The sequence below is a fragment of the Ruegeria sp. CE12 genome (genome assembly GCF_056537525.1).
In genome coordinates, this window is sequence record NZ_JBQFRS010000008.1 from 1 (window position 1) to 110938 (window position 110938).

Below are 110938 nucleotides of genomic sequence, written 5' to 3' on the forward strand. Positions count from 1 at the left end.
ATTGATCCCCCGGATCAATTGCTCCACGTCTTCACATCGTCAGGCTCATAACCTGAAGCGCACAGGTTCAAATCATACTCCCGAAACCAAAATCTACAAAAAGATCATAGAACGCTCTCAGTTTGACGTGTCAGAAACAAGCGGATCTAAGGTCGACGGCTGAAAACTAAATACCGAACAACAAGATGAAACGAGGCATATGGCCATCTACCAAATGCGATGGGGCATTTGTCAGAACTTCCCGGTAGAAACGGTATTATTTACCCGGCCTAGAGGCACCTGTATCAGCCCGAGGTGACCGAATGCGCAGCACTGGTTTATTGGGTGACACGTTTGTACGGCTTTCCCGCCACACAACAAATACACCTGAGGCAATGATGATACTGGCCCCAACGGCAACCCAGGCATCTGGCCGTTCACCAAAGAATACCGCTCCAAAGATCGTTGCCCAGATTATCTGAGTATACTGACTTGGCGCAACAGCACCGGCAGGGGCGGCCCGATACGCCAGAATGATCAGGTGTTGCGCGATCACCGAGAAAACTCCGACCAACGCCATCATGCCCAGATGTGTCAGAGAGGGAGGTTGATAAACGGCAGGCTGGGCCAGGCTCATGAGTATGATGGCCAGAAGCAAAGGATACAGGATCAGAACGGCTGAGCGCTCTTCGTTTCCGATCTTTCTTACCAGAACCGATGCAAAGGCGCTGCAGAACGCGGCTGTCAGTGCTGCGACATGCCCCAGAGTGATTTCGGTAGCTCCCGGGCGAAGGACAATTAAAACACCGATCAATCCGACGCCTACCGCAGCCCAGCGCTGCGCACGGACAACTTCCCCGAGGATCGGAATGGACAATACCGTCACGATGAGTGGGAACGAAAACAGCAGTGAATAGACCTCGGCCAGAGGTAGGACTGAGAACGAATAGAATGCGCAGGACATAGAGGTGACCATTAAGGCCGACCTCAGAAGGACCAGCCAGGGGTGACGCGGCCTGAAGTTATCACTTGTTCGGTCTGCCAGTATGGTCACGGCCATTGGAACAAATGAAAACAGTGTTGCGAAGAAAATGATCTGCAACACCGAATAGGTCGCGCCAAGATACTTGATTAGCGCGTCGTGTGTCGCGAAAACTGCAAATCCCAGAAAGGCATAACCAAGGCCCTGAAGGGTGGCATTTGGACTGTTCATCTGATCGGCCTCGGGCAATCTGTGGCGGCGTGCTAGGTGGCAGACACGGCGGGAACCAATGTCGCCATATGCTGCTTAAACCCTATCAACAGAGTCTGACAGCCCAAACTTTATCGCTAACATGCGCAATCTATGATAACTTAGCCCCGTTCAGCGCAGGATTGGAGGAGCTCCGGCAGGTTGCCGCGCGGCAGTGACACCGGCCTTCATGCCGACACCAATGCGGCGGGCAAGAGCGACCCACGGAATCGCGGTTTCAGGTGGCAGCGTTTGTGTGGCCACAGTTTCAAACAGATCAAGCCAGCGTTCAAAGAGTTCAGGAGAGACGTCGGAACGTTCGATATGAACGCGCTGGGGGTTTCCGTCGTAACAACGTTCGAACAAGATCGCATTGCGCCAAAACGCGGCGATCTTTTCTTCGTGTTCTGGCCAGTTCCGGACATGATTGCCAAAAACGGGCCCAAGTGACTCGTCTTGCCGGACACGTGCATAAAACGCCTCTACCTGAGACGCGATTTGTTCGGGCGTCGCTGGAAAGCGGGGAGGTCTGACAGGATTGGTCATTTTCGAGATTTGCCCTGAGATGTGGCTATAACGCCTCGATAGCTATTCCGCGCACGATCTCACAGAGGCAGCATTGTCGCGGGTCTTCCCTCTATGCGCAGGAAACGGGTCGCTTGGAACCCGCTTCACAGGCACCTTCGCAGTAACGAAGGAGATCTGTGATGTACAAGATAACTGCCCTGCCAACCGATGATGTCCGGGCCTATCAGACAGGTGCACCTGACGCGTATGGAACTGCCCCAGAGCGGGCGATATCGAATGGAAATGGCAATCCTTGCCGCCATTGCCTGCAGCATATTCCTGAGGGTGAAGAGATGTTGATTCTGGCACATCGGCCTTTTTCAGAGACACATCCTTATGCGGAAACCGGTCCGATCTTTCTTTGCGCCAAACCATGTAAGCGGCATTCAGAAAGCGAAGGCATGCCTGAAGTGCTGACCTCTTCCCCCGACTATCTGATCAAGGGGTACGGGCATGATGACCGGATCGTCTATGGGACCGGGGTCATCGCACCGACAAACCAGATGGGATCAGCTATCTCCGAGATATTCACCCGTTCGGATGTGGCCTACATCCATGTGCGTTCGGCGCGGAACAATTGTTATCAGGCGCGGATCGACCGGGCGTGACGATCACAGTTTGACGCGGTGCATTCCCCGGCGTGGCTTCGATTGATCGTCGGCCGGGGGATCATCCGATCGGTTGGATGTGAGTGCGAAAAACACATCCTCGAGATCAGCTTCTTCGGTTCGCACGTCCCGAATGCGGATGTCAGCCTCCCGTACGGACTCCAACACTTGCTCGGCGCTTGTCGCGTTACTTTGGTAATGCAACGCAAGACTGCCATCTTCGCGCAGAGTGGCCTTTACGCCTTCAGAATCTGGGAGTTCAGCAATTGGGGCGTCGGGCACGATCACGATAGTCCGGCGGTCCATCTGTCCCAGCAGATTTGCGGTACTGTCCTGCGCAACTTTTTCACCGTGATTGATGATGGCGATCTCGTCACACATTTCCTGTGCTTCTTCCAGGTAGTGAGTGGTGAGAATGATGGTCATGCCTTGTTCGTTCAGCTTACGCACATTGGTCCAAAGCATTTGACGCAACTCGATATCCACACCTGCAGTTGGTTCATCCAGAACCAGCACTTTGGGATGATGAACCAGTGCCTTTGCAAGCAGCAACCGCCGACGCATCCCACCCGAAAGGGTTCGGGCATAGGCCTCGGCCTTATCGCTCAATCCCACCAGCTCGAGGATATCGTCGCTGCGCCGCTCAGACTTGGGCACCCCATATAGACCGGCCTGAACTTCCAGTGCTCCACGTGGCGTAAAGAACGGATCAAGATTCAGTTCCTGTGGCATCACACCAATGGCAGCCCGTGACTGGCGGGGGTTCTGATCCTGATCTAGACTCCAGATCGAGACCTGACCCGACGTCTTAACAACCAGCCCGGCCAAGATGTTGATGAGTGTGGATTTCCCGGCGCCGTTTGGTCCCAGCAAACCAAAGACAGAGCCTCGGGGAACGGTCAGGTCGATGCCTTTGAGCGCGTGTTTTTCCGGCTGGCCTTTGCTGCCGCGATAGGTTTTTCGCAACCCTTTGATACTGATCGCCGCGTCGGTCATCTGTGGCCCTTGCCCCCGGTTTGCTCATCGCTCATAAACGCACCTAATGCATGCCCGCGAGGCCGACAACCAGTGAAGGATCGCCAGCGATGACTATCGAAGCGCCGGAAACCAAGATCGTCGACAAAAGCCGGATCGCCTGTGACGGTGGCGAAGGGGCTTTGGGCCATCCGCGCGTCTGGTTGCAAATTCCCGAAGACACAGGCTGGGTCGAATGCCCTTATTGCGACTGCAAATATGTGCTGAAGGGCAGGGAACAGGTTTGATTGCTTGTCAGACCCCAGGTTTGGCAAAACTCTGACACAGCGCGCCTGTATCTATATCGCCATATTTGTTGATCAGAAACTGATCAACATTGGTGCCGGACCATACGTGAAATGACTCACCATTGCTAAGCATGCCCAGACCGCTGGCGGTGCCGGTTTCCGGATGCTGGTAGGTGAAAAAGGCGCGCCCGGTCAGCCCATTGTCGCATTCAAGCGTGGCTTCCCCAAAGCCGAAACTTCCGTTTGCCGTCCACTCGCCATGGCACCCGAAATCAGCACTGGTGCGCCCGGCGTGGGTGCCGCTTCCCCAACCAATGGCGCGACCTGTGAAGTAGATACCGCTATCCCCCAGACATGCCAGAATCGGTGCGCAGTTGGAGGTGCTGTTAACTGTGCCAACGCAGTCGGAAGGCAGTTTCGGGCCTGCCAATACCGATGTGGCCACGAGAGTGATTGCGGTTGCGGGCGCGATGGCCGATAAAACGTGCAGACTGAACATGACCACGATCTTATGAGGCGCACCAGCATGAGCAAGAGCGAATTCGGAAAAGGCTGTCACCTGCATTTGATCGACGGATCGGCCTTTATCTTTCGGGCTTATCACGCTCTGCCACCGCTGACGCGGAAGTCGGACGGGCTGCCGATCGGTGCTGTTTCGGGCTTCTGCAATATGCTGCAGAAATATGTCGAAGGGAACGCCGGCCCGGATGCACCGACCCATGTGGCGGTGATCTTTGACAAGGGTTCGCACACCTTCCGCAACGACCTTTACGACCTTTACAAAGCCAATCGCGAGGCGATGCCCGAGGATCTGCGCCCGCAGATGCCGCTGACCCGCGAGGCGACCAAAGCGTTCAATATCGCCTGCAAAGAGCTGGAGGGATATGAGGCGGACGACATCATCGCGACCCTCGCCGTTCAGGCGCGTGAGGCGGGTGGGCGTGTCACCATCGTCAGTTCGGACAAGGACCTGATGCAGCTCGTCGGTGATGGGGTCGAGATGCTGGACGCGATGAAGAACAAGCGCATCGACCGGGATGGGGTGTTCGAGAAGTTTGGTGTCGGGCCGGAACGGGTTGTGGACGTTCAGGCGCTGGCCGGGGACAGCGTGGATAACGTGCCCGGTGCGCCGGGGATCGGGGTCAAGACCGCGGCGCTGTTGATCAACGAATATGGTGATCTGGAAACGCTGTTGGACCGGGCGGAAGAGATCAAACAACCCAAGCGTCGCCAAACCCTGATCGAAAAGCGCGATCAGATCGAGCTGTCGAAGAAGCTGGTGCAGCTGGACGAGAACACGCCGCTGGATTTCACACTGGATGATCTTGAGGTGAAAGACCCTGAGCCGGATACGCTGCTGGGTTTTCTGGCGGAAATGGAGTTCCGCACGCTGACCAAGCGCATCGCTGACAAGCTGGGGGCCGAGGCGCCAGTGATAGCTGATGCACCCGCGCCTGTCGCCGAAGTGGAAGAGGCCGCAGCAATCCCATTCGATGCATCCAAATATGAATGCGTGCGGGATGCGGCTGCGCTGCAGAAGTGGATTGATCAGGCCTATGAGCGTGGCTGGGTCGCCGTGGACACGGAAACCACCGGTCTGAACGAAATGATTGCCGATCTGGTGGGCATTTCGCTTTGCGTTGAAGCCGGTGAGGCCTGCTACATCCCACTGACTCATCGCGACGGGGCGGCGGATGATCTGTTCGGCTCAGACGCGCTCGCCGAGGGGCAAATGCCGCTCGATGAGGCTCTAACCCTGCTCAAACCGATGTTCGAGGATCCGTCGATCCTGAAGATCGGGCAGAACATGAAGTATGATGCCAAGATTTTTAAGCGTTACGGGGTGTCTGTTGCGCCGATCGACGACACGATGCTGATGTCTTACGCAATGCATGGTGGTGAGCATGGCCACGGTATGGATACGCTGTCCGAGCGGTATCTGAGCCATACGCCGATCCCGATCAAACCGCTGCTGGGAACAGGCAAATCCGCGATCACCTTTGACAAGGTGCCGATTGACGAGGCGACTGCCTATGCGGCTGAAGATGCCGACATCACTTTGCGCCTGTGGAAGCTGTTCAAGCCGCAATTGCATCAGGTCCAGGTGACAACGGTTTACGAGACGCTCGAACGCCCACTGGTGCCAGTTCTGGCCCAGATGGAAATGTATGGCATCAAGGTCGACCGCGATGTCCTGAGCCGTATGTCGAATGCCTTTGCGCAGAAAATGGCTGGATTAGAGGCTGAAATCCACGAATTGGCAGGTGAGAACTTCAACGTTGGCTCGCCCGCGCAGCTGGGTGAGATCCTGTTCGACAAGATGGGGCTGGAAGGCGGCAAGAAGGGCAAGACCGGGAAGTATTCAACAGGCGCGGACGTTCTCGAGGATCTGGCGACTGAGCATGAATTGCCGCGTCGGGTGCTGGATTGGCGTCAGCTATCCAAGCTGAAGTCGACTTACACCGATGCGCTGCAAACCCATATCAATCCGGATACGAGGCGGGTGCATACGTCTTATTCGATTACCGGGGCCAATACTGGTCGCCTGGCCTCGACCGACCCCAACCTGCAGAACATTCCTGTTCGCACCGAAGAAGGGCGGCGCATTCGTGAGGCGTTTATTGCTGAGCCGGGGAATGTGCTGGTCAGCCTTGACTACAGCCAGATCGAACTTCGTATTCTGGCCCATATTGCGGATATTCCGGCCTTGAAACAGGCGTTTGCCGATGGGTTGGACATTCATGCGATGACAGCGTCAGAGATGTTCGATGTTCCGCTGGATGAGATGACGCCGGATATTCGCCGTCAGGCCAAAGCGATCAACTTTGGTGTGATCTATGGCATTTCCGGCTTTGGTCTGGCGCGTAACCTGCGCATTCCGCGGGCCGAGGCGCAGGGGTTCATTGATCGCTATTTCGAACGCTTCCCAGGTATCCGGAAATACATGGATGACACGGTCGCGTTCGCCAAAGAGCACGGCTATGTGCAGACGCTGTTCGGTCGCAAAATCCATACGCCTGAAATCAACGCCAAGGGACCGCATGCGGGGTTCTCGCGCAGGGCAGCGATCAACGCGCCGATACAGGGCACAGCGGCGGATGTGATCCGGCGCGCGATGGTGCGGATGCCGGATGCCATCAACGGTTTGCCTGCAAAGATGCTGCTGCAGGTGCACGACGAATTGCTGTTCGAAGTTGCCGAGGATTCGGTGGACCAGGTGATCGACGTTGCGCGCGATGTGATGGAAGGTGCCTCTGACCCGGCAGTGAAGCTGGATGTGAAGCTAAGCGTGGATGCCGGACAAGGCGCAAACTGGGCCGAGGCGCACTGATACCTCGGCTGCGCCGCTCATCAAGCCCGATGGGCCCTCTGCGCGTCGGGTCAGGCCTCAGGCCTGACCATGCGCCCGACCAGCCGTTTTACGGCGGGGCCAAGCAACAGGATGACTGTGAACGCAATGGGCCAGCAAAATGCCCAGGATGCCATCCAATCGCCGAGTGTTGAGGGGCCGAAACCGATCGCTTTCAGCGTTGCAATGCCGGTGACGATACAGGACATCAGGCCGGACATGATCAATCCAAATACGGCGTGGGCAAATCGGGCGGGTATCATTTGATTGGTCCTTGGTCAGACGACGCCCTATTTGCAGTGATCAGATGGCGGAAATCCAGTGCGTCTGTGCACATTACCCGCGCAACCAGTGCAGAGTGTCTTCGGTTCGTTTGGCCGAAGGAAAGTATTCTGCACTAACCCATCCCTCGTAGCCGCTCTGGTCCATTGCATCAAACAGCGACGGGAATCCCGGGCTGTCCAATATCGGTTCCGACCGGTTCGGAGCTGCGCCGATCTGTACGTGAACGATGCGATGTCGAAACCGCTCCCAGATCGACAAAGCGTTGCCGTGGATCATATGCGCGTGAAAACTGTCATATTGCAGGCCAACATTGGGACGATTGACCTGATCCAACACCTGTTCTGCAAGGTCGTAGTCGCACAGAAAGTAGTCCGGCTGCGAAATGCGATTAAGAGGTTCGATGGTGAAATGCTGATGCGGTGCAAAATCTGCGGCCCATTGGAGGTTTTTTACAAAGCACTCAAATGCCTCAGAACCCTTGGCGTATCCTGACATCACATGGATCAACCCCGGTTGCAGCACATCGGCGTAGCGCAGAACGCGGCGTATGTCGGATTGAAACCGGGCCTCTCCGCCGGGGACGGCCGCATATCCGGGTTCGCCTCCGGTGTAGTTCGGCGGTGGTGCATTGATCAGCACCAACTCCAATCCGTTCGCCAGGAGAGCGCGTCGCGTTTCCTTGGCTGCCAGATCGTACGGGAACAGGATCTCAACAGCCTTGAACCCGGCACTTGCGGCGGCCTGAAACCGGTCAAGGTAAGGAAGCTCTTTGAAGAGCAACGAGATATTGGCAGCAAATTTGGGCATGTATCGTCTCGGGTATCGATGGGCGGACCTTAGCGGTCAGGTGTTTTTCGGGAAAGAGCCTGAAAACGACAGAGTGTCGAAAATTAGCCAGATCACCGATATCAAATCAGGGACATTCGGGCCATCGCGGCGAATCATTTTATAGGCGCCGTGTCAGTGGAAGGTCTGAATAAATGGCTATGAGCCCGGAACCCGTTCGCGGGAACACCCTGATTGCGTCTGGCGATCGGCGTACAGCGCTGTCGGGCAATTCATTGGCTGTTGGGTCAATGCTGACCTGGGCTGCCGGTTTTCCCGCGGCCGAGATTTTGTTGCAAACCTGGCCGCCCATTGCTTTGATTGTCGCCCGCCTGGCGCTGGCCGTGGCGGTCATGGTACCGATCTGGCTGCTGGTTGACGGGCCATCCCGCGTCCGGCGTGCCCGTTGGGCGCGTGCAATGTGGGTTGGTGGCTTGGGTTTCGGCCTGGCCATGTTTCTTTTGCTTCTTGCTCAGAAGCTGACAGACCCGGTTACGGTGGCGATCATCGCCTCTTCCGCGCCTCTGATTGCGACCTTGCTGGAAATACGCACCGGAGCGCGTCGCCTGAGGTGGAATTTTGCCTTTGGTTTGGTGGCTTCGATCATTGGTGGATTGATAGCAACCAGCGCTGCAGTTCCCGAACAACTGGGGCTGGGTGCTGCCTGCGCGATCCTGTCGACTGTTCTGTTTTGCTGGGGCGGTATGGCAACCGCGCGAGACTTTCCCGAGTTGAGTCAGGTCGGGCGCAGTTCGATCACACTTGTTGGAGGGCTTCTGGTGACCTCTGTTCTGCTGATCGGGGCAGGACAGATGGGTACCGAGATCGCGCCATCTGCCCCGTTTGATATGCAGCAAGCAGGCATGCTGGCGATTTATGCGCTTGTCGCTCTTGGTCTCAGCCAGGTTCTGTTTGTCTCGTCAATAAGCAAGCTTGGCGTGGCGCTGAGTTCATTCCACATCAACATCGCCCCATTTTACGTGATGGTGATTCTGGTGATGCTGGGTGAAGAATGGAACTGGACACGCGCGCTTGGGGCAGGAATTGTTGCGCTGGCCGTGGTGCTGGCTCAGGATCGGAAGACCACGCAAACGGTCTAAACGGAATCTAGCTCGGCCGATGGGATTAGCGGGAAGAACTGTCCCCCGGACCAGACGCCGAACCAATCATCGTGATGCGCCCCGATGTCCACAAGCCGATAAAAGCTCTTGCGATCAATCCGCGCCTCAAGGTTTGAGCGAACCAATATGTATGGAGAAGGCTCATCTGTTTCCGGATCGATGACGATGCGAATAGGATGCTCTGCACCAGCAATGGCGGTGTCGCCAACATGGGTCGTAAAGTTTAGGTTCTGCGCTTCACCGTCGCCGGAACGGTCAAAGTCCACTGCGACGAAAGGAGCATCCTCGACGGTGATTCCCACCTTCTCGACAGGGGTAACCAGATAATATCTGCCGTCTTCTTTCTTAAGAATTGAAGAAAAAAGCTTTACCAACTCGAACCGATTGATCGGTGACCCCATGTAAGTCCAGGTACCATCTTTTTTGATCTGCATGTCGAGATCGCCGCAAAATGGAGGATTCCACAGGTGAACAGGGGGTAAACCCTTGGTTTTGGCCGCATTGACTGAGGCTGCCAGACCATCAGGTGAAGGGGTCACAGGTTTTTGTCCGCTCATTGCTTTTGCCATTTCCTCTCAGCGCGATACACTTCAATCATATTAGTCCACGGAAGGGAAAGTCATGACCGAACCTGCCGACCTCGTAGTCGAGATCGAAGCGCTGGAAAACAAGCTACAAGAGGCAAAGTCCTCGATTACCCGACGCTTCATCGGGCAGGAGAGGGTTGTTGACCTGACCCTGACCTCTCTTTTGTGTGGAGGTCACGCTTTGTTGATCGGTCTGCCGGGTCTTGGCAAGACGCGACTGGTCGAGACCCTGTCGACCGTGATGGGCTTGCACGGAAATCGCATCCAGTTTACGCCTGATTTGATGCCTGCAGACATCCTTGGGTCCGAAGTTCTGGATACCGCCGAGGATGGCAGCCGCCATTTTCGTTTCATTCCGGGACCGATTTTCTGTGAATTGCTGATGGCGGATGAGATCAACCGTGCCAGCCCGCGGACCCAGTCGGCCCTGCTACAGGCGATGCAGGAACGCACAGTAACCGTGGCTGGTGAAGACCGCTCATTGGGTGTGCCCTTCCATGTGCTGGCGACGCAGAACCCGATTGAACAGGAGGGCACCTATCCGCTGCCCGAGGCGCAGCTTGACCGGTTCCTTGTTCAGATCGACGTCGAATATCCGGATCGTCAGACCGAACGCGACATTCTGTTGGCCACGACAGGGGTCGAGGAAGATGAGGCGAGCCAGATTTTCACAAAAGAAGAGCTGCTGGCCGCTCAGGTCCTGTTGCGGCGAATGCCCGTTGGGGAATCCGTGGTCGAGCTGATCCTCGATCTGGTTCGGGCTTTCCGGCCCGAAGAACCGGGTGTTTCCGAACGTGTTGCCGAAACCGTCGCCTGGGGCCCCGGCCCGCGTGCGGCACAAGCGCTGATGATGACGGTTCGGGCACGGGCAATGCTGCAAGGGCGGCTGGCTCCGAATACCGAGGATGTCCTGGACATGGCGCGTCCGGTACTTAGCCACCGGATGGCGCTGAACTTCGCTGCGCGTGCGCGTGGCGACAGCCTTGCAAACTTGATCGAAACCACAGCAGCCGGCCTGGTCCGGACTGAGGCTGCGGCGTGAATGCCGCGCTGACCCTTCGCGAAAGATCTGAGGCCGAGGCGTCCCGGCTGCCACCGCTTTTGGCGCAGGCCGAACATCTGGCCGGCACCGTTCTACTGGGCGATCATGGTCGGCGGCGCGCTGGTTTGGGCGATGACTTCTGGCAATACCGCCCCGCACAGATCGGGGATAGCCGCCGAATGATCGACCACCGTCGATCGGCCCGGGGGGATCAGCAGTTCGTACGCGAACGAGAGTGGCAGATCGCCCAGTCGATCATGCTGTGGGTCGATCAGGGCGCATCCATGCGTTTCACTTCGGATAAAAACGTGCCGACCAAGGCAGATCGTGCGCGGCTGTTGGGCTTGGCGACGGCGATCCTGTTGGTACGCGGTGGAGAGCGGGTTGGCCTGACCGGAACCACCCTTCCCCCCAGGCGCGGCAATGCGCAGATCATACGGTTGGCGCAGGCCTGGTCGCAGGATGCCGAAAGCGACTATTCCCCGCCGGAACACCGCGCGATGATCCCGCATGCGCGGGCGGTGTTCATCTCGGATTTTCTAGGCCCACTTGATGAAGTTGAGCTTGCGCTGACTAAATCTGCCGATCGTGGCGTGCGTGGAGCTCTGCTTCAGGTTCTTGATCCGGGAGAGGAAACCTTCCCCTACCGTGGGCGCACGATTTTTGAAAGCGTTGGGGGGTCCGTCAGACACGAAACCCTGAAGGCAGGTGATTTGCGTGAACGTTATCTCGACCGTCTGGCCGAGCGAAAGGACGCGCTGACCAAACTGTGCCGGGCGACAGGCTGGCAATTGGGTCAGCATCATACCGGAGATAGTGCGCAAGCGGCTCTGTTATGGCTCTATCGGGCCCTGGACGGGGGTGCGCGATGACGGTTCTTGCAGGGATCGGCTTTACGGCGCCGTGGATTTTGCTGGGTCTTCTGACCCTACCTATCCTGTGGCTCATCCTGCGTGCAGTCCCGCCTGCACCAATCCGTCGGCTGTTCCCGGCGGTTACGCTTCTGCTGGGTCTGAAAGACGACGAAAGCGTTTCCGACCGTACCCCGTGGTGGCTGTTGCTACTGCGCATGCTGGCCGCTGCAGCAATCATCATCGGCTTGGCAGGGCCTGTCCTGAACCCATCGCGAGATGAAACCGGATCTGGGCCTTTGCTGCTGGTGCTGGATGCCAGCTGGGCAGGGGCGACACGCTGGTCTGCAACACTCGATCAGATCGACGCACAACTGACCGAGGCTGGTCGCGCAGGCCGGCCCGTATCGATCCTGAGCCTGACCGAACCCGAGCCACCCGTGTTTCAGGCCGCCGAGTCCTGGCGTGGACGTTTGCCGGGGCTGATCCCGATGCCGTGGCAACCCACGGAAGAGCAACTTGGCCAAGCCATTGAAATGCTTGATCAGGTCGAAGGTGGATTTGATACGCATTGGTTCAGTGATCGACTGTCCTACTCGGCACATGATCAGGTTCTGGCAGCTCTGCAATCGCGTGGAGAGGTCACGGTGTATCAGTCTCAGTTTCCGGTTATGGCTGTTTTACCCGCAACCTATCAGGACGGTGTGATCCAGTTGGCTGTGCAGCGGTCAGAGCCTGGTCCGGCAAGCAATGTCACTGTCCTGGCCCAGGGGCGCGACCCTGCAGGTGCCATGCGTGTTCTTCAATCAACCGAAGTTGAGTTTGAAAGCGGCGCAACGCAGGCTCAGGTCGATCTGGCCCTTCCATCGGAGCTGCGCGCTCGGATTACCCGGTTTGAGATTCAGGGACAGAGATCTGCAGGAACCGTCACACTGACGGATGACAGCCTGCGACGGCGCGAGGTAGCCCTGATTGCAGGGTCTTTGAACCGCGAAGGGCTCGAGCTGTTGTCTCCGCTGCATTATCTGACTCAGGTCCTGATCCCGACTGCTGATTTTGTCGAGGGCGGGCTGTTGGAGGTTCTGCCCGCCAATCCTGACGTGATTGTGCTGGCGGATGTGGCCAAACTGTCCGATGCCGAACAGAGCGGATTGGTTGAATGGGTTGAGCAGGGCGGATTGCTTCTGCGTTTCGCCGGGCCACGAATGGCCGCAAGCGATCTGGGCCGAGACGAAGAGGATACGCTGTTGCCGGTGCGCCTGCGCAGCGGTGGCCGATCGGTCGGTGGCGCGATGAGTTGGGGAGAAGCCAAGGGACTGTCACCCTTTACCGAGGGCTCTCCGTTCTACGGTTTGCAGATTCCGGAAGATGTGTCTGTCACGACGCAGGTTATGGCGCAGCCAGACCCTAATCTGGCAGATCGCGTCATCGCTTCGCTGTCTGACGGAACGCCATTGGTGACACGCAAAGCGTTGGGATTGGGTCAGGTAGTCCTGTTCCACGTCACAGCAGATGCCGAATGGTCAAGCTTGCCTCTGTCGGGCTTGTTTGTCGAAATGCTCGACCGTCTTGCCGTCGCCTCAGCCGCCAAATCGCGGCAGGAGACGCAATTGCAGGGCACGACATGGGAGCCAATCCAAATCCTTGATGGGTTCGGCAGCCTGTCAGATGCAGGCAACCTTAGTGGCGTCGACGGGGTTGAACTGGTGTCCGGAAAAATTGGGCCTGATCTGCGCCCGGGGTTATATGAAAGCGGTAAACAGAAGCTCGCGCTGAATGTTCTGTCCGAAGAGGATGTTCTGGCACCGATTGTCTGGCCCTCAGATGTCCCGATCAAAGGACAGGAAATCAGTACCGAAACCCCGGTCGGAGGCATCTTGCTGAGCCTCGCATTGCTATTGCTGACCGTAGACGTGATTGCCTCGCTTGCTCTGTCGGGCCGTTTGGGATTGGCACGCGCCGCCGCTGTTGCGCTGGGCGCATTTTTCCTCGTGCCCGAAGCATATGCGCAAACAGCTCAGGAGAACGCGTTCGCAGTCGAGTCCACACAGGAATTGGTGCTCGCTCATGTTCTGACCGGAAACACGCAAGTGGATGATGTTGCACAAGCAGGAATGCGCGGGCTTGCGCAGACTTTGTACTACCGCACATCTGTCGAGCCTGCCCAACCAATCGGTGTGGATCTTGAGCGGGATGAGCTTGCCTTCTTTCCGCTACTCTACTGGCCGATCACGCCTGACCAGCCGCAACCTTCGGCCGAGGCTTATGCCAAGCTCAACAATTACCTGCGGTCGGGTGGGATGATCCTGTTTGATACGCGTGATGCTGATATTGCCGGATTTGGTGCCTCAAGTCCGAACGGTCGTAAGCTGCAACAGCTGGCTGCGCCCTTGAATATCCCAGCATTAGAGCCTGTTCCGCGTGACCACGTGCTGACCCGTGCGTTCTACCTGTTGCAGGACTTTCCGGGTCGTTATTCCGGCACCGAGGTCTGGGTCGAGGCGGCTCCTCTGGACGCTGAGCAGATCGAGGGGATGCCTTTCCGCAATCTCAACGACAATGTCACTCCGGTCGTTATTGGCGGTAACGACTGGGCCAGCGCATGGGCTGTGGATCGCAATGGCCAGTCCTTGTTGCCGGTGGGTCGCGGTTATGCGGGTGAAAGACAGCGAGAACTTGCAAATCGCTTTGGTGTCAATCTGGTGATGCATGTGCTGACCGGGAACTACAAATCCGATCAGGTGCACGTGCCCGCCCTTCTGGACAGGTTGGGACAATGACCGGAACAGTTATATTCGACCCGCTGATCCCCTGGCCGGTTCTGGCCATCGTCGCTGCGGTTGCTGTCTCCGGAATCATTCTGGCCCTATGGCGTGGCCTGTCGGGTTGGGCATTGCGCGGGCTGGCGACTCTGGTCGTGATCGCGGCGCTATCCGGGCCGGTCTATCAAATCGAAGACCGTGCACCGCTGACCGATATCGTTCTGATGATCGAAGATGAAAGCGCCAGCCAAACCCTCTCGGATCGGGCAGACCAGACTGCACAGGCTGCCGACGAACTGGCCGCCGAGATCGAATCTCGCGAAAACACGGAGCTGCGCCGCATCCGCGTGGGCGACAGCGATGGGGATGAAGGAACGCAGGTGATGGCCGCGCTGAACGAAGCGCTGGCCGAAGAACCACGTGCTCGTGTGGCAGGGGTTCTGGTGGTTTCGGATGGTATCGTGCATGACGCTGATCAGGCCCCTGATTTGCCAGCACCGATGCACCTTTTGCAAACTGGTCGTGATACGGATTGGGATCGCCGCCTGATCGTCCGCAATGCGCCTGCTTTCGCGATTATCGGCGAACCTGTCACCCTGACCCTTCGGGTTGAAGACAGCGGTGCATCACCCGCTGGTGCGACGACCGCCCCCCTTGAGATCTCGGTGGATGGTGGCGCGCCCGAGCAATTCAATATTCCCATCGGTGTCGACGTTGAATTGCCGATCACACTGCCCCACGGAGGGCGCAATGTCATTCAGTTCACGGTTCCCGAGGCAGAAGATGAGCTGACCGAGCGCAACAACACCGCCCTGATTCAAATGAATGGCGTGCGTGATCGGTTGCGAGTTTTGCTGGTCTCGGGTGAGCCGCATCCGGGTGGCCGCACATGGCGTAACTTGCTGAAATCGGACAGCTCGGTCGACCTTGTACATTTCACCATTCTGCGGCCACCGGAAAAGCAGGATGGTGTGCCGGTCGATGAGCTTTCGCTGATCGCCTTTCCAACGCGTGAGCTGTTTCTTGAAAAGATCAACGATTTCGACCTGATCATTTTTGATCGCTACAAGCGGCGTGGCATCCTGCCGGCAATTTATCTGGACAATGTCACCAATTATATCAACGAAGGTGGTGCGGTTCTGATCGCCGCCGGTCCGGATTTCGCAACCGCCGACAGTATCTTCCGATCTCCTCTGGCGCCTATCCTGCCCGCCCAGCCCACGGCGCGGGTGATCGAAGAACGTTACGTTCCGATGGTGACCGAACTGGGGGAACGTCATCCCGTCACCTCTAACCTCGGCGACCCTGACGAATGGGGGGCATGGTTGCGGCAGATCGATGTGAAACATCGTTCGGGCGAGTTGCTGATGACCGGACTGGATGATCGCCCATTGCTTGTGCTGGATCGTGTGGGCGAGGGGCGTGTAGCCATGCTTGCATCGGATCATGCCTGGCTCTGGAGCCGGGGTTTCGAAGGTGGTGGGCCGCAGCTGGAGCTGCTGCGCAGGCTGGCTCATTGGATGATGAAGGAGCCCGAGCTTGAAGAAGAGGCGCTGTGGGCTGAGGCAAATGGCCAATCCATGCGCATCATCCGCCAGACGCTGAATGATGAGGTCGGACCAGTTACCGTGACCCGGCCAAATGGCGATACGCTTGAGATCACGCTTGAAGAGATATCCCCGGGACGGTTTGAGGCGCAGTACTTTGGCCCCGAAATCGGTCTCTACCGCCTGCAGGAAGGGGAACATTCTGCGGTTATCGGTCTGGGCCCTGCAGCTCCAAAAGAGTTCGAGCGTACAATCGCGACAGGAGAGATTCTGGAGCCCGCTTTAGCGCAGATGCGCGGTGGCGTCATCCGTCTTGAGGAAGGATTACCCTCGATCCGCAATGTACGCGCCGGGCGTCCTGCTGCAGGTCGGGGCTGGATTGGTCTGACACCACGCAATGCATATGAAACCCGTGATGTGACGCAGGCCGGTCTGCTGCCGCCATGGCTGGTTCTGCTGCTGGCTGGTGGTTTCCTTCTGGCTGGTTGGCTGCGCGAGGGTCGCCGATAGGCTATTCGAAACTCACGCTTACTGTGGGGTTGCCGGGCAGACCGTTATAGGTCACCGATGCGCCGCCATTGCCTTTGGCCGGTGGAAACAATGGTCCGAATGATCCGACCGAAATCAGGTCACCAGGTTTGAACTCGATACCTTTTGACTTCAGCCAAAGGGCGGCGTTCGCCGGATGGCCCATGACCGCTGCGCCCGGAGCCTGCGCCAGAACTTCACCATCTGCCGCACTGAGTGTCACAGTCATGTTTTCAAGTGCCTGTGTCATCGCCGCCGGATCGGAAACCGGAATATCAGACCCTAATATGCCCAATTTTGGCGCTACGCCGATCGCGGTCAGCGTGACTGGCGTGATCGGTTCACCCTCGGCCAACGTCAGGTCGGGCAACTCGATGAAAGGGCGGACCGAACCAATGTGGGCCATAACCTCCTCGGGTGTGTCTGCCTCATTGATGGCTGCATCACCAACGACGAGGATCAGATCGGCCTCAAATACGGGGCGCGCGCCCCACTGGATTGGGATGGTTGCGCGGTCCTCCAACATCATGTCACGAAACAGAACGCCCTGTACCGGCTCTGACGCCCCAAACCGTTCTTGCGCAGGTTTACTCGTCAGCCCGGCCTTGTATCCGATGGCCGGACCAAGATGCGGCTCCATCGCGGTGACCAGTTTGGCCTGAGTACAAAGCGCGTCGTCCATGGTTCCATCGGGAACAAGCGCCGAAGTTGCGGTGTTGGAGAGATAGTCCTGCACAAAGCCTGCGATCTCGGCATCTGATGCACAATCTGCTGAGGCCTGCGATGCCAGGACTACAGCGAGTAACAATGATGAACAACGCATTTTAGGCACCCTTTCACTCAATTTGTATCGAAACCCGGTCGGATTGTCCCTGTGCATCAACAACAACCAGCGAAGCGAAGCCGCGCCCGGGGTTGGGGATCTCAAACTCTCGCTGACGTTGCCCCGTCAGGATCGGTATCCCGTCAGCAAGGACTGAAAATGGACGCGAGCCACCGCGCAGTTTGATGGTAAGCGTGTCACTATGTGTCTCTAATACGGCACCATCAGGGGGAAACAACACCTGTGGTGCGGCTGCATTATCAGCGAAAGCAGCCGAGCGCGGCCGGAATCTCTGTAGCGGAGTGGGCAATTCAGCGGCGCCCACAATCAAGGTCGAAGGGGGTGGAGGCGCGAGCGGTTCAAAGTCCGGTTTAAGGCGCCCAAAAGCCTCGAACAGCAATGGCGCGGCCAGTTCACCACCAAAGGCTCCGGGCACCGGCGTGCCATCCGCCCGTCCCAACCAAACACCGACCACATGCTGCCCGTCATATCCAATGGCCCAAGCATCCCGATGTCCGTAAGAGGTGCCGGTTTTGTAAGCCAGCTGGCCAGGAGGAGCCCCGGGAGGCGGGTTAAGCCCCGACAGGATGTTGCCGATCTGCCAGGCGGCTGGTTCTGTCAGAATCCGGTGGGTCTGTAATTGCTCGCTCAATTCCAGATGATGCAGAACGGGGCCTTCCCCTCCTGCCGCCATTGCTGTGTAGAGTTGAACGAGGTCTTGCAGGCTGAGGCCAACGCCGCCCAGAGAAATGGCAAGGCCCGGTGTCCCGCCCGGCAGTTTTGGCGCGGTTTTGGCTTTCCGCAATGCATCCATGACGCGGGCTGGACCCAACTCGTGTGTCAGGCGAATTACGGGGATATTCAGAGATAGCTGCAGCGCCTCGCGTATACGTATCTCACCCCGAAACACACCGTCAAAATTGCGCGGGGCGTAGCGCCCGAACATGACCGGGCTGTCGCTGATCAGGGTCTCGGGGTGCGCAAGCCCTTGATCGAAGGCAAGGCCGTAGACCAGAGGTTTCAAGGTTGATCCCGGCGAGCGAAGCGCTTGGGTCATGTCGACAAATCCCTGACGGGCATCCGCATACCCTGCCGAGCCGACCGAGGCGAGGATTTCACCGCTGTAATGGTCCGCCACAATCAGCGCGCCTGAAACACGTGGCCCCGCACCTGCTGCCGTTCGTGCAACAAGCTGTTCCAGCTGAGCTTGCAGCGATGCATCCAAGGTCAGGTCATGGGCCATCGCCTCGGGGTTTTGACGACGAACTCGATCAGTAAGGTGAGCTGCCAGTTGTGGAAACGGGCGCATCCGCTGGGGAACTGGCTCGGATGACGCCGCCTGCGCCTCAGATCGGTTCAGAACACCTTGTCTTTCCATGCGATGGAGAACCCGGTCACGCGATTCTCGTGCGGTTTCTGGTTTTCGATCTGGTCTGCGTGCCTCGGGTGATTGTGGCAGCGCCACCAGCAAAGCAGCCTGCGCGGGTGTGAGACGGACAGGATCTTTGCCGAACCAGGCGCGCGATCCCGCGCGAATCCCTTCGAGATTGCCACCATAGGGGGCGTGGGTCAGATAGAGGGTCAGAATCTGCTCTTTGTTGAGACGCTGTTCCAACGCCAATGCGACTCTAATCTGGCGGATTTTGCCACGCCAGCGTCCGGTTGTGCCATCCTCGAGCAATCGTGCAACCTGCATGGTCAACGTTGATCCGCCCGAAACAGTACGACCGTTCAACAGCGCTTGCCCGGTCGCACGCAGCATGGCCAAAAGATCGACGCCTGAATGGGCCCAGAACCTTTTGTCCTCGTACCGAACCAGCATATCGACAAAATCGCGATCCACTGATCCGGGGTGCAGGCGCCAGATGCCGTCCTCGACCGGAAAGGCCCGAAGCAGGTTGCCATTCCGGTCGCGCATCTCAACCGAGCTTTCTGCGAGGATCGGCGGCAATATGGTCGCGTTCACCCAGTCATTCAGCCGATCCCGGGTAAAAGCGGTCAAATAAAGCAACCCCGCGAGACACAGCAGTAATCTGGTTGCCTTAGGCATCGACCCATCCTTCCCAGAGTTCGGGATAGTGGGTTACGAAGCCGGACGAATGAACCTGCAGATCAGCCTCAAAATTCGTTGAAGAATACCGGACCAGTTCTTGCGAGAGGCAACTGTAAATCTGGTCTAGCTGCGCGATCGACGCGAGATCAGGTTTCAGCCAGGCTGCCTTTACGGGCGCGCTCGCAGTATTCCTCAGACCCAGTCGTCGCAGCGGCAAAAGGTTGGTGGCTGGCGTGAAGCTCAGGTCAAGATCGATGCACTCGGCGGTGTTTTCCTGCAGTTTATCATTCAGAAACCAGCCCTCGGCAGTTCGATGAAGACGCAAGGCGATATCGCGGCCACCAAACTCACCCCCAACATCCGCAGACAGGCTATGCCAGTCAGGATCGCAGCGCACATCATAGGTCAGGCAGTGATCGATGCTGCCATCGTGCCAGATTGCCTGACCGACCAGAATCCAGCCACTGTCCAGCTGAGACAGGGTGCAGCGGTCCGTGCCCTGCTGATCCAGCCGCCGCCAATGGGCTGTGGCGATGGCTGCCCGGCCTGTCATTTCACTTCGACCCGGCCTGTATCCGTCCGGGCACGGTTCTGAGGCCGATACATATCCTCAACCGATGCGGCGGGATGATGGAACTCACCCGGGGTGACCGCTCGCGCAACATAGGCCAATGTCACGGGCTGGCGGCCAAAGGCGTCAACAGCGGCAAGGAACCTGTCTGAACGGAACTCGGTATGCGTCGCCTCGGACAGGTTCAGCCAGTCCAGTGAACGCACATCGCCCGAGCGCAACAGGTTGGGGTTGTCGATCTCTATGCCTGCGGCCAGTGGATCATCAATCATCAGCCGTGCACCGCCATTTTCAAACGGTGTGACAGTCAGGACAGTGACAAACCGATCGCCGACCACAAACTCACCCGCATTCAGCGGCTCGCCTTCCATCGAGTAATATTGACGGTCGATGGCATAGCCCGTCCCGCCAGCTTCGGGCGCGATTTCAGGGATACCTGATACCGTCATCGTGATGTCGGTTGTTTCACCATCTGCTGCGGTGATGTTGAGAACATCATCCGATCCGGTTTCAAGAACCTGAACGAACGGCCCATCAACGGCTGAACCGTTGACCCGCAGCCCGGATTGCTCGGGGGTTGAGATCAGTGCATGCGCGGCAAGCAGGGACCAAGCCGCCTCTTGCGTCGAACGGTAAGTCCGCCCGGCGCTGACCCGCTGGATCAGGGCATCCCGGTCGATGACCTCACTGCCGGCATCAACCGCGAGTGTCAGCAGACCCGCCGCATCCCGCAGGTTTGTGCCGTAGTCAGCCCGCCAAGTATATTGGTCTTGTGCTGGGCGCTGGGCCAGCATCTGTGCTGCACGGCTGAACATCGCATCCGCCCGGGTCTGATCCCCGTACGAGGCCAGTGCCGATCCAAGCTGTGCAGCGGCCAGTGGGGTATCAAATGCGTCGCCCTTGACGTCCGCGTAATAGCGCAGATCGCCCATCGAGGCCGCACCTTCCCGCGCCAATACCATCAGCGCATAGGCGATATCCTGACCGCCTTCATCGAAATCAGGGGCATAGTTGATTCGATTGCGCAGGTTGTCCATTGCCTGTGCAAAGGCCCGGTCCGGAACCTCATGACCCTGCGCACGCGCGCGCGACAGGAAGTCGGTGACATAGGCATCCAGCCAAAAATCACCGCTTTCAGCCCGCCACAATCCGAACGCACCGTTCGAGGCCTGACGCGTCAGGACACTGCGGATCGAGTCATTGATGCGTTTGTCGACCTGAGGCCCATCACCCAGCCCTGAGGCCTGTGCGACCGAAGACAGATACAGCAGCGGCAGCGCCTTACTGGTGATCTGTTCGGTGCAGCCATAGGGATATCGGTTCAACTGATCCAGCAGGCCCGGAGTGTCGAATTTGGCCAGAGGACCGGCGGATAATATGGCCCCGGCCGTACCTGGTCGAAACCCTTCGAACACATCTTGCGAGAACAGAAAGCTTTCCCCGGATCCAAGCGAAAACCGCCGTGTCAGAGCCACAACCGGGTCATTCGCACGAACAGGCATCCGCAAGGTCTGCGACAAATCCCGACCATCCGGAGTGGTGATCGAAACGCTGATTTCAGGGTCACCGACCGCGTTCGCCCGGATCGGCACCTCGAAAACGGCTTTGCCACCGGTATCCAGTGTGAAGGTACCGGGTGCAGTTCCAAGCTCAAGTCCGTTTGAAGCTGCCAGACCCAGCGCCATTTCACCGGCCGGACCATCCGCATGTATGATTTCCAGCAGCATCCGGCTTTGGTCGCCGGGGGCAAGGAAACGCGGCAGGCTTGCAGTGACAACGACCGGGTCGCGAACAATCATCTCGGCCTCAGCCTGCCCCACCGCAGATTTGGACCAGGCAACCGCCATCAGCCGCACGGTACCATTGAAGGCTGGTAGCGGGATATCGATCACGGCTTCACCGTTTTCGTTCACCTGAACCGGTCCGCTGAAAACTGCCATCAGATCCTGCGTCGGAGGAGGTGATTGGCGCCGCATCCCGGCATCATTGTCACCACCCGATCGAATGGTTCCCATTGCGCCGTTCATGCCATCAATCAGGCGGCCGTATACGTCACGCAGTTCGACACCCAACCGGCGTTGCCCGAAATAGTATCCCTGCGGGTCAGGGCTCTTGAAACCGGTGAGGTTCAGGATGCCGACATCTACCGCTGCGACTGTCAGCCAGACAGGATCACCTTTGGTGTAGTTTTCGACCTTGACGTGCGCTTCTTGCGTGTGTCGGGGCGCGCTGACCTCGGGCACATCGATACTGACATTCAGCTTGCGAACTCCCGGATCGATGGTGGCATGTGCCACACCCATTGAGCGGGCTGGATTTTGCCCGGCAGTGACATCCATGGGGCGGATGACCGTTGCCGTGACGTAGGCACCAGTACCCCAATCTTCGGTGATCTCCAGTGGGATCACGCTTTCACCCTCTGGGACGTTTATCATCCGGCGGTGTATCAGCCGGTTCGACAGGACCTCGATCTGTGCGATGCCTGCCATGCGCGGTACGATCCGCAATTGTGCCGTTTCCCCCGGGCGATAGCTGTCGCGATCCAGCGACATTTCCAGCCGATCTGGTGAGGTCGAAGCATCTGCAGCCTGGTACCAGCCCGCATAAAAATCGACAGCCGATTCTGCATAAGTGCCATCCACGCGCTGTACGACCAATTCATATCGACCCCAGTCGACCGGCTGGTTCAGCGTCAATGGCTCAGACGTGAAATCAACCTCACCCGTCGCCACGCGGGTACGTCGGGTGGTTGGTTCCCAATTCCAGTTTCCATAGAGCTGGTACCATTGATAGCGTGTTTCGACCCGGTTCAGTGTCCAGCGCAGGCGCATTGGGTTGGGTGAAAGATCAGGGGACAACCCGACGATCTGGAAGGATGCTTCTGTGCCCTCAGCGATCACGTCATCAAACATGGGTTTGATGCCAATTACCGATTGGGGCGGCAGGACGGGTGCAGTGAGGCGACGTTCGACCGGGCGGCCTGATCCATCCGCCAATCGGGCAATAACCGTTGCCTCTATTGGTTTTCCTTCAGTCTCTAAATTGGGGATTTCAATCGGAATCGTGGCGAGGCCTGCAGCATTAGTACGCGCATCTCCGAAGTAACTGCTTTTGGTTGAAATCTCGGCATCATAGCGACCAAAACGGTATCCATCATAGCCGGGAACGGTTTCAGCAGGGCGCGCAATCACCTGTCCGTCGATGGTCAGGTCGGAACCCGGCGCACCAAACAGATAACGGGCATCAATATTCAACGGCGGCGTGTCGCCCGGACGTAGGGGTGCATTTGGCAGGGTAAGTTCAAAGTCGATGCGTTCAGGCAGAAAATCTTCGACCAGAACGGTTTCACGCGCTAGCGCCTCACCCTTTGGGTCCGACTTAATCTCGATCCGCCATGCACCGCGCGGCACATCCGCTGCGACGGGCAGCGCAAAGACATGCCCCCCAGCCACGCCGCCATCCGAAATGACGCGTCGATATTCAACTCCGTCAGGTCGATGCAGGATCGCGGTCAGCGGCAGACCTTCAATCGCTTGTGCCGTACCATCGCGCGACAGGGCTGTGACATGGATTGTCTCGCCCGCGCGATAAGCGCCGCGATCAGTGGCCAGGAAAACATCCACCGGACCGGCGGGCGCACGGCCCTCGACGCCACGATCAGACAGGTCAAAGGCGGGATCGGTCAGGGACAAGAAGCTGAAATCCGTATCACCATCGATTGCCATGACCAACGCAGGCGCGCTCGCCCCGGTTCCGCGGGTCAGACCGGGATCAAAACGCGCATACCCTTGGGCATCCGTTTGGGCGGTTGCGATCACCGCGTTCGCGTTGGACACAAGCGATATATCGACACCCTCACGTGGCTCTGCATTATGAAGCCCGCGAACGGTGACGTGCAGGCCATCAGTGCCAAGTGCAGTGCTGATTCCCAGATCGGACAGAACAAACCACTGGGTCGCCCCCGGATCATCATATGGATCCGCCCCCGGAACCCGAGCAGTCAAAGCATATATGCCTGCCGGCTGCTCTGCGATCGCCTCGGCCATAGGCAGGCGGGCAGTCATGTCCTGGTTCAGCTCTGAAGCGACCTGCGCAGTACCAGTCCAGATCGCTTCGGCGATTTCGTCCGAGAACTCCTCTTCTTCCCATTGGCTAAGCGGGCGGCCAAAGAAATCCTGTTGCACGGAACGCAGGAGATTGCGGTCGCTGACCCGGCGCAATGTCAGGTCCAAGGTGGTGGTATTCACTGTCTCGACCGGCAAAGCCGCGTCTGCGGATTTCGGCAGCACATAGCTGCGACCCGGAAACCGGACCGACGGCGCGCGATCGCGTACATAATGCGTCAGTTCCACATCGCGGTTCAGGGTTTCGCCGGATGCAGAGGGCAGACCTTGTCGCAGGGTCATGCGATAGCGCTTGCCGTGTTCAACGCCGTCAACACAGAGCTGAGACCCATCGGCTTGTACCACTAACCCGTCATTATTGCGTTGTACGAAGGGGTCGTAATCAACGCCCGCTTTGATCAGTTTTTCTGAAAACTCGACACAGATGCGGGGTGCAGCAGCGTTGCTTTCGACACTGCTGTCGACAACGCGGAACCCGTATTTCCCGATCGCATCGGTCAACGCCGCCAGCACATCTTCGCGCGGCTGGACCTGTTCGGCTAGCCTCAGGGCGGGGATCATATCCCGACCGCGTTCGCTTTCTTCAAGCGCATTTGCCATCACCATAAGCGCGGCGATCTGTGTTCCGGGGTTTTCGGCGCGCAGGTACCCGTTGATCGACGCATTCAGCGCGCGCTGCCTCATGTCTCGCTTTTCATTCCAGCCAGACGGTGAAATGGCCAATAGCAATCGGGCGTATTCGACCCAGAGATCGGGCGCATCGCTAAGCGAAACTGCAATACCGGTCCATTGCATTGCCTGCGTTGCATTGCCGGCACTTCTTGCAGCCCCCAGTACGGCATTCAGATCTTGTCCACCTGCGGTGTGAAGAAAACCCAGATCCCGGGATTGTTGGCCAGCGCTTTCGAGATCGGATGGGCGCAGAAATCCAAGGGCTTCGGCGCGCGTTCTCGCCAATGTTAGGGTCTGTTCTGGCGTCGAGATCTTTTGAGCGGACAACGCGCCTTCGTAAGGTTCCTGACGGTTTACTCCGCTCTTGGGGAAACAGGCATCTGAACGGGTATTGTAGGTAAATGCAGTACAGTTTGCGTTGGCCGAACAGGCCTGAATGCACGATTTCAAATCGGTATCGAACAGCGCATCCAGATCCGAGCCATAAAAGTCCGCATCCCGTGTGGTGATATAGCGGAACTCTGGCACCAAAGACTGAGCCTGAACCAGAGCGGTTTGCAGAAAAATTGAAAGAAAAGAAGCAATTGAAGTCAAAACAAAGCGGCGCATCACGACCTCCTATTTGGCAAGATCGTCGCATGAGCGCCCTTTCCATTGCAACGGCTTAAACACTTTTTCACGCTCTGCCGGAATGCTGTCTTCAGACTGACCCGGGATAAGACAGATGAGTCTTGCAGACAAACTTGCAAAAGAACGACGCGCCAGATTGGCGGCAGAGCGATTGCTTGACCTCAAGCAGGCAGAATTGTCTGCCGCAAATCGCAAACTGGGCCGTCACGCCATGGCACTGACACGGCAAATAGGCGAAACGCAGGCCGAAGTGGCAACCGTTCGGGATGAAAACGAAAAGGTCAAATCCGACCTGACAGTTGCAAACGCCAAGATCGAAGTCGCTGAGCGTCGATTGTGGCATTCGATTCAGACCATACAGGACGGGTTTGCCTTTTTTGACGGCGATAGCCGGTTGATTGGCGCCAACACCGCATATCTGAGCGTGTTCGAGGGGTTGGAGGAGGTCGCGCCTGGTATTTCCTATACTCGAATGCTTGAGCTTATGACGCGTGAGGGCATTGTTGATATCGGTTCGGAACCAGTTGAGGAATGGCAGGCCAGAATGCTAGCGCGCTGGGCGCGGACAAACCCGCCACCCATCGTTATTCAACTGTGGAACGGTCAATACATCAAGTTGATCGATCAGCGCGGGCAGGGCGGCGATGTAGTGAGCCTTGCCCTGAACATCACATCTTCGGTCCGGCATGAGGCCGAGTTGAACGCCGCGCGCGAACGGGCTGAGGCAGCCAACCGGGCAAAGTCAGCTTTTCTGGCCAACATGAGCCACGAAATCCGGACACCGATGAACGGGATCGTCGGGATGACAGAGTTGCTGACCGAAACACCTCTGGGTGAGGAGCAGCGCCTCTATGTCAACACGATCCGAAACTCGGGTGAGGCATTGCTGGTCATTATCAATGATGTTCTTGATTACTCCAAGATCGAAGCGGACAAGCTGACCCTGCATCCCGAACAGTTTGATCTGGAGCGTTGTATTCTTGAAGTGGCGATGTTGCTTCAGCCCAGCGTTCGGGACAAAGGGCTGACGCTGCTGGTCGATTACGATCTGTTTCTGCCCACTTTGTTTGTCGGCGATCCGGGCAGGGTTCGACAGATACTGACCAATCTGGTGGGCAATGCGGTCAAGTTTACCTCGCACGGGCATGTCCTGATCCGTGTGACCGGTGTTCCCAACGCTGAGGCGCAGACCTGCGACATTCACATCGCGATCGAAGATACCGGGATCGGCATTGAGGCAGAAAAGATCAGCCACATTTTTGGCGAGTTCAATCAGGTAGAAAATGAAAAGAACCGCGAATTCGAAGGCACCGGACTTGGGCTGGCCATCACCAAACGCCTGATCACGATGATGGGCGGAACGGTCTGGGTTGAAAGTGATTTGGGTGAGGGATCATGTTTTGGCTTCCGGGTAACCCTGCCCACAGCCGAGGGACCTCAACCCGCACCGCCTGATCTGGCGGATCGTTTGAAACATGTCCTGGTGGTCGAAGATCTTGCCGCCAATCGGGCCATCCTCAGCAAGCAGCTGCGCAGGCTGGGGTCCCGGGTGACGGTTTGTGAAACCGGGGCTGAGGCGCTATCGCGTGTGGATGACACGGTCGACCTGCTTTTGTGCGACCATGATCTGCCAGACATGGATGGGCTGGAGCTTGCTGCAACCCTAAGCGATCGTGGCTGGGTCGACCTTCCTATCGTTGTGATGTCAGCCAATCCGGGCATGATACACGCCGATCCTGCGCATCGCCTGATTGAAAGTGTGTTGCAAAAGCCCATTCCCCGGGCCGAGCTTTACACGCGCCTGATGGCTCTTGGGACATCGACATTTGAACCGACTGAACTCAGCATTCTAGAAACAGAGGTGACTTTGTCACCGCGCAGTTCAGAAGGGCAGAGAATGATGCGTGTGCTCGCGGCTGAGGACAATCGAACCAATCAGTTGATCCTCAAAAAGATGACCAAGAATCTGAACATCGACCTGCAATTCGTATCTAACGGGCTGGAAGCCATTGATGCTTTCGGTGATTTTGACCCCGATCTGATTTTCATGGACATCTCGATGCCTGGAATGGATGGAAAGCAAGCGACAGGTGAAATTCGACGACAAGAGATTGGGACGGGGCGGCACGTTCCTATCGTTGCGCTAACGGCTCATGCGATGGCCGGCGATGATCAGGGCATTCTTGCTGCAGGTCTTGATCACTACCTTACCAAACCGCTGCATAAGAAGCTGATCTGTGACATGATCTCCAGCCATTGCCCGGCAGACGCCAGGCCCGTCCTTGTCGATCCTGTGAGGGATGAATAGGTTCACTGAATGAGTGATGATCGAAGTTTCCGCCCCCGTGCATTAGGTGAGATTGCAATACGTTGCGCCGACATGGGCGCGATGGTGAAATTCTACGAGCATGTGATCGGACTCGAGCGTCTGAGCGGAGATCACAACAGCGCCATCACCTTCTTTCGAATTGCCGAAGGGTTCGGTGGGCATACCCAGGTACTGGCCCTCTTTCACCATACTGCAGCACCGCGACCGGGGTTGCATCCCACCGGAGCGGATCGACCTGTGACCGGAGGTGCATCTGCTCTGCATCACATCGCATTGTCGCTGCCGTTTCATGAGCAGGATGCGGTGATGCGCTGGTATGACGAAATCGCGCAGCCTTATCGCGTAGAGGAATTCGGCTGGATCGGTTGGCGGGGAATATTTACCGAAGATCCAGAAGGCAACACAGTCGAACTGGTTGCCTATGACCCGTCGATGCTGGATCAGGCCTGATAAGGGCGCACAAAGACCGGTTTGTCTTCTTGTGACAACTCAGGGCGATATTCATAGCCTCCGGAATCGAAATCCAGCAAGCCGTTGGTATCGGTCAAACGGTGCTGAATGACATAGCGCGCCATCGCTCCGCGTGCTTTCTTGGCAAAGAAACTGACGATCTTGGGTGTGCCGCCTTTGTCTTCCATGAATACAGGTGTGATGACCCTCAATTTCAGCGCTTTGGGGTCTACTGCACCGAAATATTCCTGGCTGGCGCAGTTCACCAATACATCTGATCCGATCTCTGCGCCTTGCGTGTTCAGCGCTTTGCTTAGCTGATCGCGCCAGTACTCATACAGGTTCTTACCGCGCCGGGTTTTCAGCTTACTGCCCATTTCCAGTCGATACGCCTGAATCGCATCCAGCGGGCGCAGCACGCCATAAAGCCCGGACAGAATGCGCAGATGATCTTGCGCCCACGCCATTTCATCAGCATCCAGCGAAGCAGCCTCCAAACCCTGATAGGTGTCACCGGCAAACGCCAGTGCAGCGGGTCTTGTGATACTTGCTTCGGGGGTATCCGAAAACGCGCGATACCTGTCGCGATTCAGGCGGGCCAGATCGTCGCTCAGATCCATCAGCTTTTTCAGGTCACCGAGGGTCAGGTTACGAGCTGTTTTTGACAGGCGAATGGCATCATCCTGAAAGGCGGGTTGCGTCGCCTCGACTTCACGTTCAGCCCAGTCCAGCCGCTTGGCCGGGGAAATCACTACCAGCATATCCGCCCTCGTTCTCGCGTGTTCGGAATGTATCTAGCTTGCCATCTGCAGCACGTCCAGAAACGCCGCGCCAAAACGTTCTGCGCGGCGTTCGCCCAACAGCTGCTCCAAAGCGCGGGCGTCGCCGCTGCGCATTTGCGCAACCTTGGCCAACTGCGAAGCGGAACAGGTTAATGGCTTGTCGATCCCGTCCGGACCCCGCGACAATTGCGATTGCACTTCAAGCAACCGATCATAGATCTCCCCCTGATCGCGTCCAGCCAGCCTGCGCCGCGCTGGATGAACGGCTTCGATCGCTCCTGCGACCACCTCAAGGAACGTATCTCCGTAGCGCTCCAGCTTTTTTGCTCCAACACCACCAATCCGGGCCATGTCGTCCAGCGTCGCGGGGCGTTTTTCAGCCATTTCTATCAGTGTGCGGTCGGGAAAAATGACATAGGCCGGGACCCGTGCGGATTCCGCTAGTGCGCGCCGTTTGGCCTTGAGCGCGGATAGCAGCGGTGCGTCTTCTTCGGAAACCATCATCTTGACGGCAGGGCGGCGTTCGGCTTTGCGGAGCGTGTCCTTGCGCAGGCTGATCTGTGCCTCGCCTTTCAGGATCGGTTTGGCCGCTTCGGTCATGCGCAGCGCGCCGTGGCGCTCTGGATCAGGACGCACCAGATCATGTCCCATCATCTGCCGGAATATTGCCTGCCATTGCGGGCGCGACCATTCCTTGCCGATCCCATAGGTCGAAAGCTCATCATGGCGCCGCGCGCGGATTTTGTCCGTTTCATTGGCCAGCAGGATGTCGATCAAATGGCCCGAGCCAAACCACTCCTCGGTTCGCAAAATCGCGGACAAGGCCATACGAACCGGGGTGGTGCCGTCAAACACCTCGGGTGGGCTGTCGCATAGATCGCATTTACCGCAGGGCGCAGCCTGTTCGCCAAAATATCCCAGCAAGGTCTGGCGGCGGCATACCAGCGCTTCGGCCAATCCCAGCAAGGCGTTCAGCCGCGCATGATCTGCCATACGTCGTTCCGGCGGGGCCAACCCTTCGTCGATTTGCGAGCGGCGAAGGCGGATATCGTCGGGCCCAAACAGCGTCAGGGTCTCGGCAGGTCCGCCATCGCGGCCCGCGCGACCGATTTCCTGATAGTAGGCCTCAATGGATTTCGGCAGATCAGCATGGGCGACCCAACGGATGTCCGGTTTGTCGATACCCATCCCAAAGGCCACCGTCGCAACGACGATCAGACCATCTTCGCGCGCGAAACGGGTTTCGACGATGCGGCGATCTTCAGCCTTCATCCCACCATGGTAATGGCAGGCGGAATGCCCCTCGGCGCGCAAGGCCTGTGCCAGCACCTCGGTTTTGTTGCGGGTGCCGCAATAGACAATGCCCGACTGGCCTTTACGAGCTTCGGCGAAGTCGAGGATTTGCTTGCGAGGGCCATCCTTGGAGGAAAAAGCCAGGTGAATATTGGGGCGATCAAACCCGCGCAGGAATTTGTTGGGCGGAGCGCCGTCGAACAGCTTTTCGACGATCTCATCCTGCGTTTCGGCATCAGCCGTTGCCGTGAAAGCCGCCAGAGGCACGTTCAGCGCGCGGCGCAGCTCTCCGATCCGCAGGTAATCAGGGCGGAAATCATGGCCCCATTGGCTGACGCAATGCGCCTCGTCCACGGCGATGAGGTTCACGTTGATCCGACGCAGCATCCCTAGCGCGGACCCGGCCGCGAGGCGTTCCGGCGCCATGTAAAGCAGTTTCAGCCGCCCGGCCTCCAACGCGTCCCATACGGCATCGGTTTCTTCCGGCGTGTTGCCCGAGGTCAGCGCTCCGGCCTCGACCCCGGCCTCTTGCAACCCGCGCACCTGATCGCGCATCAGGGCGATCAGTGGTGAGATCACCACCGTCACACCATCCCGCATCAGGGCAGGCAGTTGATAACACAGGGATTTGCCGCCACCCGTGGGCATGATCGCCAACACATTTTCGCCGGCGGTCACGGCATCGACGATCTCTTCCTGCCCGGGGCGGAAGTCGTCGAATCCAAAGACATCTCGCAGCATAGGTGCGGCGTCGAACATGCGCGGGGTGGCCCTGTTTTAAGGTTTATCTGCTCTTAAGACAGAACCATCACATACTAAGAATCTGTGAACAAGAGGTCAGTAGAAATAGACCGCATTGTTTATGAGAATGATCCGCAACGCATAGACACCAATAAGCACTACTAAGGGTGTCAGATCCAACCCACCCATATTGGGCAGAATTCGGCGGATTGGCCCGTAAACGGGCTCCAGAATACGGTTCAGGCCGTACCATATCTGCGCTACCAGCTGTTGGTGCAGGTTGAGCACCTGAAAGTTGATCAGCCAGCTCATGATCACATGGGCAAGAATGATGAACCAGACAATGTTCAGGATCAGCAACAGTATTTGGATCAGCGACAGCATGGGAACTCCGTTTTCACATCTGATGAGAGGTAAGCGCACCCGCGACAAAGAGCAAGGCTGTCCCAACAGAACGCTTGCGAAATGATCCAAAGGCCCGTCTTATAAGAACAAAGACGTTGTGGGGCAGTGATGGCAGAAATATCCAAGCGCAAGCGCATTTGGGGCTGGTGGTTTTTCGACTGGGCCAGTCAGCCATACCACACGCTGTTGGTGACTTTCGTATTCGGTCCTTATTTCGCCGGGGTCGCGGCAGAGTATTATCTGACGGCTGGTCTGGACGGCGATGCCGCTGATGCACGGGCGCAGACGGTTTGGGCCAATTGCATGACCATCATCGGTCTGATCATCGCTTTCGGCGCCCCGTTGATGGGGGCCATGGCCGATGTATCGGGGCGGCGTATTCCTTGGATATTCGCTTTTTCGGTCATGTATGCAGTGGGGTCGGCGGCGCTGTGGTACACAATGCCCGACGGCTCGAACATGTGGCTGATGCTTTCCGCATTCGGGGTGGGCTTTATTGGCGCGGAATATGCACTGATCTTCATCAACTCTCAGCTGCCCGATCTGGGGGATGACAACGAAGTGGGTGAGATTTCGGGATCGGGCTTTGCCTTCGGCTATTTCGGCGGCCTGATCTCACTGGCGATCATGCTGGCGCTTTTTGTCGAACAGGCCAATGGCAAGACATTGATCGGAATAGACCCGGTGTTTGGTCTCGACGCTTCTACGCAGCAGGGCACGCGTTTTGTAGGGCCCTTCACTGCTGGCTGGTTCATCCTGTTCATGGTGCCTTACTTCCTTTGGGTCCGGGATGATGCGCCAAAAGACCAAAGAGGCAGCGTGGGTGAGGCGCTAAGCATTTTGGCCAAATCCATCTCGAACCTGCGGCACCGGGTCAGTCTGGCCAGCTACCTGGGTTCATCCATGTTTTATCGGGATGCTCTGAACGGGCTTTATACTTTTGGTGGCGTCTATGCGCGGCTGGTTCTGGAGTGGGACCTGATTAAGATCGGGGTCTTTGGTATCGTCAGCGTTCTGGCGGCCGCTGCCTTTTCATGGGTCGGGGGGAAACTGGACAAGAAATACGGCCCTAAACCAGTGATTTTGGTGGCCATCTGGGTTCTGATCTTTGTTTGCACAACCATCGTCTCGATGGACCGGACCCAGATTTTCGGGATCGCTTTGCCCGAGGGATCCGGCCTGCCCGACATGGTTTTCTTTGGCTGCGGCGTTCTGATCGGCGGGATGGGCGGCATTCTGCAATCTGCCAGCCGTTCAATGATGGTGCGTCATACCGACCCCAAGGCCCCGGTCGAGAGCTTTGGGCTCTATGGTCTTTCGGGCCGTGCTACTGCCTTTGCCGCGCCGATGCTGATCGGGATTGCAACAACCGTGACCGGTAGCGCAAGACTGGGGGTGTCACCTATCGTTCTGTTGTTTATTCTGGGGCTATTCCTGATGCGCTGGGTAAGACCGGAAGGGGATCAGAGCAGATGATTTTACTACGATTTTTGGCAATACTGGCAACAATCGCTTTGGCAGGCACCGCAGGGGCGCAGCCCCTTGCTAAGCAACTGTTCGGGGCACAAAAGCAAAGTTCACAGCAGAAACCGGCCGCCTTCGGCAGTTATTCGCGCGGATGTGCTGCCGGATCGGTGCAACTGGCCGAGACCGGACCGACATGGCAGGCCATGCGCCTGTCGCGCAATCGCAATTGGGGGCACCCCGATGCGATCGACTATGTGCAGGACCTCAGCAAATTCGCAGCCAAACAACCGGGTTGGAACGGTCTCTATATCGGGGATATCAGCCAGCCGCGTGGCGGGCCGATGACATCCGGACACCGCAGCCATCAGCTGGGATTGGATATCGATATATGGATGCTTCCTGGGGACAACATGCGTCTCAGCCGCAAGGCACGCGAAAACATCTCATCGATCTCGTTGCGCCGCGCCAACGGGGCCTATGTGAACGGCAACTGGACCAAACAGCACCACGCCGTTTTGCGTGAGGCTGCCAAGGACAAGCGCGTAGCGCGCATCTTTGTCTTTCCAGGGGCCAAGGTTCAGATGTGCAACGATGAAAAGGGCAACCGGGCATATCTGCGCAAGATACGCCCCTGGTGGGGACATCATTATCATTTCCATGTTCGTTTGAAGTGTCCCCGAGGATCCAAGGGCTGTGTCAATCAGGACGCGCCACCCAAAGGAGATGGTTGTGCCGAGGCGCAGCAATGGGTGCGCAACATCCTGAACCCACCGCCACCGGACCCCAACGCTCCGGCGCCTAAGAAACGACGCGAATACGTTCTGGCCGATTTGCCGCAGCAATGTACATCGGTTCTGCAATCCAACTGATTGCAGCGCTGCTGCTGGCAGGTTCGGTTTGGGCGGTTGAAGTTAAAACAGCCACCCCTCTCGATAGCTATGTCTGGCGTCACAATGCCGATTGGTTTGGCGGTTTCTCCGCCATCCATATCTCTGACGATGGACGCCAAATGATCGCACTCAGCGACCGGGCAACCCTTGTGACCGCCCGAATTGAGCGTGATGAGGACCAGATCGCCGGGATCGAGATATTGGGCCACTGGCCTGTACTCTCGAGCAAGGGCCGTATCATGTTGGGCTGGGCCGGGGACTCCGAAGGGATTGCAATCGCTCCGGACGGGTCGTTTTACATTTCATTCGAGGGCGTCCACCGGGTTGCACACTATGCAGCGCCCGGTGCCCGGGCACGCGTACTGCCGCGACCCAAGGCTTTTGAAACACTTGATCGCAACGGGTCTTTCGAGGGGCTGGCGATTGATGACCGGAGCCGCCTTTACACCCTGACCGAAAAGAGCAGGACGGCTGAGGGAGATATTCCTGTTTACCGCTGGAACGGGCAGGCCTGGTCAACGCCGTTTGTCCTGCCTCAGCGAGGTGGGTTCCTGCCCGTGGCCGCCGATTTCGGTCCCGATGGGCGGTTCTACGTGTTGGAGCGTTCGGTCTCTTTGACCGGCTTTCGTTCGCGCCTGCGCCGCTGGCAGGTTGAGGAGGACATGCCCAAATCCGAAGAGATCCTGATCGAGACTGGCACTGGGACGCATGACAATCTTGAGGGATTGTCGATTTGGCGCGACCCTCAGGGGCGGTTGCGTGCCACGATGATTTCGGACGACAACTTTCTGGTTTTGCAGCGCACAGAGCTGGTTGAGTATCTGCTGCCGGACTGACTTGCCAAACACAATCCCAGAGTCTAAAAGCGCGGCTTGCCTTGGGATGAACCCTTGGCCAAGTCGCCGCTACCTTGTCAAAACGGGCATCTGAAAATGCAACGCGCTTATATACCCGGCATTATTGCCATGGCCGCCATTGTTGTGGCCTCGAACATTCTGGTTCAGTTTCTGCTGCTCGATGGTCTGTTGACCTGGGGCGCATTTACGTATCCGCTGGCCTTTCTGGTCAATGACATCATGAACCGCGTCTACGGCGTTGGCCCGGCCCGCAAGGTCGTGTTTGCCGGCTTTCTGACCGGTGTCGTCTGCTCGCTGATCGGTACACAGATCATGCTTCAGGGCGACGGCTTTACCTATGCTGCCGTACCATTGCGGGTCGCCGTTGCATCGGGAACGGCTTTCCTGATCGCTCAGTTGGCCGACATCACCGTATTCAATTCGCTGCGTGGCGGGCGTTGGTGGCGTGCACCGCTGGCATCGACGCTGGTCGGATCGGCGCTGGATACCACGCTGTTCTTTACCATCGCCTTCTCGGCTTCGGTCACAGTATTCGGCGCTGATGCGGATGCTGCGATTAGCTGGGCGTGGGAACCTGTTCCATTCATGCTGTCCGGCCCGATGGCGCCGCTTTGGGTGACACTGGCCTTTGCAGACTGGCTGGTGAAACTTTCGCTGGCTCTGATCGCGCTGATCCCGTTCAAGGTGATCGTTGCGCGGCTGACTGCGCAGGCTGCATAAAAAAGTGCTTTGAGAATGGCACAACTTGTGTCACGCTCATTGTTAACCGCAACAGATAGAAAAGGAGGTGATCCAGTGTCGAGAAAGAGATTGGAGAGAGGTGTCGGAACAACCGGGGGGAAAATCTGCTGAGGCAGCCCTTGGCGGAGCGCTCGCTCCGGCTGGTCGATTGATCTAACCGACCCCACCTCCTATGCTTTCGAAGGGCCGTTCCATTGGGGCGGCCCTTTTCGTTCCCGCAACCGGATCTTAATATTGCGCCATGTTACGCGTTTCAGACGATATCACCCTGCAGGACTGGGAAATGACCGAGAGCTTTGTACGCTCATCGGGCCCCGGCGGGCAGAACGTGAACAAGGTCTCGACCGCTGTTGAATTGCGGTTCGAGGCCGCGCGCTCACCCTCTCTGCCGGATCCGGTCAAAACGCGGCTCAAGCGGTTGGCCGGTCGGCGCTGGACCAAAGAGGGGGCGATTATCATCCAGTGTGAGGAAACCCGATCGCAGGCACGCAACCGTGAGATCGCCCGGACACGTCTGGCAGAATTGATCGCCCGCGCTCTGGTCAAGCCCAAGCGGCGGATTGCCACCAAACCCACCTATGGATCGGTCAAACGCCGGTTGGCAGCCAAAAAAGCACGATCGGATGTGAAGGCGATGCGTGGAAAAGTCTCTGAAGAATGAACTGGTATCTTTTTGCGGCATTGCTAGTCTGACCCACAACAGGGATCAGAGGGCAAGATCATGAGGTTAGAGGGAAAAACCGCAATCGTGACCGGTGGCGCCTCGGGGTTTGGTGCCGGGATTGTCGAGAAATTCCTGGTCGAGGGTGCCCGTGTGATGATCGCGGATATCAATGGTGAGGCGGCCGCTGAACTGGCACATCGGCTCGGGCCTCAGGCAGTCTCGCAGCAGGTCGATGTTGCAGATGGCGCGTCAGTACAGGACATGGCGGATGCTGCGCTTGCAGGGTTCGGGCATCTCGACATTCTGGTGAACAATGCCGGCGTCACACATCTGCCAACCCCGCTGGAAGACGTCAGCGAAGAGGATTTCGACCGCGTTTACAACGTGAACATGAAATCGGTGTACCTGACCGCGCGCGCCCTGATGCCACATATGAAGTCACGGGGGGTTGGCGCGGTTCTGAACGTTGCTTCAACCGCTGGATTGTCGCCGCGCCCAAATCTCAATTGGTACAATGCCTCCAAAGGCTGGATGATCACCGCCACCAAGACCATGGCTGTGGAACTTGCGCCCGCTGGCGTGCGCGTGAATGCAATCTGTCCTGTGGCGGGTGAGACCCCCTTGCTGAAATCATTCATGGGGCAAGACACGCCCGAAATTCGTGCCAAATTTCTGTCGACGATTCCATTGGGTCGATTCTCGACGCCAGAGGATATGGCCAACGCCGCTTGTTTCCTGTGTTCGGACGAGGCCAGCATGATTACCGGAGCCGCGCTGGAAGTGGATGGCGGGCGGTGCATCTGACCTCAAACTGTTTAGTGGAGGTGACGTGATGACCCCCGGACCCAGAAACCTGATTACCGATGTGCCCGGCTTGTTGGTCGGCAACGCTCAGGACGCGTCCCTGAAATCCGGGACAACTGTTCTGACCGCGGAAAAGCCATTTGCTGCGTCGGTCCATGTGATGGGTGGGGCACCGGGAACACGGGAAACCGATCTTCTGGCGCCAGATAAAACGGTGTCTCGCGTGGATGCGATTGCCTTGTCCGGTGGGTCAGCCTTTGGCCTCGACGCCTGTTCAGGTGTCTCGGATGCATTGCGGCGCCGAAAGCGTGGATTTCCTGTCGGCAACGCAATCGTGCCAATTGTTCCCGGCGCGATTTTGTTCGATCTGCTCAACGGTGGTGACAAGAATTGGAGGGACAACCCCTACCGTGCGCTCGGGCAGGCAGCATTTGAATGCGCTGCAGAGGATTTCGCCCTTGGAACCGTTGGGGCGGGAACTGGAGCATTGGCTGCCATGCACAAGGGTGGGCTTGGTTCTGCCTCGATGCGAATGGATAACGGCATCACAGTGGGTGCGCTGGTTGCAGCCAATCCGCTAGGCAGTGTCGCCACGCCGGGGGATCGCCATTTCTGGGCTGCGCCATTCGAGCTCGGTGACGAGTTCGGTGGGCTTGGCCCGGATCCGTCATCGGGGCTGGGGCGTCACCCGTTCAGCCGCAAGGCCGAAGCAATGCGCCCCGCCGCGCCAGAGCAAACCAATACAACAATTGCAATTGTGGCAACCGATGCTGCCCTCACCAAGCCGCAGTGCCATCGCCTATCGGTGGCTGCGCATGACGGGATCGCGCGGGCCATTGTCCCGGCACATACTCCGGGCGATGGGGATCTCGTGTTCGGGGTCAGCACGGGATCGCGCACTCTGGAAACCGATGCAGAACTTGGCCTTTTGGGTCATATCGCATCGCTGTGTCTGGCCCGGGCCATTGCAAGGGCAATCTATCTTGCGACGCCCGCAGAAGGGGACCTGCTGCCCTGTTGGTCGGAATTGCACGACATCGATTGACTTTGGCGTATATGCCGCAGCGACACTCTGCCATCGCGCGGCAATCTGCGCGTTGACTCTCCCCCGTGCCAGCGCTCCATTCAGGTCAGCCAATACGTATCGGAGCAAAGCTATGAATCGCATCCTCGCAACAGCACTTGTGGGCCTTTTGGCCGTACCCGCCTATGCCGAAGGCGATGCAGAGGCTGGCAAGAAAACCTTCAACAAATGCAAATCCTGCCACATGATCGCTGATCCTGACGGTGAGGTGATCGTCAAGGGCGGTAAAACCGGGCCGAACCTGTATGGTATCGCAGGACGCACCGCGGGTACCGTCGAGGGCTTCAAATACGGTGACAGCATCGTAGAAGCCGGGGAAAACGGACTGGTCTGGGATGAGGCAAACTTTGTCGAATATGCGCAGGATCCCAAAGCGTTCCTGAAAGACTACCTGGGCGAAACTTCTGCCAAGTCCAAAATGACCTTCAAGCTTAAGAAGGGTGCAGAGGACGTATACGCCTATATCGTCAGCGTTTCGGGCGAATAACGCCTGGTCCTAAGTCGTTTCTAAAGTTCTGAGAGGCCGCAGCACCTGCGGCCTTTCGTGCGCTTGATCATAAGCAGGATCAGCGCCACCTTGGAGATACGCGGATTGTGGTGCTACCCACGCCCGTACTTTGCAATGAAACGCCAAGCCGACCTGGCCACAGCCACACCCGCCATTGCCGCCCAAAAGCGGTCAGGCAGCAGGAGACGTTAAAATGGGAAGCATGATCCCGGCCTGGGTTGAGGGCGAATTGACGCCCGTGGACAAGCTGGAGGCGCATGAAAAGGGCCTCAAGCACAAGGCTGTGTCGGTGTTTGTCGTCAGAGGAACCGAGATTCTGATGCAACGCCGGGCGCTGGGCAAGTATCACACGCCCGGCTTGTGGGCGAATACCTGTTGTACGCATCCCGACTGGGATGAAAGCGCATCCATTTGTGCGGTGCGACGCCTGCGTGAAGAACTTGGTATCGCGGGGCTTTATCCCGAGTATCGTCACAGGCTGGAATATCATGCGGATGTTGGCAATGGCATGGTCGAGAACGAAGTTGTCGACGTGTTCCTTGCCCATTCGCGAGGTCCGCTGAAAATCGAGCCTAATCCAGACGAAGTCATGGATATTAGGTGGGTCGACTACCATGATCTTCTGGCCGAAGTCCAGCGCCACCCCGAGCGTTTCACGCCATGGCTCAAAATCTATCTGCACAATCACGCGGATACGATTTTTGGTCCTGATCTGATCATGTCAGCGCATTCCTGACGGTCAAAGTTAAACCCTGCCTTGCAAGGGACGCCCAAGCCGCCTAAATCAACGCGTCATGGCCAAGCAAAAGACAGACCCGAATTACAAGGTAATTGCCGAAAACCGGCGTGCGCGCTTCGATTACGCAATCGAAGACGATCTTGAGTGCGGCATTGTGCTGGAGGGATCCGAGGTCAAATCCCTGCGTGCGGGTGGTTCGAACATTGCTGACAGCTATGCATCGGTCGATGACGGTGAGCTGTGGCTGGTCAACAGCTATATCGCGCCCTACGAACAGGCGAAGGTTTTCAAACACGAAGAGCGTCGCCGCCGCAAACTGCTGGTTTCCCGCAAGCAGATGTCTGATCTTTGGAACGCGACACAACGCAAAGGTATGACGCTGGTGCCGCTGGTTCTGTATTTCAACCACAAAGGCCGGGCTAAGATTAAGATCGGCATCGCCAAGGGTAAGAAAACCCACGACAAACGCGAAACTCAGGCCAAACGTGACTGGTCACGCCAGAAACAGCGGCTGATGAAGGATCACAGCTGATCCTTCATCTTAAGTTCTAGAATGCCATTGCTGCCGAAACCGCGCGTTTCCAGCGGTCATATGCAGCATCGCGATCTTCAGCGGACAGTTCCGGTTCGAATTTCCGATCCAGCGCCCAGGTTTGTGCAAACCCCGCCTGATCCGGATAGACACCGGCACGCATTCCCGCCAGCCATGCTGCGCCCAGTGCAGTGGTTTCCTGCATAACCGGGCGATCTACGGGTGCTCCAAGGAAATCCGACAGACCCTGCATGGCCCAGTCAGATGCGCTTGCGCCCCCATCAACCCGTAACGTGACATCGGTATCTGCGCCCCAGTCGCCCTGCATCGCGTGCCACAGGTCGCGGGTTTGGAACGCGATGCTTTCCAGCGTGGCGCGGGCCAATTCGGCGCGGCCTGAGTTTCGTGTCAGGCCAAATACAGCGCCCCGGCAATCCGGTTGCCAATAAGGGGCACCAAGCCCGGTAAAGGCTGGAACCAGCACCACATGCTGGTTCGGATCAGCCTGCGCGGCCAATTCGCCGCTTTGCGGTGCTGTCTCGATGATCTGCAGCGCATCGCGCAACCACTGGACGGCAGCACCCGCGATAAAGATCGATCCTTCCAGCGCATAGGTGCGCTGACCATCCAGTTGATAGGCAATGGTGGTGAGCAGACGGTTCTTTGACTCCACCGGCTCGGTCCCGGTGTTCAACAGTGCAAAACAACCGGTGCCATAGGTGGATTTCATCATTCCAGGCTGGAAACATGCTTGGCCAATGGTGGCGGCTTGCTGATCTCCTGCAACGCCCAATATCGGCACTTCCCCTCCGAACAGGGTCGTGGTTCCGAAATCCGCAGCGCAATCCTTTACCTCTGGCAGCATCGCCATCGGAACGTCCAGCAGATCACAGATTTCTTCGCTCCAGACCCCTTTGTGGATATCAAACAAAAGGGTACGCGCCGCGTTTGTTGCATCGGTCGCGTGAACAAGGCCTTCGGTCAGGCGCCAGATCAGGAAACTGTCGATCGTGCCAAACAGCAATTCTCCGGCCGTGGCGCGATCTCGCGCACCCGGGACTGTGTCCAGCAGCCATTTAACCTTGGTCCCCGAGAAATACGGGTCCAGCAGAAGCCCTGTCTGTGCGGTCACATCATCTTCGCAACCCGCCTGACGAAAACGCTCGCAGATCTCGGCGGTTCGCCGGTCCTGCCAGACAATGGCGTTATGGATAGGTTGTCCGGTTGTCCGGTCCCAGACCACTGTGGTTTCCCGCTGGTTCGTGATCCCGATCCCGGCGATCTGCTGGGCGGTGACACCTGCGTCGGCCATAACTTCGCGGCAAACGGTCAGGACACTGTCCCAAATCTCTTCCGCATCATGTTCAACCCAGCCTTCCTGCGGGAAATGCTGTGTGAACTCACGCTGTGATGTCCCGACACGCTGCATCTGCGCGTCAAACAGAATCGCGCGCGAGGACGTCGTGCCCTGATCAATCGCCAGAATATAGGTCATGCCTGCTCTCCCCCGTTTGGTTTTGCGGGACTTTAGCGCAAACAGTTGCGGTCGTGCCAGAGCGGAAATCAGCTGTTGGGAACAGCGATATTGTCGATCAGACGCACACCGTCTGCCCATGCGGTGACAAAGAGACGGGCAGGGCGGTTGGCATGGGGCAAGGCCTCCAAGGTCTCGGCACAGCGCAGATCGATATACTCGACCTCGGTGAACCCGGCATCCAGTAACGCGGCCTCAGCTTCTTTGGCCAGTTCGGCAAAAGGTTCGCCCCGGGGCAGCCGTTCCGCAAGCTCACGCATGATGGTGTTCTTTCGGGCCGCAATCGTCAGACCCTCGGGCGACAGACGCAGATTGCGGGAGGACATCGCCAGACCCGAAGGCTCGCGAACAGTCGGGCAGCCAATCACGTCGATGGGAATGTCCAGATCCCGGGCCATGCGCCGTACGATCATCAGCTGCTGATAGTCTTTTTCCCCGAAATAGGCTCGATCAGCCTGCGTTTGCAGGAACAGCTTGGCCACGACGGTGGCGACCCCGTCGAAATGCCCGGGACGGAAGGTACCCTCCATCACATCCGTCAGACCTGCTACCGAAACGGTGGTGGCGAAACCTGTGGGATAGATCTCTTCAGGTTCCGGTACGTAGATCGCATCAACCCCATAGGGGGCCAGCTTCTCTGCATCTTCGTTTTCGGTACGCGGATACTTGGCCAGGTCTTCGGGGTTGTTGAACTGCTTGGGGTTTACAAAGATCGTGACGATCACCCGATCACAGTCTGCCTTGGCAGCCTCAACCAGCGAAAGGTGACCCTGATGCAGCGCCCCCATAGTTGGAACAACACCAATGGCCTCACCGTCGCGCTTCCAAGCATTGGTCAGAGTGCGCAGTTCTGCCAGTCGGCGCAGAATCGGCGCGGTCATGCCTTGGATCCTTTGGCCGGCGCCTGATCGGCAAATACATGTTCATCAGCAGGGAATGCGCGTGCGCGTACATCGGCTGCATATTCCGCGATTGCCGCCTCGGCCTGTGGGCCAAGATCAACATAGCGTTTGACGAATTTCGGTTTGAACGCAGTGAAAAAGCCCAGCATGTCGTCAACGACCAGAATCTGTCCGTCACACCCCGCGGATGCACCAATGCCGATGGTCGGGATCGCAATCTCGGCGGTGATACGGTCAGCCAACCCCTGCGGAACTTTCTCTAACACGACAGAAAATGCACCTGCTTCGGCCACTGCACGGGCGTCTGCCAGGACGGCCTCGGCCTGCTCATCCCTGCCCTGCACTTTGTAGCCGCCCAGCGTATTGATCGATTGTGGCGTCAGACCGATATGCGCCATCACAGGGATACCGCGCTTGACCAGAAAGCGAATGGTCTCGGCCATTTCAACCCCACCTTCCAGCTTGACCGCGCCTGCACCGGTTTCCGACATCAGCCGGGCTGCATTGCGGAAGGCCTGTGCCGGGTCGTGTTCGTAGCTGGCAAAGGGCATGTCGATGACCATCATCGCCTTTTCCAGACCGCGCGCGACAGCCTGGCCGTGCATGATCATCATCTCCATGGTCACGCCAAGGGTCGAGGTCAGACCGTGCAGCACCATACCAACACTGTCGCCGACCAGAACAAAGTCACAATGGTCGTCCATCAGCCGCGCCATAGGCGTGGTATAGGCGGTCAGGCTGACCAATGGTTCGCTGCCTTTGCGGGCGCGAATATCCTCGGCGTTCGGGGCTTTCTTGCGGGCGGTGGCGCTCATGCTCGCTCCTGCGGTGTTCATGTTGCAGCGCGGCATAGCAGATCGTGCAGGGGCAGAGAAACCCCGGTTGCGCGAACATTTCCTTGAATGACCCAAGGTTTAAAGGGACATTGTTTCCAGTAAGGCCCTTTTGATGCGTGGGCTGAACAAAATTTATGGGGAGAGATTTTTATGACTCAGCAGATGTTACGATCATTTGCATCGGCCTTGGCCGTTGGTGCCAGCCTGATTGCAACCCAGGGCTTGGCGAAATCGGATATCACCATCGCTATGCAGCTGGAGCCACCACACCTGGACCCGACCAGCGCCGCAGCACAAGCCATCGATTCGGTTGTCTACACCAATATCTTTGAGGGCCTGACCCGTTTCAAAGGCGATGGTTCAGTCGTTTCCGGACTCGCCGAAAGCTGGGAGATTTCTGATGACGGCAAGGAATATACGTTCAGGCTGCATGACGGGGTCACCTTCCATGACGGGTCTGTCATGGATGCCGAGGATGTCAAATTCAGCCTCGACCGGGCTTTGGGCGAAGACAGCGCCAATGCACAGAAAGCCCTGTTTGCTGGAATTGAAAGTGTCGAAATCGTTGACCCGCTGACAGTGAAAGTCACGTTGTCCGAGCCGAACGGCAATTTCCTGTTCAACATGGCCTGGGGTGATGCAGTTATCGTTTCGCCCGACAGTATTGACGACATCAAGACCAATCCGGTTGGAACTGGCGCTTTCACATTCGGCGAATGGGTGCAGGGGGACAGCATCACGCTGAACCGAAATCCGGATTATTGGGGCGATCAGCCGGCACTGGAAAGCGCGACATTCAAGTTCATCTCGGACCCGACCGCTGCCTTTGCCGCAATGATGGCCGAGGATATCGATGCGTTCGACAATTTCCCGGCACCTGAAAACCTTCCGCAATTCGAGGCCGACCCCCGGTTCCAGGTTCTGGTCGGATCGACCGAGGGTGAGACGATCCTGTCCACCAATAACAAGCAACCTCCTTTTGATGATATTCGGGTGCGTGAGGCGGTTGCCCATGCCATTGACCGGCAGGCCATCATCGATGGTGCCATGTTCGGATATGGCACGCCCATCGGCACACATTTCGCGCCACATAATCCGGCCTATGTCGATTTGACGGGAAACTCGGCTTACGATCCTGAAAAGGCCAAGGCATTGCTGGCCGAGGCAGGTTTTGCCGATGGATTTGAAACCACGCTGCATCTGCCTCCACCATCATATGCGCGGCGCGGGGGCGAAATCGTTGCAGCCCAATTGGCAGATGTCGGTATCAACGCCGAGATCATCAATGTTGAATGGGCGCAATGGTTGGAAAGTGTGTTCAAGGGCAAGGATTTTGGCCTGACCATCGTCAGCCACACTGAACCGATGGATATCGGCATCTACGCGCGGCCTGACTATTACTTCCAGTATGACAGCCTGGATTTCCAGACCGTGATGGACACGCTGAACTCGACAACGGACCCCGAAGAGCGAGCGAAACTGCTTGGTGAGGCGCAGCGCCTGATCGCTGAGGATTATGTCAACGGGTACCTGTTCCAGCTGGCCAAGCTGGGTGTGGCAAAAGCCGGTGTGCAGGGTTTGTGGAAAAACGCCCCCACAGCAGCGATTGATCTGACCGAAATCAGCTGGTCAGAGTAACAGACGAAACCGGGGTCACTCTGTGATCCCGGTCTTTGCTTTATCCGGCGCCGTCTATCAGCCAGTTGCTGCGAACCCAGCCCTTCAGGCGCGGCTGGCCATAATACACCCCTACCCATTTCCCATTCCGGGCGCAGGTGCGGACCTGATTGCCGTTGTGCAGCTCATCAATCTTGCGAAAATCTGATCCCGGTCCGGTACGCACCGCCAGAAAGCCGTCACCGTTGGGGTCGAGGCCAGATACAATGCTGCCTGCGCAACCAGCAGCTTGCCCGTCCTCGACTATCGAAAAATCTACATCCAGTTGCTGCGCGATCGCAGGACCTGCCAATAGGCACAAAATGCCGACCAATGTTGATGTCTTCATCGTAAATTCCTTTCTGAGATAATATTTTGAGTCTAATTCAGGGAATTTGCCCGAACAAGGATCGTGCGACCAAAGTTCGATCCCTCAATGTGGCGCTGGACCAGCAGGAAATCCCGGCCTAACGTGACGCTGATGCTTCGCTATGCGCTTAAACGTTTGATTTCCCTCATCGTCAGCCTTGCTGTCGCCTCAGTGGTTATCTTCGCCGTGATCGAGGTGGCACCGGGCGATCCGGCATCCTTTATGCTGGGCGTAAACGCGCAGCCCGAGACACTGGCGGCCCTCAGATCCGAACTGGGATTGGATGTCTCCCAGACCCAGAGGTACTTCAACTGGGTCGGGGGAATGCTGTCCGGGGATTTTGGGACATCATATACCTATCGCACGCCCGTCTCTCAGATGATTGCAGATCGTATGTGGGTGTCGTTGCCTTTGGCACTGTATGCGCTGACCTTGTCCACGCTGATCGCCTTTCCGGCTGGTATCTATGCCGCAGCGCGACGGGGCAGGCCCGGTGACCTGACGGTGATGGGGGCCACACAGCTAGGGATCGCGGTTCCGAATTTCTGGTTTGCCATGATGCTGGTTCTGATCTTTGCCATCAACCTGCGCTGGTTCAACGCCGGTGGCTTTGTCGGTTGGGACAAGGGGATATGGGCAGGCCTTCACTCGCTGACATTGCCCGCTATAGCGCTTGCCCTGCCGCAGGCGGCCATTTTGGCGCGGGTGATGCGTTCAGCCTTACTCGATATTCTGGGCGAGGATTTCATGCGTACAGCCAGGGCCAAGGGCCTGTCACGTCGGCAGGCATTGTGGCGGCATGGGGTTCGCAACGCGTTGATCCCGGTTCTGACCATCATCGGGCTGCAGTTTTCCTTTCTGTTGGCGGGATCGATCATCATCGAGCAGGTGTTCTATCTGCCCGGTTTGGGGCGATTGGTGTTCCAGGCAATCTCGGCCCGCGACCTGATCGTGGTTGAATCCGTGGTCATGTTGCTGGTTTTCGCAGTCATCATGGTGAATTTTCTGGTCGATTTGGCCTATGCGGCTGTTGATCCCCGGCTGAGGAACAGAACATGAGCCGCAATCTGATCCTTGGCGCGGCTCTATCGTCGCTGGTCCTGCTTGCAGCGTTGATCTCGTTTATCTGGACGCCCTATGACTATGCGGCGATGAATATCCCGGACAAGCTGCAGCCACCCAGCGCTCAGCACTGGTTCGGTACGGACCATTTCGGGCGCGATATGTTCTCTATGATCATGGTGGGCGCACGGACGTCGATTGCTGTTGCTCTGGTGGCTGTTGGTATTGGTATGGCGTTGGGTGTGCCGCTGGGGTTAACCGCTGCGGCGCGCAAAGGCTCGTGGCTGGATGAGTTGATCATGCGCGGCAATGATCTGGTCTTTGCCTTCCCATCGCTGGTTATCGCCATCCTGATCACGGCCGTATTCGGTGCTGGTGCGATCAACGCGATCATCGCCATCGGCATTTTCAACATACCTGTTTTTGCGCGGATCACGCGGGGAGCGGCCCTGTCCCTGTGGGAACGTGAATTTATCCTTGCCGCCCGCGTCGCCGGTAAGGGTGCGGCTCGTATATCTGCCGAACATATCCTGCCGAACGTGGCCAATTTGCTGATCGTTCAGGGGACCATTCAATTCTCGCTGGGAATTCTGGCCGAGGCGGGCCTTTCTTATGTTGGTTTGGGTGCGCAACCTCCGACGCCCAGCTGGGGTCGAATGCTGGCAGATGCGCAGACAATGGTCAGTTTTGCCCCGCATTTGGCTCTGATTCCGGGTGGAGCGATCATTGTGACCGTGCTGGGGTTGAACCTATTGGGTGACGGTTTACGCGACTTTCTGGATCCCCGCATCAGGGTGGCGCGCGCATGAGCTTGTTGCAGATCGAAAACCTGTCCCTATCGATTCACGAGGCTGAAATCCTAAATCAGGTTAGCCTGTCGATTGCCCCGGGTGAGATCGTGGCAGTGACGGGGGAAAGCGGGTCGGGCAAATCCATGACCGCATTGGCCGTCATGCAGTTACTGCCAGACGGAGCGGTGGGCAAAGGTTCCATTAAGCTCAATGGACAGGAACTGCTGGACCGCCCCGAGGTTGAGATGTGTGCCCTGCGCGGGGCTTCCATCGGGATGGTGTTTCAGGAACCGATGACCGCACTCAACCCGGTCAAGACAATCGGAGATCAGGTGATGGAAACCATCCTGATCCATAAGGCAATGCCTGCCGACAAGGCCCGAGAGCGCGCACAGGAGGTTCTGATCCGCGTGGGGCTGCCACCCGACAAGTTTCCAATGTCCCGGTACCCGCACGAGTTATCAGGGGGGCAACGCCAGCGGGTCGTGATTGCGATGGCTATTGCTTTGCGACCAAAACTACTGATTGCGGATGAACCGACCACAGCGCTGGATGTGACGACGCAGGCCCAAATTCTGGATCTGCTGAAAGGACTGGTCACGGAATACGATATGGGTCTGCTGATGATTACCCATGATCTGGCCGTTGTCTCGGACATGGCTGATCAGATCGTGGTAATGCGCCATGGCGAAGTTGTTGAAAGTGGTGCAACCGATCATTTGCTGCGCAACATGCAGCATCCGTACACCCGCATGCTGTTCGAGGCATCGGAGCATCAGGTTAACCTGCCTGAGTCTTATGAAACCAAACCCCTGCTTCAGGTGACTGGCGTTGTGCGCGACTACCGTCTGCCTCGAAAACAGTTGTTCCAGACCCCCGGTACGCACCGTGCTGTTGATCAGGTGAGTTTCGTGTTGAACCGAGGTGAACGCCTGGGACTTGTAGGAGAGTCTGGTTGCGGAAAATCGACCCTAACACGGGCCATTTTAGGGCTGGAAGAGATTCAGAGCGGACAAATCCTGTTAGATGACCAACCGGTATTCTCTGGCCACAAACCTAATCTCGCGGTCCGCAGAAAAATGCAGGTGGTGTTTCAGGATCCATTCGGCAGCTTCAATCCCCGGCATCGCGTTTCACGCCTGATAACCGAACCGTTTTATCTGCTGGATGATCCACCACACGGCTCGGATCGGCAGGATCGTATCGCCGAAATGCTCGGCGCTGTTGGTCTCAGCGCAGATGATGCGAACAAGTACATTCACGAATTCTCAGGTGGCCAGCGTCAGCGCATCGCAATCGCGCGCGCGCTGATTACCCGCCCTGAACTGATCCTGTTTGATGAAGCGGTCTCGGCGCTTGATGTGTCTGTGCGGGCTCAGATCCTGGATTTGCTGGCTGAGCTTTGCGAGGCCTATAACCTGACCTATCTCTTCATCAGCCATGATCTGAGTGTAGTCCGGACAATTACAGACCGTGTGATGGTGATGCAGGCGGGGAAGATCGTTGAACAGGGTGAAACCGAACAGGTTTTAACAGATCCGCAGCATTCCTACACTCGGAAGCTAATCGCGGCAGCGCCCAGATTGCCGGATTTTGGTCGAGGCGCAGCATGAAAACACCTTTATTAGAGCCTATTGGAGATTGAAGTGATGAACAGCCCGCTTTGGTTCGACCCGAGTCTTTGCCTGATTGGTGGAAATTGGAAACCTGCAACATTTGGCGAGACTCTCCCACTGATAAACCCGTCTGACGGATCGGAACTCTGCCAGATCGCACGTGGTGGCGAACAGGAAATCAATGCGGCGGTCAAAGCGGCGCGTGCTGCATCAGATGGCGAATGGGGGCGAATGACGGCGCTGGAACGCGGACGTATTCTGACACGCCTCGGACAACTGGTATTGGAACGTGTTGACGACCTTGCCGTGCTTGAGGCGATGGATGTTGGCAAACCTTTGACACAGGCGCGGGCTGATGCTGTTGCTCTGGCGCGGTATTGCGAGTTCTACGGTGGTGCGGCGGATAAGGTGATGGGCGACACCATTCCATATCTCGACGGCTACACGGTCTATACCCTGCGCGAACCACATGGGGTTACGGGCCATATCGTGCCTTGGAACTATCCGATGCAGATCATTGGCCGATCAGTAGCTGCCGCGCTGGCCATGGGCAACGCCTGCGTTTTGAAACCCGCGGAAGAAGCCTGCCTGACCGCTCTGGCCTTTGCCCATCTGGCGATCGATGCCGGATTGCCGGCCGGGGCGTTGAATGTAGTAACGGGGTTAGGTGCCGAGGCGGGTGCTGCGCTGTCTTCGCATCCGGATGTCGATCATATCTCGTTCACCGGTTCGGTTGCGACCGGTGCACTTGTTCAGCAGGCCGCGGGGCGCAATGTAGTTCCGGTTACGCTCGAGCTTGGCGGAAAATCACCGCAGTTGGTCTTTGATGACGCCAATCTGGATGCGGCACTGCCGTTTCTGGTGAATGCGGGCATCCAGAACGCAGGTCAGACCTGCTCTGCATCTTCGCGTATCCTTGTGCAGCGCGAAATCTACGATGAAGTCAGGTCGAGGATGGCCCAGGCTTACGCAGAACTGACCGTGGGGCCCGCCAATGATGATCTGCGCCTCGGCCCGCTGATATCACAGCGCCAGAAACAGATTGTGGCTGGCTTTCTTGATAAAGGATCTGACCTGAGTATCGCCGCCCAGGGAGAAGTGGTGGCAACTGCCCCGGATACAGGCGCCTATGTGCGACCTACATTGTTTGCGGATGTGCCAGCCGATCACACGCTTGCCCGGGATGAAATTTTCGGCCCGGTGCAGGTTCTGATCCCATTCGATACCGAAGAACAGGCTCTAAATATAGCAAATAGTACCGATTATGGACTTGTCGCAAGCATCTGGACCAGAGATGGCGCAAGGCAGATGCGGCTGGCAAAGCAGCTTAGGTCGGGACAGGTTTTCATAAACAACTACGGAGCTGGTGGAGGCGTGGAGCTGCCGTTCGGCGGTGTTGGAAAATCCGGCCACGGTCGCGAAAAGGGTTTCGAGGCGCTCTATGGTTTCTCGCAACTGAAAACGGTCGCAGCCTATCATGGCTAAACTGGGCGTGTTTTTGATGTTGCTGACCGTCGCAATGTTGGCGGCTGGATTGTTTGGCGCCCTGCACAATCAGGTTAGTTACACCGTTGGCCCGGACTATTTCCACCAATTTAAATTCCGGCAATTTGCGATTCCGTCCGAGGTCCCGCCCCGGATTGGGGCGGCCATCGTGGGGTGGCGCGCGAGCTGGTGGATGGGGTTGATCGTTGGTCTGCCGCCCTTCCTGCTTGGGTTGCTGCTATTGTCACCGGCTGGAAAGCTCTGGTCTGCAGGGCTGCGGGCGATTTTTGTAGTATTCCTGATCACGGCGCTCGCCTCAGGGATCGGATTTGCCTTTGGTCTTATAGCTGTTGATCAGGAGGTTGCTGCTCAAATCGCTCTGCCCGAGACGATCCGAAACCCGGTCGGCTTTTTACGTGCCGGGGCAATGCATGACGCCAGCTATATTGGTGGGTTTGTCGGTGTATTTGCCGCGATCTGGGTGATCTTTCGGGCCAGCAGGCCCTAGACGATCACCTCGATCGCTTGCTGAGCACCGACGCCAAAAACCCGCTTATAGCGTTCGATCTGTTCTGAAGGACCCATCGCCTTTTCAGGGTTGTCCGACAGTTTGACTGTCGGTCGACCATTGGCTGACACTGCCTTGCAGACCAGGGAGAACGGCGCCAAAGCGTCATCAGGTACAAGGCCGCGGAAATCGTTGGTCAGCAGCGTGCCCCAACCAAAGGAAACCTTGGTGCGGTGCGCAAACTGGCTGTGAAGCTCACGAATCTTGTCCACGTCCAGTCCATCCGAGAATATGACCCGCTTTTCTAATGGATCTTCGCCACGGGATTTCCACCAGGCGATGGCGGTCTCGGCCCCGGTTGCCGGGTCACCGCTGTCGATGCGGATACCGGTCCAGCCCGCCAACCAGTCCGGCGCGCGATCCAGAAATCCCTGAGTCCCATAAGTATCAGGAAGGATGATCCGCAGGTTGCCGTCATGCTCCTCGTGCCAATCGCTCAAAACATCATAAGGGGCTTGCGCCAGCGCGGCATCGTCCTCGGCCAGCGCGGAATACACCATGGGTAGTTCATGGGCATTGGTCCCGATGGCCTCGACCTCGCGCCGCATGGCGATCAGGCAGTTCGAGGTTCCGGTGAAGGCGCCACCCAGCCCTTCGATCATCGCCTGAACACACCAGTCCTGCCACAGGAAGGAATGCCGCCGCCTTGTGCCGAAATCTGCGATCCCCAAGCCTTTAATCGTGCGCAGTTGATCGATCTTTTCCCAAACGCGGGTCATTGCCCTTGCATAGAGCACCTGCAACTCAAACCGGCGCATATCATTCAACACAGCGCGGGAGCGCAGTTCCATCAGCACAGCCAGTGCAGGGATTTCCCACAGCATGACTTCGTGCCATTTACCTTCAAAAGTCAGCTCGTACTGATCCCCTTTGCGTTCAAGATGATACGGCGGCAGGCGCAGATTCTCGAACCATTCCATGAAGTCCGAGCGGAACATCTGTCGTTTGCCATAGAATGTATTCCCGCGCAGCCAGGTGCTTTCACCGCGGCTGAGGCTGAGTGAACGGATGTGATCCAGCTGTTCGCGTAGTTCCCCTTCATCGATCAATCGCGCCAAAGGGACATGATTCGACCGGTTGATCAGCGAAAATGCAACATCCGTTTGGGGCTTATTTCGAAACACTGACTGGCACATCAGCAGTTTGTAGAAATCTGTGTCGATCAAAGACCGGACAATGGGGTCAATCTTCCATTTATGATTGTAGACCCGCGTTGCGATGTCGACCATGTGGAACTCCTGCGATTTCCGTTGTTAGATCAATCGATGCGGTGAATGGCAAGAGTCGCTAAAATGGTGACAATGCCTAGGTCAGGTCACATTGCGGGCATATTGTGAGTTCGTTTCACCATTTAGTGAGTGTGGGGGATGGATCGAAAAGGTTGAATTTGGTGGATGGGTCTCGAGTACGACTTTGACATTGTTACGATTGCACCAGATGAACTGGAGTCTGAAACGGTGAATTCCGAGCAACCGGAAGGCACCCGGGTACGTGCGCTGTTTCGGGATGTGAAAACAGCAGATGCGCTGCGCGGTGCTTCACCGAAAATCAGAAAGATGTTCGAGGATGCGGGATTTGGGCTGGAAACCCGAAACTGCGGCGTGCCGATGGGATACTACTCACCTCAGCATGCGGCGGATCGGGACCGTATTCTTCGTAACCTGTTTGCAAACATCAAGAGCCAGGGCTTGAAGGGCGAATATAGCGGCGAGTTTGATTTCAGTGATTTCCTACGCCACATCCGCACCGCACAACCCGAAATCGGGATCGTGCGCAAAGAGCCCATCCAGCAGAGCAAACCACAACCCGCTGCGCCGGTAAAACCAGATCGGCGTACTGTTCCTGGTCGTATTGGATTTGCCCTTGGGCTGGCGGTTATCTTGTTTGTATTGCTTAAGTATCTGGCTGCCGCAGGTGCAGCACCCTGACGATCAGGCCAAGGTTACACCCGCATCGCGCATAGCCTGAATAGCTGCATCCAATGATCCGTCCAGATCGATGGCACGGCAAGCGTCTTGCCGGACAGTGACATCAAATCCCAGCTTTGCCGCATCTACCGCCGAAAAATGCACGCAGAAATCCGTGGCGAGGCCGACCATTGTCAGCTTTTCGATCCCCCGCGCCTCAAGATAACCTTTCAAACCGGTAGGTGTTTTCTGGTCGTTTTCGAAAAATGCGGAGTAGCTGTCGATGCTGCTGCGAAAGCCTTTGCGCAGAATCAAATCGGCATCTGTGCGAAGATCGGCATGAAACGCTGCGCCTTGGGTGCCTTGAACACAGTGATCCGGCCAAAGAACCTGTGGGCCGTAAGGCATCTGGGTCATGTCGAAGGGAATCTTGCCCGGGTGCGAGCTTGCGAATGAAGAATGGCCCGCCGGATGCCAGTCTTGTGTCAGGATCACCGCCTCAAACTCATCCATCAGGGAATTGATCGGCGCCACGATCTCATCCCCTCCGGACACGGCAAGCGCGCCACCGGGGCAGAAATCATTCTGGACGTCAATTACGATCAGGGCATGAGTCATCTGGGTCTCCTCTGGTTGCTCTATCGGTAGGGGGCGGAACCGAAGGCGTCAATGCGATCCCTTGCGTCCTTTGGGTAAGGGGATTAGATCGCGCACATGTACACAATCGCTGCCTTATATCATTTCACGCGCTTTCCTGACCCCGACGCGCTGCGCCCCGCTCTGCAAGAGCTGTGCCGCGCACAATCCGTCAAAGGGACCCTTCTTTTGGCGAAAGAGGGGATCAACGGAACGATTGCAGGCCCCCGTGCAGGGATTGACGCCGTTCTGGCTCATATCCGCAGCCTGCCGGGATGTGCTGATCTTGAGTGGAAAGAAGCAACATCGGATCACCCGCCCTTTGGCAGGATGAAGGTGCGCCTGAAGAAAGAGATCGTGACGATGGGGCAGCCGGATGTGGATCCGCGCGCCAGCGTCGGCCATTACGTCGAGCCCGAGGACTGGAACGATCTGATCCGTTCGGACGACGTGGTTGTGATCGATACGCGCAATGATTACGAGGTTGCGATCGGTACGTTTGAGGGTGCAATAGACCCTGAAACAGCCAGTTTCCGTGATTTTCCGGCCTGGTGGGAAGAAAACAAGGATCGCTTTCATAACAAGCGGGTGGCCATGTTCTGTACCGGTGGCATCCGGTGCGAGAAATCCACCAATTACCTGCTGGGGCAGGGGGTCGAGGATGTCTATCATCTCAAAGGTGGAATTCTGCGTTATCTCGAAGAAATGCCTGAAGAAGACAGTACATGGCAGGGCGACTGCTTTGTGTTCGATAATCGTGTCTCTGTCGGGCACGGTTTGGTCGAAGGGCCACACAAACTGTGCCATGGTTGCCGCCGTCCTATCCTGCCCGAAGATGTGAAGCGTCCCGAATACGAACATGGCGTGTCCTGCCATCGGTGCATTAACGAAACGTCCGAGCAGGACAAGGTGCGGTTCCGTGAACGGCAGAAACAGATCGTTCTGGCGCGCAGCCGTGGTCAGGAACATCTGGGCAGTCATTAATCAATGGTCTTAAAGGGTTGCGGTCTTAGCGCAGCCATAGAATGATGATCCGCGGTACGCATCGTTAGGGAAAGATCATGCCGCAGGATCCATCGACACTACAGGATTGGAAGCCGACGATTATCGCGGCTTCCGTGCTGGTTCTGGTCAGCTTTGTCGCCTGGTATGCTCTGTCTCACCTGAATGAGACCACGGCAGGTGATACTGTTGGGGGCATAGCCACGCTTGGCCTCATTGTCTGGCTCATTTCTCAGGCCTGGTATCATATCAGCCTTGTCAGATCGCCCAAGCGGCAGCTGATGCTGATGGGAATCTCATTCATCCAGGTCGTGCCGTTCCTGTTTGCCGCTGTTTACGGCTCGTTCGGCTACGATGATGTGTGTGTGACCGGAGCCAATGGTCCGGCAGATGTTCTCTATTTCTCGTATGTCACATTCACCACGGTGGGCTTTGGCGATCTGCGACCTGTCGGAATGTGCCGGGCACTGGCCGTGGCCGAGGCGATAACCGGTTACATATTGTTGGGATTGTTTGTTGCCGCCGCAGTGGGTCTGTATGGCCGATCTCACGGCCATCACAGGCACTAATCCAGAAAAATTAGCTCAAGAAACCTATTTGTTGCGGTCAATCCACTGCGACATCAGCTGCTTGTCTCGAAAACACTCCGACGGAATCGGCCGACGTTTCGAGCGCGAGATGCGTTCAGCAAACGCAACTTGTTTGCCGGTTGGATAGCTCGCAAACGGTGAAGGGTCATGAGGCTTGTTTGCCGAAATCCAATCCGACATTGATCTGCGGTCACGCTGCGCTTCAACCGGTATCTCCAAGGCCGTCTGTTCTGCGATGGCGCGGGCATAACGCATCTGGCGGTCGGTGACCGGAAGAAGATGGTAGTCGTTAGTAGGCCCGTTCGGGGCCAATTTGCGTGTTGCTTGGGCCATCGGTTTATCCTCTGACTATGTAGAACATAAATGGAACATTAACCATTCATTTCAAGAGGGGGGCCTGTTTTACAGGCAAGTTCTCGCCGGTCGCAGTGTTTTATTGACTGGCCAATCAATAACCATTACCTGCGAATTCAACTGTTACTGTCGCCCCAATGGATCGGGCGCGTTTGCAAAGAAAAGGACGCGGCATGAAGTTTCAGCCCAAGGCCAGCCATTTCATCAACGGCGAATACGTTGAGGACACCAGCGGCGCACCCATCGATGTAGTCTATCCCGCAACGGGCGAGGTGATTGCGAGGCTGCACTCTGCGACACCCGCAATCGTGGATCAGGCTCTAAACAGTGCAAAAGCAGCACAGGCTGAATGGGCTGCGATGTCCGGAACCGAGCGCGGCCGTGTCCTGCGCCGGGCCGCTGATATCATGCGCGAACGCAACCGCGAGCTTTCCATTATCGAAACCCATGATACCGGCAAACCCCTGCAAGAGACGCTGGTGGCGGATGCTACCTCCGGTGCGGATGCGTTGGAGTATTTTGGCGGAATGGCCGCTTCGTTAACCGGTGAGCACATCCCGCTGGGTGGCGGAGACTTCGTCTACACAATCCGTGAGGCGCTGGGCGTCTGCGTCGGGATCGGCGCGTGGAACTATCCGACCCAGATCGCCTGCTGGAAAGGTGCCCCGGCCCTGGCTTGTGGAAACACAATGGTGTTCAAGCCGTCTGAGACTACGCCATTGTCTGCATTGCAGGTTGCCGAGATCCTGATCGAAGCTGGCGCTCCCAAAGGTGTCTATAACGTTATTCAGGGTTACGGCGATGTCGGTGCTTCGCTGGTGACTGATGTGCGCGTTGCGAAGGTCTCGCTTACTGGATCTGTCCCGACTGGCCGCAAGGTCTATGCGGCTGCAGCAGACGGCATGAAGCATGTCACCATGGAACTGGGCGGCAAATCCCCGATGATCGTGTTCGACGACGCTGACATCGAAAACGCTGTTTCGGGCGCGATCCTGGGCAATTTCTATTCTTCTGGGCAGGTTTGCTCGAACGGTACGCGCGTGTTTGTTCAGAAAGGGATCAAGGAAGCCTTCCTGAAGCGCCTGTCAGAGCGTCTGGCGACAGCGAAAATCGGCGATCCGTTGGATGAGGACGTCAATTTCGGTCCGATGGTCAGCGAAAATCAGATGAACATCGCTTTGGGTTATGTCGAAAAGGGCAAGTCAGAGGGCGCGCGCCTTGTTTACGGTGGCGAACGCATCGAAGGCGATGGCTTTTATATGCAACCAACTGTGTTTGCAGACGTCACCGACGATATGGCCATCGCCCGCGAAGAGATCTTTGGCCCCGTGATGTCAGTGCTTGATTTCGAAACCGAAGAAGAGGTCCTGGCCAGGGCCAATGACACCGAGTTTGGATTGGCGGCCGGTGTGTTCACCAATGATGTGACGCGTGCGCACCGCATCGTGGCCGGTTTCGAGGCGGGAACCTGCTACATCAACACCTACAACCTTGCCCCGGTCGAAGCGCCATTTGGTGGGTCGAAAATGTCGGGCGTGGGTCGTGAAAACTCGAAACTGGCGATCAACCATTTCAGTGAAATGAAAACTGTCTATGTTTCGATGAATGACGTGGAAGCGCCTTACTGATTGAGTTGAAGACTGGCCGGAAAGACACCTGTTCCGGCCAGCTGTGTTCCTTGTTCATTACTGAGCGGCCGCGATCGTGAGTAACTCCTCTATCCGCTCACGGGCCAATTCACTGTCTGCCAGCAGAGTTTTCGCATCAGAGAGTGGAGTGTCCGGTGAACGCGAAACCGGCTGGGCCAGGGCCTGATCCAGTTCACTCAACGTTCCAAATTTGCTCGAAGATGTACCTTTGATATCATCTGCCTGTCCTGCGAGCCAGAACAGACGGTCCGCTTCATCATTCTCACCAGTCGCGCGAAGCAGCGAAGCTGCAGTAGATAGGTCTGCCGTGTCTGCTAGGGCCCGGGCGCGCAGGAGCTGCGCCTCATCAGAGTCATCCTCTGCAATCTCCAGTAATGCTCGATGGGGTTGCCCCTGCAACAATGCGGCGCGGGCGCGAAGTCTGGCTCTGTCTTTCTGTTTGATCCGATCCTGTTGCCGGTTCGCAAGCGCATAAGCCTGAGAGGCAAAACCAAGCTCTGCGAGACGCTCTGACAGCGCTATTGCTGTTTCGGTTTCCAACGTGTCACCCGACACCGAACGAAGGTTCAGAGCGTAGCGCAGGAATGTCACGTCATCCGCGCGTTCGGACAACAAATGCAGCACGCGGTTTGTAGCCCCAGCCCAATCTTTGTCTTCCGGATGTGACCGGATCAGTTCCATGGCGGGGCCAAACTCCTGATTCAAACCAAGAGCGACTGCATGGCTTTGCGCCATAACAGAGCCTATTTCGGATCTTCTGAGCTGGATCGCAAATCCAGCCACCAGTTCAAGTTCTTCAGAGGTTATGGCACCACGATCCGACCAGCGCTTTTCCACCAAACGCGCCAGAGCCAATGGTGTTTCCAAATCCGACTCTGAGGCCTGAATGACTTCGGACAGCAATGCCTCGCTTTCAGCTTTGTCACCGGCAGCTTCTGCAACGTCTGCTTTGGCCAAGTTAACCTTTGGCTGCGAGTCCGCATCGATACGATCGACTGAACGTAAGACACGGCGAGCTGCTTCCAATTCCTCGGCGTTGACCAGAATCTCGGATAGCTCGGGCCCCAACGAACGCCTCAGATGGTCCGGCAGCCTCGCAAAGGATTGTTCGATCGAAGAAAGCTGCGCATGGGGATGCAAATCCCCCTCGGTTAACAGCGCCCACAAAGCAGCGTCACCTTCGCATCTCTGGAGGCTTTGAAACGGGTTCGGCTCTGACTGGGGTCGACCGTCTAGCAAATTGGAAATCGCAATGATCCACGCGCTGTTTGAAGGGGCGTCCGCAAGTAGCTCGAGCGTTTGAACCGCTTCAGCCCCATAGCCATGATAGGCGTAAAGCTGGGCCAGCTTCTCGACCCGTTCTGCATCGATGCGATCAAACTCCAGAAATAAACCGGTCCGCAGCTCTGCAACCTGTTCCGGAAACGGGCGTCCATCAGACCACGAAGCTAACCCCAGATCTTTATCAGAGATACAGGTGGGCTGCGTTTCAATCTGAGGCAAAGACAGCCCTTCGAGCCCGCGAAGCTCATCCAGAACAGATGAGACCATTACGTTCGCTGGCAAGTCTTCCAGAATATTGCCTGGCGCGACTATTTCCGACTGCCTTGGACCAATATCGGAAAGCTGCAGATCGACAATCTCACGATCAGCTCCCTGTAGCATTCGCGACATCAGTTGATCCTCTAACGCACGGCTATTCAAGTGCAGCGATGGCACGGGGTCAGGTGTTTCTTCGATCTCTGATTCATCGGCTAACTGCAGATCAGGCAGCAAAACCAGCGGAGGGAGGTCTTGGGTCACGGACGGTGAGGGCTCACCGGGCGCGATATCAACAACGATCATGTTATCCCTGAACAAAAAGGCCGATGCGGCGCAGGCACACCCAAACTCCATTTTAAGAGCTGTACCCGGTTCCTCTTGCGACAGCGATTTCAAGCGGTTTTCGGACAGCCGTGAAAACACCGAGTTGGTGTTGCATGTGACGCTATCAAGCTCAACATCTATCCGGGCACCATCTTTTTCGTGAGTCAGCGTCCAGCTTGTCTTGGGCGGTATCTGAAGGACCAGCCTCGTAAAGCCGTCATGCTCACCCGAACGCACTCGGACTTCCTGTGCATTTGCACATGTTGCGGCAAAGACCAGGATAAACGAGAGGACGCATTTCCTGATCATGCTGCCGCCTGTTTCAGTTCTTTCAGCGCATCTTCGAGCTCGGTAAATCCGGGTCGGTTATGCGTCGGAGTATTCTGGCGTCCAACTTCGATACACATTGCGGTGTTGTGGTTATGCAGGTTGGCTACCAGAACCTCTTTGATCAGTTGGTAAAAGTGGTTGTCCTCTTCAACGACGGCCTTCACCTTTCCCGCGAACGGACCCACCAGCCCGTAGGCCAGGAATACACCCAAAAATGTGCCGACAAGAGCACCACCGATCAGCTTGCCCAGAACTTCCGGGGGCTGGTCGATTGATCCCATCGTCTTGATCACACCAAGAACAGCAGCAACGATACCCAACGCTGGCAGGCCGTCTGCCACGGTCTGCAGCGCATGGCTGGAGTGCATCGCGTGATGGAAGTTTGCCTCCATCCGCTTTTCCAAAACCTCCTCAACTTGATGCGGATCATCATAATTCATCGAGGCTGAGCGCATCGTGTCGCAGATCAGGTCAACAGCTTCGCGATCGGCCTGAATTTTTGGGTATGTGGAAAACAGAGAAGAGCTCTCGGGATCTTCGATATGTTGCTCTAACTCGACGGGATTTGCCCGTGCGATGCGGATCAGTGAAAACAATAGGCACAACAGATCTCGGTAGTCTTCCGGTTTCCATTTCGGCCCCTTGAACACTTTTCCGATATCCTTGGCGGTGTGCTTAACCCCGCCAAAATCATTGCTGATCATGAATGCGCCGACTGCGGCGCCTCCAATCATCATCATTTCAAAAGGAAGCGACTTCATGATGATGGCCATTTTGCCGCCAGCAGCCAGATATCCGCCGAACACCATCACGAAAATGACGACAATACCTACGATCCCAAGCATATACGATCTCCAACGGCGCGAACTGAGGGTTTGGAAGACACAGGCGTCACTCCTGTGGAGCCAGCGCGTTGCGCCCGGCCATTACAACACTGATGGTATAGGCGGCCTCGGGGTTTAGACCGGCCATGACACCAGCGGCTGTATCGGGCGGCATACGAGACAGGAAACCGGCCGCGAAAATCGGATCCATTGTCTCAAACAACGCCGCGGCGTCTTTCGGCTTCATGTTCTGATAGACATCAGTAAGTCGGGTCAGGTCTGCCTCGGCGGCGTTATCGGCGACTGCAACAGTTGCGCGAAGCGCATCTTCCGCCTCGCGTAGCGTGATCAACCGGCCCGCAATGGCCAGATCAGCTATTTCCAAAGCCTTCTCGCGATCCTGCACGATCTTTTCACGCCTCTCGATTGCCTCTTCACGCCGCAGCAATTCGGTCAGCACGACTTGTAGTTCCTGTTCTTCAAACCCCGATTGTTTGGATTGAGGCTGTGATACCAACTCCGGCTGATCGCCACGCGCCAGTGCGGGTCCGGCCTCCAGGCTCAACCGAATAACGGCGGATCCGATCATCAGGGCTGATATCAATGTCAGAACGCCGCTGCGCTGACGGCCTGTTGCGCCCTTTCTGTTCAGCCTCATCTGCTGGCCTCGTCCAGTTGCGGTGCGTGGCGAAAGAACATCAGCCCTTCGGGAGGCTTTGTGGCCTCTTTAGCAGGGGTCTCAGGCTCCTGATTTTCTCTGAAATATCCAATGTTAGTCTCTGTTTCAGAAGATTCTTCTTCCGACTCTTCTGCCGGTTCAGCCTCAGCCGAGGGCGTATTTTCATCTATGGAGTCTTCAGGAATCACATCGTGCATCGATGCCATCATCAGTTCCAGGCGCTGGGCAACGGATTCCGCCCTCTGCGTCAGATCCTGCAGTGTCAGACCGGACTGGTCCGATGCGTGTCGGGCCGATTCGAGCGAATTTTTCAGCTCCTCAGCCTGCGCTGACAGAACCGATACAGCTCCGCCCACGCCCTTTTCCAGATCAGTAAATCGTTTCAGGCGCCGGGCCAGAACAAAGCAGTACAGACCCGCCCCAAGCGCGCCTGCTACCAGCAGAATGTCCGCGATAAGTTCCAACTTCGTCTCCTAGTTCAGTACGAATTCCATAACCAAAACATCGCGCACGCGACCTTTGCCGGTGACGATTGCAATGCGCCGCAGCAGATGTCCGCGGATGCGGATCAGTGCCAGCGAATCCTCAAGATCCGAGACCTCGAGCGCGCGAAGATACCCGTTCAGCACATCCATGATTCGGGGCTGCATCTTTTCCACGTCGGCGATGTACTTGGCATTCACCTCCAGCTGAGCGTGGAATTTCAGATGACGGGAATCACCGGTATTTACCGAGACAATCACCGGTGGAAGATCGACGAAACCGACAGCAGGTAAGGCCTTTGCAGGCGTGCCATCGGTATTCTCATCGACCGCCTGAGCATCTGCTTTCCCGCCAATTGGCAATACACCCGACGTGGTCAGGAAGTATCCGCCCGCAGCCCCGGTCAAGGCCAGGAGAACGCCTGCGATAAGCCCTTTTTTCCCTGATTTTTCGGAGGCTTCCGCCTCATCCATAGCTGCGTCAGTCATGACGTCCTCATCGATCTGTTCGGCAACTGTCATAACCCCGCAGGGACTAACCGATTGTTAAGGGCAATCGTCCAAACAGAGGCAGAGCCGCACAGAATGTCGGCGAGTCGGAGGTGAGCGTGCAGCAGATCGGAACTGTCTGGGCAAGTTTGGACAGGCGCAAACAAATTATCGTCGCTGGCGCCGTAGCGCTGGTGTTTCTTGGTATCCTCGGCATGTCGCGTCTGGTGACCGCGCCGTCGATGACACTGCTATACGCCGGGCTCGAAAGCGGCGCCGCTGGCGATATCGTACGTGCGCTTGATCAGCGCGGGGTTACTTACGAAATCAGAGGCGGCTCAATCTATGTGCCCGGCGCGCAGCGTGACGAATTGCGTATGACGCTGGCGAGCGAGGGCCTGCCCGCCAACGGAAATCGTGGCTACGAACTGCTCGATTCCCTCAGCGGATTTGGTACGACGTCGCAGATGTTCGACGCTGCCTACTGGCGCGCTAAAGAAGGAGAACTGGCGCGCACTATCGTGGGCAGTTCCTATGTCAGCCAGGCGCGCGTTCACATTGCGAACGGATCAGCCAATCCGTTTCAGCGCAGCGTGTCGCCAACAGCGTCGGTCTATTTGGTGCCTTCAGGTGGCCAGATCACGGGCGATCAGGCCAAGGCAATCCGGTTTCTGGTTTCTTCGGCAGTTAGCGGTTTGGCCCCGGAAAACGTCTCGGTGATCGACTCGAATGGCACGGTGATCGGACCTCAAGAGACCGCAGTTGCCGCCGATACTGCCGATGACAAGGCGCGCCAGCTGCGAGAAAGGGTGATGCGCCTGGTCGAAGCGCGTGTTGGCGCCGGGAATGCGGTTGTCGAAGTCAGTGTAGATACTGTGACCGAAACCGAATCCATACGCGAACGACGCATTGATCCAAAAGGTCGCGTAGCGATCAGTACAGATGTTGAGGAAAGGTCGGACAGCGCCCGCAACCAATCCTCTGATGTCACCGTTGCGTCGAATTTGCCGGATGGCGATGGAGCCGGGGGGGATGAATCGAATTCGAACGCCACCCAAACGCGCGAACGGGTGAATTATGAAATCTCCGAAACCGAGCTCGAAGTGCATCGTGCCCCGGGTGCGATCAAGCGGTTAACCGTAGCGGTATTGGTCAATGGGGAACGAACCGTTGATGCCGCAGGTGTCGAGACCTTCGTTCCGATGCCGCAGGTTGAACTGGATGCCTTGGGTGAGCTCGTTGCCTCTGCCGTTGGTTTCGATGCCGAAAGGGGTGATGTGATCACACTCAAATCCCTCGACCTTCCGGCAGTTGAACCACAGGGCACATTGGCGTCATCTTCACTTTTGAGCCGAGTTCACCTCGACGTCATGTCCTTGATTCAAATGGCGGTTCTGGCACTGGTCACGTTGGTTCTGGCACTGTTTGTGATCCGTCCGATACTATCCAAGCAAGCTGTCGTACCTGCATTGCTACCTGCTGGCGGCGCACCCGATGGAGAGGCCGCGCCCTATCTGACGGGTGAGATTGCAGCAGATGAATCATCAGAATTCGCTCCGTTGCCGGGTCAGGCGCAAGCAGAGGCAGGCGTACCCGCACTGCCGTCAGCCAAAGGCGAGGATGCCGTGGATCGCCTGCGTGCGATGATCGGTGACAAGCAGGAAGAAACGGTTGAGATCCTGCGCAGCTGGCTCGAGGAAAGCGAGGAGAAGGTGTGATGTCCATCGCTCATCTCCTTGAAGATTTCACGGCCCAGTCCGACGGTGCCGCAGTTCATCTGCTGGATGAAGATGCGCTGGAAGAACAGCGTCTGGCTGCTTTTGAAAACGGCTACGGTGCCGGATGGGAAGACGCGATAAAGGCGCAGGAACAGCAGAGCGGGCGCCTCACGGATGAGCTGGCAAGATCACTCGAGGATGTGTCCTTTACTTATCACGAGGCAATGACACGAATGGCGTTGTCTCTGGAGCCGATGTTTCAGAGTCTAATAAGTATGGTTTTGCCAGAAATGGTCGATCGAAGCTTTGCAACACAGATCGTCGAACAGCTATGCCAAATGGCACAGGATCAGATTGGCCAACCCATGCAGCTTGTGGTGCCTGAAGGTTCATCAGAAGCGGTGCAGAAACTGGTGCCTGACGCGCTTTCTCCATCCCCGCAAGTGATCGAAGACCCTTCGTTGCAGCCGGGGCAGGCGCGGCTGCAGGTTGGTACGGCACGGCGCGCGGTCGATAATAGTGCGTTGCTGTCCACCATCGCGCAGGCGTTCGATGCATATCTCCATGAAGCAAAAGAGGCTTTGTCAAATGAGTGATCCTCAGACACCAAAAACTGAAAAGAACCCGTTCGAAGCTGTGCCGATCGAAGTCACCGTGTCCGTTGGCCGTGCCCGTCCTCTGATCCGCGATCTGCTGAGCATGGGCGAGAATGCCGTGCTCACGCTGGATAAACGCATAGAAGATCCGGTGGATTTATATGTTGGCGATCAACTGGTCGCGCGCGGATTGTTGGAGGAGCTTGAGGGAGACCAGTCGGGCCGGCTCGCCGTACGCTTAACTGAGATATCTGACCTGCAGAACGGTATTGGATGATGCGCCAATTGTTCTGGCTGGGTCTCGCAGGCCTTCTGTTGATGCCTTCATTTGCTGCTGCGCAAGAACTGTCCCTGTCATTGGGTGATGGCGGTTCGATCTCGGCCAGAACAATACAGTTGATCCTGTTGATCACGGTGCTCAGCCTGGCGCCGGGTCTGGCAATCATGATCACCTGCTTTCCTTTTCTTATCACGGTTCTCGCCATTCTGAGACAGGGTATTGGCCTGCAGCAATCACCACCTAACATGCTGATTGTCAGCCTCGCTTTGTTCCTGACCTATTTCATAATGGAGCCGGTCTTTACCGAAGCTTGGGACACGGGCATTCGTCCAATGGTCGAAGAATCGCTTGATGTAGAGCCTGCTTTGGAACGGGCGCTGGTTCCGTTTCGTGAATTCATGGCCGCCCGATTGGATGCCGACACTTTTTATTCGATGGCAGCGCTGCGCCCGGGTGGTGAGGCGATGCAGCTGTCACCCGAAGCGCCAATTTCGGTGCTGATGCCATCCTTTATGCTGTCCGAGATTGCGCGCGCCTTTCAAATTGGTTTCCTGATTTTTCTACCGTTTCTGATCATAGATCTCGTGGTTGCAGCGGTGCTTATGTCGATGGGCATGATGATGGTGCCGCCTGCAACGGTGTCTCTTCCGTTCAAACTGGCTTTCTTTGTCATAGCTGACGGTTGGGCCCTGATCGCCGGAGCGCTGGTGCGCAGCTACGTGCCATAGCGCTGAGGGGACGATCTATTGGCGCGTAATTCGAAGCCGTGCCTGTAGACCCTGATCTCCTGCCTCAAAGCTGAGCGTCCCGCCATGTTGTTCGGCTACGGTGGCAGCAATCGTCAGGCCCAGTCCAAACCCATCCGAAGAGCCTGTGTTAGAGCCGCGTTGGAACGGCGCCATCAGGGCCTCGACATCCTCGACAGACAGATCGGTCCCCTTGTCTTCGACGACGATTGTCGCGGTCTGCGCATCGGTTTCCAATGCAACTTCGGCATGGCGGCCATATTTCAACGCATTGTCGATAAGGTTGCTGAGTGCGCGTTTGAGGGAGATCGGCCGGCCCGTGACCAGAATGCGCCGGGTTTCAGGCAGCGATCCCTGCCCGCGCCGGGATGCAAAGACTGATTGGGCGCCCTCTACCACCACAGGTGCAACTTGTTTCAGCGAAACCGGAAGGTCCATATCCTGATAGTCGGCGACCAGAGATTCGACCAAAGCGGTCAATGAAATCTGGCGTGGGTCTTCGATGCTAAGTTCTGACCGGGTATAGGTCAGGACGCTTTCAATCATGCCGGTCATCTGATCCACATCGGCCTCAAGCTTTTCGCGCAACTCATCATCCGGGATCAACGCCGCACGCAGACGTACCCGGGTGGCGGGTGTGCCGAGATCGTGGCTGACACCCGACAAGACAATCGCACGTTTCTCAAGCTGGGCACGTTCATCGTCCAGATGGTCATTCACGGCGGAAACGATTTCGCGCAACTCCTCGGGGCCGTCCGCGTCATAGCTGTCCGGACCGCCCCTGCGTCTGCGATCCCGTAGTGCCTGAGCGAACCGGGCAAAGGTGTCGGTCACGTTGCCCACTGACGTCAGGATGACGGCAAGCGCGATTACAGCAATCAATATGGCGGGCAGTCGCAGATCGGTTGGTGCCGCCTCGCAACCCCAGACAGCAGTTCCATCGACAGTCTGCCAGTCACCCCGACCGAATCTGGCGATCAGGATCGGCTCACTGCAATAGGTCGCCAGCAACCGGGTCAGGTTCCCCATCTTTTGTGGCCCTGTCTGATCGCTGCCTGAAACAATATCAGAGACCGGATAGACCAGCCGGTCCGACATCACCGCTAGCGTCAGTTCGCGCCCGCTGAGCGGTGAAGAACTGTCGGTCAATATCGACAGGTTGGTTACGAAACGGCGGCCCGAAAAGCCCGGAATTTGTTCAAATTTGCCGTCTTCGGCCAAGGCCGCGGCGTCCGGCGATAATGGCGCAATCGAAACATCCTGTGGCGAAGCCATTCCGGTTCGCAATTCTTCGTACACGGCAAAACCGGCCACAAAGGACTGCGTAAGATACCGATCCCAGGACTGCGCCGAGGTAAACCAAAGCCCTCCGGACAAAAGGCCCGCAGCAAATGCGGCCAGTGTCCAGATCCAGCCAAGGCGGCGCAGTGGCAGGGTCATGCATCTTCTTCCACGGTCACCTCGGCGGAAAAGATGTAACCCACACCGCGTTCGGTGCGCAGCATTCTGGGTTCTTTGGGGTTGGTTTCAATCTTGGATCGCAGACGACCCACCAGCATATCGATCGCGCGACCCTGAGCCTCGGGCTTGTCATCGCTACCGGTAACGTCGAGTGCTGCCGCGATTTCATCACGCTTCAGAGGGATATGCGGATTTGCCAGCAGCACCTTGAGCAGTGCGGTCTCACGCTGGGACAGGGATACGAGATAGCCATCAGGTGAATGTACCTCATCCCGCTTGCCGTCGAAAACCCAGCCGTCAAAGCGGAATGTTTTGGTGCGCCGACGATAGGCCAGCGATGGTGTCCGTCTTGCGCGCTGCATCACCGCCCGGACCCGTGCCAGCAAAAGCTGGGGGTTGAAGGGTTTGGCTATATAGTCATCGGCGCCCACTTCGTAGCCTGCCATACGCTGATGGTCTGCAGACAGCGCTGACACGAAGATAATCGGCACATCTTGTTCGTTGCGCAGGCGGGCGCAGATCTCTACCCCGTTTTCGTCACCCAGCATGACGTCCAGCAGGATCAGATCGATCCGGCCCGCGCGCAAATGGGTCAGCACATCTTTTTCAGTCGCGGCGGGCAGCGCGATGAAACCGTTTTTTTGAAAGAACTGGGTCATCATCGACCGCATGTCCGGGTCGTCATCCACCACCAATAGACGCGGAATGGTCACCTTATCCTCCCCGGTTCCCCCTCAACCGTTGCCGTCAATTGTAACGAACGGCAACAGATTCAAGGCCAACGTAACACGCTGTAACAAAAGGGGTGAATATTTCCACCTTCTTTGGGTCTTGCCCCAGAATACGCGTTGCCAGACCGTATCCGACAACCCGTAATATCGCGCATCGCTGCCGGATCGGCGGCACTGAAGTTTCTGGGAGGATACCAAATGAAACGTTTTGCACTGTCTGCAGTTTCGACTCTGGCCGTGGTGGCAGGCACCTCGGTTATTGCCGAGCCGCAGGCCGAAGTTCTGCACTGGTGGACATCAGGTGGCGAGGCCAAGTCGGTCGCCGTTCTGCAGGAAGAGTTTGCCTCGAATGGCGGAACCTGGACCGATATGCCCGTTGCGGGTGGTGGTGGTGACGCGGCAATGACCGCGCTGCGTGCCCGCGTTCTGGCCGGCAACGCACCAACCGCCGTTCAGTTGAAAGGTCCTGCCATTCAGGAATGGTACGAAGAAGGCGTTCTGGCTGACATCTCGAACGTGGCTGAGGCTGAAGGTTGGGCGGCCGTACTGCCTGCATCGATTGCCGGTCACATGATGTGCGAAGGCACATGGTGCGCCGCACCTGTAAACGTCCACCGCATCGACTGGATCTGGGCAAACGCCGACGTGCTGGCTGCAAACGGTATCGAAATGCCCACCACATGGGAAGAATTCAACGCCGCAGCTGAGAAGCTGCAGGCTGCCGGTGTGATCCCGCTGGCCCATGGTGGACAGGCATGGCAGGACGCGACCGTGTTCGAAGCCGTTGCGCTGGGTCTTGGCGGACCTGAATTCTATCAGAAGGCTTTTGTCGATCTGGACCCAGAGGCGCTGACCTCGGACACGATGGTTCAGGTTTTTGACCAGATGCGCACCCTGCGTGGTTACGTGGACGAGAACTTCTCAGGCCGTGACTGGAACCTAGCCACTGCCATGGTGATGAATGGCGAAGCAGCCTTCCAGATCATGGGTGACTGGGCCAAGGGTGAATTCCTTGCGGCTGGCAAAAAGCCCGGCGAAGACTTCCTGTGCGCCTCGACCCCCGGCGACGGCTACCTGTACAACGTCGACAGCTTTGCCATGTTTGACGTGGAAGGTGACGACAAGCGCGCCGGTCAGGAACTGCTGGCCAAGCTGATCGTTGCGCCAAACTTTCAGGAAGTGTTCAACCTGAACAAAGGCTCGATCCCGGCCAGGACCGACGTTGCACTGGATGCGTTCGACATCTGCGCGCAAATCTCGGCCGAAGACATGGGCTCGACCTCGGCAGGCGGTTCGCTGCTGCCGTCCTACGCGCATGGTATGGCACTGCGCGGTGCGCAGGCTGGTGCGATCACCGACGTTGTGACCGCGCATTTCAACTCGGATATGTCCTCGGCTGACGCGGTTCAGCAATTGGCGGACGCAGTGGCAAACAGCTACTGATCCAATACGCTCTGCCCCCTATACTGAGGGGCAGAGCATCTTTCCCCGGAGGAAAAAATGTCCGAATGGCTGGAAAACCACCTGCCCAAGGTGGTGCTGGCACCGTCGTTCATCGCCGTATTGATCTTTGTCTACGGATTTATCGGATGGACCGCGTGGGTGTCGCTGACCCGATCGAAACTACTGCCGAAATACGAGATCAAGGGATTCATCCAGTATGAACGCCTGTTCGACTCGCCCCGTTGGGATACGGCGATCAACAACCTGTATATCTTTGGCGCGTTGTTCATCGTAATCGCGATGGTGCTGGGCCTGTTGCTGGCCATCCTGCTGGATCAGAAGATCCGCGTCGAAGGGGCCATTCGCACGATCTATCTGTACCCTATGGCGCTGTCGATGATCGTAACCGGCACTGCATGGAAATGGATTCTCAACCCGGGTCTGGGGATCGAGGCGATGGTGCAGGGCTGGGGATTTCCGAATTTCGAGTTCGATTGGCTGGTGAACCCGGACTACGCCATCTACACCATTGTTCTGGCTGCGATCTGGCAAAGTTCGGGATTTGTCATGGCGCTGTTCCTTGCCGGGCTGCGCTCGGTTGATGGTGAAATCATCAAGGCCGCGCAGGTCGATGGTATCCCAACATGGCGCATCTACACAGCGATCATCATCCCCTCAATGGCCCCCATTTTCCTGTCTGCTTTCATCGTGCTGGCGCACCTTGCAATCAAAAGCTTTGACCTTGTCATCGCGTTGACCGGCGGCGGCCCGGGCTATGCCACAGACATGCCTGCAACCTACATGTACGCCATGGCCTTTTCGCGCGGCGATATCGGTCAGGCAGCTTCGTCCGCGATGATCATGATGCTGGTCGTCTTTGCCATCGTGGTTCCATATCTCTATTCAGAACTGAGGGCGAAAAATGACTGATCTGTCGATGCCCCAAACCCGCACCCAAAGCGCCACGGGCAAGATCGTCCTGCGCTGGCTGCTCTATGTCCTTCTAGGCCTCTTTGCGCTCTATTACCTCATGCCGCTTTTTGTGATGTTGACCACCTCACTGAAAAGCCTTGAGGAGATCCGCACCGGAAGCCTGATGTCACTGCCCCGCGAGGTCAGCCTGGACGCCTGGAAAACCGCGTGGTCCGGGGCCTGTACCGGTATCCAGTGCGAAGGTCTGCGGCCCTATTTCTGGAACTCTGTCCTGATCGCAGTTCCTGCGGTGGCGATCTCAACCCTGCTGGGTGCGCTGAACGGCTATGTCGTGGCGCAGTGGCGGTTCAAAGGGGCGAACATCATCTTCTCGCTGATGCTGTTTGGCTGCTTCATCCCGTTTCAGGTTGTTCTGCTGCCGATGGCGCGTCTGCTGGGGATCATGGGGATTGCCGGGACCATTCCGGGCCTGATCTTCGTCCACGTGATCTATGGTCTTGGTTTCACTACGCTGTTCTTCCGCAACTACTACGTCACTATTCCGGCCGAGTTGACCAAGGCCGCCCGCGTTGATGGGGCCGGGTTTCTGCGGATTTTCTGGTCGATCTTCCTGCCGCTGTCGCTGCCCATCATTGTGGTGACCGTAATATGGCAATTCACACAGATCTGGAATGACTTCCTGTTCGGTGTGTCCTTCAGTCAGGCGGGAACGCAGCCCGTGACCGTTGCGCTCAACAACATCGTAAACTCCACCACCGGCGTCAAAGAATACAACGTCGACATGGCCGCCGCGATCATCGCGGGGCTGCCGACGCTGCTCGTCTATGTCGTTGCCGGTAAGTATTTCATCCGCGGTCTGACCGCTGGTTCCGTGAAGGGATAACCCATGGCTCCCATCCTCGATATCAACAATCTCTACAAGAATTACGGCGCGACCGAGATTCTGAAAGACATCAACATCTCGATCGAACCGGGCGATTTCCTGGTGCTGGTCGGCCCCTCGGGTTGCGGTAAATCCACCCTGCTGAACTGCATCGCCGGGCTTGAGCCGATCACCGGTGGGACACTGGCCATTGGCGGCAAGGACATGACCCATGTCAGCCCCAAGGACCGCGACATCGCCATGGTGTTCCAGTCATACGCTTTGTACCCGACGATGTCGGTCGCCAAGAATATCACCTTTGGCATGAAGGTGCGCGGCGTGGATGCGGCAACGCAGGAGGCCAAGCTCAAAGAGGTCTCATCCCTGCTGCAAATCGAGCAGTTGCTGAACCGGCGCCCAAGCCAGTTGTCTGGTGGACAGCGGCAGCGTGTGGCGATGGGCCGAGCGCTGGTGCGCGATCCCAAGCTATTCCTATTTGATGAACCGCTGTCAAACCTTGACGCCAAACTGCGGGTCGAGATGCGGACCGAAATCAAGAAACTGCACCAGACGCTGGATGCCTCTATCGTCTACGTGACCCACGACCAGATCGAGGCGATGACGCTGGCCACCAAGATCGTGGTGCTAAAAGGCGGCATCGTGCAGCAGATCGGCAGCCCGGCCGAGATTTATAACAACCCGGCCAACCTGTTCGTAGCGGATTTCATGGGCTCACCTGCGATGAACCTGATTCCGGCCAGAACCGAGCGGAATGGGACCGGTACGCATATCTCGATCGCACGCGATTCCGGATTACCAATCACTCTGACGGATTCGCGCGATCTGAATTTGCCTCAGGATGTCATTCTGGGCCTGCGCCCCGAAGACATTGCCGAAGCAGGCTTCCGGGCAGGTGCCGGGGTGCAGGAGGCAGAGTGCCTTGTTGATATGGTCGAACCGGCCGGGGCGGACACATACGTGGTCTCTGAACTTGGCGGCAAGCAGGTGACTGCGCGCCTGCACGCCGAGACCAGTGCACAGGCAGGTCAGATGCTGAACCTCGCCTTTGACATGAGCAAGGTTTCGTACTTTGCCAAGGAAACTGGTGAACGGTTGAATTGACCCAGTTATGATACTTCGGTTGGCCGCGAAGACTTGCGGCCTTCCGAAGTACCTTCAAAATTGCCTTGATCGATAGGCGTTTCTAAAACCAGCCGTCTGCACCAAAACTGCGTATGAGCTGATCATAAACTACGCGATGGCGCATCTAGCTTTCCCGGACACTTCAATTCCGTGTTTGGAAACGCGCATGTCAAAGTACATCTCTGTACCCCAGTTCCTGCTCTGCCTTGTTATTGCCTGCTGCGCATTCCCGCTGATTTACGTGGTACTGGCGACAAAAGGGAACACTTGGGTCTACCCCTCACTTGTGGTTGGCCAGCGCTCGACACTCATCTTGTTTTGTGCGGTTCTTCTGCTTGTCTATGTGGATAGGTTAAAGCGTTTGTTTTTAGGCGTTTTTATCGCAACCTTGATCTTGGTATTCGGTTCGTTACTTAGTGGACTCGAATGCGCCTTTGGCGGGCTGTCAGGAGGATACAACAGGTTCACCAATTGTGGTCTTGATTTCGTGATCTACGCAGGTCTCGTCGCACTTGGATTTGCTATCATATCCAGTAGGCGATCGGCGACATATTTGGTGTGTTTATTGGTCCTGAGCTTCCCTATAGGCGTCGCATTTGCTCATTTCGTTTTGACGGCGGAGTTAAAACGCACTCTTACCGGGATGGATTTGCAGGCTGAGTGTGTTGTCCGCCAACCGATCAGGTTTTATTTTGCGTCGGAATTGAGCGGCTCGCGTCGAATTCAGCAGATAGAAGATCTGGATCTGACCTGGATTATTGGCGAGCAATCGCCCCGAATCTACAAATTCTTGGAAGGTGACGCTTACATTTGGAAATACGACCAAAAGTCCTTTGAAAGGATGAGGGCCAGCTCACATCTCGTCGCAGTTTGCGAAGGTAGCTAGCTTGAAGGGCGGATTTCAAGAGGCTGGGCTAAGAAAGCCGTTTGCGGGCTTTCCTAGCATATGGTGTTTCGAACGAGTACTGCGATTGTACAAGCCGCGCTTGCAGTTATCAGCTGAGCCTGTTCTGTTTCATGTCTTTGATCAAACGGTTCAGGTCGCCGCCGCGCGCATCCAGCATGGCGCCAACCTCGGTCCGCTCGGTCAGCAGCATATTCACGCCTTCGATGAACATGTTGAAGAATTTGTCACGCCCCGATTTGTCCGAGACAAGGAAGGTCACCTCAAACGGAGACGAGCCCTGAAGCTTGACCGAGGTGCGCACCTCGTAGCCCGCCTTGATCTTGCGTGCATTTCGGACAGTGACCTGACCGCCGATGAACTCGCGGAACCGGCGGCCATATTTGTTCGCGATATAACCCTGAAACGCATTGGTGAACTGCTTCAGCTGCGACGGGCTGGCCGAACGGGCATCAGCCCCCAGCACATAGCGGGCCATGATCGGCACATCTGCGTATTGCACGAAGATTTTTTCGAAATCTCGGATCATCGCCTTCTCGGATTTGCCCGAGGCAATTACCCGATTGATGTCATCCACGACGCTGACGACAAGCGCCTTAGCCTCTGCTTCGGTCTGAGCAAAGGCGGGCAGGGGAAGGGCTGTAAGCGCCAGACCGGCAAGGCCAGTGGCGACAAAACCACGACGGTTCAAATGGTTACTCGGCATAGGGGTCCTCGTAGGGGTCTAGGTAGGGGTCCCTGACAGGGTCGGTCCCGGTTTCGGCATAGGGGTCATCATACAGACCCAGATAGGCGTCCTCATCATCCCTTGCCAGTTCAAAGCGACGGTTTTGCAGGTAGATGGTTCGTGCCTGCGCATAGCTGTCCGCGCTTTCATACAGGATCGAGTCTACCGTATCCGAGAATCGGCCACGATCCCCCATCCGGCGGACAACTTCGGCATAGACGCCCAGGTTGTCGGCTGGCCGTGTCGGGGTAAAGTTGATCGGATTCGAGAACAGGTTGACTACAACTCCAACGGCATCACGGGTAGTTGAGGGGCCATAAAACGGCAGTTCAACATAGGCACCTTCGCCAAAACCCCAGACATGCAGGGTTTCGCCGAAATCCGTATCCACGGGCGGCAGGTTCAGCTCACTGGCCGGATCGGACAGGCCAATGCCACCGACAGTCATGTTGATGACGAACCGCAACAGCGCATTACCCATTTGCTTGGGGTTGCCCTGCAGCAGGTAATCCACAGCCTGACCGGGCAGCGAGATGTTTTCAGCGAAATGGTTGAAGCTTGTCACCATCGGGTCGGGGACGATCTTCACATAGCCTTTTGAGGCAGGGCGGAACAGGAACCGGTCGACACCCAGATTGAATTTATGAATTCCGCGATTGGCATTTTCGTACGGGTCAAACACTTCGCCGCGGGCTGCCTGGTCCGCAGGTTGCGATGCACAGGCGCTCAGCACCGTCATAACGGACAGAATGATAAGGTGCTTCAAACGGAGTCTGCTCGACACGATATTTGTACTCCAAGGTGCCAGAGGTGAATGATCTGGCTTTCAATCAATACTGTTGCGGTCGGACTTCAAGGGTTCAAGTGGCTGTCACATAGAAGTTTCAAACTCTAATTGAAACAACTAGCGTTTAACCCGCATGCCCGACCGAGGTAAAGTGACACAGGATCAACACTCCGGAATAAGAGAAGTTACGCCCAGATCTTGTACATTTGTAAAATTGCCGTTTCCGGCTTTCCCAAGTCGGGCTTCCCGGTTAGCGTCCGCGCGAGTCGATTTTAAGGTGAGGACCATCAAATGAGCATCGCAGCAAAACTGGAAAGCCTCGGCGTCAGCCTGCCGGACGCACCTGCGCCAGCAGCGAACTATGTGCCTTTTGTTCGTGTGGGCAATATCGTCTACGTATCTGGCCAGATTTCCAAGGCAGACGATCTGATCACCGGAAAACTGGGTGATGACATGGATGTCGACGCGGGCGCAGCGGCGGCGAAAGTCTGCGCGATAAACCTGCTTGCTCAGGTCAAAGCCGCTTGCGGTGGTGACATCGAAAAGCTGGTGCGCGTGATCAAGCTGACCGGATTCGTGAACTCGACCGCTGACTTCACGGCGCAGCCGCAGGTGATCAACGGTGCCTCCGATTTCCTCGTCGAGGCGCTGGGCGATGCAGGCCGCCATTCACGCTCTGCCGTCAGCGCAGCATCTCTGCCTCTGGGTGTTGCGGTTGAGATCGAAGGTATCTTCGAAGTCCAATGACGCCGAGCCTGCCAAAAGAATTCATGCAACGCCCGATCGCGCATCGGGCGTTGCATGACAAAGCGGACAAACGCCCGGAAAACAGTCTCGCAGCCGTACAAGCGGCGATGGATGCCGGGTATGGGGTCGAGATTGATCTGCAGCTCACCTCGGATGGCCGAGCGATGGTGTTCCACGACTACGATATGACCCGTTTGACCGGACAATCAGGACCGATCCGGCAGATCTCATCGGACGAGGCCGCGGCTGTGACGCTGCTGCATTCCGATGATGAAAGCATTCCGTCGTTGCAGGACGTGCTGGAACTGATTGATGGCAAAGTGCCCTTGTTGATCGAATTCAAGGATCAAGACGGGGCGATGGGCAAAGGCATCGGGCCGTTGGAACAAGACGCGATCCGTGCGCTTGAAGGCTATGATGGTCCATTGGCGTTGATGTCATTCAATCCCAACAGCGTAGCTGAATTGGCGCGTTTGGCACCGCATGTGCCCCGGGGTATCGTCACCAGTTCCTATGACCCGAAGGAGTGGTTGCTGCCTGAGGACATCTGCGACCAATTGCGGGATATTCCAGATTTCGACCGTGTTGGCGCAAGCTTCATCAGCCATGAAGTGCATGACCTTGACCGGACCCGTGTTGCCGAACTAAAGGCGCAAGGTGTGCCCATCCTGTGCTGGACCGTCCGCTCGGCTGAACAAGAGACGGAAGCGCGCAAGGTTGCCGACAATGTGACCTTCGAAGGCTATTTGGCCGCGTGTTCGGGTTGAACCTGTCCTTCGCTGTCACAGATAATGGTGAAGCGCGGAGGGTACATGGATCAGGCACAAATTGAAGTTCAGGTTCTCGGATCGCTCTCGCAGATTTCTGCTGCGGACTGGGATAGTTGTGCCTGCCCGGAAACAGCTGATGGTGGTCGCCCGCTTGACCCGTTCACCACGCATCGATTCCTGCTGGCGCTTGAGGAAAGCGGATCGGTTGGTCGGGGAACAGGGTGGCAGCCGCAATATCTGACGGCGTATCTGGACGGTCTGCTGATCGCTGCGGCACCGCTCTATGCCAAGTCACACAGTCAGGGTGAATACATCTTTGACCACAACTGGGCGCATGCTTACGAGAGCGCTGGCGGGCGCTATTATCCCAAATTGCAGATTGCTGTTCCGTTTACACCAGCCACGGGCAGACGTTTTTTGGTTCGCCCCGGCTATGAGGCGATCGGCATGTCCGCTCTGGTTCAGGGCGCCGTCCAACTGGCCGCTGACAACCGGGTATCTTCGCTGCACGCTACATTCTGTACCGAGGCCGAGGCCCTCGCGGGGGCCGGAATGGGGCTGCTGACCCGCAGTTCACAGCAGTTTCACTGGCTCAACGACACCTATTCGGATTTCGATGGCTTTCTGGCCGCGCTGTCTTCGCGCAAGCGCAAGAATATTCGTAAAGAACGTGCACAGGCGTGTGATTTTGGTGGGGAAATCCGCACCCTGACCGGGTCTGATATTCAACCCGAACATTGGGATACCTTCTGGCAGTTCTATCAGGATACCGGCGCGCGCAAATGGGGGTCACCTTATCTGACGCGTCAGTTCTTTGATATTGCGCATGAAACCATGGCTGATGACATGGCCTTAGTGCTTGCGGAGCGCGACGGCTATGCGGTGGCCGGTGCGCTGAACTTCATCGGGCGCGAAACGCTCTATGGCCGCTATTGGGGCTGCACCGAACACCATCCCTGTCTGCATTTCGAATTGTGCTACTATAGGGCGATCGACTTTGCCATTGCCCATGGCCTGGCCCGGGTCGAGGCCGGTGCGCAGGGCGAGCACAAGCTTGCGCGTGGATATCTTCCTGTGCGTACGCATAGCCTGCATTGGATCGGTGATCCGGGTTTTGCCGACGCGGTGTCGAAATATCTTGATGCCGAGGGCCGTGCAGTGGGAGAAGAGATCGAGATTCTGACGGATTATGGCCCGTTCAGAAAGTCGAACCCGGAGGAACAGCAATGACGGAACTTTTGTCGACCGAGACCCGCGGCCCGCTGCTGGATCCGCTATTCAAAAACGGCTGGACCATGGTTGAAGACCGGGACGCCATCACCAAGACCTTCATTTTCGAAGATTTCGTCCATGCCTTCGGCTGGATGACACAGGTGGCGATTTTCGCGGAAAAGTGGAACCACCACCCCGAATGGTCGAATGTCTATCGTACGGTCGAAGTTGTGTTGTCTACACATGACGTGGGTGGTCTGTCCTCGCTGGATGCCAAGCTGGCGCGCAAGATGGACAGCCTCTGTTAACGATTACCCGATCCCACACCACCTGCCAGAGAGGCGGCGACACCCATCTGCTCGAATTCAGCAGGTGTGACGGTTCCGCTGCTGACATCAATATTGCCCGGGATCCTTGTCGTCCGATTACCAACTGATCGAACACTGCGTGCGGCCGGATTGATATCCAGGCACCGGGTGTTGTAGCAAGTCAAACCGTTGGTATTGATCTGAATACGCGCCTGACCGTCTGCCCCGGTTACGACGGGCGCTTGCGGAACATCACATGCGGCAAGCAGGCTCAGAACGCCCAGATAAACCCATTTGTTCATTGCACGCTCCTGTTTTGCGATGCTCTGCCCGGTACATTCCGGGGCAGAGCGTTAATCTAATCCGCTGATGTTCAGTCCAGCAGGCCGTTTCCGTCCTGATCGGCATTGATAAAGTCTTCGTTCATCTGCGTATCGTACTCGGCTCGGGATATAGCGTTATCCTCGTCCCGGTCGACCTTTTGAAATTGCTTGATGTCAAGAAACGGCTTGGCTTCGTCCAGCCCCAGCGTGCCGTTCTTGTCTTCATCCATTTCCTGAAAGGCATAATCGGAAAAGGCGTTGAACTCGTCCTTTGACAGAAAGCCGTCATTGTTCGAGTCGATCGCGTTCAATTCCTTTTCATTCAGTTCAGCGACGCTTTCGGCTGAAGCTGCACTGGCCATCATCACAGCCGCAATTACGAAAATTCCACGTTTCATTCCGGCTCTCCTCAGCATGAGTATCTCTGACCTTCGTACCCACCTGCAGCGGCACCTGCCGCGGTCAGAATGGTTTTGCCCGAACCGCCCCCAAATTGGTTGCCGATCACGCCGCCGATCAAGGCACCACCCAGCGTACCGCCGAGGCAGGCAATCTCGTGCTGTCGTGCCGCCTGCTGTTGCGGGGTTGGGGCAGGGCCGCAAGCGGCCAATGCACCGGCAGTGCCCAAGGCAAGAGTGATTAATTTAAGTTTCATCAATGAACTCCCCAGTTGTATGCTCAAGTATTTGCACATCGGGGCGTTGCAGGCCAAGTTAAATACGATTGGTTGGCCCCGGGGCTGCCGGGGCCAATGAAATCAGATTGCTTCCAGCAACCCTTCCCCCGCCGAGATTTCACAGGCTCCGGGATTTTCCTCAAGGTTCAGCGCGACAACTTTGCCGTCATCAACCAGCATCGCATACCGTTTGGATCGTGCTATCAGCCCGGCTGGCGGCGCATCGAAATCCATGCCGATGGCCTTCGTGAATTCAGATGCTGCGTCGGCAAGCATGGTCAGGCCCGCGTCGGTTGCACCGGTTGCCTCGCCCCAGGCTTTCATGACAAACGGGTCATTGACCGAGACGCAGATGATCTCGTCCACACCCTTGGCGTCGAACTGATCTTTGGTGCGCATGAAGCTGGGCACATGCGCGGAATGACAGGTTGGCGTAAATGCGCCCGGAACGGCAAAGATCACCACCTTGCGCCCATTGAGCTTGCTGGAGATACGTACCTCCTCAGGCCCTTCGGCACCTATCTGTGTCAATGTCGCATCTGGCAAAGTATCACCGGCTGAAATCATCTTATTACTCCTGTCGATTGGATTTGCAGAGTCAGTCCTAAGCGCAATATAGGGGTGCAGGTGGATGAAACCACGGGAATTCGACAGGGCGGGAGAAACATGAGCCATATTGTCGTAATTGGTGCCGGACAAGCGGGTTCTTCGCTTGTTGCCAGGCTTCGCAAGGACGGGTTTGAAGGGGACATCACTTTGATCGGTGCCGAGCCGCATCTGCCCTATCAGCGACCGCCTTTGTCCAAAGCTTACCTTTTGGGAGAAATGGAGCTTGAGCGACTGTTTCTGCGGCCCGAAAGCTTTTATTCCGAAAACAACATCACGCTGCGTCTAGGTCAGCGGGTTACAGGTATCGATCCTCAGGCCAAAACAGTGACCCTGGGTGACGAAGTCATCTCGTATGACGAGCTTGCATTGACCACAGGTTCTGATCCGCGTCGTCTTCCTGCAGCGATTGGTGGCGATCTCGAAGGCGTTCATGTCGTGCGCGATCTCGCCCATGTTGACGACATGGGGCCATGGGTGACCGAAGGTTCCAAGGCATTGATCGTGGGCGGCGGTTACATTGGGCTCGAGGCGGCAGCGGTTTGCGCCAAACGCGGCGTCAAGGTCACTCTGGTTGAGATGGCAGATCGCATCCTGCAGCGCGTAGCGGCCCCTGAAACCAGCGACTATTTCCGGGCACTGCACAACGAATACGGCGCCGATATCCGCGAAGGTGTCGGGCTGGACCGTCTGGTGGGTGAGAACGGCAAGGTTACCGGGGCCGTTCTGACCGACGGGGCCGAGTTGGACGTTGATTTCGTCATCGTGGGTGTGGGCATTGCCCCGTCGACCGAACTGGCTGAGATGGCAGGGCTTGAGCTGGACAACGGCATCAAGACGGATGCCCATGGCCGCACCTCAGACCCATCGATCTGGGCGGCGGGCGATTGCGCGTCGTTCTTGCATCAGGGCGAGCGTATCCGGCTGGAAAGTGTGCCCAACGCAATCGACCAGTCCGAGATCGTGGCGCAGAACATGCTGGGCGCTGCCAAGGATTATGTCGCGACGCCATGGTTCTGGTCGGATCAGTATGATGTCAAACTGCAGATTGCAGGCCTCAATACCGGCTATGACCGCGTTGTGACCCGTCAGGGCGAAGGTCAGACGGTCTCCTTCTGGTACTATAAGGGTGATCAGCTGATTGCGGTCGATGCGATGAACGACCCGCGCGCCTACATGGTCGGAAAGCGTTTGATCGACTCGGGTAAAACCGCTGATCCGGCTGTTGTTGCCGACCCGAGCGCGGATCTGAAGCCGCTTCTCAAGGCGTGAGGATCATCGCCGGAGATTTCCGGGGCCGCGCTTTGGCCTCGGTCGGCAAAGGGGATGCGGGCGCGCATCTGCGCCCGACCACCGACCGGGTTCGCGAGAGCCTGTTCAATGTCCTGAGCCATCAGATCGACTTTGACGATCTGCGTGTGCTCGACCTGTTTGCCGGAACCGGCGCACTGGGGCTTGAGGCGCTGTCACGTGGTGCGGCGCATGTCACATTTGTGGATGATGGTCGCGTGGCGCAGGGACTTATCCGCAAGAACATCGAACTGACCCGAAGTGCGGACAGTACAGATCTAGTCCGCCGGGATGCAACGCGTCTGGGGCAAAACCCAAACGCGGCTTACGACCTGATCTTTCTGGATCCGCCCTATGGCAAGTCGCTTGGGCAAAAGGCGATAGCAGCGGCAATCGCCGGGGGATGGTTGGCCGAAGACGCCCTTCTGGTGTGGGAAGAAAACGCTCCGATGGCGGCTCCGGACGGGTTTGAACTGCAGGACGCACGAAAATACGGCGATACCCATATCTCTTTGATGTGGCGCAGTGTTTCAGGCTGAAACAGGCGAGGCAGGTTAATGCCGAATGCCGATTTGCATGTGTTCCACGTCCCGGCTACGCCGGGTCCGTAAGCGGGCGGAGGTTCACATGCACGATCTGGTTATCTTTGATTGCGATGGCGTTCTGGTAGACAGCGAAGTTGTCTCGAACCAGGTTCTGGTCAGCAATCTGGCCCGGTATGGTCTGAACCTGACGCTACAGGAATGCATGTCTTTGTTTGTCGGAGGCACCATGGTTGGTGTCCGGGACAAGGCACGGGATTTGGGCGCTGTATTGCCCGATAACTGGATCGACGAAGTATATGCCGAAACCTATGATCGGTTGCGATTGGGCGTGCCGCTGGTCGCCGGGGTGTTTCAGCTTCTGGACCGCCTTGATCAGCAGGATATTCCTTATTGTGTCGCTTCGAACGGCAGTCCGGACAAAATGCAGATCACTCTGGGCCAGAACGGTTTATGGGACCGATTCAAGGACGTGATGTATTCCGCGCATGTATTAGGAACTGGCAAACCTGACCCAGCGATGTTTCTGAAGGCAGCCGAACACTTTGGATCAGCCCGCCCGGTTGTCATCGAAGACAGCGAGAATGGTGTCACCGCAGCTATCCGGGCCCAGATGCGATGCCTCGGATTTGCCGCCCATGACGACGGCGCGCGCCTCGCGGCCCTGGGTGCTGAAGTTTTTGGTGATATGGCGGAGGTGCCAGCGCTTTTGGGAATATGACCGGGACATGTTACTATCTGACTCATGGATCGTGCCATAGCCCCATCATACTGGGCTTTCGCTCAGGATACGGACACAGCCACCGGCCCACCGCCAAAACCCATGCGCGCGCCGGTGTTCATCCACGATGCGGTGACACCGTGGGGGGCTGAGACGATGTTGCTGAAGCTCTGGCGCGAGCAGTCTGCCGATCAGGAAGAATAGGTCGGATGGAACTTGCCGCCGGGTGAAAGCGTAAAGATCTCAACCCCATCTGCCGTCACACCAACCGAGTGTTCGAACTGTGCCGACAGCGATTTGTCGCGGGTCACGGCGGTCCAGTCATCGGCCAGAGTTTTGGTTTCCGGACGGCCCAAGTTCACCATCGGTTCGATGGTAAAGAACATGCCTTCTTCCAGAACCGCACCAGTGCCGGGGCGGCCATAATGCAGCACATTCGGCGGTGCGTGGAACACGCGACCCAAACCGTGACCGCAGAAATCGCGGACAACACTCATCCGGTGTGCTTCGACATAAGCCTGAATGGCGTGGCCGATGTCACCGAACGTGTTGCCCGGCTTGACCGTCTCGATGCCTTTGAACAGTGCATCGTGAGTCACCTGAATCAAGCGCTCGGCTTTGCGCGGCAGTTTGCCGGCAACATACATGCGCGAGGTATCGCCGAACCAGCCATCAACGATGACGGTGACGTCGATGTTCAGGATGTCGCCATCCTTCAGCCGCTTGTCGCCGGGAATGCCGTGGCAGACCACGTGATTCACACTGATGCAGCTGGCGTGCTGATAACCCTTGTAGCCAATGGTCGCCGAGGTCGCGCCTGCATCCTCAACCATCTGCGTGATGAGCCCGTCAATCGCGCCCGTGGTCTGGCCGGGAAAGACATGGTCGGCAATATCGTCGAGTATCCGCGCGGCCAAGGCCCCTGCCGCGTGCATACCGGCAAAGTCACCCTGTTCGTAGATGCGGATGCCGTCCTTGGTCAGGCGGCCACGATGTTCTTTCATCGACGCTAAGCTCCAAATGTTGCGCGCAGCACTTCTTTTACGCTGCTTGTGCAGAAAGTACCAGAGGGTGTGCGCGTTCTTGAGATCGAACAAATGGCGTAGAAACACAATTGTTCAAGTGAATTTCCAAGAGGTGGTCAGAGACGTTGGCGGCAGCTACCGAACTACTGGTCAGGAATCGCTTTCACCTTCTGCACTGCTCTCATAGATGATCACTCCCTTGCCGGGCGCATAGTTGGAAGGGGCTTTGGGCAGGTTTTCAACGATTGGGGTCAGATCAAATGCTGAAAAAAATGTCTCAAGCTCTTCGTTTGATGCGTCAGATACAACCGTAATCTCCACCTGCCCATCCATGTAGATTGATAGGTGTTGGTAGTCGGTCGGCGTGTGCTTTCGTGTCACGATACTGTACGAGAATTGAGGGTGCTTATGGACCAGAACACCGTCGATTTCGGCAAAGGGTTCAGTAACCTCCCTGAGACGGAAGATTTCGCCATCCTTGGCAGCGTGCAGACCCTCTCGGTAGATCTTGATAGCAAATGCAATAGTCTTGTCGCCTTGACGATAGACCCGTACGGTGCCCGACTTCGCCTGTTTGGTGACCCGATGCAAATCTAACCAAAGATCGTGTTCGGTGGTTTTGCCTACTATGCTACTTGCCGGCGGTTCACCCAACATTGGTTCAAGTGCTTTGACGTTGTATGAAGCCTCGGACCAGCCTGGCTGGGTGGTGGGAAGAACTTTGGACGGGTCGAAGGGCAGAGACAGGAATATACCATCTCGTATATTGACGATGAGATGCGAGAAGGACCCAAGGCCTCCGCACCGGCGTCTGCACCCATCCTCGCGACTTTTCTCATATTCGGCTGCGCCCTCATCCAACTGAGCGTTCAGGGCATCGCGGGCTGCCGTACGGCGATCATCCGTCATGTATGTGTCGAATGCCATCAATGCGGCACCAATCATCAATATGGCCCCAAGCGTGAAGACAACCCCAGCCAGTATTCTCATTTCTCTGCCTCACCCATTGGTAACACTTACACGCGCAGCCGCCGTATAATTTTATCAGGGAAATTGAGGCGATTTCATGATCTTGCGCACCGATTTGGAGATAAAAATCACTTGGATTTGGAGGAAGTTAAGTCGAAAATTTCTGCTGGCTAACCCAAACCCCTTCCGGTGATATTCGTGTCCTATAGATCAATCGCTCCACGCCTTTTGCCTGCGCTTCTTCAAATGCAGCCGCATAGGCCGGGTCGATATCCGCTGCCAAAGCAAACCGGTCACAATCTGTGCGCTGCACCAGATACAACATGATCGCGCGATGTCCCTGAGCCACCATTGCGGCCAGCTCACCCAGATGCTTGGTGCCGCGCGCGGTGACGCTGTCGGGAAACTCTGCCAGACCGGGTTCGCGCGATAGGGTCACGCTTTTGACCTCGAGATAGGCGTCCGGCAGCCCCGGTTGGGTCAGAAGAAAGTCGATGCGGCTGTTTTCCCCGTATTTCACCTCGGGCCGGACAGTTTCATAGGAGGCGAATTCGGGGATCTGTTGGTCTTCCAACGCCCTACGTAGAGCCTTGTTTGGCACCGAAGTGTCGACACCCGTGAGGTGCCCGTTTTCGTGATCAACCAGCCGCCAGCCGTATTTCAGCTTTTTTTTCGGATCGTCATTGGGCTCCAGCCAGATTTTCTCGCCTGGTTCGGCCAACCCCATCATTGAACCGGGATTGGCACAATGCGCGGTAATCTCGCGCCCGTCCTCTAACCGGCAATCGGCCAGAAAGCGTTTGTAGCGGCGGATAAGGCGGGCGGGGACAAGCGGCGTGGCAAATTTCATGCCTACCGCCTTACCCCGCACCTGCCGGCAAGGGAAGTGTCAGACCAGACCAGCCATGACACCCCCGTCAACATCCCAGACCGCGCCGGTAACCCACGACGCGTCCTTGGACAGGAGATGCGTAATCGTGCTGGCCACATCTTCGGGGCGGCCCACACGGCCGATCGGATGGAACGCATCGAACCCACCGGTCAGTGTTTCTTCGATCTTGTCCGGTTCAATGAAGGCCCCATAAATCGGAGTGACAACAACTGCGGGCGATACTGCGTTCACCCGAATACCATGCGGTGCGAGCTCCAACGCCAGATGCTGAGTCAGTGAATGAAGCCCGGCCTTGGCCATTGAATAAGCCGATGACGGGGTCGCACGAACGGCCTGTTTTGCCCACATAGAGCCTATGTTGACGATGCTTCCACCACCATTGGCTTTCATGTTCTCGGCAACTGCCTGCGTGATGAAAAACGTGGCGCGATTGAGGTCCATATAGCTTTCGTAGTCTTCGGAGGTGTGCTCCAGAAATGGTTTGGGTGAGAATGTACCTGCAGCATTGATCAGACCCTGAATATGGCGATTGTTCTCCTTGATGTGTTCAATCAAGCCATCAACTTGGCCCGCGTCGCGCAAGTCTACCTGATGGATATCTGCCAAAGCACCCAGCCCGGCCCTGGCGGCATTCAGTTTGTCAGCTGAAGAGCCAACAAGCGTTACATGCCCTCCCTTGGCCACGATTTGTTGCGCTGCTGCCAGCCCCATTCCACTGGATCCGCCGATGATGAGTGTTGTTATGTCAGTCATGATCTGATTCCCTATCTACTGGTAGGTAGATATATTGAAGTGGCAATTTCAAAATCAACCCCCTATCTAACGATAGGTAAAATTTCTGGACGGGCGACTGATGAAAAAACCTGACAAAGCACTGTCCGACACGGCGATCCAAATTCTGGATGTGGCCGAGCGTATGGCGCGGCAAGGCGGCTACAATGCGTTCAGCTTCCGGGATATCGCACGTGAGATCGGCATCAAATCCGCCAGCATTCACTATCATTTCCCAACCAAGGAGGATTTGGGGGAGGCGCTGGTCGAGCGATACACCAACCGTTTTCTGGACGCATTGGGTGCAGCTGACGATGCGGAACCAATCGAAATGCTATCGCGCTATGTGTCGATCTACCGGGCAGCGTTGATTGAGCAGCAGTTGATGTGCCTCTGTGGCATGTTTGGCGCGGAAATAGCCAAATTGCCCGCGCCGGTTTCAGAGCGCACCCGAGCCTTCTTCGAACGCAACCTTGAATGGCTAGATACCGTTTTCAAAGCCGCCGGTGTGCAAGACCCACGCAAAAGATCCGGCGAAGTTATTGCCAGGCTGGAAGGTGCGATGATCCTTGCTCGCGCAATGAACGACATGGATCTGTTCCAGCGTGTTACGGGGGACTTACCGGCAGAATCCCTGCGCTCGTGACAAACAGGTCTTGCGGGGCGGGTCAGGACGGATATTTTGCAAACACCTCCCGCAGCAAGAAAGGACAGGCCATGCCAAACCCAACCGCAGCGATGCTGGTGATCGGGGATGAAATCCTGTCCGGTCGCACCAAGGATACCAACACGAACTTCCTGGCTCAGGAACTGACCAAGCATGGCATCGATCTGAAAGAAGTACGTGTCGTCAGCGATGACGCGGATGCAATCGAAAATGCGGTCAGGGCCTTGTCCGACAGTTTCGAACATGTCTTTACCAGCGGTGGTATCGGCCCCACCCATGACGACATCACCGCGGACTGTATTGCTCGCGCGTTTGGTGCACACATTGATGTACGGGATGATGCCCGAGCCTTGCTTGAGGCACATTACGAGAAATCCGGGCTTGAGCTGAACACTGCGCGGCTACGCATGGCACGCATTCCGGATGGTGCCACATTGATCGAAAATCCGGTTTCAACCGCACCGGGTTTTACTATCGGGAATGTGCATGTGATGGCCGGAGTGCCTTCGGTGTTTCAGGCTATGGTGGCAAGCGTTTTACCCACACTGACCGGGGGAGAGCCGCTGCTGTCGCAGACTTTGCGCGTAAACCGGGGCGAAGGCGATATCGCTGCAACCCTGTCGGTGTTGGCCGAGGATTTCAGTGATCTGGCAATCGGCAGTTACGGATTTCAGGTCAACGGCGTGTTCGGTGCGAATGTGGTTGTGCGCGGCACCGATGGCGGACGTATCGATGCGGCAATTACCCGGCTGGCCAGGGAGCTGGAGCTTTGAGCGTCAACTGGGCTGACGTGGTCGACGGCACCTGGCCTGCAGCGCGGTATGAAAAGCAAGGTCCATTCCAGCTGCGTGAAGGGCAGGGCGGTGGCTCGCGCGTGTCTGCTGCGAGCAGGATTGGGGATGTGACCGACGCTGATCTGGACAATGCCGAACAGGCGATGCTGGCGATGGGACAGAAACGCATATTCTGCCTGCGACCAGGGGATGAGGGGCTGGACACCCAACTGGCTGCCCGCGGTTATGAAGTTCTTGATCCGGTCAACATTTATGACTGCCCGGTTGCGCAGCTGACGGATGTTCCAATTCCACGTGTCACGGTTTTCACCATCTGGGAGCCATTGGCCATCATGCGTGAAATCTGGGCGCAGAGCGGCATCGGGCCGGAACGTCTGGCAGTCATGGATCGGGCCAACGGCCCGAAGACTGGCCTGCTGATGCGTCAAAAGGATCAGCCCGGTGGCGTGGGTTTTGTCGCGATCCATGATGGAATTGCCATGGTGCATGCGCTTGAGATTCTGCCAAGTCACCGTCGTCAGGGTCTGGGACAGTGGGCCATGCGTGCCGCGGCCTTTTGGGCGCTGGACAACGGCGCCCATACCCTTAGCGTGATCTGCACGAAGGCGAATGAAGGGGCGAATGGCCTCTATCATTCTCTCGGGATGCAGATCGTGGGAGAGTATCATTACCGCCAGCTTGTCTGAGGGGAGAAAGACAATCGTGACTGATCAGAAGATGCCCACTGCGCTGGATTTGCCGATGGTGGATCCGCTGCCGCCCGAGACGCAGAAATACTTTGATATCTGCGTCGAAAAGCTGGGTATGGTGCCGAATGTTCTCAAGGCGAATGCGTTTGATATCAACAAGCTGAACGCGTTCACCGCCATGTATAATGACCTCATGCTGGCAGACAGTGGCTTGTCCAAGCTCGAGCGTGAGATGATTGCCGTTGTCGTCTCATCGATCAACAAGTGCTTTTATTGTCTCGTCGCGCACGGGGCCGCGGTGCGACAATTGTCGGGTAATCCTCAGTTGGGTGAAATGCTGGTGATGAACTATCGCGTGGCTCCGCTGGATAGTCGTCAGCGCGCCATGCTGGATTTCGCGGCCAGAATGACCACTGCAAGTGCCGAAATCGAAGAGCAGGACCGCCAGCATCTGCGGGATGTGGGGTTCTCGGATCGTGATATCTGGGACATCGCCAACGTCACCGGTTTCTTCAACATGTCCAACCGCGTGGCCAGTGCCACGGCTATGGTCCCGAACGACGAATACCACGCGCAATTCAGATGAACCGATTTATCGCCCTTTGTCTTTGTTTGCTGGCCGCACCGGTAGCGGCTCAGAACCTGACCTTTCCGTCCAGTGCGCGGCAGGTCAGTGAGCGTATCAGCGCTCTGGACAGCTATGAATTGCCGATCGGGGCCTTTGCGGATGGCAAAGTACCCTCTCGCAATGTCGAAGGGCGGGTGGAACGGTATACTTGGCGTTTGCAGGCCGGCTCCAGCACGACGTTGCAGATACTGGCCCCGCTACGCGAACAGATCGTGGCGCAGGGCTATGACATTCTGTTCGAATGTGAGGCCCGCAACTGCGGAGGTTTTGACTTTCGGTTCAACACCGAGGTCGTGCCAACGCCGGATATGTATGTGGCGATCAACGACTACCGATTCCTTTCGGCCTCGCGCGGCGGGGATGTTCTGAGCTTGCTGATCAGTCGCAATCCACCTGATGGTTACGTACAGCTGATCCGTGTCACACCGGCCGGGGCAACGACGCCTCCACCACTGGTGATTGAGGAAACGGTGCAGGGATCAGGTGGCCTGCTGACCGAGTTGCAGCAGGATGGCCACGTTATTCTGGACGATCTGCATTTCCAGACCGGCGAAGTTGCGCTGGGCGCAGGGCCTTTCGCGTCTTTGTCTTTGCTGGCCGGTTATTTGCAGGACAACCCGGACACCCGGCTCGCGCTGGTCGGGCACACTGATGACACTGGTAACCTTCAGGCCAATACTGCCGTCAGCACCAAGCGCGCGCAGGCGGTGCGACAGCGTTTGATTGATGCTCATGGCGTAGCGGCAGACCGGATCGAGGCGCAGGGTGTCGGTTATCTGGCCCCAATCACTTCGAACGCGTCAGCGGAAGGGCGCGATCTGAACCGGCGGGTTGAGGCGGTGCTGCTGGTCAACTGAACGATCAGGCTTAGTTGATTTGATAATTCCCAAACAGTCTCTAACCTAAGGCAAAAGGAGCTGTCATGTCAGATCATGAACTACTTCCAAAAGCGTTGATTATCGGTGCGGGCGCAGGGCTTTCAGCATCATTTGCACGCGCTTTGGCAAAGGCTGGGTATGATCTGCATCTGACTGCCCGCAACATCGACGATCTTGAGCCTTTAGCGGCAGAAACAGGTGCAGAGCTCCACCAGCTTGACGGAACCGACACTGACGGGATGGCATCGCTGGTTGCAGACTTGCCGGGCGAACTGCGCGTTGCCTGCTATAATCCTTCGGCCCGCCAGCGTGGTCCGATCACTGAACTTGATCCTGAAACAGTTCGCAAAGCTGTCGAAGTGACGGCCTATGGGGCGTTTCTGCTGGGGCAGTCTGCGGCGCGTCGAATGCTTGAGCAGGATCTACGGGACAATCGGCGCGGGACAATCCTGTTCACCGGTGCCTCGGCCGGGGTAAAAGGGTTTCCCCTGTCTGCACCCTTTGCGATGGGAAAGTTTGCACAACGCGGGCTGGCGCAATCCATGGCACGCGAGCTTCATCCCAAAGGCATACATGTCGCTTGGGTCAACATTGACGGGGCCATCCGGAACCCGGCACGTGCAGGATACAGTGACAGTGCCGACAATCCCGACAGCTTTCTGAACCCGGATGCAATCGCGCAGGAATATATGCACCTGATCCAGCAGGACCGCTCGGCTTGGAGCAATGAACTGACGCTTCGGCCTTGGGTTGAAACATTCTAAGCCTCTGCTGGTTACACCGGACCTCACAAAAAAAACCCGCGCAAAGTTCGCGCGGGCTGTGCAAGTTCACCGGGAGAAATTACCAGTCCATCGGACCCTTTTCGGCAAAGGATTCGACAAGAAAATCTATGAAAGCCCGCACTTTAGGCTGGGTAAACCGGCCGGGTGGGTACACTGCGTAAACGCCCTGAACTTCATCCGGCAGGGATGGCATTGCATCCACCACCTGTCCTGTTTTCAAAGCCTCCGCATAGAGGTAGCTGGGCAGATAGGCGATCCCCAGACCTGAAATCGCTGCATTCAGCAGCGACTGGCCGTCATTGACGCTCAGCCAGCCTGCTGTACGAACCTGCCTCTTTTCGCCCGAAGGCGCAGTCAGCTTCCAGACATTGCCGGAGGACTGGCTGGAGTAATGCAGCAGCTTGTGCTCGTTCAGATCGTCAATCTTCTGCGGCCGCCCGAACTTTTCGATATAGCTGGGGGCAGCTACCATGCGTTTGACAGTTTCCGTGAGTTTACGCGCACGCAGAGTGCTGTCTTCCAGTTCTCCGATGCGCACCGCAACATCGAATCCTTCGGAAATCAGCTCAACATAGCGGTTGTTCAGCACCATGTTCACAGTGATGTCGGGGTAGGCAGACAGGAACCCGGACAATACAGGTGACAGGTGATTAACGCCGAAATCGGTTGCGACGCTGATGCGCAGCAGGCCCGAAGGCGCTGACTGCATCGAGGTTACCAGCGCATCCGCCTCGCCTGCATCATTCAATACGCGGCGCGCGCGGTCATAATAGGCCAGTCCGATCTCGGTCGGAGATACACGGCGTGTGGTCCGGTTCAGCAGGCGAGCGCCGAGTCGTGCTTCAAGGCTCGACACGTGCTTTGACACTGCCGATTTGGATATGCCCATCTTTTTGGCCGCATCGGTGAAGCCACCCTGGTCCACCACATTGGCAAAGGCCTCCATTTCGGTCAGTCGATCCATTCTCGTTCCCCAGGTCTTTGTTCGTTGAGGTACCTTCGCGTCAAATCTGGGCAAGAACGCGGCAGACATGGGATAATATCAGGGATTTGAATCGGATCGTTTGCACTTCGGAAACGCGGAAACAGTGGTTTCCAGTATCGCTCCAGACCCTTATTGGGCGGGTTTTCTGGAAATTTCTTAAATCATGCTATCCTGAGAATGGCATTTTTGTGACGAGGGAGGAGATCATGAAAGCCATTATTGCAGCCACTTTATTCACCCTTTCAGTGTCCATTGCGTGGGCCGGAGGGGAAACACCATCGAACCCGGATGCGAAAGTCTATTTTGTAAATCTCGCGGATGGCGACACAGTTCAGTCGCCCGTTACCGTTGTTTTTGGCCTAAGCGGCATGGGTGTCGCCCCATCAGGTGTTGAAAAGGAAAACACAGGTCATCACCATCTGCTGATTGACCGTCCGCCGATTGGCGAAGGCGAAGATGGCGCGGATGAACTGGCCTACGGCCTGCCCGCTGACGACAACCACCTGCACTTCGGTGGTGGCCAGACCGAGGTGACTCTGGACCTGGCGCCGGGCCCCCACACCCTTCAACTGGTGCTGGGTGATGCCGGGCATGTGCCGCATGCGACCCCGATTGTGTCCGAAGTCATAACGATCACTGTCGAGTAACGCTCAGGTCCCGAACTGTTCTGAGAATTTTGCGGACCCGCTGCGTGAAAACTGAATGATACGGCTGCCCGGTTTCCGGGACAGCCACCCCAACTCTTCCATTCGGGACAACATCGCGCGCCCCAGCTTGCCAGCCAAATGGGTTTCGCGTTCGCTCCAATCCAGACAAGGACGGCAGAGCGGTGCGCGACTTTTGTTCAGACCATCCAGATCGATTCCGAAATCTGTACAGAAACGCGCGCCGGGTTCGGTCAGCGACACCAGATCATCCGAAACATCAAGGAAACCCCGCGCCCGCATTGAGGTGAACAACTGAACCCCCCTGCTGCCCGCGAGATGGTTATAGCAAACCCGCGCCTCGCGCATTTCCAGATCATTGGGTCCGGTACGTGTCCGCATATGACCGTGACCGGCAGCCAGACCCATCAGGTTTTCCAGCGTATGCGCCACATCCTCGCCAGACAGGCCATAATATTTGTGCCGGCCCTGTCCTTTAACTCGCAGCAACCCGCCATCCAGCAGCTTTTTCAGGTGTGAGCTGGCGGTTTGCGGGCTGATTCCGGCCTCTCGCGCCAATTCCCCAGCTGTCAGAGCCTTTCCCGACATGAGCGCGGTCAGCATGTTTGCGCGCGCGGGGTCTCCGATCAACGCGGCGATCTGGGCGATATCCGGTCCGTCTTTCATAGTTCGATCATAGTCGAAACATATGCGTCAGTCGAGCGTGTAATCTGAGATGGCAAACAAAGGAGCCTTTAATGCTGACCTGTGTCATCCGCTATCAGATCGACCCGACCAAAAAACAACAGTTCAATACCTATGCTCAAAAATGGGGGCAGGCGATCCCGCGCTGCGGGGCGGATCTGATTGGCTATTTCGCCCCGCATGAGGGGTCATCGACCCTGGCCTATGGTATCTATAATGTCGAAAGCCTCGCCGAGTACGAAGCCTATCGCACGCGACTGGCTGCGGATCCTTTGGGGCAGGAGAACTATGCCTTTGCCCAGAAAGAGCGATTCATTCTGCGCGAAGACCGGACCTGGCTCAAGCTCGCCTCGACCCCGCACGGAGGACAATCATGATTGCTGTCATCTTTGAAGTGGAGCCTGCCGAGGGTGAAACGCAGACCTATCTCGACATTGCAGCCGATCTTCGTCCCCTGCTGGATGATATCGACGGGTTCATTTCCGTTGAGCGGTTTGAAAGTCTGGTAACGCCCGGTAGATATCTGTCGCTTTCATTCTGGCGCGATGAGGATGCCGTTGCCGAGTGGCGCCGCATGAATGAGCACCGCACAGCACAATCGCGGGGGAAATCGGGTCTGTTCAAGGGATATCGGCTGCGTGTAGCAGCGGTCATGCGCGACTATGGGTTGACCGATCGTGAACAGGCGCCGACCTCAGGCCGCATCGGGTAGCAGGAAAACACCGCGGGCAAGATCCGAGTTCAGCCTGTCATTTCCGTACCACTTGCCAAGGACATTCTTCGACATCAGATCAGGGTTTTCGGCGACAAACTCGCTGAAATTCGGATCTGAATTGCGAGCCATACGCTCGGCAATCAGGCTCATGAACGCATAGGTGATTGTCAGGTTGAACTTATCGGGCGCACCGGCGTTTGTGGCCAGTGTGCGAATGCCCTTGGCATAGATCGCAGCCGCATCGATGAAATCATACTTCCTCAACAGGTCAAAGGCCACCTGTACATGCTCGGCATGAGCGAAAGTCGTATTGTCGATGGCATGCGCTTCGAACACGCGGGTAATCTCAGATATCTGAACTGCTTCGGTCATTCCCCGATCTCCTTGAATTTGTGGCTGTGCTCGGCGGTCCAGTCCAGTTCGTAAACCTCTTTCAACTGGCTGATCTTTTTGAGCGTCTCAGGCGAGAATGGCGGTTTGTTTTCAAAACTGTGCAAGGCGATGCCCTCAATCAGATCGCCAACGGACATATCCAGCGATTCTGCCAGCCCCTTCAGGACTTTCAGCAATCGCTTTTCGATTCGAATTCCGGTCTGGGTACGTTCAATTCTCTCACTCATGAGTTACCAATGTACCAAGGTAACAACAGAGTCAATGCGTAAACAGAAAAAGGCCGCCTCTGCAGAAGCGGCCTTTTAGTATCTAAAACAACGTGATTCAGCGGATACGCGTTGCCACGGCTCTGAAAATCAGAGTGCTGCCGCCAACCGCGTACCCTGATTAATCGCACGTTTGGCATCCAGTTCAGCCGCCACATCCGCGCCGCCGATCACATGAGGTGTGATCCCGCGTTCGATCAGATCATCCGCCAAACTACGGTCTGAGACCTGACCGGCGCACAACACAATGGTATCTGCCGCGATTATGGTCGGGTCTGCCCGCTCCTCGCCAAAGCTGACATGCAGGCCTTCATCATCGATACGTTCGTAATTCACACCGCCGACAAAATTAACGTTCTTCATCTTCAACGTCGCCCGGTGAATCCATCCGGTTGTTTTACCCAGCCCCTTGCCATGGGCTTGTTTCTTGCGCTGCAATAGCGTGATCTCACGTGCGGGCGCTTCGGGTTGCGGGCCTTCGGGTGCTAAACCGGACCGATGTTCGGCGGGGTCGGTCACGCCCCATTCCTTCATCCACAGCGGCAGATCTGTAGTTGGACTGTGGCCGTCCTCCAGCAGGAACTCCGAGACATCAAAACCGATGCCACCGGCCCCGATCACCGCGACGGACTCTCCGACCGGAGCCTTGCCGCGCAGGACGTCGATGTAACTCAGGACGCTGTCACGATCCTGACCGGGTATCTGCGGATCGCGCGGGGTGACGCCAGTGGCAATGATCACTTCGTCAAATCCACTCAAATCGACTGCGCTAACTTCGCGACCCAGTTCAACCGTGACGCCCAGATCAGAAATCATGGTCCGATACCAGTCGACCAGCCCCCAGAACTCCTCTTTGCCGGGAACCTGCTTGGCCATGTTCAGTTGTCCGCCGATCTCGTTGGCCCGGTCAAACAGGGTGACGTCATGGCCGCGTTGGGCGGCTGTCATCGCGGTGGACAAACCCGCCGGTCCTGCGCCTACGATGGCGACCTTTTTCTTAGCGTCAGCTTTGCTGATCACCAGCTCTGTTTCATGGCACGCACGCGGGTTCACCAGACATGATGTCAGTTTGCCGCCGAATGTGTGATCCAGACAGGCCTGATTGCAGGCGATGCAGGGGGCGATCTTTGCCCCATCTCCCGCAATCGCCTTGTTGACGAAATCCGCATCCGCCAGCATCGGACGTGCCAGTGAGACCATGTCGGCGCAACCGGTCGACAGCACCTCTTCGGCCACTTCCGGCGTGTTGATTCGGTTCGAGGTGATTATCGGGATCGATACCTTGCCCATCAGCTTTTTGGTCACCCAGGCAAATGCCGCCCGGGGTACAGAGGTTGCAATCGTCGGAATGCGCGCCTCGTGCCAGCCGATACCAGTGTTGATGATGGTGGCTCCGGCCTTCTCGATCTCTTGCGCTAATTGGACGACCTCATCATGGGTCGAGCCATTGGGCACCAGATCGATCATCGACAGACGGTAGATGATAATGAAATCTGTTCCCACCGCCTCGCGTGTGCGGCGCACTACTTCGATGGGCAGGCGCATACGGTTCTCATAAGACCCCCCCCAGCGGTCTTCGCGCTTGTTGGTATGGGTCACAAGGAACTGGTTGAGGAAATATCCCTCGGAGCCCATGATCTCGACCCCGTCATATCCGGCTTTCTGAGCAAGCACGGCGGCGTTGACGATGTCGCTGATCTGCTTCTCGATCCCGTCTTCGTCCAGTTCGTTCGGCGGGAAAGGTGAGATCGGGGATTTCACCGGGCTCGGCGCTACACATTTCGGCCCATATGAATAACGTCCGGCATGCAGGATTTGCATGGCGATCTTGCCGCCCGCCTCGTGTACGCGATCCGTCACGATGGAATGATTGGCGACGTCTTTGTCGGTCGTCATCATCGCAGCACCGGGCAGTACCGAACCTTCCAGATTGGGACCGATTCCGCCGGTCACCATGAGTGCCACACCGCCACGCGCCCGGTCGGCATAAAACTCGGCAACACGGTTCCAGTCACCAGTCTCTTCCAGCCCGGTGTGCATCGAACCCATCAGGACGCGGTTCTTCAACGTGGTAAAGCCCAGATCCAGCGGGGCCAGCATGTTTGGGTACGCAGTCATCGCAACTCTCCCTGCCTGCAGTGCACAACTAAATTGACGTGCACGTAACCTTTGTCACGCGAAACCTAACGTCACCCCCTTTGCTGCCGTCGCGACGCTTGTTAGAGGTGGGCAGACCAAACCCGTGAGGCCGCGCATGACCCCTGAAGACATTGCCAAACTGCCCTATCGCCCCTGCGTTGGCCTGATGCTGATGAATGCCGACGGCAAGATTTTCGTGGGCCAGCGCAATGACCGCCACAAGGACGCCTGGCAAATGCCTCAAGGTGGCGTAGACAAGGGCGAAAACCCCCGCGATGCAGCCCTTCGCGAACTATGGGAAGAAACTGGTGTGACGGCTGATCTGGTTGAGATCATCGCCGAGACAGACGGTTGGTTACCTTATGACCTGCCCCACGACATCGTGCCGAAGATTTGGAAAGGCCGCTACCGCGGGCAGGAGCAGAAGTGGTTCCTAGTGCGGTTCACCGGGCGTGATGACCAGATCAATATCCAGACAGAACATCCCGAATTCACGCACTGGAAATGGCAGGAGCCCAATCGTCTGATTGAGGAAATCGTTCCCTTCAAACGCGCAGTGTATGAGCAGGTGGTTGCTGCTTTCGACGCTCACCTGTCATAATCCGGGCTGAAACAGCCGTAGAGTCGTGACATGCGTATTGATGATATCTGGCCCAAGTACCGCGCCCGCCTGAAGGCGTTTCTTCATTCGCGGGTCTCAAACCCTGCGGATGTGGATGACCTGTTGCAGGATATCTCGATCAAGGTGTTCACCGGTCTGCCCGGTCTGCAGGATCCGGCCAGGCTGCAGCCTTGGTTGTTTCAGACCGCCGACCGAACCATCATTGATTTCTACCGTAAATCCGGCCGGTCCGCCGCGCATCCAGATGATCTTTGGTATCACCGGGACGATCCGGAAACGCGTCAGGATCTCGAGGGCTGTGTCGAACCCTTCATTCTCGGCCTGCCTGAAGACACGGCAGAGATGCTGATGGCCATTGATATACAGGGTATGTCGCAGCGAGATTATGCTGAGCAACACGGTCTGTCCTACTCGACCCTGAAATCACGCGTTCAAAAGGGGCGGGCGGAATTGCGCAAGGCATTTGAGGCATGCTGCAATATCTCGATGGACGTGCGGGGAAACATCTCGGACGTTCAGGAAAAACCGGACAGTTGCAAAAATTGTTGATCTGAACGTCGTCTTTTTGGCGTGGGCTTCGTCTGACAGATGAAACCACCAAAAGGAAAGACAAATGATCCGTATCATAAGCTTCAAAATCTGCCCCTTCGTTCAGCGTGTGACCGCCATGCTCGAAGCCAAGCAGGTACCCTATCAGATCGACTATATCAGTCTCAGCGACAAGCCGGACTGGTTTCTTGAGCTGTCCCCGACTGGGCAGGTTCCTGTTCTGGTCACCGAGGGGGGCGTGTCTCTGTTCGAATCCGATGCGATTGTCGAATATATCGATGAAATTACCGCCCCTCTGCAGGCAGATCTGACGCCCGAGCAGCGTGCGCTCAACAGGGCATGGAGCTATCAGGCCAGCAAACACTATCTCGTACAATGCAGCACTATGCAAAGCGCGGACAAAGCTATCTTTGATGAGCGTATGGAAAAGCTGGGCAAGTCCTTCGAAAAGGCCGAAAGCCAGCTTGGTGAGGGCCCCTATTTCTCGGGGGCGGCGCTTGGCAATGTGGATATGGCCTGGTTGCCACTGCTGCATCGTGCAGCGATTGTGTCAGACCACAGCGGCTATGACATGCTTGCCGCCTATCCAAAGGTAAAGGCATGGCAGCAGTCATTGCTGGACACAGGACTTCCGCAGAAATCGGTCTCTGAGGATTTTCTCGGCCGGTTTACCGACTTCTATCTGGCGGAACGCACATGGCTGGGTCGTGGTGCGAACATCGATGAAGCACCGACCGCTCCGACTGCCAAAGCGTCAGGTGGTTGCTGCGGCTGATATGATCACCGCCCAGCACGTTGCCGTGAGGGGGCGTGGCCCGTCGTAAACTGCAGCTTTAGCTTGGCGCGTATGGAAGATATCGCGCCAGGCCATTCCAATGTCGTTCCCGCAGGGCGAGTATTTCGCGGCTCTGACCGTCGTGCGCCTTTGCGGGATGGTTTGCGAGGATGTGGCGAGTACGGACATTCTCAAACCGCGGGCCGCTTTTATCCGATTGCCTGTGTTGCGCTTGAGGTGACCCAGCGATGCAATCTTGATTGTACGCTCTGCTACCTCTCGGATCGGGCAGAGATGACCTATGATCCGCCTTTGTCGGTTCTCTTTGCGCGGCTTGCCACGATCCACAGCCATTATGGCCCGGGTGTTTCGGTGCAACTCACCGGAGGTGACCCAACCCTGCGCAAAGTCGAGGATCTTGAGGCGCTTTGCCGTGAAATTCGCCGCCTTGGAATGCGGTCGTGTTTGATGACCAACGGTATCCGCGCGAGTCGCGCCTACTTGTCCCGACTGGCAGCGGCAGGTTTGGACGATGTGGCGTTTCACGTGGACATGACCCAAGAGCGCAAAGGTTTTGACAGCGAGATTGAGCTGAACACCGTACGTCGCAACTACATAGTCGCAGCGCACGGGCTTGGTCTGCGCATTTTGTTCAACACAACAGTGTTTGAAGGCAATCTGTCTGATCTCTCCGCATTGGCGCGGTTCATGCGGGACCAGCCCGAGATCGCTTTTGTCTCCTTCCAGATGCAGGCCGACACCGGCAGGGGTGTTCTGCGTGAGCGACCAGATTCAATCACACAGAGCAGTGTCATGCGGGCGGTGGAGCAGGGGTATGGCACCCCGCTGCATTTCGATGCGGCGGCGGTCGGGCATTCCGGATGTAATCGATACGCTTCTGTCCTGACCGCCGGTGGGCGGGCGATTTCCGTCCTGTCTGATCAGTGTCTGGTGCAACAGGTAATTGCTGCATTAGAGCAGATGGACCGGTCGGCGGATGCATATCTCGACACGCGCGACAGTGTGTGGCGGTTGGTTCTTCGGAGGCCGGGCCTTGCCTTGCGAGCCGCTGCGCATCTTGCGGGTTGTGTCCTTCGATTAGGGACGGGTCTGTTGCGTGGTCGGGTCAGGCGACAGGCGGTATTCATCCATAACTTCATGGCTGCCGACGCGCTGGAAGAAGATCGCTGTGCGTCTTGTGTGTTCATGGTCGCCACAGGCAACGGTCCGTTGTCCATGTGTGTTCACAACGCCCAGCGTGACCTGCATCTTGCCATGCCTGACAAAGTTGACGGTCCAATGGGGACGTATTGGTGGAACTCTGCCATGCGGGATCTGTCCAACCACCCTGAGTTGCCCGGTTTGGATAGTCCTGAACAGGCCCCGATCAAGAAGCTCAAAGGTCAGCTGCGTGCGTGGCGTCAGAACCGGAAGGGAAAATCATGAAAGCTCTTTGGCTCATCCTGCTTCTGCCTCTTCTGGCGGCTTGCGCCAGTGTCGAACGTCTGGCGCTGCCCAGTGCTGTGCCGTTTGCCGACACCAATCTGACCCGCGCGGCGCAACCGCCCGGTGATCGTGTCGATCATCGCGATTGGAGTAGCTTTCTCGCGCGCTACGTCGCTACCGACACACAAGGAGTGAACAGAGTCGCCTATGCGCAGGTCACGCAGGCTGATCAAGCTCGATTGGACCAGTACCTGAGTGATCTTCAGTCGGTTGATCCTGCTCGTCTGACCAGGGATCAGCAACTGGCCTATTGGATCAATCTCTATAACGCACTGACCGTGGACCTGATCCTTGAAAACTATCCCGTCGCTTCGATCCGCGACATTATAGATGGTGCGTTTTCCTTTGGCCCGTGGGATCGGCCTTTGGCGCAGGTCGCGGGTCAGGTCCTGACGCTGAATGATATTGAGCACCGCATCATTCGACCCACATTCAACGAACCACGAATTCATTACGCGTTGAACTGCGCTGCGGTTGGGTGTCCGAACCTGATGGATCGGGCGTGGCAGGCTGAGACGCTCGAACGTGATATCTCGGTCGCCGAAAATGCCTACGTTAACGACCCGCGCGGCGTCAGGTTTGACACCCGCGGGCGGCTGATCCTGTCAAAGATCTACATCTGGTTCCGAGAGGATTTCGGGCCAGACGACCGGGCTGTGCTCGCCTATCTTGCGACTGCAGCGGATCCGGCTCTCAGCGCCCGTCTGTCTCAAACCTCCCGCATTAGCGGATATGAGTATGACTGGGCGCTGAATGATGCCGCCGCTGGATTCTGAAAGACCGCTTACAGCAGCCCTTCTTCGCGCAGCAGTTCCAGCATGTTTGCTTCGGGCCGCGGGCCGATGTGGCTGATCACTTCACGGGCACAGACATTGCCGATACGGGCGCAGGTTTCATAGTCGCGGCCTGTGGCCATTCCGAACAGGAAGCCGGCAGCGAACTGATCGCCTGCGCCGGTTGCATCCACCGGTACAACCTTTTCCACTGCCACGTCGATGCGCTTGCCTTCGTTCAGAACGGTCACCCCGTCACCGGAACGGGTGCAAACAACCAGCGGGCAGATCTCACTGGTTTTGGCTAGTGCTTCGTCCAGATTATCGGTTTCGAACAGCGATTTGATTTCCGCTTCGTTGCCGATGACGAAATCCAGCTCGTTCTCAATCAGCAGCAGGAAATCGACCCGGTGGCGTTCGACGCAGAACGGATCGGAAATCGCGATGCCGGCCTTGCCTCCGCCCTTGTGGCAGTTGCGCGCTGCCTCAAGAAACGCGGCTTTGCCTTTTTCCTTGTCGAACAGGTAGCCTTCCAGGAACATGATCTGGCTGTTGCCTGCCACATCCCCGGACACGTCCTCGGATGACAGTTCCGAGGAAATCCCCAGATAGGTGTTCATCGACCGTTCACCATCGGGCGAAACAAAGATCATCGAACGCGAGGTTGGTAGCTCACCGCCCGGCACCGGTGGGTTCACAAAATCGACGCCGTCTTCGTTCATCGCATCCGCATAGAACCGACCCAGCGCATCGTCATGCACGCGGCCAATAAAGGCTGCATCCAGTCCCAGCGCACCGGCACCCGCAATCGTGTTGGCAACCGAGCCGCCGGGCGTCTGCACCCGTGATTCCATTGAGGCATACAGCACTTCGCCGCGTTCCTGCTCGATCAGCTGCATGATGCCTTTTTCAATGCCCATCAGCTCCAAGAAACTGTCGTCGGCTTGGGAAATCACGTCCACAACGGCATTCCCGATGCCCGTCAGCTGGTAAGTTTTCATAGGTTTTTATCCTCAAATTCGCAAAGATCGCGGATGATACAGGTGGGGCACATCGGTTTGCGTGCCTTGCAGTGATAGCGGCCATGCAGGATCAGCCAGTGATGCGCATGCAGCTGAAAATCGGTTGGTATGTTGTCCTCGATAGCGCGTTCAACAACGTCGACGTTTTTACCGGGACAGATACCCGTGCGGTTGCCGACCCGAAAGATATGCGTGTCTACTGCCTGCGCCGGATAATGCCACCACATATTCAGAACGACATTGGCGGTTTTCCGCCCGACGCCGGGCAAGGACTGCAAGGCGGCACGAGAATTGGGGACTTCACCGCCGTAGTCTTCGACCAGAATGCGGCTCAGCTTGATGACATTTTTGGCTTTCTGGCGAAACAGGCCGATGGTCTTGATATGTTCGATCAGACCCTCTTCGCCCAGATCCAGCATCTTCTGCGGCGTGTCAGCGATTTTGAACAGTTCGCGTGTCGCCTTGTTGACACCCGCATCGGTCGCTTGCGCTGACAGTGCCACTGCCACGACCAGAGTGTAGACGTTCACATGATCAAGCTCGCCCTTGGGTTCCGGGTCGGCGTGTTGAAAGCGTGTGAAGATCTCGCGGATCGTGTGGTAGTCGAGTTGTTTAGCCATCCAGCACGGTATGCCCTGCCGGATCGCTGCTCGCAATTGAAAAGGCCGGGAATTGGCAACACGAATGGCCGAGTGTTGGGTCGCTGCTATAGGAATATCACGCCGATAGCCCTCGGAATTCCGCCCCCTTTACCTCCAGTTTCTCTTTAACCTTCGCCCAATGTGCTGGATTGGCTGCCAGAACAGACGTCGGATCGATGTGTACCTGGTAGCCCCGGTTCAGCGCCCCTTGCGCTGTCTTGTTGACGCAATGGCAACCATCAAGCCCGGTCAGGATCAAGGTTCCGATCTGGTTGTCTTCCAAAAACTGCTCAAACGTGGTCGAGGAAAAGGCATCGCCTACGGTTTTTACGAACTCCGCATCCGCATTCAGTCCAAGGCGCGGATCGGTCTCGATCCCGGCCGACCCTTCATTGCCACGCCCCTGATTGAACCAGCCGTTCAGAAGGTTCGCCAGCTTGCCCTTGAAAACGTGCCGAATGGCGATCACGGGCATCCTGTCCTCGCGGGCCTGCCTGACAGAGTCCTTTATGTTCGAAATTGTTGCATCCAACTCAGCGACATCCCATCCGGGTGCCGAGGTGAAATCAGTCTGCATGTCGATCACCACCAGCGCCGTTGCCGGACGAGCAGCCAGATCAATTGCCGGACCGGTTGTTGGCGTGCCAATCCTGCGAATTTCAATGAGAATATAGAGAACCGCGATCACAATTCCGGCGAGGATGATCCAAAGAACCGACATCTCATACCTCCTCAGCCAGATCGGCAAAAAACCGTGTGAGCGCCAGTTGTACCTTATGGTAATTCGCAAGCTCTTCGGGAGAGAAGTCTTTGGAAAAACTGGCCAGTTTTGACATCTCATCTGTTCGGATCGCAGTGATGATGTCCTGGCCCGTGGGTGTCAGCCGATAGCAGTAAGAACGCGCGCGCTTGGGGTTGGCGCGACTGTCGACCAGACCGGCCTTCATCACTTCCTGCAGGATGCGCGCGACGTATTGCCGTTTCAGCTGCAACTCGGTGCATAACTGCGGGGCTGTCGCTCCGGGGAAAAGGGATAGCCCCTCTAGGATAGCACGTTGTCCTACAGTTACGCCTTCACGATAGCTGCCGCGTTCAACCGCGGCTGTAATGTTGCGCAGCAGGGGCCGCGTGGCCTGAACTGCCTGATAGAGCTGATCCAATGAATGTTCCATGCTCTTAATCTAGATAGGCGCAAAGCGATTCGTCAACTTAGTTGACAAATATATGCGCAGGTTCCGGGTCGCGGCATTGGTCAGGGCGAGGTAATGTTTATGTAAGCGAAGAGGTGCAACATGAACGTACAGAACCCAGAAACCGGCTATCACTACAACGTCATGCGGCGCGCGATCGAGTTGATCGATCAGGGCGGTGAAACGCTCAGCCTTGATGAACTGGCACGTCAGATGGATATGAGCCCCGCGCATTTTCAGCGGCTGTTCTCACGCTGGACCGGAGTTTCGCCAAAGCGATATCAGCAATATCTGACCCTTGGGCATGCCAAGGCGCTGCTGCGGGAACGGTTCACGACTTTGGAAACCGCCCACAATGTGGGTCTGTCCGGTAGTGGACGCCTGCACGATCTGTTTCTCAAATGGGAAGCGATGAGCCCCGGCGAATATGCCCGCAAGGGCGAAGGCCTGACCATCTATTGGGGTTGGTTCGAAAGCCCGTTCGGCCCTGCGTTGGTCATGGGCACCGACAAGGGTATCTGCGGCATGGCTTTTGGTGCGGAAACTGGCGAGGAAGAAGCGATGGAAGACATGCTCTCTCGCTGGCCCAAGGCCAGATTTGTCGAAGACCCGATGCTTCTGCGACCATGGGTGCTAAGTGCATTCGGGGCGGAAAGTGAAAGGTTAGAGCCTACGCCGCTCTTTCTGATCGGCTCACCGCTGCAGATCAAAGTGTGGGAGGCGTTGATGCAAATACCATCGGGCCAGGTCACGACATATTCCGAGATCGCCCAGCGAGTGGGATCACCGCAAGCCGTTCGCGCGGTGGGCACGGCGGTCGGACGCAATCCGGTCAGCTGGCTGATCCCCTGTCATCGCGCTTTACGCAAATCCGGTGGCTTGGGTGGTTATCACTGGGGGCTGCCCGTCAAGCGTGCGATGCTGGCCTATGAGGCAGCGCAGGCCGACGCATAGGCGTCGGCTGAAAAAAGCCGCCCCCAAGCCTGACCCTTGTGGTAGATGATAGGGGATGACGCAAGAAATTAGGCTGATGTCTCAGAAGTTTGCTGCCTGGTCCATTCCGGTGTCCCTTGCCGTGTTGCTGCTGAAGCTGTTGGCCTGGTGGCTGACTGGCTCGGTCGCGCTGCTTTCGGATGCACTCGAGTCCATTGTGAATGTTGCGGCCGCACTTCTGGCCTATTTTGCGGTTCAGATTTCGGGCCGACCACCGGATGAGAAACACCCTTTTGGGCATAAGAAGGCCGAGTATCTCTCGGCCGTTGCTGAAGGGACGTTGATCGTTCTGGCGGCGTTGTTGATCATTCGCGAGGCTGTCTCGGCGCTGCCATCTCCGCATTTGGATCATGCTCCGATGATCGGAATAGCTGTCAACGCCGTTGCGACATGCGTCAACGGCGCTTGGGCTGTCATTCTGCTGCGTGTTGGAAGACGCGAGAAATCGCCCGCGCTGGAGGCCAGCTCAAAGCACATTTTCACCGATGTCATGACCTCGGTCGGGGTTGTTGTTGGACTGTTGTTTGCGTTGGCTACGGGCTGGCTGATCCTTGATCCGATTATCGCCATTCTGGTCGCTCTGAACATCCTTTGGGAAGGCTGGAAAGTCATTCGTTCCTCTGTTGACGGGCTCATGGATGCCTCATTGTCCGAACAGGATCTGCAAACCGTGCGCGCAGCGATTGAGGCCAATCTCGGACCCGCGCTGGAGTATCACGATCTGAGGGGTCGCAGGTCAGCAAGTGTCATTTTCGTCGAGTTCCACCTTGTTGTGGCCGGCGATATGTCGGTGGCTGCTGCTCATGACATCTGCGACGATATCGAAGAGGCGCTGCTGAAAAAGTACCCGGGGTCGGTATTTGTAATCCATCTCGAGCCGGATTCTGAGCTGAAGTCAGCGGTGGCCAATTGACAGTTCGTGTGACCGATGTCAGGAATTGCGCAGGTTCGGGAACCCTGCCGTTCGCGGTCGTTGACCATGGTGAAACCCGATTGAATTAACATCTGATGCCCCATTTCTGGCGCGCGGATGGCAATGCGAACACCGTCCAGACTTCGCGCCCGTTAAAGGAAACGAGGCAAAGAATGGCAAATACGGAAAACATCGCTTCGATTGAAGAATTGAAAGCGCAGGCGAGGCGGCTGCGTGAACGACTGCGCGGCGCTGGTGTTAAGCTGTCCCACAGCGAGGCGCTGGAAACAGTTGCGCATCAGTATGGTGTAAAGGACTGGAATACGCTGCATGCAATGGCGGGTAACCGGATGCGGCTTCGGGTCGGCGACCGGGTCGAGGGCCGCTATCTCGGACAGTCTTTCTCGGCAGAAATCCGGGGTTTAACCATGATGGGCGACGGCTCTCATCGACGGATAACCCTGCATTTTGATACGCCGGTAGACGTGGTTCAATTCGACAGTTTCTCGGCGTTTCGTCAGCGTGTTACGGGCGAAATTGGCTGGGACGGCCGATCCACCCGGCATACATCAAACGGAGAGCCACAGCTGATCGTGCGACCTGCCTGACAGAAAAAAGCGAGGCACGAAACCGTGCCTCGCCTTAAATCATCAGCAAGCAGAGTGCTTACTCTGCAGCCCAGCCGCCAACAGCTTTCACTTCAAGAAAGTCTTCCAGACCCCAGAGGCCGCCTTCGCGCCCGTTGCCGGACTGTTTCATACCGCCAAAGGGTGAGCCAGCCGCACGGGACTGGCCATTCATCTCGACCATGCCCGAGCGCAGATGCCGTGCCATACGATTGGCGCGTGCGCCATCCTGTGTCTGGACATAGTTGGTCAGGCCGTAAGGGGTGTCATTGGCAATCTCGATGGCTTCCTCTTCGGTGTCGAAGGGGATCATGGTCAGAACCGGGCCAAAGATCTCTTCGCGCGCGATGGTCATCTGGTTGTTCGCATCGGCAAAGACGGTCGGGCGCACATAGTAGCCCTTGTTGAGACCTTCGGGGCGTCCGGTGCCACCTGCAACCAGACGCGCACCTTCATCGATGCCCTTTTGGATCAGGTCCTGAATCTTGTCCCACTGCACCTCGTTCACGACGGGACCGATATGGCGACCTTCGTCCTGAGCGGGGCCAACAGCAACCTTGTTTGCTACCTCTGCCGCAGTCTCAACAGCCTGATCGTAGATCGGGCGCTGCACCAGCATACGGCTGGGTGCGTTACAGCTTTGGCCGGTGTTGTTCATCATGTGCAGAACACCCCGCTTGACCGCCTTTTCATCGGCATCGGCAAAGACGACATTCGCACCTTTGCCACCCAATTCCAGATGCACCTTCTTCAGCGTATCGGCTGCATTCTTGGAAATCGCGGTTCCGGCGCGGGTCGAACCGGTGAAGCTGACCATATCCACATCCGGATGCCCCGAAAGCTGCGAACCAACGCCGACACCGTCCCCGTTCACCAGATTGAAGACACCGGCGGGGAAACCTGCCTCATCCATCATCTCGGCAAAGATCATCGCGTTCAGCGGGCTCTGCTCGGATGGTTTCAGCACCATCGTGCAGCCTGCGATGGCTGCTGCACCGACCTTTAGCGTGACCTGATTCATCGGCCAGTTCCATGGCGTGATTAGCGCGGCAACACCTACGGCCTCATAAATAATGCGGTCGTTGGGGGCATGATCCCCCAGCGGGCGATCGAACTGAAACGCCTTGGCTGCTCGAATGAAGTTTTTCAGATGCCAGGTCCCGGCACCAACCTGCTGTGTGCGCGACATGTCGATCGGCGCGCCCATTTCCAGCGACATGGCCTGCGCCAGATCTTCGGCGCGGGTCTGGTAGATTTCGATCAGCTTTTCCACCAGCGCGATACGCTCTTCCACTGGCGTTTCCATCCAGCCGGGCAGCGCTGCCTTGGCGGCGGCGACCGCAGCATTTGTATCAGCTTCGGAACCCAGCGAAATCACGGCACAGGGCTCTTCGGTCGACGGGTTAATTACCTGGAAATCATTTGCCGCCGAGGGGGCGACCCATTTGCCGTTGATATAGAAATCGCGTTTTTCGATCATGGCTCATCCTCCGGAGCAGAAATCAATCGACCGATCGGTCGGTTTTCTAGGGCACTCTGTCACCCGACCCGATGCGGGGCAAGTGGGAAATCATAATTTGATCAAATTATGTATCTGCCAAATCTTCTGACAGAGCAACATGAATGGTTTAACCTCTGCGCAAAGTGATTAGGTTGGCATCAACCGACTCGGAGTTTTTCACAGGAAAGGAGATTCCCAATGGGTTTGCGCATCAACGATACCGTCCCGAATTTCACCGCTGAAACGGATCAGGGCACCGTTCAGTTCCACGACTGGATTGGCGACAGCTGGGCCATCCTGTTCTCGCACCCCAAGGACTTCACCCCTGTCTGCACCACCGAGTTTTCGGCCGTTGCACAGTTGAACGACGAATGGGCGGCGCGGAACACCAAGGTCATCGGTGTGTCGGTCGATGGTGTCGAGGACCACAAGAAGTGGAAAAAGGACATCGAGGAATACGGCAAGGCCAACCCCGGTTTCCCGATTATCGCTGATGATGGTTTGGCCGTGTCGAAAGCCTTCGACATGTTGCCGGCCGAAGCCTATCTGCCCGATGGCCGTACGCCTGCCGACAGCGCCACCGTGCGCTCGGTCTTTATCATTGGTCCGGACAAGCAACTGAAACTGTCGATGACCTATCCGATGACCGTTGGCCGGAACTTTGCCGAAATACTGCGCGCGCTGGATGGTCTGCAGATGAGCGCTAAAGGTGTTGCGACGCCGGCGAACTGGGTTCCGGGTGAGGATGTAATCATCCCGCCGACCGTCTCGAACGAAGACGCCAAAGAGAAATTTGGCGAGTTTGAGACAATCTTCCCCTACCTGCGCAAGACCAAAGCGCCTGAGTAAGGGTTAAACCCTTCTGAAATTCCGCGTGCCCTGATCCTACAGATACCGGGCACGCGGGTAGAGGAAACGGAACCGAGACGTTTCCCCTGTGCTGCGTTCAGAAGCTGTAGCGCAGACCGAAGTTCACGCTGAACGTATCCAGATCATCCTCAACCGTGCCGGTCGACGCTCCGTTTGGTGCCAGCCGTTGCGAGGACACATCGAAGGCACGGGAATAGCGGGCATCGACGGTAAACGCGGTTGAGCTGTTGATGTCATAGGCCACACCCGCAATCAGCTGTGCCGCAAAATTGGTGTCGCTGTCATCCAGTGCTACGCCGGGTCCATAGACAAAGTTCAGATCAGAATAGGTGGCGCCCAGACCAAACCCGGCAAAAGGAGTGACCTTGCCGCTCTGTTTGAAGTCAAACAGCACGTTGGCAAACAACGAGGTCTGGCTGACATCGCCCGACACGTTGCCTTCGGGCGCCGGGCCGTTGCCCGAGAAATTCACACCATCCACATCATTGTCTCGATAGGACAGCTCCAGCTCGATCCGTGTGCCGACATTGTCGTTCGACCATTGCGGTATTTCCTTACCGATGGCCAGGCCAAGCCCGTATCCGCCATCAAAATCCGTATCGACCGACTGGGTCGCAGCGCCGATCGTGCCCGAGAAGTCGCTGTCCTGCAGTTGGCTGTATCCAATAAAGCCCTGAATATAGGCGCCGTCCGACAGGCTTTGGGCGGCCAATGCCGATGCGCTCAGCGTCAGGGCGGCCGATGTCAGGAGAAGACGAGTAACCATAACTGTGTCCTTTGTTCCGAATGGTGCATGGCGCACATGTGGGAGAGAGGGCAGCAAAAGGAAGGCTCCGGGCCTTCACACCGGGTCACTCTTAGTTGGCGCTGCGTGAGCGAATAAATTCTGCCCGTGAATTGTTCTTTGCTTTGCCGCCAACCGGCAGTCATTCGCCACCTGCAGTGCGGCATGGTGGTTGACGCCAATTTAGGGATTGCTCTGAAATTCCAAACGGGGGTAGGTCAGGTTGAGGGCAGGGGTCTCAGCAAGGCCGATGTAAGAGCTTAAAATGCAACTGGAACCGGGCAAAGATATCAGGAATTGGACGAGACGAGTCTTCGTTTCGGTTATGGCCCTGTCACTGCTCGTCTGGTCGCTGGCCCCGTCGTTTTCGCACCCAACAGATTTTCTGTTGGCCGAAGCCCGTGCTGAGGCTGTTCACGACGATCACGGACATTCACATGGCGACAGCGTCGATCGTTACTGGTCGTGGCACGGTCACAGTCATGATGTGGCCGATCACGACCACAGCTCGGCCATTCTGATCCGCAATGGTTCAGCCCTGCCGGTTACGGAGTACAGGCTGGCCGGGGTTTTGGACCCGTTTGTCGACCCACCCAATCCGGTTTATCGGCTCGAACGACCTCCGCGCGTCTGATCTGTCCCGCCCTCCGGCGGGCCCAAAGATCATTCCTACAAAAAAGCGGAGAAATTCTCATGCACGCAGTCCAAAGGGGCTGGGGCGGGTTGGCGATGCGCCAATCCCTGCTTCTGGCAACCCTTATCCTTGCGGCGCTCGGGTTCAGCGCAACCTATGCCGCCGCGCATAACGTAACCGCCGGTGATGCCGGCTATATCCAGCAGATCTGGGGCGTCAAACTGATCCCCTTTGCCTATCTTGGCGCCAAGCACATGGTGACGGGATATGACCATATCCTGTTTCTGTTCGGAGTCGTGTTTTTCCTGTACAGGGCCAAACACGTCGCCACCTACGTCAGCATATTTGCCCTTGGGCATTCCACGACCATGCTGGCAGGGGTTTACTTCGGTTGGAACGTCAACGCCTATATCGTTGACGCGATCATCGGCCTGTCCGTCGTCTACAAGGCGTTGGACAATCTGGGCGCCTATCAGCGCTGGTTCGGGTTTCAGCCAAATACCAAGCTGGCGACGCTGATCTTTGGCTTTTTCCACGGCCTCGGTCTGGCGACCAAAATCCTTGATTATGACATTCCGCAGGACGGGCTGCTGCCCAACCTTCTGGCCTTCAATGTCGGGGTCGAGATTGGCCAGATGCTGGCCCTGGCGATGATCCTGATCGTCATGGGTTTTTGGCGAAAGTCCCCGTTCTTCTGGAAAAACGCCTACACGGTCAACGTGATGATGATGTCAGCCGGCTTTGTCCTGATTGGCTATCAGCTCACCGGCCTTTTCATCACAACCTGAATTCGCGGAGAAACACATGTACAACTCTGAAAAACCTTCCCCCGAGGAGCTGCCAAGCTCACAGCAACTCATCCGATCCACCATTATCGCCGCGATTGCGGCCGTGGCCATTCTGATCACCATCGTTTTGCCAGCAGAGTACGGTATTGATCCCACGCGGATTGGCCGGGTTCTAGGGCTGACCGAAATGGGTGAGATCAAGACCGAACTGGCGGATGAGGCCGCCCGGGATGCACAGGCGGCAAGTGACGAGCAATCGAATCTGCTGCTGGATATCATGGGGGCCTTTGTTGGGGCCGCCTATGCACAAGAAAGCACTGAGCCTTGGTCAGACGAATTTTCATTCACCCTGACACCGGGCGAAGGGATCGAGTGGAAGTTGGTCATGGAAGAAGGTGCCGTCGCAGAATATGAGTGGGTCGCCGAAGGTGGGCGCATCAACTTTGATCTGCATGGCGACAATTCGGATCAGTCGATCAGCTATGAAAAGGGCAGGGGCAAGACCGACGACCGCGGCGATCTGGTTGCAGCCTTTGATGGCAATCACGGTTGGTTTTGGCGCAACCGGGACAAGCAGGACATCACGGTGACCGTGAAACTGCGCGGTGCCTACAGCGATCTGAAACGCACTTACTGATCAGGATGCCCCGGCTCAATCGCGAGTCGGGGCAACCACGGGCTTTGGCTCGATACCTCTCAAGTGAAATCATCGCATGTCGACGGGCCAGACGCTGCCCGGTTCAGCATCATGGCTGACTAGCCGTGCAAATTGTCTTTCAAGTAACGCAGACCGGTGTCGATGATCACGGTCACCACGGTTTTACCCGGTCCAAGTTCCCGGGCTTTTTGTAGGGCTGCCCAAATGTTCGCACCGGACGTAACCCCGCCAAGCAGACCCTCGCTATGGGCCAGCGTTCGGGCGCCCCAATAAGCGTCTTCATCCTTCACCGGGATAACCGAGTCGATAAGGTCCCGGCGTAGTATCGCAGGCACAAAGGAAAGCCCGATCCCTTCAAGCTTGTGCGTACCGCCCGTATCCCCGCCCGAGATGTTGCGGACATGGTAGGGTTCGATCGCAACGATTTCGGTCCCCGGATTGTGGGCTTTCAGAACCTCGGCATTGCCAGAGATACAGCCACCCCCTCCTGCAGCCATGACAAAGGCATCGATTGGGCGGCTGGCCTGTGTCAGAATCTCCTGCGCCATGCCGTGGTAACCCAGCTTATTGTCCATGTTGTTGACCTGATCCGGCCAGAATGTACCGGGTTCGCCGGTCAGTTCCTTGGCCCGTGCGATCATCCGGTTGATCACATCGGCAGTCAGCACACCGCCTTCTGCATGAACAATCTCGACTCCGGCGCCAAAGGCCCGCATCGTCTGTAGCTTTTCTTCGGAAAACCCGTTCGAGGATACAAAATGCGCCTCATAACCGCGCGTTGCGCAAACCATTGCAAGCGAACTTCCGGTGCTGCCGCCCGTATATTCGACGACGCGCCCTCCGGGTTTCAATTCACCGCGCCGTTCTGCGCCTTCGATCATCGACAAGGCCATGCGGTCTTTCATACTGCCCGTCGGGTTCGCCCCTTCCCACTTAACATAGATGTCGGCGTGATCCGGTCCGGTCAGACGGGTCAGCTTGATGAGGGGCGTATTTCCGATGGCGAGCATGATCATGTCTTTCGAAGGTGAGAATGGTAACTTCCATAAGTTAAGTTACTATTTGCATCAAGCTTCCATTTATTAAGTCACTGGGGTAAACCGATGTGTGCATTGCCTGACCAGAGGTTGACATGACTCAAGCCGATCATGAATTTCGCTCCCGCTGCTCCATTGCGCGCAGCCTTGAAATCCTAGGGGATAAATGGACCCTTCTGGTGGTACGCGATCTGATGTGGCACGGAAAACATACGTTTCAGGAACTCCAAAACAGCGAAGAACACTTGCCGCCG

The 110938-nt window shown here is 56.9% G+C and carries 119 protein-coding genes (1 of these 119 cut by a window edge); 69 read left to right on the plus strand and 50 right to left on the minus strand.

Translation table 11 applies throughout. The annotated features are described in order from the left end of the window. Positions 1–256: 256 nt before the first annotated feature. Complete coding sequence (locus tag ACR0IO_RS16815; protein ID WP_480742824.1) at positions 257–1192, minus strand: DMT family transporter; 936 nt, start codon at positions 1190–1192, stop codon at positions 257–259. A 150-nt stretch (positions 1193–1342) separates the two neighbouring features. Beyond that, on the minus strand, positions 1343–1756 hold the full coding sequence (locus tag ACR0IO_RS16820; protein ID WP_480742827.1) for a group III truncated hemoglobin: 414 nt from the start codon (positions 1754–1756) through the stop codon (positions 1343–1345). 161 nt (positions 1757–1917) lie between these two features. On the opposite strand from ACR0IO_RS16820, the gene ACR0IO_RS16825 reads away from it, so the two are divergent. Beyond that, a complete protein-coding gene (locus ACR0IO_RS16825; protein ID WP_480742830.1) occupies positions 1918–2385 on the plus strand; it encodes a DUF1203 domain-containing protein in 468 nt (155 codons plus the stop codon). A gap of 3 nt (positions 2386–2388) precedes the next feature. Here ACR0IO_RS16825 and ACR0IO_RS16830 read toward each other — a convergent pair whose 3' ends face one another. Further along, the gene (locus ACR0IO_RS16830) at positions 2389–3381 is read right to left on the minus strand and encodes an ABC transporter ATP-binding protein (protein WP_480742832.1); all 993 of its coding nucleotides are present in this window, start codon (positions 3379–3381) and stop codon (positions 2389–2391) included. A gap of 89 nt (positions 3382–3470) precedes the next feature. On the opposite strand from ACR0IO_RS16830, the gene ACR0IO_RS16835 reads away from it, so the two are divergent. Then, a complete protein-coding gene (locus ACR0IO_RS16835) occupies positions 3471–3647 on the plus strand; it encodes a zinc-finger domain-containing protein (protein WP_480742834.1) in 177 nt (58 codons plus the stop codon). A 7-nt stretch (positions 3648–3654) separates the two neighbouring features. Here the strand turns inward: ACR0IO_RS16835 and ACR0IO_RS16840 are convergent, their stop codons facing one another. Beyond that, positions 3655–4146, minus strand: a complete 492-nt coding sequence (locus tag ACR0IO_RS16840; RefSeq protein ID WP_480742836.1) for a hypothetical protein — start codon at positions 4144–4146, stop codon at positions 3655–3657. A gap of 27 nt (positions 4147–4173) precedes the next feature. On the opposite strand from ACR0IO_RS16840, the gene polA reads away from it, so the two are divergent. Continuing rightward, positions 4174–6978: a DNA polymerase I gene (polA, locus tag ACR0IO_RS16845; RefSeq protein ID WP_480742838.1), complete on the plus strand. Its 2805-nt coding sequence runs from the start codon at positions 4174–4176 to the stop codon at positions 6976–6978. A 50-nt stretch (positions 6979–7028) separates the two neighbouring features. Here the strand turns inward: polA and ACR0IO_RS16850 are convergent, their stop codons facing one another. Further along, positions 7029–7259, minus strand: coding sequence for a DUF2798 domain-containing protein (locus ACR0IO_RS16850; protein ID WP_170336241.1), 231 nt, complete (start codon positions 7257–7259; stop codon positions 7029–7031). Between the two features lie 73 nt (positions 7260–7332). Further along, on the minus strand, positions 7333–8088 hold the full coding sequence (locus ACR0IO_RS16855; protein WP_480742841.1) for a hydroxypyruvate isomerase family protein: 756 nt from the start codon (positions 8086–8088) through the stop codon (positions 7333–7335). 179 nt (positions 8089–8267) lie between these two features. On the opposite strand from ACR0IO_RS16855, the gene ACR0IO_RS16860 reads away from it, so the two are divergent. Next, positions 8268–9206 carry a DMT family transporter gene (locus tag ACR0IO_RS16860; RefSeq protein WP_480742843.1) on the plus strand — a complete coding sequence of 313 codons (939 nt, stop codon included), beginning with the start codon at positions 8268–8270 and terminating at the stop codon, positions 9204–9206. Here the strand turns inward: ACR0IO_RS16860 and ACR0IO_RS16865 are convergent. Next, positions 9203–9784, minus strand: a complete 582-nt coding sequence (locus tag ACR0IO_RS16865; RefSeq protein ID WP_480742846.1) for a DUF1285 domain-containing protein — start codon at positions 9782–9784, stop codon at positions 9203–9205. The genes ACR0IO_RS16860 and ACR0IO_RS16865 overlap by 4 nt on opposite strands. A 64-nt stretch (positions 9785–9848) precedes the next feature. On the opposite strand from ACR0IO_RS16865, the gene ACR0IO_RS16870 reads away from it, so the two are divergent. Genes ACR0IO_RS16870 through ACR0IO_RS16885 form a run of 4 tightly spaced genes read left to right on the plus strand, consistent with a single transcriptional unit; the run spans position 9849 to position 16526 of the window. Then, the gene (locus ACR0IO_RS16870; RefSeq protein WP_155146538.1) at positions 9849–10856 is read left to right on the plus strand and encodes an AAA family ATPase; all 1008 of its coding nucleotides are present in this window, start codon (positions 9849–9851) and stop codon (positions 10854–10856) included. Then, the gene (locus ACR0IO_RS16875; RefSeq protein WP_480742850.1) at positions 10853–11728 is read left to right on the plus strand and encodes a DUF58 domain-containing protein; all 876 of its coding nucleotides are present in this window, start codon (positions 10853–10855) and stop codon (positions 11726–11728) included. The genes ACR0IO_RS16870 and ACR0IO_RS16875 overlap by 4 nt, the downstream gene beginning before the upstream one ends. Then, positions 11725–14487 (plus strand): DUF4159 domain-containing protein, encoded by a 2763-nt coding sequence (locus ACR0IO_RS16880; RefSeq protein ID WP_480742852.1) that lies wholly within the window; start codon positions 11725–11727, stop codon positions 14485–14487. The genes ACR0IO_RS16875 and ACR0IO_RS16880 overlap by 4 nt, the downstream gene beginning before the upstream one ends. After that, positions 14484–16526 (plus strand): hypothetical protein, encoded by a 2043-nt coding sequence (locus ACR0IO_RS16885; protein WP_480742854.1) that lies wholly within the window; start codon positions 14484–14486, stop codon positions 16524–16526. The genes ACR0IO_RS16880 and ACR0IO_RS16885 overlap by 4 nt, the downstream gene beginning before the upstream one ends. A 1-nt stretch (position 16527) precedes the next feature. Here the strand turns inward: ACR0IO_RS16885 and ACR0IO_RS16890 are convergent, their stop codons facing one another. The 4 genes from ACR0IO_RS16890 to ACR0IO_RS16905 are packed head-to-tail and all read right to left on the minus strand — an operon-like array spanning position 16528 to position 25396. Further along, positions 16528–17352 (minus strand): 2-keto-4-pentenoate hydratase, encoded by an 825-nt coding sequence (locus ACR0IO_RS16890; RefSeq protein ID WP_480742857.1) that lies wholly within the window; start codon positions 17350–17352, stop codon positions 16528–16530. Between the two features lie 28 nt (positions 17353–17380). Beyond that, complete coding sequence (pbpC, locus tag ACR0IO_RS16895; protein WP_480742860.1) at positions 17381–19417, minus strand: penicillin-binding protein 1C; 2037 nt, start codon at positions 19415–19417, stop codon at positions 17381–17383. Continuing rightward, positions 19410–19973: a putative glycolipid-binding domain-containing protein gene (locus ACR0IO_RS16900; RefSeq protein WP_480742862.1), complete on the minus strand. Its 564-nt coding sequence runs from the start codon at positions 19971–19973 to the stop codon at positions 19410–19412. Before ACR0IO_RS16900 ends, pbpC begins: the two co-directional genes overlap by 8 nt. Next, the gene (locus tag ACR0IO_RS16905) at positions 19970–25396 is read right to left on the minus strand and encodes an alpha-2-macroglobulin family protein (RefSeq protein WP_480742864.1); all 5427 of its coding nucleotides are present in this window, start codon (positions 25394–25396) and stop codon (positions 19970–19972) included. Before ACR0IO_RS16905 ends, ACR0IO_RS16900 begins: the two co-directional genes overlap by 4 nt. 115 nt (positions 25397–25511) lie before the next feature. Between ACR0IO_RS16905 and ACR0IO_RS16910 the strand changes: the two genes are divergently transcribed. After that, positions 25512–27725, plus strand: coding sequence for a response regulator (locus ACR0IO_RS16910; RefSeq protein ID WP_480742867.1), 2214 nt, complete (start codon positions 25512–25514; stop codon positions 27723–27725). A gap of 9 nt (positions 27726–27734) precedes the next feature. Continuing rightward, entirely contained in the window at positions 27735–28196 is a 462-nt protein-coding gene (locus ACR0IO_RS16915) for a VOC family protein (protein ID WP_480742869.1), read from the plus strand. On the opposite strand, the gene yaaA is transcribed toward ACR0IO_RS16915, so the two are convergent. The 3 genes from yaaA to ACR0IO_RS16930 all read right to left on the minus strand — a co-directional run bounded on the left by yaaA (position 28187) and on the right by ACR0IO_RS16930 (position 31396). After that, a complete protein-coding gene (gene yaaA, locus ACR0IO_RS16920; RefSeq protein ID WP_480742872.1) occupies positions 28187–28957 on the minus strand; it encodes a peroxide stress protein YaaA in 771 nt (256 codons plus the stop codon). The genes ACR0IO_RS16915 and yaaA overlap by 10 nt on opposite strands. A gap of 33 nt (positions 28958–28990) precedes the next feature. Continuing rightward, positions 28991–31030 (minus strand): DNA helicase RecQ, encoded by a 2040-nt coding sequence (gene recQ, locus ACR0IO_RS16925; RefSeq protein WP_480742874.1) that lies wholly within the window; start codon positions 31028–31030, stop codon positions 28991–28993. 78 nt (positions 31031–31108) lie between these two features. After that, complete coding sequence (locus ACR0IO_RS16930; protein WP_480742876.1) at positions 31109–31396, minus strand: YggT family protein; 288 nt, start codon at positions 31394–31396, stop codon at positions 31109–31111. Between the two features lie 129 nt (positions 31397–31525). Here ACR0IO_RS16930 and ACR0IO_RS16935 point away from each other — a divergent pair, with 129 nt between their 5' ends. From ACR0IO_RS16935 to smpB, 10 genes are all read left to right on the plus strand, one after another. Beyond that, positions 31526–32893 carry an MFS transporter gene (locus ACR0IO_RS16935; protein ID WP_170336274.1) on the plus strand — a complete coding sequence of 456 codons (1368 nt, stop codon included), beginning with the start codon at positions 31526–31528 and terminating at the stop codon, positions 32891–32893. Continuing rightward, the gene (gene mepA / locus ACR0IO_RS16940) at positions 32890–33753 is read left to right on the plus strand and encodes a penicillin-insensitive murein endopeptidase (RefSeq protein ID WP_155146513.1); all 864 of its coding nucleotides are present in this window, start codon (positions 32890–32892) and stop codon (positions 33751–33753) included. Before ACR0IO_RS16935 ends, mepA begins: the two co-directional genes overlap by 4 nt. Further along, positions 33726–34610 carry an esterase-like activity of phytase family protein gene (locus tag ACR0IO_RS16945; RefSeq protein WP_480742881.1) on the plus strand — a complete coding sequence of 295 codons (885 nt, stop codon included), beginning with the start codon at positions 33726–33728 and terminating at the stop codon, positions 34608–34610. The genes mepA and ACR0IO_RS16945 overlap by 28 nt, the downstream gene beginning before the upstream one ends. A gap of 96 nt (positions 34611–34706) precedes the next feature. Beyond that, on the plus strand, positions 34707–35351 hold the full coding sequence (locus tag ACR0IO_RS16950) for a queuosine precursor transporter (protein ID WP_155146509.1): 645 nt from the start codon (positions 34707–34709) through the stop codon (positions 35349–35351). Between the two features lie 262 nt (positions 35352–35613). Further along, positions 35614–36033, plus strand: a complete 420-nt coding sequence (arfB, locus tag ACR0IO_RS16955) for an alternative ribosome rescue aminoacyl-tRNA hydrolase ArfB (RefSeq protein WP_480742883.1) — start codon at positions 35614–35616, stop codon at positions 36031–36033. Positions 36034–36093: 60 nt separating this feature from the next. Next, positions 36094–36840, plus strand: coding sequence for an SDR family oxidoreductase (locus ACR0IO_RS16960; RefSeq protein WP_480742885.1), 747 nt, complete (start codon positions 36094–36096; stop codon positions 36838–36840). 28 nt (positions 36841–36868) lie between these two features. Continuing rightward, positions 36869–37885 carry a P1 family peptidase gene (locus tag ACR0IO_RS16965; RefSeq protein WP_480742887.1) on the plus strand — a complete coding sequence of 339 codons (1017 nt, stop codon included), beginning with the start codon at positions 36869–36871 and terminating at the stop codon, positions 37883–37885. Positions 37886–37997: 112 nt separating this feature from the next. Continuing rightward, the gene (locus ACR0IO_RS16970; protein ID WP_155146501.1) at positions 37998–38411 is read left to right on the plus strand and encodes a c-type cytochrome; all 414 of its coding nucleotides are present in this window, start codon (positions 37998–38000) and stop codon (positions 38409–38411) included. 214 nt (positions 38412–38625) lie between these two features. Beyond that, entirely contained in the window at positions 38626–39168 is a 543-nt protein-coding gene (idi, locus tag ACR0IO_RS16975; RefSeq protein WP_480742889.1) for an isopentenyl-diphosphate Delta-isomerase, read from the plus strand. Positions 39169–39226: 58 nt separating this feature from the next. After that, positions 39227–39703, plus strand: a complete 477-nt coding sequence (smpB, locus tag ACR0IO_RS16980) for an SsrA-binding protein SmpB (RefSeq protein WP_155146499.1) — start codon at positions 39227–39229, stop codon at positions 39701–39703. A 16-nt stretch (positions 39704–39719) separates the two neighbouring features. Here the strand turns inward: smpB and glpK are convergent, their stop codons facing one another. From glpK to panB, 3 genes are all read right to left on the minus strand, one after another. Then, positions 39720–41198: a glycerol kinase GlpK gene (glpK, locus tag ACR0IO_RS16985; protein WP_480742893.1), complete on the minus strand. Its 1479-nt coding sequence runs from the start codon at positions 41196–41198 to the stop codon at positions 39720–39722. Between the two features lie 68 nt (positions 41199–41266). Continuing rightward, positions 41267–42118, minus strand: a complete 852-nt coding sequence (panC, locus tag ACR0IO_RS16990; protein ID WP_480742895.1) for a pantoate--beta-alanine ligase — start codon at positions 42116–42118, stop codon at positions 41267–41269. Next, the gene (gene panB, locus ACR0IO_RS16995; RefSeq protein ID WP_480742899.1) at positions 42115–42954 is read right to left on the minus strand and encodes a 3-methyl-2-oxobutanoate hydroxymethyltransferase; all 840 of its coding nucleotides are present in this window, start codon (positions 42952–42954) and stop codon (positions 42115–42117) included. Before panB ends, panC begins: the two co-directional genes overlap by 4 nt. A gap of 171 nt (positions 42955–43125) precedes the next feature. On the opposite strand from panB, the gene ACR0IO_RS17000 reads away from it, so the two are divergent. Further along, positions 43126–44613, plus strand: a complete 1488-nt coding sequence (locus ACR0IO_RS17000) for an ABC transporter substrate-binding protein (RefSeq protein WP_480742901.1) — start codon at positions 43126–43128, stop codon at positions 44611–44613. Between the two features lie 40 nt (positions 44614–44653). On the opposite strand, the gene ACR0IO_RS17005 is transcribed toward ACR0IO_RS17000, so the two are convergent. Next, on the minus strand, positions 44654–44980 hold the full coding sequence (locus tag ACR0IO_RS17005) for an SH3 domain-containing protein (protein WP_480742903.1): 327 nt from the start codon (positions 44978–44980) through the stop codon (positions 44654–44656). 132 nt (positions 44981–45112) lie between these two features. Here ACR0IO_RS17005 and ACR0IO_RS17010 point away from each other — a divergent pair, with 132 nt between their 5' ends. From ACR0IO_RS17010 to ACR0IO_RS17030, 5 genes are read left to right on the plus strand one after another with little or no spacing between them, the layout of a single operon-like run. After that, the gene (locus ACR0IO_RS17010; RefSeq protein WP_170336501.1) at positions 45113–46060 is read left to right on the plus strand and encodes an ABC transporter permease; all 948 of its coding nucleotides are present in this window, start codon (positions 45113–45115) and stop codon (positions 46058–46060) included. Further along, complete coding sequence (locus ACR0IO_RS17015; protein WP_155146493.1) at positions 46057–46872, plus strand: ABC transporter permease; 816 nt, start codon at positions 46057–46059, stop codon at positions 46870–46872. Before ACR0IO_RS17010 ends, ACR0IO_RS17015 begins: the two co-directional genes overlap by 4 nt. Next, positions 46869–48467, plus strand: coding sequence for an ABC transporter ATP-binding protein (locus ACR0IO_RS17020; RefSeq protein ID WP_480742908.1), 1599 nt, complete (start codon positions 46869–46871; stop codon positions 48465–48467). Before ACR0IO_RS17015 ends, ACR0IO_RS17020 begins: the two co-directional genes overlap by 4 nt. A 36-nt stretch (positions 48468–48503) precedes the next feature. Beyond that, entirely contained in the window at positions 48504–49955 is a 1452-nt protein-coding gene (locus ACR0IO_RS17025; protein WP_480742911.1) for an aldehyde dehydrogenase family protein, read from the plus strand. Further along, a complete protein-coding gene (locus tag ACR0IO_RS17030) occupies positions 49948–50463 on the plus strand; it encodes a hypothetical protein (protein ID WP_170336300.1) in 516 nt (171 codons plus the stop codon). The genes ACR0IO_RS17025 and ACR0IO_RS17030 overlap by 8 nt, the downstream gene beginning before the upstream one ends. Here ACR0IO_RS17030 and pncB read toward each other — a convergent pair. After that, complete coding sequence (pncB, locus tag ACR0IO_RS17035) at positions 50460–51752, minus strand: nicotinate phosphoribosyltransferase (protein WP_155146489.1); 1293 nt, start codon at positions 51750–51752, stop codon at positions 50460–50462. The two genes, ACR0IO_RS17030 and pncB, sit on opposite strands and share 4 nt — an antisense overlap. Before the next feature lie 165 nt (positions 51753–51917). Here pncB and ACR0IO_RS17040 point away from each other — a divergent pair, with 165 nt between their 5' ends. Next, a complete protein-coding gene (locus ACR0IO_RS17040) occupies positions 51918–52451 on the plus strand; it encodes a hypothetical protein (protein WP_480742915.1) in 534 nt (177 codons plus the stop codon). Between the two features lie 3 nt (positions 52452–52454). On the opposite strand, the gene pncA is transcribed toward ACR0IO_RS17040, so the two are convergent. Then, positions 52455–53048, minus strand: coding sequence for a bifunctional nicotinamidase/pyrazinamidase (gene pncA, locus ACR0IO_RS17045; RefSeq protein ID WP_480742917.1), 594 nt, complete (start codon positions 53046–53048; stop codon positions 52455–52457). 96 nt (positions 53049–53144) lie between these two features. Between pncA and trhO the strand changes: the two genes are divergently transcribed. Both trhO and ACR0IO_RS17055 read left to right on the plus strand, forming a co-directional pair. Further along, the gene (gene trhO, locus ACR0IO_RS17050) at positions 53145–54050 is read left to right on the plus strand and encodes an oxygen-dependent tRNA uridine(34) hydroxylase TrhO (RefSeq protein WP_480742923.1); all 906 of its coding nucleotides are present in this window, start codon (positions 53145–53147) and stop codon (positions 54048–54050) included. Positions 54051–54127: 77 nt separating this feature from the next. Further along, positions 54128–54637 carry a potassium channel family protein gene (locus tag ACR0IO_RS17055; RefSeq protein WP_155146485.1) on the plus strand — a complete coding sequence of 170 codons (510 nt, stop codon included), beginning with the start codon at positions 54128–54130 and terminating at the stop codon, positions 54635–54637. A gap of 24 nt (positions 54638–54661) precedes the next feature. On the opposite strand, the gene ACR0IO_RS17060 is transcribed toward ACR0IO_RS17055, so the two are convergent. Beyond that, positions 54662–54991 carry a hypothetical protein gene (locus ACR0IO_RS17060; RefSeq protein WP_480742927.1) on the minus strand — a complete coding sequence of 110 codons (330 nt, stop codon included), beginning with the start codon at positions 54989–54991 and terminating at the stop codon, positions 54662–54664. 194 nt (positions 54992–55185) lie between these two features. Here ACR0IO_RS17060 and betB point away from each other — a divergent pair, with 194 nt between their 5' ends. After that, a complete protein-coding gene (gene betB / locus ACR0IO_RS17065) occupies positions 55186–56640 on the plus strand; it encodes a betaine-aldehyde dehydrogenase (protein WP_480742931.1) in 1455 nt (484 codons plus the stop codon). A 57-nt stretch (positions 56641–56697) separates the two neighbouring features. Here the strand turns inward: betB and ACR0IO_RS17070 are convergent, their stop codons facing one another. The 5 genes from ACR0IO_RS17070 to ACR0IO_RS17090 are packed head-to-tail and all read right to left on the minus strand — an operon-like array spanning position 56698 to position 61364. Next, positions 56698–58836: a hypothetical protein gene (locus ACR0IO_RS17070; protein WP_480742933.1), complete on the minus strand. Its 2139-nt coding sequence runs from the start codon at positions 58834–58836 to the stop codon at positions 56698–56700. Then, positions 58833–59702, minus strand: a complete 870-nt coding sequence (motA, locus tag ACR0IO_RS17075; protein ID WP_155146479.1) for a flagellar motor stator protein MotA — start codon at positions 59700–59702, stop codon at positions 58833–58835. Before motA ends, ACR0IO_RS17070 begins: the two co-directional genes overlap by 4 nt. Positions 59703–59748: 46 nt before the next feature. Continuing rightward, on the minus strand, positions 59749–60339 hold the full coding sequence (locus tag ACR0IO_RS17080; RefSeq protein WP_480742936.1) for a MotE family protein: 591 nt from the start codon (positions 60337–60339) through the stop codon (positions 59749–59751). After that, entirely contained in the window at positions 60336–60824 is a 489-nt protein-coding gene (locus ACR0IO_RS17085) for a hypothetical protein (protein ID WP_480742939.1), read from the minus strand. The genes ACR0IO_RS17080 and ACR0IO_RS17085 overlap by 4 nt, the downstream gene beginning before the upstream one ends. Before the next feature lie 9 nt (positions 60825–60833). Continuing rightward, positions 60834–61364, minus strand: coding sequence for a flagellar basal body-associated FliL family protein (locus tag ACR0IO_RS17090; RefSeq protein WP_480742941.1), 531 nt, complete (start codon positions 61362–61364; stop codon positions 60834–60836). Between the two features lie 86 nt (positions 61365–61450). Between ACR0IO_RS17090 and fliF the strand changes: the two genes are divergently transcribed. From fliF to fliP, 4 genes are read left to right on the plus strand one after another with little or no spacing between them, the layout of a single operon-like run. Further along, positions 61451–63049, plus strand: coding sequence for a flagellar basal-body MS-ring/collar protein FliF (gene fliF / locus ACR0IO_RS17095; protein ID WP_480742943.1), 1599 nt, complete (start codon positions 61451–61453; stop codon positions 63047–63049). Next, entirely contained in the window at positions 63049–63645 is a 597-nt protein-coding gene (locus ACR0IO_RS17100; RefSeq protein WP_480742945.1) for a FliH/SctL family protein, read from the plus strand. Before fliF ends, ACR0IO_RS17100 begins: the two co-directional genes overlap by 1 nt. Further along, on the plus strand, positions 63638–63922 hold the full coding sequence (locus ACR0IO_RS17105; RefSeq protein ID WP_480742947.1) for a FliM/FliN family flagellar motor switch protein: 285 nt from the start codon (positions 63638–63640) through the stop codon (positions 63920–63922). Before ACR0IO_RS17100 ends, ACR0IO_RS17105 begins: the two co-directional genes overlap by 8 nt. Then, positions 63919–64653, plus strand: coding sequence for a flagellar type III secretion system pore protein FliP (fliP, locus tag ACR0IO_RS17110; RefSeq protein ID WP_480742952.1), 735 nt, complete (start codon positions 63919–63921; stop codon positions 64651–64653). Before ACR0IO_RS17105 ends, fliP begins: the two co-directional genes overlap by 4 nt. A 15-nt stretch (positions 64654–64668) precedes the next feature. Here the strand turns inward: fliP and ACR0IO_RS17115 are convergent, their stop codons facing one another. Together ACR0IO_RS17115 and ACR0IO_RS17120 are read right to left on the minus strand one after the other, a co-directional pair. Beyond that, positions 64669–66111: a sensor histidine kinase gene (locus ACR0IO_RS17115; protein WP_480742954.1), complete on the minus strand. Its 1443-nt coding sequence runs from the start codon at positions 66109–66111 to the stop codon at positions 64669–64671. Continuing rightward, complete coding sequence (locus ACR0IO_RS17120) at positions 66108–66845, minus strand: response regulator transcription factor (RefSeq protein ID WP_170336330.1); 738 nt, start codon at positions 66843–66845, stop codon at positions 66108–66110. The genes ACR0IO_RS17115 and ACR0IO_RS17120 overlap by 4 nt, the downstream gene beginning before the upstream one ends. A gap of 216 nt (positions 66846–67061) precedes the next feature. Between ACR0IO_RS17120 and ACR0IO_RS17125 the strand changes: the two genes are divergently transcribed. From ACR0IO_RS17125 to ACR0IO_RS17145, 5 genes are all read left to right on the plus strand, one after another. Then, a complete protein-coding gene (locus tag ACR0IO_RS17125) occupies positions 67062–68306 on the plus strand; it encodes an ABC transporter substrate-binding protein (protein WP_480742958.1) in 1245 nt (414 codons plus the stop codon). Positions 68307–68363: 57 nt separating this feature from the next. Further along, positions 68364–69236 (plus strand): carbohydrate ABC transporter permease, encoded by an 873-nt coding sequence (locus ACR0IO_RS17130; protein WP_170336332.1) that lies wholly within the window; start codon positions 68364–68366, stop codon positions 69234–69236. Further along, positions 69229–70122, plus strand: a complete 894-nt coding sequence (locus tag ACR0IO_RS17135; RefSeq protein ID WP_480742961.1) for a carbohydrate ABC transporter permease — start codon at positions 69229–69231, stop codon at positions 70120–70122. The genes ACR0IO_RS17130 and ACR0IO_RS17135 overlap by 8 nt, the downstream gene beginning before the upstream one ends. A 3-nt stretch (positions 70123–70125) precedes the next feature. After that, positions 70126–71223, plus strand: coding sequence for an ABC transporter ATP-binding protein (locus tag ACR0IO_RS17140; RefSeq protein WP_480742964.1), 1098 nt, complete (start codon positions 70126–70128; stop codon positions 71221–71223). Positions 71224–71410: 187 nt separating this feature from the next. Beyond that, positions 71411–72130: a hypothetical protein gene (locus ACR0IO_RS17145; protein WP_480742968.1), complete on the plus strand. Its 720-nt coding sequence runs from the start codon at positions 71411–71413 to the stop codon at positions 72128–72130. 109 nt (positions 72131–72239) lie between these two features. Here the strand turns inward: ACR0IO_RS17145 and ACR0IO_RS17150 are convergent, their stop codons facing one another. Both ACR0IO_RS17150 and ACR0IO_RS17155 read right to left on the minus strand, forming a co-directional pair. Further along, positions 72240–72854 carry an MlaC/ttg2D family ABC transporter substrate-binding protein gene (locus ACR0IO_RS17150; RefSeq protein ID WP_170336336.1) on the minus strand — a complete coding sequence of 205 codons (615 nt, stop codon included), beginning with the start codon at positions 72852–72854 and terminating at the stop codon, positions 72240–72242. Beyond that, the gene (locus ACR0IO_RS17155) at positions 72844–73614 is read right to left on the minus strand and encodes an MlaA family lipoprotein (RefSeq protein ID WP_155146569.1); all 771 of its coding nucleotides are present in this window, start codon (positions 73612–73614) and stop codon (positions 72844–72846) included. The genes ACR0IO_RS17150 and ACR0IO_RS17155 overlap by 11 nt, the downstream gene beginning before the upstream one ends. A gap of 339 nt (positions 73615–73953) precedes the next feature. On the opposite strand from ACR0IO_RS17155, the gene ACR0IO_RS17160 reads away from it, so the two are divergent. From ACR0IO_RS17160 to ACR0IO_RS17175, 4 genes are read left to right on the plus strand one after another with little or no spacing between them, the layout of a single operon-like run. Next, the gene (locus tag ACR0IO_RS17160) at positions 73954–74409 is read left to right on the plus strand and encodes a RidA family protein (RefSeq protein WP_170336338.1); all 456 of its coding nucleotides are present in this window, start codon (positions 73954–73956) and stop codon (positions 74407–74409) included. Continuing rightward, complete coding sequence (locus tag ACR0IO_RS17165; RefSeq protein ID WP_480742973.1) at positions 74406–75176, plus strand: glycerophosphodiester phosphodiesterase family protein; 771 nt, start codon at positions 74406–74408, stop codon at positions 75174–75176. The genes ACR0IO_RS17160 and ACR0IO_RS17165 overlap by 4 nt, the downstream gene beginning before the upstream one ends. 45 nt (positions 75177–75221) lie before the next feature. Then, positions 75222–76409, plus strand: a complete 1188-nt coding sequence (locus tag ACR0IO_RS17170; protein ID WP_480742976.1) for a GNAT family N-acetyltransferase — start codon at positions 75222–75224, stop codon at positions 76407–76409. Beyond that, on the plus strand, positions 76406–76699 hold the full coding sequence (locus ACR0IO_RS17175; RefSeq protein WP_155146448.1) for a 4a-hydroxytetrahydrobiopterin dehydratase: 294 nt from the start codon (positions 76406–76408) through the stop codon (positions 76697–76699). The genes ACR0IO_RS17170 and ACR0IO_RS17175 overlap by 4 nt, the downstream gene beginning before the upstream one ends. Here the strand turns inward: ACR0IO_RS17175 and ACR0IO_RS17180 are convergent. The 4 genes from ACR0IO_RS17180 to ACR0IO_RS17195 form a co-directional block, all read right to left on the minus strand. Next, positions 76696–77001 (minus strand): hypothetical protein, encoded by a 306-nt coding sequence (locus tag ACR0IO_RS17180; protein WP_480742979.1) that lies wholly within the window; start codon positions 76999–77001, stop codon positions 76696–76698. The two genes, ACR0IO_RS17175 and ACR0IO_RS17180, sit on opposite strands and share 4 nt — an antisense overlap. A 71-nt stretch (positions 77002–77072) precedes the next feature. Continuing rightward, positions 77073–77420, minus strand: coding sequence for an EF-hand domain-containing protein (locus tag ACR0IO_RS17185; RefSeq protein WP_170336346.1), 348 nt, complete (start codon positions 77418–77420; stop codon positions 77073–77075). A gap of 11 nt (positions 77421–77431) precedes the next feature. After that, a complete protein-coding gene (locus tag ACR0IO_RS17190; RefSeq protein WP_480742982.1) occupies positions 77432–77677 on the minus strand; it encodes a glycine zipper 2TM domain-containing protein in 246 nt (81 codons plus the stop codon). A gap of 102 nt (positions 77678–77779) precedes the next feature. Next, positions 77780–78265, minus strand: a complete 486-nt coding sequence (locus ACR0IO_RS17195) for a peroxiredoxin (protein WP_155146440.1) — start codon at positions 78263–78265, stop codon at positions 77780–77782. A 99-nt stretch (positions 78266–78364) separates the two neighbouring features. Between ACR0IO_RS17195 and ACR0IO_RS17200 the strand changes: the two genes are divergently transcribed. The 4 genes from ACR0IO_RS17200 (at position 78365) to ACR0IO_RS17215 (ending at position 81061) form a co-directional block, all read left to right on the plus strand. Further along, positions 78365–79576 (plus strand): NAD(P)/FAD-dependent oxidoreductase, encoded by a 1212-nt coding sequence (locus ACR0IO_RS17200; protein ID WP_480742985.1) that lies wholly within the window; start codon positions 78365–78367, stop codon positions 79574–79576. Next, positions 79573–80133, plus strand: coding sequence for a 16S rRNA (guanine(966)-N(2))-methyltransferase RsmD (rsmD, locus tag ACR0IO_RS17205; RefSeq protein ID WP_480742987.1), 561 nt, complete (start codon positions 79573–79575; stop codon positions 80131–80133). The genes ACR0IO_RS17200 and rsmD overlap by 4 nt, the downstream gene beginning before the upstream one ends. 88 nt (positions 80134–80221) lie before the next feature. Continuing rightward, the gene (locus tag ACR0IO_RS17210) at positions 80222–80857 is read left to right on the plus strand and encodes an HAD family hydrolase (protein WP_480742989.1); all 636 of its coding nucleotides are present in this window, start codon (positions 80222–80224) and stop codon (positions 80855–80857) included. A gap of 24 nt (positions 80858–80881) precedes the next feature. After that, positions 80882–81061, plus strand: a complete 180-nt coding sequence (locus tag ACR0IO_RS17215) for a hypothetical protein (protein ID WP_155146433.1) — start codon at positions 80882–80884, stop codon at positions 81059–81061. Here ACR0IO_RS17215 and map read toward each other — a convergent pair. From map to ACR0IO_RS17235, 4 genes are all read right to left on the minus strand, one after another. Next, positions 81049–81861 (minus strand): type I methionyl aminopeptidase, encoded by an 813-nt coding sequence (gene map, locus ACR0IO_RS17220; protein WP_170336354.1) that lies wholly within the window; start codon positions 81859–81861, stop codon positions 81049–81051. The two genes, ACR0IO_RS17215 and map, sit on opposite strands and share 13 nt — an antisense overlap. 171 nt (positions 81862–82032) lie before the next feature. Further along, entirely contained in the window at positions 82033–82872 is an 840-nt protein-coding gene (locus tag ACR0IO_RS17225) for a hypothetical protein (RefSeq protein WP_480742993.1), read from the minus strand. A 127-nt stretch (positions 82873–82999) separates the two neighbouring features. Beyond that, on the minus strand, positions 83000–83701 hold the full coding sequence (gene sfsA, locus ACR0IO_RS17230) for a DNA/RNA nuclease SfsA (RefSeq protein WP_480742995.1): 702 nt from the start codon (positions 83699–83701) through the stop codon (positions 83000–83002). A gap of 39 nt (positions 83702–83740) precedes the next feature. Then, complete coding sequence (locus ACR0IO_RS17235; RefSeq protein WP_480742997.1) at positions 83741–84496, minus strand: SDR family NAD(P)-dependent oxidoreductase; 756 nt, start codon at positions 84494–84496, stop codon at positions 83741–83743. 100 nt (positions 84497–84596) lie between these two features. Here ACR0IO_RS17235 and ACR0IO_RS17240 point away from each other — a divergent pair, with 100 nt between their 5' ends. The 6 genes from ACR0IO_RS17240 to ACR0IO_RS17265 all read left to right on the plus strand — a co-directional run bounded on the left by ACR0IO_RS17240 (position 84597) and on the right by ACR0IO_RS17265 (position 88934). Beyond that, a complete protein-coding gene (locus ACR0IO_RS17240; protein ID WP_170336362.1) occupies positions 84597–85160 on the plus strand; it encodes a TetR/AcrR family transcriptional regulator in 564 nt (187 codons plus the stop codon). A 71-nt stretch (positions 85161–85231) separates the two neighbouring features. Beyond that, positions 85232–85954 (plus strand): competence/damage-inducible protein A, encoded by a 723-nt coding sequence (locus ACR0IO_RS17245; RefSeq protein ID WP_480743001.1) that lies wholly within the window; start codon positions 85232–85234, stop codon positions 85952–85954. After that, positions 85951–86661, plus strand: coding sequence for a GNAT family N-acetyltransferase (locus ACR0IO_RS17250; protein ID WP_480743004.1), 711 nt, complete (start codon positions 85951–85953; stop codon positions 86659–86661). The genes ACR0IO_RS17245 and ACR0IO_RS17250 overlap by 4 nt, the downstream gene beginning before the upstream one ends. Before the next feature lie 16 nt (positions 86662–86677). Beyond that, positions 86678–87250 carry a peroxidase-related enzyme gene (locus tag ACR0IO_RS17255; protein ID WP_480743008.1) on the plus strand — a complete coding sequence of 191 codons (573 nt, stop codon included), beginning with the start codon at positions 86678–86680 and terminating at the stop codon, positions 87248–87250. After that, positions 87247–88149: an OmpA family protein gene (locus tag ACR0IO_RS17260; RefSeq protein ID WP_480743011.1), complete on the plus strand. Its 903-nt coding sequence runs from the start codon at positions 87247–87249 to the stop codon at positions 88147–88149. Before ACR0IO_RS17255 ends, ACR0IO_RS17260 begins: the two co-directional genes overlap by 4 nt. Positions 88150–88214: 65 nt before the next feature. Further along, a complete protein-coding gene (locus ACR0IO_RS17265; RefSeq protein ID WP_480743015.1) occupies positions 88215–88934 on the plus strand; it encodes an SDR family NAD(P)-dependent oxidoreductase in 720 nt (239 codons plus the stop codon). Positions 88935–89013: 79 nt separating this feature from the next. On the opposite strand, the gene ACR0IO_RS17270 is transcribed toward ACR0IO_RS17265, so the two are convergent. After that, positions 89014–89919 carry a LysR family transcriptional regulator gene (locus tag ACR0IO_RS17270; RefSeq protein ID WP_155146414.1) on the minus strand — a complete coding sequence of 302 codons (906 nt, stop codon included), beginning with the start codon at positions 89917–89919 and terminating at the stop codon, positions 89014–89016. 227 nt (positions 89920–90146) lie between these two features. On the opposite strand from ACR0IO_RS17270, the gene ACR0IO_RS17275 reads away from it, so the two are divergent. Then, positions 90147–90587 carry a DUF4399 domain-containing protein gene (locus ACR0IO_RS17275; protein ID WP_155146412.1) on the plus strand — a complete coding sequence of 147 codons (441 nt, stop codon included), beginning with the start codon at positions 90147–90149 and terminating at the stop codon, positions 90585–90587. 3 nt (positions 90588–90590) lie between these two features. Here the strand turns inward: ACR0IO_RS17275 and ACR0IO_RS17280 are convergent, their stop codons facing one another. Continuing rightward, a complete protein-coding gene (locus ACR0IO_RS17280) occupies positions 90591–91271 on the minus strand; it encodes an ArsR/SmtB family transcription factor (protein ID WP_480743019.1) in 681 nt (226 codons plus the stop codon). Between the two features lie 71 nt (positions 91272–91342). Here ACR0IO_RS17280 and ACR0IO_RS17285 point away from each other — a divergent pair, with 71 nt between their 5' ends. Further along, positions 91343–91666 carry an NIPSNAP family protein gene (locus ACR0IO_RS17285; RefSeq protein WP_480743021.1) on the plus strand — a complete coding sequence of 108 codons (324 nt, stop codon included), beginning with the start codon at positions 91343–91345 and terminating at the stop codon, positions 91664–91666. Further along, a complete protein-coding gene (locus tag ACR0IO_RS17290; protein WP_480743024.1) occupies positions 91663–92001 on the plus strand; it encodes an antibiotic biosynthesis monooxygenase family protein in 339 nt (112 codons plus the stop codon). The genes ACR0IO_RS17285 and ACR0IO_RS17290 overlap by 4 nt, the downstream gene beginning before the upstream one ends. Here the strand turns inward: ACR0IO_RS17290 and ACR0IO_RS17295 are convergent. The 3 genes from ACR0IO_RS17295 to ACR0IO_RS17305 form a co-directional block, all read right to left on the minus strand. Continuing rightward, positions 91984–92376 carry a hypothetical protein gene (locus tag ACR0IO_RS17295; protein ID WP_480743029.1) on the minus strand — a complete coding sequence of 131 codons (393 nt, stop codon included), beginning with the start codon at positions 92374–92376 and terminating at the stop codon, positions 91984–91986. The two genes, ACR0IO_RS17290 and ACR0IO_RS17295, sit on opposite strands and share 18 nt — an antisense overlap. Beyond that, positions 92373–92624, minus strand: coding sequence for a hypothetical protein (locus ACR0IO_RS17300; protein WP_170336381.1), 252 nt, complete (start codon positions 92622–92624; stop codon positions 92373–92375). Before ACR0IO_RS17300 ends, ACR0IO_RS17295 begins: the two co-directional genes overlap by 4 nt. A 129-nt stretch (positions 92625–92753) precedes the next feature. After that, positions 92754–94781 (minus strand): FAD-dependent oxidoreductase, encoded by a 2028-nt coding sequence (locus ACR0IO_RS17305; protein ID WP_480743032.1) that lies wholly within the window; start codon positions 94779–94781, stop codon positions 92754–92756. Positions 94782–94917: 136 nt separating this feature from the next. On the opposite strand from ACR0IO_RS17305, the gene ACR0IO_RS17310 reads away from it, so the two are divergent. The 5 genes from ACR0IO_RS17310 (at position 94918) to ACR0IO_RS17330 (ending at position 99030) form a co-directional block, all read left to right on the plus strand. Further along, on the plus strand, positions 94918–95403 hold the full coding sequence (locus tag ACR0IO_RS17310; RefSeq protein WP_480743034.1) for an RNA pyrophosphohydrolase: 486 nt from the start codon (positions 94918–94920) through the stop codon (positions 95401–95403). A gap of 30 nt (positions 95404–95433) precedes the next feature. Next, entirely contained in the window at positions 95434–95973 is a 540-nt protein-coding gene (sigZ, locus tag ACR0IO_RS17315; protein WP_480743036.1) for an RNA polymerase sigma factor SigZ, read from the plus strand. A gap of 64 nt (positions 95974–96037) precedes the next feature. Beyond that, entirely contained in the window at positions 96038–96748 is a 711-nt protein-coding gene (locus tag ACR0IO_RS17320; RefSeq protein ID WP_480743038.1) for a glutathione S-transferase family protein, read from the plus strand. 72 nt (positions 96749–96820) lie between these two features. Beyond that, positions 96821–98194, plus strand: a complete 1374-nt coding sequence (locus tag ACR0IO_RS17325) for a radical SAM protein (RefSeq protein WP_480743041.1) — start codon at positions 96821–96823, stop codon at positions 98192–98194. Next, a complete protein-coding gene (locus ACR0IO_RS17330) occupies positions 98191–99030 on the plus strand; it encodes a DUF547 domain-containing protein (protein WP_480743045.1) in 840 nt (279 codons plus the stop codon). The genes ACR0IO_RS17325 and ACR0IO_RS17330 overlap by 4 nt, the downstream gene beginning before the upstream one ends. An 8-nt stretch (positions 99031–99038) precedes the next feature. Here ACR0IO_RS17330 and ACR0IO_RS17335 read toward each other — a convergent pair whose 3' ends face one another. The 4 genes from ACR0IO_RS17335 to ACR0IO_RS17350 all read right to left on the minus strand — a co-directional run bounded on the left by ACR0IO_RS17335 (position 99039) and on the right by ACR0IO_RS17350 (position 101862). Beyond that, positions 99039–100028, minus strand: coding sequence for an adenosine kinase (locus tag ACR0IO_RS17335; RefSeq protein ID WP_480743048.1), 990 nt, complete (start codon positions 100026–100028; stop codon positions 99039–99041). Continuing rightward, positions 100025–100669 (minus strand): endonuclease III, encoded by a 645-nt coding sequence (gene nth / locus ACR0IO_RS17340; RefSeq protein WP_480743052.1) that lies wholly within the window; start codon positions 100667–100669, stop codon positions 100025–100027. Before nth ends, ACR0IO_RS17335 begins: the two co-directional genes overlap by 4 nt. 97 nt (positions 100670–100766) lie before the next feature. Next, positions 100767–101411 (minus strand): cysteine hydrolase family protein, encoded by a 645-nt coding sequence (locus tag ACR0IO_RS17345; protein ID WP_480743055.1) that lies wholly within the window; start codon positions 101409–101411, stop codon positions 100767–100769. 1 nt (position 101412) lies between these two features. Then, positions 101413–101862 (minus strand): MarR family winged helix-turn-helix transcriptional regulator, encoded by a 450-nt coding sequence (locus tag ACR0IO_RS17350; RefSeq protein ID WP_480743057.1) that lies wholly within the window; start codon positions 101860–101862, stop codon positions 101413–101415. A 120-nt stretch (positions 101863–101982) separates the two neighbouring features. Here ACR0IO_RS17350 and ACR0IO_RS17355 point away from each other — a divergent pair, with 120 nt between their 5' ends. The 3 genes from ACR0IO_RS17355 (at position 101983) to ACR0IO_RS17365 (ending at position 104394) form a co-directional block, all read left to right on the plus strand. After that, positions 101983–102834 (plus strand): methylated-DNA--[protein]-cysteine S-methyltransferase, encoded by an 852-nt coding sequence (locus ACR0IO_RS17355; protein WP_170336401.1) that lies wholly within the window; start codon positions 101983–101985, stop codon positions 102832–102834. Between the two features lie 76 nt (positions 102835–102910). Next, a complete protein-coding gene (locus ACR0IO_RS17360) occupies positions 102911–103786 on the plus strand; it encodes a cation diffusion facilitator family transporter (RefSeq protein WP_480743060.1) in 876 nt (291 codons plus the stop codon). A 173-nt stretch (positions 103787–103959) separates the two neighbouring features. Then, a complete protein-coding gene (locus ACR0IO_RS17365; protein ID WP_480743062.1) occupies positions 103960–104394 on the plus strand; it encodes a glyoxalase superfamily protein in 435 nt (144 codons plus the stop codon). Positions 104395–104452: 58 nt separating this feature from the next. Here ACR0IO_RS17365 and ACR0IO_RS17370 read toward each other — a convergent pair whose 3' ends face one another. Beyond that, complete coding sequence (locus ACR0IO_RS17370; RefSeq protein ID WP_480743064.1) at positions 104453–105892, minus strand: aldehyde dehydrogenase family protein; 1440 nt, start codon at positions 105890–105892, stop codon at positions 104453–104455. A gap of 219 nt (positions 105893–106111) precedes the next feature. Here ACR0IO_RS17370 and ACR0IO_RS17375 point away from each other — a divergent pair, with 219 nt between their 5' ends. Further along, positions 106112–106762 (plus strand): peroxiredoxin, encoded by a 651-nt coding sequence (locus ACR0IO_RS17375; RefSeq protein WP_155146372.1) that lies wholly within the window; start codon positions 106112–106114, stop codon positions 106760–106762. A 97-nt stretch (positions 106763–106859) separates the two neighbouring features. On the opposite strand, the gene ACR0IO_RS17380 is transcribed toward ACR0IO_RS17375, so the two are convergent. Next, positions 106860–107549 (minus strand): outer membrane protein, encoded by a 690-nt coding sequence (locus tag ACR0IO_RS17380; RefSeq protein ID WP_480743067.1) that lies wholly within the window; start codon positions 107547–107549, stop codon positions 106860–106862. Positions 107550–107892: 343 nt separating this feature from the next. On the opposite strand from ACR0IO_RS17380, the gene ACR0IO_RS17385 reads away from it, so the two are divergent. From ACR0IO_RS17385 to ACR0IO_RS17395, 3 genes are read left to right on the plus strand one after another with little or no spacing between them, the layout of a single operon-like run. Further along, positions 107893–108201 carry a hypothetical protein gene (locus ACR0IO_RS17385; protein WP_480743070.1) on the plus strand — a complete coding sequence of 103 codons (309 nt, stop codon included), beginning with the start codon at positions 107893–107895 and terminating at the stop codon, positions 108199–108201. 59 nt (positions 108202–108260) lie between these two features. Then, positions 108261–108989, plus strand: coding sequence for a HupE/UreJ family protein (locus tag ACR0IO_RS17390; RefSeq protein ID WP_480743072.1), 729 nt, complete (start codon positions 108261–108263; stop codon positions 108987–108989). Between the two features lie 16 nt (positions 108990–109005). Next, positions 109006–109626 (plus strand): transmembrane anchor protein, encoded by a 621-nt coding sequence (locus tag ACR0IO_RS17395; RefSeq protein ID WP_170336414.1) that lies wholly within the window; start codon positions 109006–109008, stop codon positions 109624–109626. A 119-nt stretch (positions 109627–109745) separates the two neighbouring features. Here ACR0IO_RS17395 and ACR0IO_RS17400 read toward each other — a convergent pair whose 3' ends face one another. Further along, on the minus strand, positions 109746–110657 hold the full coding sequence (locus ACR0IO_RS17400; RefSeq protein ID WP_170336416.1) for a PLP-dependent cysteine synthase family protein: 912 nt from the start codon (positions 110655–110657) through the stop codon (positions 109746–109748). Positions 110658–110779: 122 nt separating this feature from the next. Here ACR0IO_RS17400 and ACR0IO_RS17405 point away from each other — a divergent pair, with 122 nt between their 5' ends. After that, on the plus strand, positions 110780–110938 hold the start of the coding sequence (locus ACR0IO_RS17405) for a winged helix-turn-helix transcriptional regulator (protein WP_480743077.1). 219 nt of this gene lie beyond the right edge of the window; only the first 159 of its 378 coding nucleotides appear in the window; the start codon lies at positions 110780–110782; its stop codon lies beyond the right edge, outside the window.

Coding starts and splice junctions, on each gene's coding strand:
- ACR0IO_RS16815 (WP_480742824.1), bottom strand. CDS start 1,192: ATGAACAGTCCAAATGCCACCCTTCAGGGCCTTGGTTATGCCTTTCTG.
- ACR0IO_RS16820 (WP_480742827.1), bottom strand. CDS start 1,756: ATGACCAATCCTGTCAGACCTCCCCGCTTTCCAGCGACGCCCGAACAA.
- ACR0IO_RS16825 (WP_480742830.1), top strand. CDS start 1,918: ATGTACAAGATAACTGCCCTGCCAACCGATGATGTCCGGGCCTATCAG.
- ACR0IO_RS16830 (WP_480742832.1), bottom strand. CDS start 3,381: ATGACCGACGCGGCGATCAGTATCAAAGGGTTGCGAAAAACCTATCGC.
- ACR0IO_RS16835 (WP_480742834.1), top strand. CDS start 3,471: ATGACTATCGAAGCGCCGGAAACCAAGATCGTCGACAAAAGCCGGATC.
- ACR0IO_RS16840 (WP_480742836.1), bottom strand. CDS start 4,146: ATGTTCAGTCTGCACGTTTTATCGGCCATCGCGCCCGCAACCGCAATC.
- polA (WP_480742838.1), top strand. CDS start 4,174: ATGAGCAAGAGCGAATTCGGAAAAGGCTGTCACCTGCATTTGATCGAC.
- ACR0IO_RS16850 (WP_170336241.1), bottom strand. CDS start 7,259: ATGATACCCGCCCGATTTGCCCACGCCGTATTTGGATTGATCATGTCC.
- ACR0IO_RS16855 (WP_480742841.1), bottom strand. CDS start 8,088: ATGCCCAAATTTGCTGCCAATATCTCGTTGCTCTTCAAAGAGCTTCCT.
- ACR0IO_RS16860 (WP_480742843.1), top strand. CDS start 8,268: ATGAGCCCGGAACCCGTTCGCGGGAACACCCTGATTGCGTCTGGCGAT.
- ACR0IO_RS16865 (WP_480742846.1), bottom strand. CDS start 9,784: ATGAGCGGACAAAAACCTGTGACCCCTTCACCTGATGGTCTGGCAGCC.
- ACR0IO_RS16870 (WP_155146538.1), top strand. CDS start 9,849: ATGACCGAACCTGCCGACCTCGTAGTCGAGATCGAAGCGCTGGAAAAC.
- ACR0IO_RS16880 (WP_480742852.1), top strand. CDS start 11,725: ATGACGGTTCTTGCAGGGATCGGCTTTACGGCGCCGTGGATTTTGCTG.
- ACR0IO_RS16885 (WP_480742854.1), top strand. CDS start 14,484: ATGACCGGAACAGTTATATTCGACCCGCTGATCCCCTGGCCGGTTCTG.
- pbpC (WP_480742860.1), bottom strand. CDS start 19,417: ATGCCTAAGGCAACCAGATTACTGCTGTGTCTCGCGGGGTTGCTTTAT.
- ACR0IO_RS16900 (WP_480742862.1), bottom strand. CDS start 19,973: ATGACAGGCCGGGCAGCCATCGCCACAGCCCATTGGCGGCGGCTGGAT.
- ACR0IO_RS16905 (WP_480742864.1), bottom strand. CDS start 25,396: ATGCGCCGCTTTGTTTTGACTTCAATTGCTTCTTTTCTTTCAATTTTT.
- ACR0IO_RS16910 (WP_480742867.1), top strand. CDS start 25,512: ATGAGTCTTGCAGACAAACTTGCAAAAGAACGACGCGCCAGATTGGCG.
- ACR0IO_RS16915 (WP_480742869.1), top strand. CDS start 27,735: ATGAGTGATGATCGAAGTTTCCGCCCCCGTGCATTAGGTGAGATTGCA.
- yaaA (WP_480742872.1), bottom strand. CDS start 28,957: ATGCTGGTAGTGATTTCCCCGGCCAAGCGGCTGGACTGGGCTGAACGT.
- recQ (WP_480742874.1), bottom strand. CDS start 31,030: ATGTTCGACGCCGCACCTATGCTGCGAGATGTCTTTGGATTCGACGAC.
- ACR0IO_RS16930 (WP_480742876.1), bottom strand. CDS start 31,396: ATGCTGTCGCTGATCCAAATACTGTTGCTGATCCTGAACATTGTCTGG.
- ACR0IO_RS16935 (WP_170336274.1), top strand. CDS start 31,526: ATGGCAGAAATATCCAAGCGCAAGCGCATTTGGGGCTGGTGGTTTTTC.
- mepA (WP_155146513.1), top strand. CDS start 32,890: ATGATTTTACTACGATTTTTGGCAATACTGGCAACAATCGCTTTGGCA.
- ACR0IO_RS16945 (WP_480742881.1), top strand. CDS start 33,726: ATGTACATCGGTTCTGCAATCCAACTGATTGCAGCGCTGCTGCTGGCA.
- ACR0IO_RS16950 (WP_155146509.1), top strand. CDS start 34,707: ATGCAACGCGCTTATATACCCGGCATTATTGCCATGGCCGCCATTGTT.
- arfB (WP_480742883.1), top strand. CDS start 35,614: ATGTTACGCGTTTCAGACGATATCACCCTGCAGGACTGGGAAATGACC.
- ACR0IO_RS16960 (WP_480742885.1), top strand. CDS start 36,094: ATGAGGTTAGAGGGAAAAACCGCAATCGTGACCGGTGGCGCCTCGGGG.
- ACR0IO_RS16965 (WP_480742887.1), top strand. CDS start 36,869: ATGACCCCCGGACCCAGAAACCTGATTACCGATGTGCCCGGCTTGTTG.
- ACR0IO_RS16970 (WP_155146501.1), top strand. CDS start 37,998: ATGAATCGCATCCTCGCAACAGCACTTGTGGGCCTTTTGGCCGTACCC.
- idi (WP_480742889.1), top strand. CDS start 38,626: ATGGGAAGCATGATCCCGGCCTGGGTTGAGGGCGAATTGACGCCCGTG.
- smpB (WP_155146499.1), top strand. CDS start 39,227: ATGGCCAAGCAAAAGACAGACCCGAATTACAAGGTAATTGCCGAAAAC.
- glpK (WP_480742893.1), bottom strand. CDS start 41,198: ATGACCTATATTCTGGCGATTGATCAGGGCACGACGTCCTCGCGCGCG.
- panC (WP_480742895.1), bottom strand. CDS start 42,118: ATGACCGCGCCGATTCTGCGCCGACTGGCAGAACTGCGCACTCTGACC.
- panB (WP_480742899.1), bottom strand. CDS start 42,954: ATGAGCGCCACCGCCCGCAAGAAAGCCCCGAACGCCGAGGATATTCGC.
- ACR0IO_RS17000 (WP_480742901.1), top strand. CDS start 43,126: ATGACTCAGCAGATGTTACGATCATTTGCATCGGCCTTGGCCGTTGGT.
- ACR0IO_RS17005 (WP_480742903.1), bottom strand. CDS start 44,980: ATGAAGACATCAACATTGGTCGGCATTTTGTGCCTATTGGCAGGTCCT.
- ACR0IO_RS17010 (WP_170336501.1), top strand. CDS start 45,113: ATGCTTCGCTATGCGCTTAAACGTTTGATTTCCCTCATCGTCAGCCTT.
- ACR0IO_RS17015 (WP_155146493.1), top strand. CDS start 46,057: ATGAGCCGCAATCTGATCCTTGGCGCGGCTCTATCGTCGCTGGTCCTG.
- ACR0IO_RS17020 (WP_480742908.1), top strand. CDS start 46,869: ATGAGCTTGTTGCAGATCGAAAACCTGTCCCTATCGATTCACGAGGCT.
- ACR0IO_RS17025 (WP_480742911.1), top strand. CDS start 48,504: ATGAACAGCCCGCTTTGGTTCGACCCGAGTCTTTGCCTGATTGGTGGA.
- ACR0IO_RS17030 (WP_170336300.1), top strand. CDS start 49,948: ATGGCTAAACTGGGCGTGTTTTTGATGTTGCTGACCGTCGCAATGTTG.
- pncB (WP_155146489.1), bottom strand. CDS start 51,752: ATGGTCGACATCGCAACGCGGGTCTACAATCATAAATGGAAGATTGAC.
- ACR0IO_RS17040 (WP_480742915.1), top strand. CDS start 51,918: ATGGGTCTCGAGTACGACTTTGACATTGTTACGATTGCACCAGATGAA.
- pncA (WP_480742917.1), bottom strand. CDS start 53,048: ATGACTCATGCCCTGATCGTAATTGACGTCCAGAATGATTTCTGCCCC.
- trhO (WP_480742923.1), top strand. CDS start 53,145: ATGTACACAATCGCTGCCTTATATCATTTCACGCGCTTTCCTGACCCC.
- ACR0IO_RS17055 (WP_155146485.1), top strand. CDS start 54,128: ATGCCGCAGGATCCATCGACACTACAGGATTGGAAGCCGACGATTATC.
- ACR0IO_RS17060 (WP_480742927.1), bottom strand. CDS start 54,991: ATGGCCCAAGCAACACGCAAATTGGCCCCGAACGGGCCTACTAACGAC.
- betB (WP_480742931.1), top strand. CDS start 55,186: ATGAAGTTTCAGCCCAAGGCCAGCCATTTCATCAACGGCGAATACGTT.
- ACR0IO_RS17070 (WP_480742933.1), bottom strand. CDS start 58,836: ATGATCAGGAAATGCGTCCTCTCGTTTATCCTGGTCTTTGCCGCAACA.
- motA (WP_155146479.1), bottom strand. CDS start 59,702: ATGCTTGGGATCGTAGGTATTGTCGTCATTTTCGTGATGGTGTTCGGC.
- ACR0IO_RS17080 (WP_480742936.1), bottom strand. CDS start 60,339: ATGAGGCTGAACAGAAAGGGCGCAACAGGCCGTCAGCGCAGCGGCGTT.
- ACR0IO_RS17090 (WP_480742941.1), bottom strand. CDS start 61,364: ATGACAGTTGCCGAACAGATCGATGAGGACGTCATGACTGACGCAGCT.
- ACR0IO_RS17100 (WP_480742945.1), top strand. CDS start 63,049: ATGTCCATCGCTCATCTCCTTGAAGATTTCACGGCCCAGTCCGACGGT.
- ACR0IO_RS17105 (WP_480742947.1), top strand. CDS start 63,638: ATGAGTGATCCTCAGACACCAAAAACTGAAAAGAACCCGTTCGAAGCT.
- fliP (WP_480742952.1), top strand. CDS start 63,919: ATGATGCGCCAATTGTTCTGGCTGGGTCTCGCAGGCCTTCTGTTGATG.
- ACR0IO_RS17115 (WP_480742954.1), bottom strand. CDS start 66,111: ATGACCCTGCCACTGCGCCGCCTTGGCTGGATCTGGACACTGGCCGCA.
- ACR0IO_RS17125 (WP_480742958.1), top strand. CDS start 67,062: ATGAAACGTTTTGCACTGTCTGCAGTTTCGACTCTGGCCGTGGTGGCA.
- ACR0IO_RS17130 (WP_170336332.1), top strand. CDS start 68,364: ATGTCCGAATGGCTGGAAAACCACCTGCCCAAGGTGGTGCTGGCACCG.
- ACR0IO_RS17135 (WP_480742961.1), top strand. CDS start 69,229: ATGACTGATCTGTCGATGCCCCAAACCCGCACCCAAAGCGCCACGGGC.
- ACR0IO_RS17140 (WP_480742964.1), top strand. CDS start 70,126: ATGGCTCCCATCCTCGATATCAACAATCTCTACAAGAATTACGGCGCG.
- ACR0IO_RS17145 (WP_480742968.1), top strand. CDS start 71,411: ATGTCAAAGTACATCTCTGTACCCCAGTTCCTGCTCTGCCTTGTTATT.
- ACR0IO_RS17150 (WP_170336336.1), bottom strand. CDS start 72,854: ATGCCGAGTAACCATTTGAACCGTCGTGGTTTTGTCGCCACTGGCCTT.
- ACR0IO_RS17155 (WP_155146569.1), bottom strand. CDS start 73,614: ATGACGGTGCTGAGCGCCTGTGCATCGCAACCTGCGGACCAGGCAGCC.
- ACR0IO_RS17160 (WP_170336338.1), top strand. CDS start 73,954: ATGAGCATCGCAGCAAAACTGGAAAGCCTCGGCGTCAGCCTGCCGGAC.
- ACR0IO_RS17165 (WP_480742973.1), top strand. CDS start 74,406: ATGACGCCGAGCCTGCCAAAAGAATTCATGCAACGCCCGATCGCGCAT.
- ACR0IO_RS17170 (WP_480742976.1), top strand. CDS start 75,222: ATGGATCAGGCACAAATTGAAGTTCAGGTTCTCGGATCGCTCTCGCAG.
- ACR0IO_RS17175 (WP_155146448.1), top strand. CDS start 76,406: ATGACGGAACTTTTGTCGACCGAGACCCGCGGCCCGCTGCTGGATCCG.
- ACR0IO_RS17180 (WP_480742979.1), bottom strand. CDS start 77,001: ATGAACAAATGGGTTTATCTGGGCGTTCTGAGCCTGCTTGCCGCATGT.
- ACR0IO_RS17185 (WP_170336346.1), bottom strand. CDS start 77,420: ATGAAACGTGGAATTTTCGTAATTGCGGCTGTGATGATGGCCAGTGCA.
- ACR0IO_RS17190 (WP_480742982.1), bottom strand. CDS start 77,677: ATGAAACTTAAATTAATCACTCTTGCCTTGGGCACTGCCGGTGCATTG.
- ACR0IO_RS17195 (WP_155146440.1), bottom strand. CDS start 78,265: ATGATTTCAGCCGGTGATACTTTGCCAGATGCGACATTGACACAGATA.
- ACR0IO_RS17200 (WP_480742985.1), top strand. CDS start 78,365: ATGAGCCATATTGTCGTAATTGGTGCCGGACAAGCGGGTTCTTCGCTT.
- ACR0IO_RS17210 (WP_480742989.1), top strand. CDS start 80,222: ATGCACGATCTGGTTATCTTTGATTGCGATGGCGTTCTGGTAGACAGC.
- ACR0IO_RS17215 (WP_155146433.1), top strand. CDS start 80,882: ATGGATCGTGCCATAGCCCCATCATACTGGGCTTTCGCTCAGGATACG.
- map (WP_170336354.1), bottom strand. CDS start 81,861: ATGAAAGAACATCGTGGCCGCCTGACCAAGGACGGCATCCGCATCTAC.
- ACR0IO_RS17225 (WP_480742993.1), bottom strand. CDS start 82,872: ATGAGAATACTGGCTGGGGTTGTCTTCACGCTTGGGGCCATATTGATG.
- sfsA (WP_480742995.1), bottom strand. CDS start 83,701: ATGAAATTTGCCACGCCGCTTGTCCCCGCCCGCCTTATCCGCCGCTAC.
- ACR0IO_RS17235 (WP_480742997.1), bottom strand. CDS start 84,496: ATGACTGACATAACAACACTCATCATCGGCGGATCCAGTGGAATGGGG.
- ACR0IO_RS17240 (WP_170336362.1), top strand. CDS start 84,597: ATGAAAAAACCTGACAAAGCACTGTCCGACACGGCGATCCAAATTCTG.
- ACR0IO_RS17245 (WP_480743001.1), top strand. CDS start 85,232: ATGCCAAACCCAACCGCAGCGATGCTGGTGATCGGGGATGAAATCCTG.
- ACR0IO_RS17260 (WP_480743011.1), top strand. CDS start 87,247: ATGAACCGATTTATCGCCCTTTGTCTTTGTTTGCTGGCCGCACCGGTA.
- ACR0IO_RS17265 (WP_480743015.1), top strand. CDS start 88,215: ATGTCAGATCATGAACTACTTCCAAAAGCGTTGATTATCGGTGCGGGC.
- ACR0IO_RS17270 (WP_155146414.1), bottom strand. CDS start 89,919: ATGGATCGACTGACCGAAATGGAGGCCTTTGCCAATGTGGTGGACCAG.
- ACR0IO_RS17275 (WP_155146412.1), top strand. CDS start 90,147: ATGAAAGCCATTATTGCAGCCACTTTATTCACCCTTTCAGTGTCCATT.
- ACR0IO_RS17280 (WP_480743019.1), bottom strand. CDS start 91,271: ATGAAAGACGGACCGGATATCGCCCAGATCGCCGCGTTGATCGGAGAC.
- ACR0IO_RS17285 (WP_480743021.1), top strand. CDS start 91,343: ATGCTGACCTGTGTCATCCGCTATCAGATCGACCCGACCAAAAAACAA.
- ACR0IO_RS17290 (WP_480743024.1), top strand. CDS start 91,663: ATGATTGCTGTCATCTTTGAAGTGGAGCCTGCCGAGGGTGAAACGCAG.
- ACR0IO_RS17295 (WP_480743029.1), bottom strand. CDS start 92,376: ATGACCGAAGCAGTTCAGATATCTGAGATTACCCGCGTGTTCGAAGCG.
- ACR0IO_RS17300 (WP_170336381.1), bottom strand. CDS start 92,624: ATGAGTGAGAGAATTGAACGTACCCAGACCGGAATTCGAATCGAAAAG.
- ACR0IO_RS17305 (WP_480743032.1), bottom strand. CDS start 94,781: ATGACTGCGTACCCAAACATGCTGGCCCCGCTGGATCTGGGCTTTACC.
- ACR0IO_RS17310 (WP_480743034.1), top strand. CDS start 94,918: ATGACCCCTGAAGACATTGCCAAACTGCCCTATCGCCCCTGCGTTGGC.
- sigZ (WP_480743036.1), top strand. CDS start 95,434: ATGCGTATTGATGATATCTGGCCCAAGTACCGCGCCCGCCTGAAGGCG.
- ACR0IO_RS17320 (WP_480743038.1), top strand. CDS start 96,038: ATGATCCGTATCATAAGCTTCAAAATCTGCCCCTTCGTTCAGCGTGTG.
- ACR0IO_RS17325 (WP_480743041.1), top strand. CDS start 96,821: ATGGAAGATATCGCGCCAGGCCATTCCAATGTCGTTCCCGCAGGGCGA.
- ACR0IO_RS17330 (WP_480743045.1), top strand. CDS start 98,191: ATGAAAGCTCTTTGGCTCATCCTGCTTCTGCCTCTTCTGGCGGCTTGC.
- ACR0IO_RS17335 (WP_480743048.1), bottom strand. CDS start 100,028: ATGAAAACTTACCAGCTGACGGGCATCGGGAATGCCGTTGTGGACGTG.
- nth (WP_480743052.1), bottom strand. CDS start 100,669: ATGGCTAAACAACTCGACTACCACACGATCCGCGAGATCTTCACACGC.
- ACR0IO_RS17345 (WP_480743055.1), bottom strand. CDS start 101,411: ATGTCGGTTCTTTGGATCATCCTCGCCGGAATTGTGATCGCGGTTCTC.
- ACR0IO_RS17350 (WP_480743057.1), bottom strand. CDS start 101,862: ATGGAACATTCATTGGATCAGCTCTATCAGGCAGTTCAGGCCACGCGG.
- ACR0IO_RS17355 (WP_170336401.1), top strand. CDS start 101,983: ATGAACGTACAGAACCCAGAAACCGGCTATCACTACAACGTCATGCGG.
- ACR0IO_RS17360 (WP_480743060.1), top strand. CDS start 102,911: ATGTCTCAGAAGTTTGCTGCCTGGTCCATTCCGGTGTCCCTTGCCGTG.
- ACR0IO_RS17365 (WP_480743062.1), top strand. CDS start 103,960: ATGGCAAATACGGAAAACATCGCTTCGATTGAAGAATTGAAAGCGCAG.
- ACR0IO_RS17370 (WP_480743064.1), bottom strand. CDS start 105,892: ATGATCGAAAAACGCGATTTCTATATCAACGGCAAATGGGTCGCCCCC.
- ACR0IO_RS17375 (WP_155146372.1), top strand. CDS start 106,112: ATGGGTTTGCGCATCAACGATACCGTCCCGAATTTCACCGCTGAAACG.
- ACR0IO_RS17380 (WP_480743067.1), bottom strand. CDS start 107,549: ATGGTTACTCGTCTTCTCCTGACATCGGCCGCCCTGACGCTGAGCGCA.
- ACR0IO_RS17385 (WP_480743070.1), top strand. CDS start 107,893: ATGGCCCTGTCACTGCTCGTCTGGTCGCTGGCCCCGTCGTTTTCGCAC.
- ACR0IO_RS17390 (WP_480743072.1), top strand. CDS start 108,261: ATGCACGCAGTCCAAAGGGGCTGGGGCGGGTTGGCGATGCGCCAATCC.
- ACR0IO_RS17395 (WP_170336414.1), top strand. CDS start 109,006: ATGTACAACTCTGAAAAACCTTCCCCCGAGGAGCTGCCAAGCTCACAG.
- ACR0IO_RS17400 (WP_170336416.1), bottom strand. CDS start 110,657: ATGCTCGCCATCGGAAATACGCCCCTCATCAAGCTGACCCGTCTGACC.